Source organism: Neobacillus jeddahensis, from assembly GCF_000612625.1.
In the GTDB taxonomy this organism is placed as follows: domain Bacteria; phylum Bacillota; class Bacilli; order Bacillales; family Cytobacillaceae; genus Neobacillus; species Neobacillus jeddahensis.
Genome location: NZ_CCAS010000001.1, coordinates 1 through 115,343 on the forward strand (window position 1 = coordinate 1; position 115,343 = coordinate 115,343).

At 40.0% G+C, this 115,343-nt stretch carries 100 protein-coding genes and 2 pseudogenes (1 of these 102 running past the window's edge); 84 read left to right on the forward strand and 18 right to left on the reverse strand.

The annotated features are described in order from the left end of the window. Nucleotides 1–28 precede the first annotated feature (28 nt). On the reverse strand, nucleotides 29–1,153 hold the full coding sequence (locus TY15_RS00005; RefSeq protein WP_040209145.1) for an NADH:flavin oxidoreductase: 1,125 nt from the start codon (nucleotides 1,151–1,153) through the stop codon (nucleotides 29–31). Nucleotides 1,154–1,330: 177 nt separating this feature from the next. Between TY15_RS00005 and TY15_RS00010 the strand changes: the two genes are divergently transcribed. From TY15_RS00010 to TY15_RS00060, 12 genes and pseudogenes are all read left to right on the forward strand, one after another. Beyond that, nucleotides 1,331–1,519 carry a hypothetical protein gene (locus tag TY15_RS00010; protein ID WP_040209144.1) on the forward strand — a complete coding sequence of 63 codons (189 nt, stop codon included), beginning with the start codon at nucleotides 1,331–1,333 and terminating at the stop codon, nucleotides 1,517–1,519. A gap of 495 nt (nucleotides 1,520–2,014) precedes the next feature. Continuing rightward, nucleotides 2,015–2,350, forward strand: a complete 336-nt coding sequence (locus tag TY15_RS00015; protein WP_040209143.1) for a DUF6054 family protein — start codon at nucleotides 2,015–2,017, stop codon at nucleotides 2,348–2,350. 306 nt (nucleotides 2,351–2,656) lie between these two features. Further along, entirely contained in the window at nucleotides 2,657–2,737 is an 81-nt protein-coding gene (locus TY15_RS25280) for a DUF6979 family protein (RefSeq protein ID WP_392391331.1), read from the forward strand. 198 nt (nucleotides 2,738–2,935) lie between these two features. Further along, nucleotides 2,936–3,202: a CGCGG family putative rSAM-modified RiPP protein gene (locus tag TY15_RS00020; protein ID WP_040209472.1), complete on the forward strand. Its 267-nt coding sequence runs from the start codon at nucleotides 2,936–2,938 to the stop codon at nucleotides 3,200–3,202. 464 nt (nucleotides 3,203–3,666) lie between these two features. Further along, nucleotides 3,667–4,392: a nuclease-related domain-containing protein gene (locus TY15_RS00025; RefSeq protein ID WP_040209142.1), complete on the forward strand. Its 726-nt coding sequence runs from the start codon at nucleotides 3,667–3,669 to the stop codon at nucleotides 4,390–4,392. 36 nt (nucleotides 4,393–4,428) lie between these two features. Continuing rightward, the gene (locus TY15_RS00030) at nucleotides 4,429–4,752 is read left to right on the forward strand and encodes a nucleoside triphosphate pyrophosphohydrolase (RefSeq protein WP_040209141.1); all 324 of its coding nucleotides are present in this window, start codon (nucleotides 4,429–4,431) and stop codon (nucleotides 4,750–4,752) included. A gap of 39 nt (nucleotides 4,753–4,791) precedes the next feature. Further along, on the forward strand, nucleotides 4,792–5,547 hold the full coding sequence (locus TY15_RS00035; protein WP_040209140.1) for an HNH endonuclease: 756 nt from the start codon (nucleotides 4,792–4,794) through the stop codon (nucleotides 5,545–5,547). A 725-nt stretch (nucleotides 5,548–6,272) separates the two neighbouring features. Beyond that, nucleotides 6,273–6,662 (forward strand): 3'-5' exonuclease, encoded by a 390-nt coding sequence (locus TY15_RS00040; RefSeq protein WP_040209138.1) that lies wholly within the window; start codon nucleotides 6,273–6,275, stop codon nucleotides 6,660–6,662. Between the two features lie 306 nt (nucleotides 6,663–6,968). After that, entirely contained in the window at nucleotides 6,969–7,544 is a 576-nt protein-coding gene (locus TY15_RS00045) for a dihydrofolate reductase family protein (RefSeq protein WP_040209136.1), read from the forward strand. A 241-nt stretch (nucleotides 7,545–7,785) separates the two neighbouring features. Continuing rightward, entirely contained in the window at nucleotides 7,786–8,178 is a 393-nt protein-coding gene (locus tag TY15_RS00050; RefSeq protein ID WP_040209134.1) for a hypothetical protein, read from the forward strand. A gap of 308 nt (nucleotides 8,179–8,486) precedes the next feature. Further along, nucleotides 8,487–8,918, forward strand: a pseudogene (locus tag TY15_RS00055) (ASCH domain-containing protein). A 402-nt stretch (nucleotides 8,919–9,320) separates the two neighbouring features. Then, nucleotides 9,321–9,818: a kinase gene (locus tag TY15_RS00060; RefSeq protein ID WP_040209470.1), complete on the forward strand. Its 498-nt coding sequence runs from the start codon at nucleotides 9,321–9,323 to the stop codon at nucleotides 9,816–9,818. A 118-nt stretch (nucleotides 9,819–9,936) separates the two neighbouring features. On the opposite strand, the gene TY15_RS25425 is transcribed toward TY15_RS00060, so the two are convergent. Beyond that, complete coding sequence (locus tag TY15_RS25425; protein WP_142305403.1) at nucleotides 9,937–10,224, reverse strand: hypothetical protein; 288 nt, start codon at nucleotides 10,222–10,224, stop codon at nucleotides 9,937–9,939. A 430-nt stretch (nucleotides 10,225–10,654) separates the two neighbouring features. On the opposite strand from TY15_RS25425, the gene TY15_RS00065 reads away from it, so the two are divergent. The 5 genes from TY15_RS00065 (at nucleotide 10,655) to TY15_RS00085 (ending at nucleotide 15,179) form a co-directional block, all read left to right on the forward strand. Further along, a complete protein-coding gene (locus TY15_RS00065) occupies nucleotides 10,655–11,482 on the forward strand; it encodes an electron transfer flavoprotein subunit beta/FixA family protein (RefSeq protein WP_040209133.1) in 828 nt (275 codons plus the stop codon). After that, nucleotides 11,483–12,505, forward strand: a complete 1,023-nt coding sequence (locus TY15_RS00070; RefSeq protein WP_040209132.1) for an electron transfer flavoprotein subunit alpha/FixB family protein — start codon at nucleotides 11,483–11,485, stop codon at nucleotides 12,503–12,505. Between the two features lie 270 nt (nucleotides 12,506–12,775). Beyond that, complete coding sequence (locus TY15_RS00075; protein ID WP_040209131.1) at nucleotides 12,776–13,957, forward strand: class I SAM-dependent methyltransferase; 1,182 nt, start codon at nucleotides 12,776–12,778, stop codon at nucleotides 13,955–13,957. Between the two features lie 460 nt (nucleotides 13,958–14,417). Then, a complete protein-coding gene (locus TY15_RS00080; protein WP_040209130.1) occupies nucleotides 14,418–14,849 on the forward strand; it encodes an SRPBCC domain-containing protein in 432 nt (143 codons plus the stop codon). After that, on the forward strand, nucleotides 14,850–15,179 hold the full coding sequence (locus TY15_RS00085; RefSeq protein ID WP_040209129.1) for an ArsR/SmtB family transcription factor: 330 nt from the start codon (nucleotides 14,850–14,852) through the stop codon (nucleotides 15,177–15,179). It abuts the gene before it with no gap. A gap of 532 nt (nucleotides 15,180–15,711) precedes the next feature. On the opposite strand, the gene TY15_RS00090 is transcribed toward TY15_RS00085, so the two are convergent. Beyond that, nucleotides 15,712–16,032: a hypothetical protein gene (locus TY15_RS00090; protein ID WP_040209128.1), complete on the reverse strand. Its 321-nt coding sequence runs from the start codon at nucleotides 16,030–16,032 to the stop codon at nucleotides 15,712–15,714. 254 nt (nucleotides 16,033–16,286) lie between these two features. Between TY15_RS00090 and TY15_RS24135 the strand changes: the two genes are divergently transcribed. The 5 genes and pseudogenes from TY15_RS24135 to TY15_RS00105 all read left to right on the forward strand — a co-directional run bounded on the left by TY15_RS24135 (nucleotide 16,287) and on the right by TY15_RS00105 (nucleotide 20,070). Beyond that, the gene (locus tag TY15_RS24135; RefSeq protein WP_157042249.1) at nucleotides 16,287–16,454 is read left to right on the forward strand and encodes a hypothetical protein; all 168 of its coding nucleotides are present in this window, start codon (nucleotides 16,287–16,289) and stop codon (nucleotides 16,452–16,454) included. A 206-nt stretch (nucleotides 16,455–16,660) separates the two neighbouring features. Beyond that, nucleotides 16,661–17,599 (forward strand): SGNH/GDSL hydrolase family protein, encoded by a 939-nt coding sequence (locus TY15_RS00095; RefSeq protein WP_040209127.1) that lies wholly within the window; start codon nucleotides 16,661–16,663, stop codon nucleotides 17,597–17,599. Nucleotides 17,600–18,140: 541 nt separating this feature from the next. Beyond that, a complete protein-coding gene (locus TY15_RS00100) occupies nucleotides 18,141–18,638 on the forward strand; it encodes a DinB family protein (protein ID WP_040209126.1) in 498 nt (165 codons plus the stop codon). 350 nt (nucleotides 18,639–18,988) lie between these two features. Beyond that, nucleotides 18,989–19,384: pseudogene (locus TY15_RS24845) on the forward strand (DMT family transporter); the annotation flags it as partial. Nucleotides 19,385–19,509: 125 nt separating this feature from the next. After that, nucleotides 19,510–20,070: a Uma2 family endonuclease gene (locus TY15_RS00105; protein WP_040209125.1), complete on the forward strand. Its 561-nt coding sequence runs from the start codon at nucleotides 19,510–19,512 to the stop codon at nucleotides 20,068–20,070. 179 nt (nucleotides 20,071–20,249) lie between these two features. Here the strand turns inward: TY15_RS00105 and TY15_RS00110 are convergent, their stop codons facing one another. Next, nucleotides 20,250–20,666, reverse strand: coding sequence for an acyl-CoA thioesterase (locus tag TY15_RS00110; protein WP_040209124.1), 417 nt, complete (start codon nucleotides 20,664–20,666; stop codon nucleotides 20,250–20,252). A 228-nt stretch (nucleotides 20,667–20,894) separates the two neighbouring features. Continuing rightward, a complete protein-coding gene (locus TY15_RS00115; RefSeq protein WP_052353668.1) occupies nucleotides 20,895–21,122 on the reverse strand; it encodes a cell wall hydrolase in 228 nt (75 codons plus the stop codon). Between the two features lie 295 nt (nucleotides 21,123–21,417). Here TY15_RS00115 and TY15_RS00120 point away from each other — a divergent pair, with 295 nt between their 5' ends. Both TY15_RS00120 and TY15_RS00125 read left to right on the forward strand, forming a co-directional pair. After that, nucleotides 21,418–22,467, forward strand: coding sequence for a DUF1835 domain-containing protein (locus TY15_RS00120; protein WP_179301868.1), 1,050 nt, complete (start codon nucleotides 21,418–21,420; stop codon nucleotides 22,465–22,467). A 209-nt stretch (nucleotides 22,468–22,676) separates the two neighbouring features. Continuing rightward, nucleotides 22,677–23,240 (forward strand): hypothetical protein, encoded by a 564-nt coding sequence (locus TY15_RS00125; RefSeq protein ID WP_040209122.1) that lies wholly within the window; start codon nucleotides 22,677–22,679, stop codon nucleotides 23,238–23,240. Here the strand turns inward: TY15_RS00125 and TY15_RS00130 are convergent. Together TY15_RS00130 and TY15_RS00135 are read right to left on the reverse strand one after the other, a co-directional pair. Beyond that, nucleotides 23,227–24,552, reverse strand: coding sequence for a PQQ-dependent sugar dehydrogenase (locus TY15_RS00130; RefSeq protein ID WP_040209121.1), 1,326 nt, complete (start codon nucleotides 24,550–24,552; stop codon nucleotides 23,227–23,229). The genes TY15_RS00125 and TY15_RS00130 overlap by 14 nt on opposite strands. A gap of 71 nt (nucleotides 24,553–24,623) precedes the next feature. Further along, nucleotides 24,624–26,216, reverse strand: coding sequence for an acetolactate synthase large subunit (locus TY15_RS00135; RefSeq protein ID WP_040209120.1), 1,593 nt, complete (start codon nucleotides 26,214–26,216; stop codon nucleotides 24,624–24,626). A 200-nt stretch (nucleotides 26,217–26,416) separates the two neighbouring features. Here TY15_RS00135 and TY15_RS00140 point away from each other — a divergent pair, with 200 nt between their 5' ends. From TY15_RS00140 to TY15_RS25070, 10 genes are all read left to right on the forward strand, one after another. Further along, complete coding sequence (locus TY15_RS00140) at nucleotides 26,417–27,352, forward strand: aldo/keto reductase (protein WP_040209119.1); 936 nt, start codon at nucleotides 26,417–26,419, stop codon at nucleotides 27,350–27,352. A gap of 566 nt (nucleotides 27,353–27,918) precedes the next feature. Continuing rightward, nucleotides 27,919–29,454 carry an NADH dehydrogenase subunit 5 gene (locus TY15_RS00145; RefSeq protein WP_040209118.1) on the forward strand — a complete coding sequence of 512 codons (1,536 nt, stop codon included), beginning with the start codon at nucleotides 27,919–27,921 and terminating at the stop codon, nucleotides 29,452–29,454. Further along, nucleotides 29,451–32,069, forward strand: coding sequence for a DUF2309 domain-containing protein (locus tag TY15_RS00150; RefSeq protein ID WP_040209117.1), 2,619 nt, complete (start codon nucleotides 29,451–29,453; stop codon nucleotides 32,067–32,069). Before TY15_RS00145 ends, TY15_RS00150 begins: the two co-directional genes overlap by 4 nt. A gap of 72 nt (nucleotides 32,070–32,141) precedes the next feature. Next, entirely contained in the window at nucleotides 32,142–32,507 is a 366-nt protein-coding gene (locus TY15_RS00155) for a Na-translocating system protein MpsC family protein (protein WP_040209116.1), read from the forward strand. 76 nt (nucleotides 32,508–32,583) lie between these two features. Then, nucleotides 32,584–33,075: a carbonic anhydrase gene (locus TY15_RS00160; protein WP_040209466.1), complete on the forward strand. Its 492-nt coding sequence runs from the start codon at nucleotides 32,584–32,586 to the stop codon at nucleotides 33,073–33,075. Between the two features lie 299 nt (nucleotides 33,076–33,374). After that, nucleotides 33,375–34,442, forward strand: coding sequence for a Wadjet anti-phage system protein JetD domain-containing protein (locus TY15_RS00165; protein WP_040209115.1), 1,068 nt, complete (start codon nucleotides 33,375–33,377; stop codon nucleotides 34,440–34,442). Further along, nucleotides 34,433–35,944 carry a hypothetical protein gene (locus tag TY15_RS00170; protein WP_244440861.1) on the forward strand — a complete coding sequence of 504 codons (1,512 nt, stop codon included), beginning with the start codon at nucleotides 34,433–34,435 and terminating at the stop codon, nucleotides 35,942–35,944. The genes TY15_RS00165 and TY15_RS00170 overlap by 10 nt, the downstream gene beginning before the upstream one ends. Then, nucleotides 35,945–36,691 carry a DUF6063 family protein gene (locus tag TY15_RS00175; RefSeq protein WP_040209113.1) on the forward strand — a complete coding sequence of 249 codons (747 nt, stop codon included), beginning with the start codon at nucleotides 35,945–35,947 and terminating at the stop codon, nucleotides 36,689–36,691. It begins immediately after the preceding gene. Then, complete coding sequence (locus tag TY15_RS00180; protein WP_040209112.1) at nucleotides 36,669–41,132, forward strand: coiled-coil domain-containing protein; 4,464 nt, start codon at nucleotides 36,669–36,671, stop codon at nucleotides 41,130–41,132. Before TY15_RS00175 ends, TY15_RS00180 begins: the two co-directional genes overlap by 23 nt. A gap of 151 nt (nucleotides 41,133–41,283) precedes the next feature. Continuing rightward, nucleotides 41,284–41,406 carry a hypothetical protein gene (locus TY15_RS25070; RefSeq protein ID WP_257000306.1) on the forward strand — a complete coding sequence of 41 codons (123 nt, stop codon included), beginning with the start codon at nucleotides 41,284–41,286 and terminating at the stop codon, nucleotides 41,404–41,406. Nucleotides 41,407–41,449: 43 nt separating this feature from the next. On the opposite strand, the gene TY15_RS00185 is transcribed toward TY15_RS25070, so the two are convergent. Beyond that, nucleotides 41,450–41,641 carry a hypothetical protein gene (locus tag TY15_RS00185; protein ID WP_040209111.1) on the reverse strand — a complete coding sequence of 64 codons (192 nt, stop codon included), beginning with the start codon at nucleotides 41,639–41,641 and terminating at the stop codon, nucleotides 41,450–41,452. Between the two features lie 531 nt (nucleotides 41,642–42,172). Here TY15_RS00185 and TY15_RS23075 point away from each other — a divergent pair. From TY15_RS23075 to TY15_RS00210, 5 genes are all read left to right on the forward strand, one after another. Continuing rightward, on the forward strand, nucleotides 42,173–42,580 hold the full coding sequence (locus TY15_RS23075; protein WP_052353670.1) for a DUF1761 domain-containing protein: 408 nt from the start codon (nucleotides 42,173–42,175) through the stop codon (nucleotides 42,578–42,580). A gap of 588 nt (nucleotides 42,581–43,168) precedes the next feature. Then, nucleotides 43,169–44,845: a DEAD/DEAH box helicase gene (locus tag TY15_RS00195; RefSeq protein ID WP_306454204.1), complete on the forward strand. Its 1,677-nt coding sequence runs from the start codon at nucleotides 43,169–43,171 to the stop codon at nucleotides 44,843–44,845. After that, nucleotides 44,842–45,267 carry a DUF4391 domain-containing protein gene (locus TY15_RS00200; protein WP_040209110.1) on the forward strand — a complete coding sequence of 142 codons (426 nt, stop codon included), beginning with the start codon at nucleotides 44,842–44,844 and terminating at the stop codon, nucleotides 45,265–45,267. The genes TY15_RS00195 and TY15_RS00200 overlap by 4 nt, the downstream gene beginning before the upstream one ends. Further along, nucleotides 45,268–47,151: a site-specific DNA-methyltransferase gene (locus tag TY15_RS00205; protein ID WP_040209109.1), complete on the forward strand. Its 1,884-nt coding sequence runs from the start codon at nucleotides 45,268–45,270 to the stop codon at nucleotides 47,149–47,151. Nucleotides 47,152–47,165: 14 nt separating this feature from the next. Continuing rightward, the gene (locus TY15_RS00210) at nucleotides 47,166–50,153 is read left to right on the forward strand and encodes a type III restriction-modification system endonuclease (RefSeq protein WP_040209108.1); all 2,988 of its coding nucleotides are present in this window, start codon (nucleotides 47,166–47,168) and stop codon (nucleotides 50,151–50,153) included. A gap of 213 nt (nucleotides 50,154–50,366) precedes the next feature. Here TY15_RS00210 and TY15_RS00215 read toward each other — a convergent pair whose 3' ends face one another. Beyond that, entirely contained in the window at nucleotides 50,367–50,765 is a 399-nt protein-coding gene (locus TY15_RS00215; RefSeq protein ID WP_040209107.1) for a DUF1398 family protein, read from the reverse strand. A gap of 428 nt (nucleotides 50,766–51,193) precedes the next feature. Here TY15_RS00215 and TY15_RS00220 point away from each other — a divergent pair, with 428 nt between their 5' ends. Together TY15_RS00220 and TY15_RS00225 are read left to right on the forward strand one after the other, a co-directional pair. Then, the gene (locus TY15_RS00220) at nucleotides 51,194–52,870 is read left to right on the forward strand and encodes an AMP-binding protein (RefSeq protein ID WP_040209106.1); all 1,677 of its coding nucleotides are present in this window, start codon (nucleotides 51,194–51,196) and stop codon (nucleotides 52,868–52,870) included. After that, nucleotides 52,867–54,429 (forward strand): acyl-CoA carboxylase subunit beta, encoded by a 1,563-nt coding sequence (locus TY15_RS00225; RefSeq protein ID WP_040209105.1) that lies wholly within the window; start codon nucleotides 52,867–52,869, stop codon nucleotides 54,427–54,429. The genes TY15_RS00220 and TY15_RS00225 overlap by 4 nt, the downstream gene beginning before the upstream one ends. A 290-nt stretch (nucleotides 54,430–54,719) precedes the next feature. Here the strand turns inward: TY15_RS00225 and TY15_RS00230 are convergent, their stop codons facing one another. Then, nucleotides 54,720–55,151, reverse strand: coding sequence for a hypothetical protein (locus tag TY15_RS00230; RefSeq protein ID WP_040209104.1), 432 nt, complete (start codon nucleotides 55,149–55,151; stop codon nucleotides 54,720–54,722). After that, on the reverse strand, nucleotides 55,148–55,354 hold the full coding sequence (locus TY15_RS00235) for a helix-turn-helix transcriptional regulator (RefSeq protein ID WP_040209103.1): 207 nt from the start codon (nucleotides 55,352–55,354) through the stop codon (nucleotides 55,148–55,150). Before TY15_RS00235 ends, TY15_RS00230 begins: the two co-directional genes overlap by 4 nt. Nucleotides 55,355–55,603: 249 nt before the next feature. On the opposite strand from TY15_RS00235, the gene TY15_RS00240 reads away from it, so the two are divergent. From TY15_RS00240 to TY15_RS00265, 6 genes are all read left to right on the forward strand, one after another. Next, complete coding sequence (locus TY15_RS00240) at nucleotides 55,604–56,149, forward strand: helix-turn-helix domain-containing protein (protein WP_040209102.1); 546 nt, start codon at nucleotides 55,604–55,606, stop codon at nucleotides 56,147–56,149. 38 nt (nucleotides 56,150–56,187) lie between these two features. After that, the gene (locus TY15_RS00245) at nucleotides 56,188–58,233 is read left to right on the forward strand and encodes a hydantoinase/oxoprolinase family protein (RefSeq protein ID WP_040209101.1); all 2,046 of its coding nucleotides are present in this window, start codon (nucleotides 56,188–56,190) and stop codon (nucleotides 58,231–58,233) included. A 2-nt stretch (nucleotides 58,234–58,235) separates the two neighbouring features. Further along, on the forward strand, nucleotides 58,236–59,984 hold the full coding sequence (locus tag TY15_RS00250) for a hydantoinase B/oxoprolinase family protein (RefSeq protein WP_040209100.1): 1,749 nt from the start codon (nucleotides 58,236–58,238) through the stop codon (nucleotides 59,982–59,984). A 3-nt stretch (nucleotides 59,985–59,987) separates the two neighbouring features. Beyond that, the gene (locus TY15_RS00255; RefSeq protein WP_040209099.1) at nucleotides 59,988–60,317 is read left to right on the forward strand and encodes a cupin domain-containing protein; all 330 of its coding nucleotides are present in this window, start codon (nucleotides 59,988–59,990) and stop codon (nucleotides 60,315–60,317) included. A gap of 99 nt (nucleotides 60,318–60,416) precedes the next feature. After that, nucleotides 60,417–61,766 carry a purine-cytosine permease family protein gene (locus tag TY15_RS00260; protein WP_040209098.1) on the forward strand — a complete coding sequence of 450 codons (1,350 nt, stop codon included), beginning with the start codon at nucleotides 60,417–60,419 and terminating at the stop codon, nucleotides 61,764–61,766. A 271-nt stretch (nucleotides 61,767–62,037) separates the two neighbouring features. Further along, the gene (locus TY15_RS00265; RefSeq protein WP_081799312.1) at nucleotides 62,038–62,898 is read left to right on the forward strand and encodes a GNAT family N-acetyltransferase; all 861 of its coding nucleotides are present in this window, start codon (nucleotides 62,038–62,040) and stop codon (nucleotides 62,896–62,898) included. Nucleotides 62,899–63,014: 116 nt separating this feature from the next. On the opposite strand, the gene TY15_RS00270 is transcribed toward TY15_RS00265, so the two are convergent. From TY15_RS00270 to TY15_RS00285, 4 genes are all read right to left on the reverse strand, one after another. Beyond that, nucleotides 63,015–63,500, reverse strand: coding sequence for a hypothetical protein (locus TY15_RS00270; RefSeq protein WP_040209097.1), 486 nt, complete (start codon nucleotides 63,498–63,500; stop codon nucleotides 63,015–63,017). Nucleotides 63,501–63,783: 283 nt separating this feature from the next. After that, complete coding sequence (locus tag TY15_RS00275; RefSeq protein WP_040209461.1) at nucleotides 63,784–64,143, reverse strand: Lin0512 family protein; 360 nt, start codon at nucleotides 64,141–64,143, stop codon at nucleotides 63,784–63,786. Nucleotides 64,144–64,363: 220 nt separating this feature from the next. Further along, on the reverse strand, nucleotides 64,364–64,576 hold the full coding sequence (locus TY15_RS00280) for a DUF3006 domain-containing protein (RefSeq protein WP_040209096.1): 213 nt from the start codon (nucleotides 64,574–64,576) through the stop codon (nucleotides 64,364–64,366). 12 nt (nucleotides 64,577–64,588) lie between these two features. Then, nucleotides 64,589–65,896 (reverse strand): ComEC/Rec2 family competence protein, encoded by a 1,308-nt coding sequence (locus TY15_RS00285; RefSeq protein ID WP_040209095.1) that lies wholly within the window; start codon nucleotides 65,894–65,896, stop codon nucleotides 64,589–64,591. Between the two features lie 315 nt (nucleotides 65,897–66,211). On the opposite strand from TY15_RS00285, the gene TY15_RS00290 reads away from it, so the two are divergent. The 16 genes from TY15_RS00290 (at nucleotide 66,212) to ehuA (ending at nucleotide 87,379) form a co-directional block, all read left to right on the forward strand. Continuing rightward, nucleotides 66,212–66,967 (forward strand): class I SAM-dependent methyltransferase, encoded by a 756-nt coding sequence (locus tag TY15_RS00290; RefSeq protein ID WP_040209094.1) that lies wholly within the window; start codon nucleotides 66,212–66,214, stop codon nucleotides 66,965–66,967. A gap of 210 nt (nucleotides 66,968–67,177) precedes the next feature. Further along, nucleotides 67,178–68,194 (forward strand): Wadjet anti-phage system protein JetD domain-containing protein, encoded by a 1,017-nt coding sequence (locus tag TY15_RS00295; RefSeq protein WP_040209093.1) that lies wholly within the window; start codon nucleotides 67,178–67,180, stop codon nucleotides 68,192–68,194. Continuing rightward, entirely contained in the window at nucleotides 68,182–69,699 is a 1,518-nt protein-coding gene (locus TY15_RS00300; protein ID WP_052353671.1) for a hypothetical protein, read from the forward strand. Before TY15_RS00295 ends, TY15_RS00300 begins: the two co-directional genes overlap by 13 nt. Continuing rightward, nucleotides 69,686–70,429 (forward strand): DUF6063 family protein, encoded by a 744-nt coding sequence (locus TY15_RS00305; protein WP_040209091.1) that lies wholly within the window; start codon nucleotides 69,686–69,688, stop codon nucleotides 70,427–70,429. Before TY15_RS00300 ends, TY15_RS00305 begins: the two co-directional genes overlap by 14 nt. Continuing rightward, nucleotides 70,413–74,819: a coiled-coil domain-containing protein gene (locus TY15_RS00310; protein WP_040209089.1), complete on the forward strand. Its 4,407-nt coding sequence runs from the start codon at nucleotides 70,413–70,415 to the stop codon at nucleotides 74,817–74,819. Before TY15_RS00305 ends, TY15_RS00310 begins: the two co-directional genes overlap by 17 nt. A gap of 343 nt (nucleotides 74,820–75,162) precedes the next feature. Next, nucleotides 75,163–76,143, forward strand: a complete 981-nt coding sequence (locus TY15_RS00315; RefSeq protein ID WP_040209088.1) for an NAD(P)H-dependent flavin oxidoreductase — start codon at nucleotides 75,163–75,165, stop codon at nucleotides 76,141–76,143. Nucleotides 76,144–76,508: 365 nt separating this feature from the next. Next, complete coding sequence (locus TY15_RS00320) at nucleotides 76,509–77,723, forward strand: Bcr/CflA family multidrug efflux MFS transporter (RefSeq protein ID WP_040209086.1); 1,215 nt, start codon at nucleotides 76,509–76,511, stop codon at nucleotides 77,721–77,723. 203 nt (nucleotides 77,724–77,926) lie between these two features. Next, nucleotides 77,927–79,144: an SEC-C metal-binding domain-containing protein gene (locus TY15_RS00325; protein WP_040209067.1), complete on the forward strand. Its 1,218-nt coding sequence runs from the start codon at nucleotides 77,927–77,929 to the stop codon at nucleotides 79,142–79,144. A 315-nt stretch (nucleotides 79,145–79,459) separates the two neighbouring features. Then, entirely contained in the window at nucleotides 79,460–81,148 is a 1,689-nt protein-coding gene (locus tag TY15_RS00330) for a PucR family transcriptional regulator (protein ID WP_040209065.1), read from the forward strand. A gap of 265 nt (nucleotides 81,149–81,413) precedes the next feature. After that, nucleotides 81,414–82,301 carry an ectoine/hydroxyectoine ABC transporter substrate-binding protein EhuB gene (ehuB, locus tag TY15_RS00335; protein ID WP_040209064.1) on the forward strand — a complete coding sequence of 296 codons (888 nt, stop codon included), beginning with the start codon at nucleotides 81,414–81,416 and terminating at the stop codon, nucleotides 82,299–82,301. 87 nt (nucleotides 82,302–82,388) lie between these two features. Next, nucleotides 82,389–84,080: an L-aspartate oxidase gene (locus TY15_RS00340; RefSeq protein WP_040209063.1), complete on the forward strand. Its 1,692-nt coding sequence runs from the start codon at nucleotides 82,389–82,391 to the stop codon at nucleotides 84,078–84,080. Further along, nucleotides 84,061–84,369 carry a 2Fe-2S iron-sulfur cluster-binding protein gene (locus TY15_RS00345; protein ID WP_052353672.1) on the forward strand — a complete coding sequence of 103 codons (309 nt, stop codon included), beginning with the start codon at nucleotides 84,061–84,063 and terminating at the stop codon, nucleotides 84,367–84,369. The genes TY15_RS00340 and TY15_RS00345 overlap by 20 nt, the downstream gene beginning before the upstream one ends. A gap of 38 nt (nucleotides 84,370–84,407) precedes the next feature. Next, a complete protein-coding gene (locus tag TY15_RS00350; RefSeq protein WP_040209061.1) occupies nucleotides 84,408–85,139 on the forward strand; it encodes an aspartate/glutamate racemase family protein in 732 nt (243 codons plus the stop codon). A gap of 62 nt (nucleotides 85,140–85,201) precedes the next feature. Beyond that, nucleotides 85,202–85,855, forward strand: a complete 654-nt coding sequence (gene ehuC, locus TY15_RS00355; RefSeq protein WP_040209060.1) for an ectoine/hydroxyectoine ABC transporter permease subunit EhuC — start codon at nucleotides 85,202–85,204, stop codon at nucleotides 85,853–85,855. A 1-nt stretch (nucleotide 85,856) separates the two neighbouring features. Beyond that, nucleotides 85,857–86,561: an ectoine/hydroxyectoine ABC transporter permease subunit EhuD gene (gene ehuD / locus TY15_RS00360; protein WP_198138218.1), complete on the forward strand. Its 705-nt coding sequence runs from the start codon at nucleotides 85,857–85,859 to the stop codon at nucleotides 86,559–86,561. Continuing rightward, nucleotides 86,561–87,379, forward strand: coding sequence for an ectoine/hydroxyectoine ABC transporter ATP-binding protein EhuA (gene ehuA, locus TY15_RS00365; protein WP_042373923.1), 819 nt, complete (start codon nucleotides 86,561–86,563; stop codon nucleotides 87,377–87,379). The genes ehuD and ehuA overlap by 1 nt, the downstream gene beginning before the upstream one ends. Before the next feature lie 208 nt (nucleotides 87,380–87,587). On the opposite strand, the gene ehuB (TY15_RS00370) is transcribed toward ehuA, so the two are convergent. Further along, on the reverse strand, nucleotides 87,588–88,463 hold the full coding sequence (gene ehuB / locus TY15_RS00370) for an ectoine/hydroxyectoine ABC transporter substrate-binding protein EhuB (RefSeq protein WP_040209059.1): 876 nt from the start codon (nucleotides 88,461–88,463) through the stop codon (nucleotides 87,588–87,590). Nucleotides 88,464–88,623: 160 nt separating this feature from the next. Here ehuB (TY15_RS00370) and TY15_RS00375 point away from each other — a divergent pair, with 160 nt between their 5' ends. From TY15_RS00375 to eutB, 6 genes are all read left to right on the forward strand, one after another. Beyond that, nucleotides 88,624–90,312 (forward strand): PucR family transcriptional regulator, encoded by a 1,689-nt coding sequence (locus tag TY15_RS00375; protein ID WP_040209057.1) that lies wholly within the window; start codon nucleotides 88,624–88,626, stop codon nucleotides 90,310–90,312. Nucleotides 90,313–90,482: 170 nt separating this feature from the next. Further along, nucleotides 90,483–91,709 (forward strand): NAD(P)/FAD-dependent oxidoreductase, encoded by a 1,227-nt coding sequence (locus TY15_RS00380; RefSeq protein WP_040209056.1) that lies wholly within the window; start codon nucleotides 90,483–90,485, stop codon nucleotides 91,707–91,709. 36 nt (nucleotides 91,710–91,745) lie between these two features. Continuing rightward, a complete protein-coding gene (locus TY15_RS00385) occupies nucleotides 91,746–92,516 on the forward strand; it encodes an electron transfer flavoprotein subunit beta/FixA family protein (RefSeq protein WP_040209055.1) in 771 nt (256 codons plus the stop codon). 14 nt (nucleotides 92,517–92,530) lie between these two features. Beyond that, nucleotides 92,531–93,511, forward strand: a complete 981-nt coding sequence (locus tag TY15_RS00390; RefSeq protein WP_040209053.1) for an electron transfer flavoprotein subunit alpha/FixB family protein — start codon at nucleotides 92,531–92,533, stop codon at nucleotides 93,509–93,511. A gap of 93 nt (nucleotides 93,512–93,604) precedes the next feature. After that, nucleotides 93,605–94,774 (forward strand): M20 metallopeptidase family protein, encoded by a 1,170-nt coding sequence (locus tag TY15_RS00395; protein ID WP_040209051.1) that lies wholly within the window; start codon nucleotides 93,605–93,607, stop codon nucleotides 94,772–94,774. A gap of 176 nt (nucleotides 94,775–94,950) precedes the next feature. After that, nucleotides 94,951–95,952, forward strand: coding sequence for a hydroxyectoine utilization dehydratase EutB (gene eutB, locus TY15_RS00400; protein WP_040209050.1), 1,002 nt, complete (start codon nucleotides 94,951–94,953; stop codon nucleotides 95,950–95,952). A gap of 71 nt (nucleotides 95,953–96,023) precedes the next feature. Here the strand turns inward: eutB and TY15_RS00405 are convergent, their stop codons facing one another. Next, nucleotides 96,024–97,199: a M24 family metallopeptidase gene (locus tag TY15_RS00405; protein WP_081799313.1), complete on the reverse strand. Its 1,176-nt coding sequence runs from the start codon at nucleotides 97,197–97,199 to the stop codon at nucleotides 96,024–96,026. 312 nt (nucleotides 97,200–97,511) lie between these two features. Between TY15_RS00405 and TY15_RS00410 the strand changes: the two genes are divergently transcribed. The 12 genes from TY15_RS00410 (at nucleotide 97,512) to sstT (ending at nucleotide 112,267) form a co-directional block, all read left to right on the forward strand. Beyond that, entirely contained in the window at nucleotides 97,512–98,696 is a 1,185-nt protein-coding gene (locus tag TY15_RS00410; protein WP_040209049.1) for a M24 family metallopeptidase, read from the forward strand. Nucleotides 98,697–98,720: 24 nt separating this feature from the next. Then, nucleotides 98,721–99,725: a cyclodeaminase gene (locus TY15_RS00415; RefSeq protein WP_040209047.1), complete on the forward strand. Its 1,005-nt coding sequence runs from the start codon at nucleotides 98,721–98,723 to the stop codon at nucleotides 99,723–99,725. 14 nt (nucleotides 99,726–99,739) lie between these two features. Further along, nucleotides 99,740–100,942: a cystathionine gamma-synthase family protein gene (locus tag TY15_RS00420; RefSeq protein ID WP_040209046.1), complete on the forward strand. Its 1,203-nt coding sequence runs from the start codon at nucleotides 99,740–99,742 to the stop codon at nucleotides 100,940–100,942. Nucleotides 100,943–100,974: 32 nt separating this feature from the next. After that, complete coding sequence (locus TY15_RS00425; RefSeq protein ID WP_040209045.1) at nucleotides 100,975–102,228, forward strand: M20 metallopeptidase family protein; 1,254 nt, start codon at nucleotides 100,975–100,977, stop codon at nucleotides 102,226–102,228. After that, the gene (locus TY15_RS00430; protein WP_040209043.1) at nucleotides 102,218–103,273 is read left to right on the forward strand and encodes a homoserine dehydrogenase; all 1,056 of its coding nucleotides are present in this window, start codon (nucleotides 102,218–102,220) and stop codon (nucleotides 103,271–103,273) included. Before TY15_RS00425 ends, TY15_RS00430 begins: the two co-directional genes overlap by 11 nt. A gap of 25 nt (nucleotides 103,274–103,298) precedes the next feature. Further along, the gene (locus TY15_RS00435) at nucleotides 103,299–104,741 is read left to right on the forward strand and encodes an aldehyde dehydrogenase family protein (protein WP_040209042.1); all 1,443 of its coding nucleotides are present in this window, start codon (nucleotides 103,299–103,301) and stop codon (nucleotides 104,739–104,741) included. A gap of 56 nt (nucleotides 104,742–104,797) precedes the next feature. Then, nucleotides 104,798–105,973, forward strand: a complete 1,176-nt coding sequence (locus tag TY15_RS00440; protein WP_040209041.1) for a M24 family metallopeptidase — start codon at nucleotides 104,798–104,800, stop codon at nucleotides 105,971–105,973. A gap of 53 nt (nucleotides 105,974–106,026) precedes the next feature. Then, nucleotides 106,027–107,319, forward strand: coding sequence for an MFS transporter (locus TY15_RS00445; protein WP_042373927.1), 1,293 nt, complete (start codon nucleotides 106,027–106,029; stop codon nucleotides 107,317–107,319). 201 nt (nucleotides 107,320–107,520) lie between these two features. Beyond that, nucleotides 107,521–108,069, forward strand: a complete 549-nt coding sequence (locus TY15_RS00450) for a GNAT family N-acetyltransferase (RefSeq protein ID WP_040209040.1) — start codon at nucleotides 107,521–107,523, stop codon at nucleotides 108,067–108,069. A 180-nt stretch (nucleotides 108,070–108,249) separates the two neighbouring features. Next, the gene (locus TY15_RS00455) at nucleotides 108,250–108,987 is read left to right on the forward strand and encodes a YwaF family protein (protein ID WP_042373928.1); all 738 of its coding nucleotides are present in this window, start codon (nucleotides 108,250–108,252) and stop codon (nucleotides 108,985–108,987) included. Between the two features lie 726 nt (nucleotides 108,988–109,713). After that, nucleotides 109,714–110,676 carry a S8 family peptidase gene (locus TY15_RS00465; RefSeq protein WP_040209038.1) on the forward strand — a complete coding sequence of 321 codons (963 nt, stop codon included), beginning with the start codon at nucleotides 109,714–109,716 and terminating at the stop codon, nucleotides 110,674–110,676. 352 nt (nucleotides 110,677–111,028) lie between these two features. Then, complete coding sequence (sstT, locus tag TY15_RS00470; RefSeq protein ID WP_040209037.1) at nucleotides 111,029–112,267, forward strand: serine/threonine transporter SstT; 1,239 nt, start codon at nucleotides 111,029–111,031, stop codon at nucleotides 112,265–112,267. Between the two features lie 123 nt (nucleotides 112,268–112,390). Here sstT and TY15_RS24575 read toward each other — a convergent pair whose 3' ends face one another. Continuing rightward, nucleotides 112,391–112,567: a hypothetical protein gene (locus TY15_RS24575; protein ID WP_179301866.1), complete on the reverse strand. Its 177-nt coding sequence runs from the start codon at nucleotides 112,565–112,567 to the stop codon at nucleotides 112,391–112,393. A gap of 226 nt (nucleotides 112,568–112,793) precedes the next feature. On the opposite strand from TY15_RS24575, the gene TY15_RS00475 reads away from it, so the two are divergent. The 3 genes from TY15_RS00475 to TY15_RS00485 all read left to right on the forward strand — a co-directional run. Next, nucleotides 112,794–113,216: a DUF1801 domain-containing protein gene (locus tag TY15_RS00475; RefSeq protein WP_040209036.1), complete on the forward strand. Its 423-nt coding sequence runs from the start codon at nucleotides 112,794–112,796 to the stop codon at nucleotides 113,214–113,216. A gap of 121 nt (nucleotides 113,217–113,337) precedes the next feature. Continuing rightward, nucleotides 113,338–114,366, forward strand: coding sequence for a DUF3231 family protein (locus TY15_RS00480; protein ID WP_040209035.1), 1,029 nt, complete (start codon nucleotides 113,338–113,340; stop codon nucleotides 114,364–114,366). 179 nt (nucleotides 114,367–114,545) lie between these two features. Continuing rightward, nucleotides 114,546–115,343: the start of a sensor histidine kinase gene (locus tag TY15_RS00485; protein WP_040209034.1), read on the forward strand. It continues 864 nt past the right edge of the window; 798 of the gene's 1,662 nt are visible here — the first part of the coding sequence; the start codon lies at nucleotides 114,546–114,548; its stop codon lies beyond the right edge, outside the window.

The following is a 115,343-nucleotide window of genomic DNA, read 5'->3' on the forward strand; positions in this document are numbered from 1 at the left end:
TGACCCTTTGTTTGGTTCTTGAATGTAATTAAATTAGGTGTTTCTCGGATTCCTTAGCATAATGCAAAACTTGATCAAGGTTACCATTTTTGAGTTTTACTGCCCATTCTGAATCAGCTAGCAGTGCGCGGCCGACCGCTACGTAGTCAAATTCGCCTGCTTTGATTTTTTCATCTACAATTTCAAGATTGTCTTCAATTGTTACATGATTATTATCATGATTGCTCAGAAATGCGCGGTTAATTCCGACAGAACCAACTGCAATCGTTGGCTTTTTCGTCAGTCGTTTCGTCCAGCCGGCTAAGGTTAACGATGGATCTTCATCTTTAAATTCAGGTTCCCATATTCGTCTGGTAGAGCAGTGAAAAATATCTACACCGGCTTCAACTAAGGGTGTGAGCAATTGTTCAAGCTCCTTAGAGTTCTTAGCTAATTTAGCTTGATAATCGGTTCCTTTCCATTGTGAAAAACGAAAGACAATGGGGAAATTTGGCCCTACTTCTTTTCGGCAGGCACGAACAATATCTGCCGCAAATTTTGTTCGTTCACCTAGATCCCCACCATACTCATCATGACGCTTATTCGTTACATCCCAAAAAAATTGATCAATTAAGTATCCATGCGCTCCATGCAATTCTATTCCGTCAAAGCCGATGCGCTTCGCATTTGCTGCAGCTTCGGCGTATGTAGCAATCATGTCAGCGACTTCTTCTTTCGTTAAAGCCTTTATTTTCTCATTTCTACTGCCTCTTAAAGTATATCCAGACGGACTCACGGGAGGTGCGTCACTATTTGGTTCACTGCCTGCTTTACGAGCTGCACCTACATGCCATAATTGTGGAATGATTTTGCCACCTGCTTGGTGGACTTCCTTCACTACATGTGCCCAGCCGTTTAAGGCATCCTCTCCATAAAAACGGGGAATATCGGGGCTCATGACTGCAGCTGGGTGGTTGATCGCTGTCCCTTCCGTTATGATGAGCCCAATTCCATTCTCAGCCCGTTTGCGGTAATATTGTGCAACATTTTCCCCTGGGACACCTCCAGGCGAAAAGATTCTTGTCATCGGGGCCATCACTAACCTGCTTGCTAACCATTCATTTCCAAATGGTACAGATTGAAACAATGTATGTCCAGCGTACTTTTGATCCAATGCGAGCACTTCCTTCCATTCATTCTTTTTATCGTCCTTCCTTTATTCTACAATTCCACTAAACAAATAGAAACCGATATGTTTTTGCTTAACCCTTTTTCTACAGTTAAATAGGCCGACATAAAAATGATCATTTCATCATATTTATCATCAATGAGAGGGTAAAGAGGTGAAAATATGGTACGCCATGTTGGCAGCAGATTCATCTGGTTTCTGATCGGAAGTTCGATTTTTACTACCTTTATCGGATATGCCCTGTTGAAAGCTGGCCTCATATCATTTCCAGGTATTCATACATCCCAAAGAGCACTAGATAATAAAGATCGTAATCGAAATAGAAGAGTGGGGAGGATTCGAGTTACTTAGAGAGTTGAAAATTATTACCGTGAGCTTTTAGTTACTCAAATCTTCATGAAAGAACCTACTCAATATCTGAATAGGTTCTTTCTTAAATTTATGCCGTTAAAATACCTTCTATCTGTTCTACCAGATTATCGTATTCTGAGAACATCAATAACAAATTCGGATTAAGTAGGCAACCTTCTGTAAAATAGTGCATTCTACTAACTGGTGCAATATGGTAAACTATTTGTATATTATATGTATCTTTCGGAAAATGGGGTAGCCCGATGGACGATAATGGAAGAGAATATTAGCGAGAAACATAGAAATAAAGAGGACCAGCGAATCGCCCAATGGAATCAAGGGTCATACCCCTAGTGTGCTAAATTGTTAGCGTGTCGGGGGTCTGACCCTTTGTTTCGTTTTATTAAAAATTAAAAGAAAGTAATATAAAAGAGTAATAAAAATAGTAAAGACGAATATAGCTAAATGATTAATATGGGAGAGGATGAGTTAATCATGGCAAAGTATGAAAAGACAATCATTGGTCAATTTGAGGAAGTGGTTAATCACTTGCAAAACGATATTGGTAATAGTGGAATAAGTATGAAATTGGTTGATGAAAGCAACTACATGATTGGGGATACTAAAATAGCAGTTCGAGTTTATGATAAATATTTTATGAGGAATGGAAACAGAGCAAGTTTGAGCCTTACTGTAGTAGGTTCTGACAATAATATTTTTATTTCAGCAATTGGTGCTGGTGGGGGACAAGGCGTTTTTTTAAACTTTAGTCTTGGTGCTGAAGATGATATGGTGGCAATCGTGGAAAAAAGTATAGAACAAATGGAATAATACTTAATTTTATTCCTAATCAGTCTTCTTTAAAATTGATATCAAAATATAGCCCGATTTTACAATCACATTGTCAGACGGAACAAAATGTTACTGGGAACACTTAGGACTACTTGATACACAAAGTTATTATGATAGTTGGCAAAAATGAAAACAAATTTATGAAAAAATTAACTTTACTGATTATCTTATCACCACAGATGATCTTCAAGGTATTAAAGAATCCAGGATAAATGAAAAAATTGCAACCTTAAAAGAACGGAACTTACAGAAAACAGAGTCTAAGCTGTCAGATTATCATTATAGTTGATTGATGGAGAAAGCAAGTCACACAATGCACAGATGGATGTTGTGATTACTCTTTGGAATAATAATTTAATAGCTTAAAAGAAATATGGACATTTAATAAATTAATGTATTGTGGGTGTGTTATTTGATCGCAGAATTATTATAAAAACAGACCCAAATACCCAGCTAAACAGTCGGTTAGATTAAATAATTATAAAGTATTGAGTGATTCAGGACATAGATGACCACCATTTCTAAGGTATAAAATGAGTTATATAAATGGATGGAAGGGTGTTTATGATGAAAACGAAAAATTGGTCAATTGCATTGGAACATGGGGAATATGAGGAAAATAAGGAGCTTGTTATTCAAGAGGCGATTTCTGCAATACATGACACAGGTATTGGACTTTATGTCAATGTGGTAACCCCGAGTACATTTGGTAATCCAGAAAATTATTTGCAACCGGTCATTGAGGATACATTTGGAGATCATGTTACTATGAAATTTATTGATCAATGCGGCTGTGGAGGCTATGTGTTACGCGTTTGGAAAAACAAATAAACTTTCAAAATCAACTAACGGATTACAAAAACCGTAACTAATAATATGGATAACCAAGTAGTAGCAGTTAATTCAATGCAACTACTTTTTTTGTTCCTCAAAACGACCTAGTAAGTTATAAAGAAAATCGAGACTAAATTTAAGTGCAAGCCGAATTTTGGAAATTATCACCCAGATGAGGTGATTGACCTTTCGCAATCATTCTTTGAATCATGGCAGCAGTTATTCCCTAAACAAATGGCCAATCGGCGTAAATTTGTAGCAGGGCTGACTGGAATTCAGGTGCCTTAGCATATACATCACCATCTACAGAACAAAGTATGTAGCCCTGGTTGTAAACACACACTTACCACTTTTGCTTATTTTACTATAAGGGTTAATTGTCGGTTCAACTATTCTTAATAAAATAAGTAAAATGTTATAATATTTGAAAGTATCTAATTCATGTGAGAGAGGGGAGAAAATTGCTTTCAAAAATATTGAAAACAATCAAATACACTTCTATAAAAGGAAGCATTGGTGAGAGGGTTACAAGGTTATTTACCTCTGGCTTAAATGATGAAGAATACTACAAGATACACGATTTGTTATTAAAAAAAGAAAGTGGTGAAACGACCCAGATAGATCATCTATTTATTTCACCATATGGTCTGTTTGTGATTGAGTCGAAGAATTACAAAGGATGGATTTTTGGAAATGAAAAAGATAAATATTGGACACAATCCATTTATCAATATAAAGAAAAATTGTTCAATCCAATTTGGCAAAATAAGGGACATATTCGTGCCTTAAAGGACATTCTTAGGGAATTTGGGGAAATAAAATTCATTTCAATTATCGCATTCAGTCCTAGCGCAACCCTGAAAAAAATAACTATTGATTCGGATCATACATATGTAAATTACCAAATGAATGTTTCACATATTATTAAAAAATATCAAGAACCATTAATCTCAGATTATCATGCAAGGAAAATTTATGAAAAACTTAATTCTCTTAAGATTAAAGGTTTAAATGCAAAATTAAATCATGCCGAGACCATTCAAAAGGAATTAAAGAAGCAACATACTCAAGCTTCAACAGCTACCTGTCCAAGATGTGGTGGAAGTTTAATAGTAAGAGTAGGAAAGTATGGAAGCTTTAAGGGATGTAGTGGTTACCCTTCATGTCGATATACTCAAAAGTCTTAAATCAAAAATAAAATGTAAATAATTGGAGTTGGACAAATGTCTAAATACAATAAACTAGTCCGCGATAAAATTCCAAAAATCATTCAAGCTACAGGCAAGAAATGCTCTATAAAAATATTAAATTCTGATGAATATATCAAAGCCCTTCAGAAGAAAAGTTTCGAGGAACTTCAGGAATACATAGATAGCGGGAGTAATGATGAGGCAATTGAGGAATTAGCGGATATGCTGGAAATTATCCATACATTTGCGGAGTACCATGGGGTTACAATGGAGAAAGTTGAAGAAGAACGGAAAAGAAAGCTGGAGATGCGTGGCGGTTTTAAGGAAAGAATTTTCTTAATTGAAGTTGAAGGTTGACAAGGATTCTAGCATCCAAGCATTGCGGGGGAAGGGTAAATGAGCCATAAATTACAAGTGGGAGAAATGAAAGCAGCCTATTTAACAGATAAAGAAATATGGGCGCATTTTAATTTCATCTATTCGCCAAAATCAAAAAATTCAACTACATACAAGTTTGTCTTGATTAAATCCATTCTAGAAAACTTATATAAGATTAATGTCATGGGTGCCATTTACGGTGACACTGGCTGCACCATTTATGATTTTGATAATGGGAAGGAACAGCTAAAACTTAATAGCACTTTTTACTCGTTCATGCAGCGATTTCAACGGGTTTTAAATTATTTAACGAATTATCATTTGGCGTTATTTTTAGAAAAATTTAATGAAAAGGGAGATACCACTAATCTGCTCTTAAAGGTAGAAAATGTCTCTAAGAGATCCTCGCTTGATCAGTTTTATCAGGTACTCTCGTCATTCTATAATGGTAAGTGTTTTTACTGTGGGAAGACCATAAAAAAAGAAAACGCACATGTCGATCACTTTATTCCATGGAGCTTTGTTCAAGCGGATCAACTGTGGAATTTGGTGATTGCTTGCAGTACTTGTAATTTGTCTAAAAGTGATAAATTAGCTAATGAACCGTTCTTAGAGACGATGATTGATCGAAATGAATCCTTAATTTCCATCACAGCACTGAGAATTCGAGAAGACATGCAAGTCTACTCAAGTAAAAAATTGAAAGATCTCTATCATTTTTCTGTAGAGAATGGGTTTACGGATTTTTGGGTGCCAAAGAAAATGATTTTATAGTCATTTGGGGATAGAGGAGATCCTTTTATATTCATACCACCTTAGAAGAGCAATCGGTACCATTTTTATGTAAGTACAAGGAGTGATAGTATTTGTATAATTGTAGAATTCTTAATAGTAGAAAAGACCATATTTTTCAAAATAGCGAATATACGTTCCTATCTTAATTAACGGTATGATATACTAGAATTACAATAGAATCGGAATTCTCAAGGGTGGTCGGTACACTCCCAATTAGAAGGGGGGTGATGCCGAATGACAGTTTTTGAATCGTTCATGTTTGCGATTGGTTTTGCTAGTCTAGTCGTAGCTATTCTGTCATTTAAATCAAAAAAATAATCCACCTTTGAGTTAGGGCTCAGGTGGATTATACTGCCGTATAGCCGACCCCTCATGAGGGATCCGTCTATTGTTGGACCGGACATGTTTTCAGCCATGTTCGGTCTTTTTTAATTTATTCAATTCATACTCATATTATAACCTATGATAGTGAAAAAGAAACTATTTTATAAAATAGTATTTGAATCCATCCTAAATAAGGTTGCTATCAAGGTTTTTAGTTTTCACCTTTTTCTTATTCCACCTTTCTTTACAAGGTTCACAAGTGTCCCTTTATTTTTATACCGATTATAGGCAAATGGATTAAATATCGCTGCGAAAGGTCTAACATTAATGATATGTTTTGATTAGTTGAGCGGAAAGTTCCATTTGAGGACATGTTAATTTTGTATCGCGTAAAGAAAACTCATAAATATCCAATCATTGATATTATAAGGCGATCACTGGAAGAGTCAAGCTTACCTTTTTATTGGATAACTGAAAATGATGTCTCCAAGCGATCGTTTAAAAAGGATGATGGAAAAGTCAAGATTAGTACTATTGACAGCAGTAAAGGCCTAGACTTCCAAGCTGTATTTATCGTAAATATTGATTCCATGCCATTTCCCCTTGAAGATGATAAGGAGAGGGAAGTTTCCTTATTTTATATCGGAATGACTAGGGCGAAGGAATATCTATGCCTGTCCTACTCCGCTGAATCGGAATTTACGCAGTATTTGGATCAAATCTTGCAAAAAAGGAAACAGAAAAAGACGGAAATAGAGAAGATCAACTAACATACGCAATATTATGGTAATTATTTAAATAAAGGGACTTTCCTTGAAGAACTATAACAGTCACTTACGGAGTGGCTGTTATTTTTTTGTTTCCCATTATTCGGGTAAAAGTACAATGCTGGATGCACTCAATTCGGGGATTAACAATCACATCATGGGTTTAAGTGTAATCCTTCAAACTTGGATTAAATATGATTCGTGTAAATTATAGAACTTTTTTACCCAAATTTATAAAAAAATGGTTATACTTACATTGGAAGTAAAGAAGTATGAAAAAATATCCCTCATAAACAAAGGAGAACTAAAATGAGAAAACTCGTTCTATTTCTGCACGCATCGCTTGACGGTTTTGTAGAAGGTCCGAACGGTGAAATGGACATCGGCTGGGTTTCCTACGATGCTGACTTGGAGAAACACGCGAAAGAAATTCTGAGTACTGCCGACACTGTCATATGGGGACGTGGGACTTATCAAATGATGCACAGTTACTGGGCATCTGTGCCTTCGAACCCCTCAGCTTCGCAGCATGAACGGAATCATGCCGAGTGGGTCGAAAAGACAGCCAAAATTGTTTTTTCCACGACGCTGGAGAAAGTCGAATGGAACAATTCTAGACTGGTGAAAGAAGATGTCGAGAAAGAGATCAAGAAACTCAAACAGCAGCCAGGCAAGGATATGGTCATCCTCGGCAGTCCTAGATTAGCACACTACCTTATGCAGCTTGACTTAATAGATGAGTATAAAATTACGGTTTCTCCCGTCCTGATCGGCAGCGGGTTGCCGTTATTCCAAGGTCACAAGGAAAAGATCAACCTTAAACTTATCGAAAACAAGACATTTGATTCTGGAGCCATAGCCCTCGTTTACCAGACTGTGAGATGACCTTGTCTCCTAAAGCAGATTACGTCAGATACGATAGCATTCCAGTAGATCGTTAAATTTCAGGTTTGAAAAAAATAAAGCCCCTCAGTAAGATATGAGTATAGACACCCTCTAACTCACAACTTTAGGAGGAACCCTACCATGAAGGTAGCTTGTCTAACTTTTACAAGTATAGTGAGACTCAAGCTATTTTACATTTTCTAATTGTTCGAAGAAATTTTATACTAACGGAGGGGATGAAATGAAGATTTTGTTTGATGAAACATACACTTCAAAAGACGGAAAGCATACAAGCAGGAATATTTGGTATGGATATGCTGATATATCTGTTGAGGGTCACCATGGAAAAACCATTAAGCTTAATGAAGATTTTATGGATCAATTATGCGAATTAATAAAAAATGACTTATCTAAGAATGCAGCAAATGCACCTACTCAAACTAACTGGTATTTCTATGGAAGTGCGGTAACTAAGGACGCTATTGGAGACAATATCCGTCCGACAATTATGGTTCGTGAGAAATCTGACGAGTTTATAACTAATTTTAATATCAGTGACCATGATTTTGCTGTAAATATTGATGCTATTCTGTTGTTTAAGGCGGATTTTGAAAAACGTTTAGCGAGTCATTGATGAGTAATATAAGTATAAGCATATTCAAACTATTTGAGGGGATGATTCCATAATGAATTCATTCTCCTTTTTCATGTGGTGGGAGTCTTTTTGTGTGGAGGAAAAGGACATTTAATAATACAGATTGTGAATTTACACTTAAATTAAACTGCATTGTTAGTGCAGTAAGCATCACTTCATTAAAATGAATAAATATTTGTTTTTATACAGGATGATCCTTAAGTAATGATTTATAAAGAATTATAAACATACTGCCAAAACATATATCAATTAATTGCCAGAAATAAGTGATGATGGAGGTATAAATTATGAATCAGGCTGCTCAGGTGTACTGGAAGGAATATTGGAAGGATAACGATCAAGATCAACCTCAGTCAGTCAGTCAGTTAGTGCATGGCAATTTGGGGCTGATTCTGATTACCTCGCACAGTTGGTAATAGATGGTATTGAAAACTGCCACATGCTCGGGATATATTTTTTATGAACATGAGAATGAACCCATCCCATCAACAAAAGATTGCAGTATTATTTTAAATAGCGACGATAAACCTGTTGCAATCATTAAGACGATGGAGGTTGAGCTGACTCCAATGAATCAAGTCAATGAAGAGTTTGTTGTTGCAGTAGGTGAAAGAGATAGGGCTTACCAATATTGGTGGGAAGCTCATGAAAAATTCTTTAGAGATGAGTTAAAAACAATCGGAGGTGATTTTTCGGAAGATATGCTCCTTGTTTGTTAACGCTTTGAGGTGATTGATGTGAAAAAGGGGTTAAAGATCCATTCATAAGCCATTGGGCGCATTCCTTTAGGAACGGTCTGATTTTCCTTTGGCAATAATGTTAAGAGGTAAAATTATTAAAAAATAATCTTTGCTTATTCAATAATTGTGGCATTTCCTGATGGCGGATCTGCGCCTTTTTAGAGAGTTATTTGAAGAAACTGGTAGTAATTTAACCCCCTTTGCGACTACTCAATAGATGATTCTGTTAAGATAACTTTGGGAAGGTTATATTTTGGGAGTATAAAGGAGATTGGTCAATTGACTATTTCAGAAATTGATCAAGTAAAACTGTTTGATAGTTTTCCTGATAATCTTACTAATCCACAAATTCAACAATTAGGATGTGTAGGGGGGAGAAATATGGAGTCTAAGCTAATTATCATACGAGGTAACTCTAGGAGTGGAAAAACAACAACTGCGCAAAGTCTTCAAAATCATTTGGGGTATGGAACGCTCTTAGTTTCTCAGGATGTCGTTCGTCGTGAAATGTTGAAAGTTCACGATAGAGAAGGGAACCTTTCAATTGATTTGATTCGTCAAATTGCAGAATATGGTAAAGATAAATGTGAATTTGTTATTGTGGAAGGAATTTTATATAAAAGTCGTTATGGTGAAATGCTGCATAACTTAATTCAGTTCTATAACCAAAAGACAGATACATATTATTTTGATTTATCATTTGAGGAAACAGTAAAACGCCACAACAATAGTTCAAAAACAATGGAATTCGGGGAAGATTCTTTACGTGCTTGGTGGAATCCAAATGATTATCTTGGAGTGGGTGGAGAAACCATTTTGACAAATGATATGTCCCAGAACGATGTATTGAAACTGATATTAAATCAACTTCAAAAGTAATAATTTCGATTGAATTATTTGAATAAAATTGCAACAGTGAATAATATGTTAAAATGGGAATTAAAAAGGTGAGATGAGCTCCATTTAATCATCTTAATAGTAGAGCTATTTTTATGAATTAATGAGAAGTCTTTGAAGCTTTACATTGCTTAATAAAGACTACGATTATAGAATATACGTTCTGTTTTGATGAATGATGATATAATAAAAGAGCAATAGAATAGGATTTCTCAAGGGTGGTCAGCACACTTCCAGCAGAAAGGAGGTGATGCTGCATGACAGTATTTGAAACATTCATGATTACGATTGCTTTTGCAAGCCTAGTCGTAGCGATTCTGTCATTTAACCAGAAAAAATAATCCACCCTTGAGTTTACCAGACCGAGGTGGATTACTTTCTGCTTCATGCTAATTCCCTTAGAGGGAACCTACTATTGCAAGGACCGTGTGGTGTACTAGCACCAGCGGTCTTTTTTAATCTATGCAGTTCTTTAGTAATATTATAACCAAAATGTTTAGAAAAGAAAACAGAATAGGAGCATATGATTTGATAATAGTACAGTCGTTAGTGCCAAGGACCTTCCAGATAGATGGGTGGTGCCTGGCACTTTTTTCGTTTAATTATCAGTATTTTGTCATTTTTCGACTAGTGCGGTGGGGTCAGGCACCGATTAATTCGTGGGTTATTTGTCAGAAAACTCGCATGTAAGGACATCTCCCATAATAGAGTAGATATAGACGGGTGTAACAAGCCTTTTAGTTGTCAAACATCTGGAAAGTTTCGTATGGCGGTAATAAAGAAACCAGGGGCTTTTTAAGTTAGATGGGAGGGGTTTCATGTTTCATATTGTAGCCTGTATCAAGCAAGTGCCTGACACGAAAATTATTAAGATGAATCCAAAAACGAACACGATGGATCGGAGGACAGCGCCTGCGATTTTGAATCCGTATGATGCTCATGCAGTTGAAGAGGCTGTTCGTTTAAAACAACGATATGGTGGGACTGTATCGGTTGTCACGATGGGTCCACCTCCAGCGGTGTCCGCGATAAAGAAATGTATTGAAATAGGCGCGGATGAGGGGTATTTAATTACGGATCGCCGGTTTGCGGGTGCCGATACATTGGCAACGAGCTATGCCGTGACAAAGGCGATTGAAAAAATTGCAAAAACCAGACCCGTCGATTTGATCATTTGCGGAAAAATGTCCATTGATGGAGATACCGGGCAAGTAGGACCCGGAATAGCTAGAAGGCTCGATATACCACCACTCACTTCTGTGAACAAAGTCGTGGATATCAATCAAGAAGAAGGATATGTCGTTGTCCATCGCAAGCTGGAGGATGGATATGAAGTCGTCCAATCCACCTTGCCGTGTTTATTTTCCGTTGAAAAAACGATTAATGACGTGCCATATTCCCCGATGCCGAACATGCTCAAAGCTGCCAGATACAAACCACATATCTGGTCGGTTGATGACCTTGAAGATGTAGATATCAAGCAGCTTGGTTTAAAGGGATCACCAACCATTGTTTCCAAAGTATGGGCTCCACAAAAACCGGCAGGGGGAACATTCCTTGAAGGCAACCCAGCAGCACAAGTAGAGCAATTGCTTCAGATCCTGCTTGAAAAGAAGGAGCTGTTTGAAAGTAAGGAGGGAATGTAATTGGATTTTAACGATTACAAAGGTGTTTGGGTCTTTATTGAACAAAAGGATGGAGAGGTTGCCTCTGTATCCCTTGAATTATTAGGTGCTGGTAGGAAATTAGCTGATAAACGAGGTGTGGAACTAGCGGGTATTCTTATCGGGGAACATGTTAAACCTTTAACAAAGACCGTGTTTGAATATGGAGCAGATATCGTGTATGTCTATGATCAACCTCTCTTTAAGCATTACCGGACTGAAACCTACATGAAGGCGCTGTTAGAGTGCAGTGATAAATATAAACCGGAAATTATTCTCTACGGGGCCACCTCAACAGGAAAAGACCTGGCAAGTGCAGTGGCCACCGATTTGCCGACAGGGTTGACGGCGGATACGACGGAACTGGATGTAGAAGAGGAAACGGGGTTACTCCTTGCGAGTAGGCCAGCGTTTGGCGGAAATATTATGGCGACCATTTTATGTAAAAAATACAGGCCGCAAATGGCGACCGTACGCGCTAAAGTCATGAAGGCGCTGCCCCCAGAGGTGGGGAGAATAGGCAAGGTCGTCGAAGAAACCGTCTCATTAAAGGAAGAAGATATCCGGACAAAAGTTTTGGAAATTGTAAAGGAAACGGTTAAGAAGGTCAGAATCGACGAAGCGGACATCGTTGTGGCTGGCGGAAAAGGATTAGGCAGCTACGAGGGTTTTCAGTTAATACACCATTTGGCTGAAACGCTTGGAGGAGCTGTTGGTGCGAGCAGGGATGTGGTGGAAGCGGGTTGGATTGACCACCCCCATCAAGTAGGGCAAACCGGTGTGACGGTAACGCCAAAGATTTATTTTGCGATTGGGATTTCTGGGGCAATTCAACATATTGTGGGAATGAAAAATGCTGGTTTAATCATTGCCATTAATAAGGACAAAGAAGCTCCTATTTTTCAGAACTGTCATTATGGAATTGTTGGCGATGCATTTGAAATCGTTCCTGTCCTAATCGAACAGTTTAAACATGCACTTTCTAGTGACAAGGCGATGAAGTAAGTTAGTGCTGAATGATGACCATTATTCCACTCTCATTCGTGAGTGAATTGTTCCCAAGGCTTCTGCTAGCGTTTAGCCTTTCGGATTAACCATATTTGTTTGACCTCCAAAGGCCTTAGAAATTTTCATTTAATCGCTAAACACTTTTTTCTTTACTTCACTAAGGAGTAAAGCTTTTTTTATGCTATAATTAGTACCAGATAATAGCACTTACTAGTAGATTTTGGTCCTGTTAAGCAAAATAAATACGCCTAAACTGGAGATAATACAATGTTTGCAAAAACCAAATTAAAATCACAAAGTTTCTCTGCCTATTTTAAGTCACTCGGTATCAAGGAATGCCAAACCAAAGAGGACTTCTGGAAGCATGTAACCGTGGTCGATCCCTTCTTGGCTAAGGAACTCCAACCCATTATGGACCGCAAACTAAAAGGGAATATTTATGAAGTGAAAAACCGAACACTGCCCTTCAGTTTGGCAGTAGAATCATGGACGGTGAATTTCCATCAGGCCTTGCTCAACTGGGTCAATCAGCAAACTTATTTAAAGCCGAAACGGATTTTGGAAATTGGCTGTGATAATGGGTTGCTGGCTTGCAGGTACGCCACCATGTTCCCAGATGCCGAGATTGTAGGGATCGACCTGTGTGGAGATGGGATTCGATGTGCTCGGGAGTTGGCAATAAAGCAAGGACTGAACAACGTGAGTTTTTACCAAATGGATTTTATGGAGGTATCTGAGCACTTTTCCCTGAATTCTTTTGATTTAATCATTTCTGCACGGACCTTTCATGAGATCATGGGGCCGATCATGATTTCAAACTATTGGTCACTTCTAGCGTACTTGAAGGAGAATCCAACCTATGGTGACAGTCGTTATTTAGAAATAGTCCATCGTTTGTTAACGGAGGATGGATTGTATCTCTCTTGTGAACAATTGAAAAATTCCGCAGATCTTGGAAGGTGGGCGAATGTGCTTCAGGAGGCGGGTCTCCATATTCAATGGGATGACAGTGGTACGATCGAATACCATGAAATAGGAGTAGATAGGCTGTCTCCTGTGATTGTGGCCACAAAAAGGGAGACAAATCTCGAAACCTTGGAAGGGATGGAACACCTTTATACGAAAGGTTACCCACTTGTATTTGAGGAGGGGCGGTCTTATAAAGGAGGGACAGCAGAATTTGCCTATCAAAGGCTGGGGGAGAAAACATTCGTCACAGGGATTCAATTGAAAGTGACGAACCATTGGCATGTGTTTCGACTTGAGCTTTGGGAGACAGATGGGTTTCTGCTTGTCTATAACTATGGAAATATGGGGTATCATGAATTGGATATTATACCTACCTGCGCATATGAAGAGGCACACCAGTTAATGGAGGAGGCGGTCGGTAAGTTCGGTCACCTTGGTCCGCTTGTTTGGTATGACAACCTGGATGAACGACCAGAGTAGTTCAAAAAAACATTTTTATCAAAAAGCAGTGTAAAACCCCTAGCTTTAGATATGGGGATATAAGCTGTATTTTTGTTTTTCTTTTTCAATATGTTCAAGTGATCCCACTATACTTTTTAGTATTATCTGATATAATTAACATTCGGAACATTTGTTCTATCTAAAAGGGAGGCTACTATGAATAAAGTAATACTTAGAGATATCAAATCTGGTGATCTACCTGTATTCTTTGAACATCAGAAAGATGACATTGCCTTTTTCGTTGCGTAAGTTTGTGAAGTATGAACTTAAAGTAACAAGGGGCTTTAATGAAAGCAGAATTAATTGGTTTTAAGGTTCAGATCATGTTTTCGTTATTCAATTTTAGGGCGGACTTCTGTAACATATGCAATAATTAGGTTGCACTTTCGTTTCAATATGTGCTACATTTAGGTTGCACTTGTGAAAAGGAGGAGTCGTAATGGATCATGATCGAATTAAAAGAGAGATCTTTATTAATGCACCTATCCAAACGGTATGGGAGTTAATTAGCCAGCCGGCATGGTGGGTGGGTGATGCACCCGGTCCAGATAAGGTACAGGTAGATGGATCACGTGTGGTAGCGGATACGAAGTACGGACAATTCCCGGTGTTGATTGAACAATCAGAACCGCCAAACTACCTAGCGTGTCGGTGGGCAAGTTCATTTGCTGGAGTGGAACCGAAAGAAGGAAACTCTACCCTCGTCGAGTTTATGTTGACTTCAACAGATGGGGGAACTTTACTTCAAGTAGTTGAAAGTGGCTTTTCGCACCTAGCAGTATCCGAACAAGAGCAAAGAAAGTTCTTTAAAGGGAATGTCCATGGCTGGGAGATGCAAACAGAAGTATTGCGGAAGCGTGCTGAGGCATAATTGGTAACTACAGATAGTAGTCATTTCGAAAATATCTTGATCGCCTTAGCAGACCCCACACGCCGACAGTTACTTGACCTAATCGCTCTAAGAGGACAAGCTACAGCAACAACATTAGCAACTACTGTAACTGTATCTCGTCAGGCAGTTGTTAAACATCTAACAATCCTAAAAGATGCTAGGTTAGTATCCAGTAATCGTGTTGGGCGGGAAGTAAGATATCAGGTGTGTCCTCAACAACTGTCATCCACAGCAGAGTGGATGGCAAATCTAGCTGCGGATTGGGATAGAAAGTTAGAATGGATTAAGCGCATAGCAGAAGAAAAATAACTTATATGAAATGGAAGAAGAGTTGATGCATGTTAAAATGCACCAACTCTTTTTTATCTCCTATTCATTTTCTCCATTTTTAACCTTAAGAATAAGAACGAAATTTTAGGATCAATCGCTGAAAAGTACAATAAATCCGTGGCTCAGGTGGCTTTACGTTGGCTGACACAAAGATTTGAAAGTCAAACAGCATACCATTCCTCAATTAAATAGAATATTAGTTTATCAATCAGGCAATTATTTATTACAACATCCAAAAGATTATTTACGTTTGGAAATAAATAACTTAGAATTACTGTATAAACCTGTCTAATTCCATTGCAAATTTTAATGAGGGTCCGCTTAGTACAGTTCTTTTTTAGTTCCACTTGTGGCTATTCTAAAAGGAAAACAAACCTTAGGGAACCAACCTGCCAGATGGTTCCCTAAGGTTTGTTTAAATAGGCCAGATGACTAACTTTGATTGGCGCCTAGTGTTCCTAAAAGCCTTGCAAAACACAGGCTCATAAAACAATGGCTCAAGTCAGTCTTTCTATAATGTAATTTCGATACCGTTTTCTATATAGAGTGTGTTTTGTAATCCGGTTTGGTTTACTAGATATTCAGAGATTTTTTTTGCGGCCCTTTTGATCATCACGCTTAGAGTTATGTTGTCAAACACACGTGCGTAGCAGCGGATGATTAATGTATTATTTTCTTTAAATAGATGAAAATAGACTGTTTCTTTATGCGGTTTCGAAAAACAGTGGATAAATAGATATTCATCTGTTGGTTCAAGTCCTCGTATCAACAGTTCTTTTTGAATTATTCGTTTTATTTCTGTGATTTGTCTTTCTGATAAAGTTATTCTCATGCTAGCTTCACCAACTTTTTGAACGGAATGCTATCTATTTTCATTATACGAAAGTTTGAGTTGGTCCGCTACCAAACCGGAGCGAACCCTTTTTCATTGTTCAAACATCCATTGCATCGCGACTCTGATCCAAGCGGGCATTCAACGTGTAGTGGTCTTTTCCTGAGATTCTGTAGGGCGGAAACTCAATCCGTGTATAAGTTGCCCCTTTTCTAATCAACATAAGAATGATCCAAATTAGAAGAAGGTGTAGTATGGCAATAAATTGTTATCGGTCATTCGCCATTATTTCATTATGCATGGCCTTGTTACTAATGACACAGTGTAGTTTACAGGGAATCGGGATTTGGCGGCTCGGCTTAGAAGACCCCATGTACTGGAAGATTATCCCCAAGAAAATAAAAGTAAAAAAGGTCAACTAGTAAGCAGGGTCTTCAAGCCTTGCTTTTTTAGTTGGCAACGCTTGTCTACGGCTATGAGAGTTTTCCACTTTTGTTTACAAACAGGCAAGTGACAAAATTTGTGGTCTTAAATAATGTTGCCCTGCATGATAAAATGAATAAACTATATGAAACAAAGAATGGTATCTTAGATTAAGATCTTCCGATACTAATAGGTGTGATGAAATTTGAAAAGAAAAAAAGTAATAATCATGATTATGGGTCTACTCACTATGTGTATTCTTCCTTCTCTTTTTCTTATAGATCGAAATCAAGCAGGCCTTCAAACAGTTTCGACTGTCGCGACCGTAGAATCTGAACAAGTCGAAAATACCGAGGAAGTTGCTTCTAAAGAGGAAGAGAAACCAGTAGAAGACCATTCCATTAAGCAGGAAAGTCCTAAACCATTCACCGATGAAATCAAGGAAAAGGTAAGGGAAGTAGTGGATAGTGTCGTTGATTTCTTCGAAAAAGATCAAAAGATTGTCGCTATCGGAGACTCACTCACGGAAGGTGTAGGGGATGAAACAAAGAGCGGTGGATATGTCGGGATCCTTAATCACACGTTTGAGGATCACAACCTTTCTATCAAAATAGAAAATTTCGGTAAAAAGGGAAACCGGTCGGATCAATTACTAAAGCGGCTGGAAAATAAAGAAATTGCCACAGCTATCTCCAAGGCTGATATTGTTTTAATTACAATTGGCGCCAATGATATTATGAAAGTCTTGAAAAGCAATTTTACAAACCTTACGCTAGAACCTTTCCAAGTAGAAAGAGTGGAATATACTGAACGAGTAACAGACATATTCAATAGATTGAAAGAATTGAACCCAGATGCCCATATTTATTTAATCGGGTTTTATAATCCTTTTGAAAGGCAATTCGCAAACATTAAAGAATTAGACATGATCATTGATAATTGGAATGAGGCAGGAAACTCAATAACAGAAGAATATGAGAATGTGAGCTTCGTACCCACAGAAGATATATTTACTAATTCCACGGTGAATTTATTAGCAGCAGATCAATTCCATCCTAACACCAAGGGCTATAAACTTATCGCCCAGCGGGTCTTAGAATATCTGAAAGTAACGGAGGAAACAAGCGTCGCCAAAACAAATTAAGATCCAAACTAAAAAAATCGACGGAATCATTTCGTTTCATTTATTTTTAGTAAAAAAGCTTAATAAGACGGTGAGTTCCGCCTATTGTCTCGAAATATAACATATTAAAAAGGCCCTTATTTCAAAATAAGGGTCTTCTTAAACTTTAATTGCCAAAACTGGTTGGGCTGTATATACTGTCATAATCCACCTCCATTGAGGGAATCGTCCTTTGCTGAACTGGAAATGTAGCAATATGTTCGGTCTTTCTTTTCGGATCATTACGACCGATAATTGTTCCTTTTCTACCTCATTTCGTAACTTAGTAAGTTGATTATTGGATAAAAAATAGAAAGCATTAACTTTATTTTCTCTTCTAAAAAGCTTGTTATCATCAAATTAGTAAAATAAGGGAGTTGGAAGCTGATGACCAAACATATTAAAATTGGTAAGACAGATTTATATGTAAACCCGATTGGTCTTGGTACCAATGCATGATAAAATGAATAGGAAAGTTTTGTTTGAAAAAATGAAGGATTGGAAAATTTAAGGAGGAAATAGAATGTTTACATCAGTAAATGATTTCTTAAACGAATGGAAACAAGAAGCAGCGGTTACCCAAAAAGTGCTGGATGCGCTGACAGATCAATCGTTGAATCAGGAGGTTTCTCCAGGATTATACAGCATTGGAAGCGTGGCTTGGCACCTTACTGGATCCGTTTACTACTTTCCTTCACAGGTAGGAGTAACATTCGAGATTCCTAATCTACAAAAAGAAGCGCCGAAATCAGCTGCTGAAATTAGCGAGACCTACAAAACAGTAAGCCAGCGGTTGTCACAAGCATTTTCTGAACAGGTATCAGATGAAGAACTTAACAAAATGGTGAATTTATTTGGAATGGACATGCCAGTTCAGTCTGTTTTCCGTCTGCTTATTCAACATCAGGCCCATCATCGCGGACAATTGACTGTCCTAATGAGACAAGCCGGCTTGAAGGTTCCTGGTGTATATGGTCCTAGCAAAGAAGAATGGGAAGCAATGAACGCTCAAAAGAGCTGATATGATCAATGATGCAAAAAGCTCGCAGCTAGTGTTTTGTACCTGCTTAGCTTAGTTTGCATACTGAATCCGTTTTTATATTCATTGAAGAAAAATGATATTCAAGAATCTGGCGCGATTATCTATAGGTGATCGCGCCTATTTCATGTTTAGGGCCTTATTGTAGAATATCTCTTTATTTAAGGCTCTGTTAAACTAAAATGTTGATTTTTGAGTTTTAATGCATACGTTAGTTCAATAAGAAAATTACATTTTATTTTTATAAAATAGTCTTCAAAATATTTGTTTCCTCTATGTCAAAACTGGTTGGCTAAAATCGCTTTGTAATGAACAATTCTACCGCTATAATCATGATGGCAGGGATACTATTGGCTATACAAATTGCTATCAATGGCCAGTTAGGAAAAGTTCTTCACTCTTCCACACATGCAGCCCTTATTTCATTCTTTGTAGGTACTATTACCTTACTAATGATTGTTGGGGTAATGGATCGTTCTAACACAAATATTAAAGAGCCTATTAAGTAGTTAGCTCCTTGGTGGATATGGATTGGAGGTGTATTAGGTGGGTCTTGCGTACTAATAAATGTATATCTCGTTGATCAAATTGGAAATGGACAAACAGTAGTCCTTACTTTATTTGATCAAATCGCCGGTAGCCTGATGGTAGAGCAATTCGGACTGTTTCACTCTTTACAAAATCGAATGAAACCAATACAGGATTTGTTCAAAACCGATTGTGGGTGAGGCTAATACTTTTGTTACCGACGATAATAGTCATCTTTCCAGTACCAAATTTCTTGGTTGTTTTTTTAAAATGAAAATAATGGTAAAATAATTGTAGATAACGCTTTAGTGAGGAGTGGGGTTCAATGAATCTATACCAAAATAGGCAATTATCATTACATGACTATTTGGAAATACGAGAGAAGTCTGAAGAACTTTTAGAGTATATTGATGGAATAGTTTTTATGTCTCCTTCCCCCTCAACAAAACATCAACGAATATCAAGAAAACTTCTTATTGCATTTGATAAATTCCTGGATGGAAAGTCCTGTGAAGTATTTCATGCGCCTTTTGATATTGAACTCAAAAATGAAAATATGGAAGGGACTAAAATTGTCATTCCAGATCTTAGTATCATTTGCGATAAAAGTGGTTTTACAGAATCATGTTTTATTGGCGTACCAGCGCTCATTGTAGAAATTCTAAGCCCATCTAATCAATCGCATGACTTAATTACAAAATTAAACCTTTATATGAACGCAGGGGTGAAAGAGTATTGGATTGTGAATCCTATGCTCCATTCCGTAACTGTTTATTCGCTTAATGATGAAAGTATGTATGAACAACATGATATGAAAACAGATAGTGGATGTATTTCATCGAATTTCCTACAGGGATTTACCGTTGATTTAAAAGCGATTTTTTAAAACTGCGAATGTAACCTTGACCCGACTTTATGTTACAGCAAATCTGGTCTTTTTAAATTCTGCTATTTTAATATTTGTTTATTTCGAATCGGACGTCATTTCATAATTTTAGATGAACTTACTTTTAACTGAAAGTAGTAGAAAAATTTCTCAATGAATGGGGAATTTTTCTTTTGAGTTTAGTTGTATTCAGGTTTGAATTGTTCAATCCGTTTACGTACAAAGTCAGGGATAGGGGATGGTACATGAGTCTTGGGATCAACGCTGACATAGATGATTTCAGCCAAAAGGAGCGGTTCTCCTTCATCCTCTCTAGTGATCATGAAATGCATTGTCATACTCTTTGTTCCCATCCGATCCATTCGGCACCATATGGTTAACCAATCATGTAAATGAGCAGACTTTTTATATTCCAACGTTGATTTTGCAAGCACAAAATCAAATTCAGAGGCTTCTTCTTGTGACAAAACCTGCTCAAAATACTCAGATACTGTGATATCAATATACGTTAAATAATGGGCATTAAAGACAATTTTCTGGCCATCAATTTCCGAATAACGAACCTTTAACAGATGTGAAAACGGATAATCTACCATTCCAATCACCTTTCTTTTTCGCTAATTTCTTTGTAAGGATTACGGCCGAACCCGCTAGCACTGTTTTTTTAATATATAGTCAAAAAGCTCAGAATGATGATAAGAAGTTTCCATAAATATGATAAATTACTTCCAGCGATTAAAAGTTGAACGATGACGATGATACAACCAATAAAAAAATGGCATGCCCAGACTGTTCAAGGTTGGCACGCCATTTTTTTTATTCATCTATTTCGCAAACACATGATTTCCGATTGTCTCTACTGTTTCACGGGATTGAATCCAATCATCTGTTGCTATTTCAGGATTGTAGAAGTAAATCGATTGATTTAAAGTATCTTCTCTATTTAGAGCTTGTTCCACTGCTTGAGTTGACTCTACTGAAGCAGGGTTATTAATTTCACCATTTTGAACAGGCGAAAAGGCATAGGCATCACCGACAACTTCATGAATCACCTCTGTTTACACAAAACGAACGTTCATGACAATATTCCTATGAAAATGTCATAAACTAGGAAAAATTACGAAGCAAAGGAATAAATTACCCAAGGTATTGTCCTTTGACAAAGGATGTTCTTTCCGCTTTTTATTATCATAGCCATTCTAGATTTGAATTAATGTATTTTTTGATCATATATAAGCTGGTAAATGTGGTAAAATTAGGGTTAAGGAGCTGATTGTCATCAAAACGAGAGTCAATTTTCCATTTCTCTATTTTTTTATGGAACCGAATGTAGTTTTTGTATATAAAGTGGAGACCCAACAGTATGTAACCGTTTCGGATTTGAATGAAAAGGGGGAATGGCAAACGTTTGAGTTACTTCATGAAGATAATTTTGAGACGTTTAATCATGAAGAGAGCCATCCCCTTGAAGGTAGAGGTTATTGTATTACACTAAATGATAAGAATAGAATGGTCGAAGAAATTAATCAACATATTCAAAATTATCGCCATTTACAACCTTCTTTAGCGCGCACAGTTGAGGAAGGGTACAGTGCTGTTCATATTGTTTCCTCAGAATCTGCAGCCGGTTCATTAAGAGTAGGACTTGAAAGACCTAAGCTTGTGATTGGCTTTCCAGACTCCTTTTCGATTGGACCCTTGTGGAGATTAGATGAAGAAGCAGGCCAAAGGTTTCGCAAGGAATGGTTATATGAACATATCAATGATGAACAAGATGATTTTAAGTATGAAAATAAATTTGCCAATACATTACGTGAAATAGAAGATATTCCCGGGCAGGTTCCGATTTACATTTGGTATGGCAATAATCCAGATGAACAAACCGGTCTCAGGTTTCTGCTCTTTTTATTGCGCAACAAACCAAATGATATTTTTCTTATGAATTCGACTGAACTCTATGAAAGATACATAACGAAAGATCAGCTAATTTTCCATACAGGCCATATCGAACCAACAGATTTGAAACTTCTATTTGAAAAAAACAGGAAAAATCCGCCTATAACAGAACAAGAACGGATCCAGTTTCACAGGGAATGGAACACTTTAGCAGAGACGAAAGAAGTCCTTCGTTTATGGATGGAGCATGAAATAAAAGGCGTCAAAGAAAATCACTTTGATCCACTAATCATACATACCATCGAAATGCTGCATCAAGAGCAAGAAAAAAAGGACTATATCGTGGTGGGAAAGGTGATTGGAGAAATTCTATCAAGGACGAATGAAGGCATGAATGCTTTCTTTTTAGAGTATAGAATTCGGGATATGCTATATAGAGGGGGCCTTGAGCTAAAAGGTATTCCAAAATCAATGAGGCACTATCGTGTTAAACTACGGTGAGGTTGTTTGATGTAAATGCAGAGGTTGAATTATGGACCAGGGCAAGCCACATTAAGGTACAATCTTAAACTCAAATGGGAAAACACACTGCATTTCACACGTTGAAATAGTGTGTTTTTTTTGTTGTAAGAGCAGTCGACATCGGTTCCGCTAGGAATATCTTGTTAATATATTGGAATGTGTGAAGGGTAAAGACTGAGGTGGAACCGATGTATATATTCAAATCGATTACGGATGAAATAAAATCAACAAAGCTCGTTTTTAATCATTATTCCAGACCAAAACGGTTGGTAGTAGCAGGCCTGTTTGCCAGCATTGCGGCTATTCTCCAAGCAGCTGGTGGGTTCTTACCTGTGCTAGGGTATTTTATTAGTCCATTTGCAACCGCACCAATCCTTTTCTGTGCGATTCTATCACTACCGCTTGGTACAATGGCCTATTTTCTTACTACTTTCATGCTTCTAATCCTTCAACCCAGTGAATTGCTTGTCTTCCCATTTACGACTGGCTTGCTTGGACTTGGCACGGGCGTGGCTTTTTATTGTTTCAATAAGAGATTAACCATTATTGCAGTTGGTGCTGCATTCTTATCCTTAGGTATTCTTAGCCTATTATATGTTTTCACCTTCCCGGTTCTAGGTCCCGTCGTTTCAGGTTCCTTTTCCTTGTTAACAGCCAGTGCTATTTTTTTGTTTTCTTTCATTTATAACTGGATTTGGGTCGATATCGGTTTACTCCTTTTTAAAAGGTTAAAAAAGACTATCTCTTTGTAATCTTCCAAATCACACCCGTGTTCGGGGCAGCACCTATTTTCTTACCGGGTGGCTTAAAAATTCCAAAGTCAGCAATATACATTTCCTTGTGCTTGCCAAATAGAACGTCAATAGGTCGTTCTAGGCCGCCACCGCCAGTAGCTGATGCGGCAACACCTGTTTTATTAATTGCAAACGTCGTAATTTTGCCGGTCTCGGTATTAATCCTCGAAATACGATGGCCCACACGTGGTGCGGGCTTACCGCCTGTTGTACTAGGCGCCTCACTTCCAAACTCCGCAATAAACGCTTCTCCAACGGGACCAAAGGAAGGGTCATTGTTGAAATCAAAGCCCATGATTGCCGAATGCGGGGCAAACGAGGCAATCGGTTTTGGCGGCTGCATCGCGTGCTGGGCGAGTAAGAAGGCTGGTTGCGGTTTTCCTTCTGGTTTAAAGTATGGGTTTGTGACGGGGTGCCCGCCAGTATAATCTGGCCAACCATACCAAATTCCAGGTCTAATCCATTGAAACTCATCAGGGGAATTCTCGATTGGCCGGCTGCCGCGAACATCGATTCCATGATTACCGCAATAAAGACGATTTTGCCTGTCAAATTTTAACCGGAAGGGATTCCTAAGTCCCCAGGCGACCAATTCAAGCTGGGAGCCATCGGGATTGGCCCTTAGAATACTGCCGCTTGCCTTGACCATTCCTCTAATATATTCGCCGTGGTATGTCGGAACACCGAATGGTGAAAAAGCGCCCGTGCTTGATTTCTCATTGGGTGCTCCAGAGAAAAGATTTTTTGTTGTAACATTTTGGCCTGTTAGCTGGATGAATGAACCGGGATAGTCATGACCATAGGGGTGCTCCTTGATCCAGCGGGTGTTATCCTCACCAACCACCCCAGCATTTGTTGCCGTCCCTTGGCCAAAGTACATTTTTCCATCGGGTCCAAAAATCACCCGGTTGTTATGATGGTCACCGAAACTAGGTAAGCCTGTCAGAATATCTTGTTTGGTCCCATCCTGTTTTACCATGGTTATCGACCCACGGTGGGCAACATAAATGGTGCCCTTATAAAAAGTAATCCCGGTCAATGGTGGCGTAAATCCTTCAGCAATTATCTTTGGACCTGTGGAAGTAAGAATGAGCACTTTTCCGCTTCCCGAAGTGATTCCCGCATCCGCAATCAGCATTTCCCCTTGATCATTAAATGTGATATTGATGGGGGTCGTAAGCTCCTTGGCGAATACTTCAATTTGATACCCTTCAGGAAGCCAGACATCTTCGGGTTTTAACACACGCTCGATTTTTTTAGGTCTTTCCATCGTATTCCCCCCTGGAATAAGCCTTTCTATCTACATATTCAGATGGGAGTAGTCCTTATTCCAAGCTGGGGTCATTTTTCCAAGACAACATCGATTAAGATGATATCGGTTAAAGAGTGCAGCGACTGTTTCAGAATGTGATCAAATTCCTCGAGGTTCCTAGCGCGAATGCCGGTCACTCCGAAGCTGGCAGCCAATTGCACAAAATCCGGATTTTGAAAGGTTGCTCCGTCATTCTCGCCAAACTTTTTGTTCATTTGCTCGACCTCAAGTTTTAACATCGAGTCATTTAAAACAAGAATAATGAAGGAAAGTCCGAGCCGTTTGGCTGTCTCGATTTCTGCAAAATTCATTAGGGCACCGCCATCGCCGGTAATACAAATAACAGGGTTATGAGGACAAGCTAGTTTCGCCCCGATGGCACCTGGTATGGCGATCCCCATTGAAGCGAGCCCGTTGGAAATAATTAACCGATTTGGCCCTTTTGGCTGATAGGTGCGGGCAATGGAATCCTTATGGGAACCGACATCGGATATGACAATCGTCTCCTCTGTCGTGTGAGCTTCAAGGCAGTGGAGAATAGTTTCAATCGAAAAGGGAAGAGTGGTCCCGGGTTGATGTGGTCCCATTTTATAAACAGTCTTTATTTGTTCCTTGAGTCCACTTAGTGGCACCCAGGATTTTGTTGGGAGAGCGGCTTGAATTAGGAGCTGTAATGTTTTCTTCAAGTTCCCGACCAGTTCCAACTCGACAGGATAGTATTCATTGATTTCTGCCGGTAATGGATCAATATGTAAAACAGGAAGTTTCTTCTTATTCCAATCCTTTGGCAGTTTTTCAACAAAGTCAAAGCCGATGACAATCAAGAGATCAGCCTCTTTCAAACCAGGCAGCACTACATCGTTTTCTTTAAATCCAAAGGTATAGAAATTAAGCGGGTGCTCTTTTGGAAGCACACCTTTTGCCATAAAACTATGGGTAACAGGGGATTGAAGGGACTCAATAAAGGTCAGAAGCTCTAGGACTGCTTCCTGCCTGATGACCCCGTTTCCGACGATGACAAAGGGCTTCAGCTTCTTTTTAATCAGGTTAATGGCTGCTTCGATTGTCTCGGTAACAGGGACACTTTCAGGCAAGGGAGTAACGGGTAAGGCCATCTCTGCGATCATTTGGGTCGCAAAGTTCTCTGGTAAAGTAATCGTGACAGAACCGGGTTTCTCCATTTTAGCGATCTTGAATGCTTTTCGAATCACCACCGGAGTTGTTTGTGACTCATTGATTTGTGCGCTCCATTTCGTTGCGGGTTCGAACATTTTAACTATATCGATATATTGATGGGATTCCTTATGGTGACGTTCCATGCCAGCCTGTCCAATTAAGGCTACCACAGGGGAATGATCGAGCTGAGCGCTGGTAATTCCTGTTAACAGATTTGTAGCTCCAGGCCCAAGCGTTGATAAGCACACGCCGACTTTGTTTGATAATCTTCCATATACATCGGCCATAAAAGCCGCCCCTTGCTCGTGCCTGACATTCACATATTGGATCTGTGTTGATTTTGACAGGGATTTAGCAAGGTCCAGAATCTCGGTGCCGACAATCCCAAACACGTATTCAACTCCTTCGTTTTCTAAACAATGGACTAGTACGTCTGTTACCTTCATCATGTCCTCCTTATTATGTTAGCTACCTATGGCTACGGCCAATCCGATTGTCAACCCATCAAGGGAAACGGATGATTCCTTATCCCTATTCTTACCTAAATTTGTTTTTTATTTTTATCAGAAAATAAAGGCATTAACTTTGTTTTCTCTTCCAATCGTTTGTTATCATTAAATTAGTAAAATAAGGGAGATGGAAGTTAATGGCCAAACATACTCGAATAGGGAAAACCGATTTATTTGTTAATCCGATTGGTCTTGGAACCAATGCCGTTGGGGGACATAATCTTTTTCCAAACCTTGATGAAGAAGCAGGCAGGGAATTGGTCCGAACTGGTCTAAGTCAAGGGATTAATTTTCTAGACACAGCTTATATTTATGGTTTGGGGCGATCGGAAGAAATCATTGGGGAAGTTGTGAAAGAAAGCGGAACTCGTTCGGAAATTGTCATTGCATCCAAAGCAGCACATCAATTAAATGGTAATGATATGATCTTAGATAACTCACCTGCTTTTCTAAAACAAGCCGTCGAAGAGAGTTTAAAACGGCTGCAAACGGATTACATAGATCTATTCTATATTCATTTTCCTGACCAAGATACACCAAAAGACGAAGCGGTGGGAGCGTTAAAGCTATTGAAGGATGAAGGGAAGATTAAAGCCATCGGAGTGTCTAATTTTTCTCTTCATCAATTAAAGGAAGCCAACAAAGATGGCTATGTGGATGTCTATCAAGGGGAGTACAACTTGATAAGCCGCGATGCAGAGAAGGAATTATTCCCATACGTAACCGAACAGCAAATTTCTTTTGTGCCGTTTTACCCACTAGCTTCTGGGTTATTAACAGGTAAATATAATCAAGAAACTGAAATTAGTGAAAAGAATCGAAAAAGACCGCAATTTCAGGCAGGTGTTTTCGAAAAGAACTTGGAAAAGATTGAGCGAGTTCGTCAAATTGCAGTGACTAAGGGTGCGGAGGTTTCTCAAGTGATTCTTGCTTGGTATCTGTCCCGTCCATGCATCGACGTCATTATTCCAGGTGCCAAGCGTGCTGACCAAGTACTCCATAATTTAAAAACGTTACAAATTCAATTATCTGCTTCAGAGCTTCAAGAAATTGATCAGATATTCCCTTTATAAGGAAAATAGAATTTTAGATCACGGCTCTGTTTTTATTTATTGTTGATTTTCGTGGAGGTTTGAGAATTCATAGGCGGAGAATTTCCGGCTAATGTATACAGTGGAGGTTTAAGAAGCAGACTTTTTTGTGAAAGTCTTTCTTCTAAGATAATAGTGAACAAAAGGTTCTAATATTTTCAAAATACAGTTTCCAGCCACATAGCATTATACTGCTGTTTTAGTAACTTGACAGTATAAAAATTCCATAGTAACATTTAGTACGTGCTAATAATGAAATTGATTTTTTCAATAAAGAGCCTTTAGCAGAAAGTTAATATCACCTATTGACTTGATGAAAAAGGAATCCGATTGAAAATAGAAATCTTATCTAATTGCATTCTTAAATTACATACAATAAAGGTAGACTATTTAAAAGCCTGATTAGGCAGTTAAAAGTAAACCGGCAATCATCCAAGTTTAATGGTTTAACAGGACCATTAAATTTAGAGCTTGCCGGTTTTTTTGTTTTTTAAAACGATAAAGTAAAAGATTCATAGTATTAAAATCTATGGGGGGAGAGAGATAGAATGACCCATAATCATGATTTCATTTCATTGCCAACTGCCTTTTTTATCGTTCTTACCGTTTCCATGGTAAGCACCATTTTCCTGCTATATAAAAAGGTTCCCGTACATTTGGTTCGTTATCACATTGGCCTTCTTTCGTTGCCTCCCATCGTTGCCTTGTGGGGGCTTCTCGCTAACAATCGAACGGTGATGGTTGGTCCATGGCGTTTTGACTCGCTTTCTTGGCTCCTGGCCCTATTTGTCCTGACAATCGGTTTGATTGTGCAGCGTTATTCTGTCCGATACTTATTCGGTGATCGTGATTACCGAAAATATTTTGCTCTGCTGACATTCACAACATATGCTGACACGCTTGCCTGGATCAGCAATGACCTTCGTCTTCTTTTGGTTTGCTGGGGAGTGACCTTGTTGGGACTTACGTTGCTTATCCGATTACATAAGGAGTGGCAAGTGGCCAGAAAGGCAGCTGCCTCTGCAGGCCGGCTATTTTTAATCAGTTGGCTGATCCTACTAGTGGCTGTTATTTGGATGGCACAAACAACAGGACAGTGGCAACTATCCATTGTGCTTGAAAAAAATAATCTTGCACAACTCCCATCATGGGAGAGGACCTGCATCAATCTCCTTTTAATCATTGCGATGTTCATTCCATCTGCACAGTTTCCTTTTCAACGTTGGCTGTTGGATTCGGTAGTCGCTCCAACGCCTGTTTCAGCTGTCATGCATGCCGGAATCGTCAATGCCGGTGGTCTATTGTTTACACGTTTCGCACCGATCTTTAGCGGTGAGGCAGCACAGATCTTTTTGCTTGTGGTGTCTGGTTTTTCCGTTCTGCTGGGAACCGGAATCATGCTTGTTCATGTCGACTATAAACGGCAGTTGGTGGGCTCGACCATTGCACAAATGGGATTCATGCTAATTCAGTGTGCATTAGGGGCCTATTTAGCAGCCGTAATTCATGCACTCTTACATGGACTGTTCAAAGCGAGCCTGTTCCTGCAGGCTGGATCTGCCGTCCAGCACAGGGAGATTCATTCCTTCAAAAGTCGTCAAATCCCCAATTTGTGGGTGATCACTGGAGTGATTTTAGCTCTCATGACGGGGATTGGCTATTTGCTGACTTCTGGTGGAGAGGGTTATCCAATTATTAGCAGCTTCATTTTAGGCTGGTCCATGCTATTTGCTTGGATCGGACTCGTTGCTTTTGGAAATGGCAGAACGGGTCGATTTGCTGGATTGACTTTTCTTGCAGGGGCGTTATTGATGTTCACATACATTCATAAGTCCTTAGACAGCCTGTTACATGAAACCATTCTTTCTGGGATGAACCCTTCTTGTCCTGCCATCATCTGGGTCCTGTTTCTCTTACTGGGAGGTACTGCTGTTGGGTTATGGCTGGCACACAAACGTTCCTCAACCGCCTTTACGATCATTTATCTTTGGCTTGTCCATTTAGGCGAGCCGCACAAAGATGTAGTGGAAAGTCATCCAACCTATTTGGCAAAATCCTTGTTTTATCGGGGGGAATCTAAATGACAACGACATTAGCTAGACCTTTAAATTGGGAAAATGAAACGGAAGAACGTGGTCTTACTATTCATGAAATAGTGAAAGCAGCCAGCGAAATCATCGCTCCGCTTGGCCCGATTAGCCAGTTTGCAGCACGCAGCCCCTGGGCCAGTTTGGAGGGGCAATCCTTTGAACAGATGGTACGCCGATTCAAAGATCGTTGCGATATCGAGCTACTTCCCAACGATTCTGTCTTGCAATCAGCATGGAACCATGGTGAAATGGATGTGGAATTTTTAGAAGAAGGGCTGCAGCTCTGGCTTGAGCAGCACGATTTCGAACTTTCGCACACGGATGCGGTGCAGTTTTGCCGCACGGCTCTTACGCAGGGTCCGCCTTCTTCTGAATTAACGGCACTTCCCGAAGTGAAAAGCTTGGCAAAAAGGCTGAGTGACTTCAATTTCCATCTGCATACAAGAAAAACCGTTAAACCCCTTAGCCAGTGTTTTGAACAGAAAGAAGGCGACGGGAAGTTTAGAGATCTCAACCGCCATATGATCAAGTGGTGTAAATTATTTCTGGATGAGTCTCAGGCCGTTTGGTCCATGCCCAATCGTGAACAAGGTTTCTATCAGGCATGGAAGCGAATGGCTTGCTTAGACCCGGCCTTATCGTTAGAGGCACGGAAACAGATAAAACATTTGCCGAATGAAGCAGACATAGCTTTAGTAGAGGCTCTATCACAACTAGGAATTTCCGATTCAGAGACGCAGGAATATCTTGAAGCCCACTTGCTGGCTCTGCCAGGCTGGGCGGGGATGATGCTATGGCGCACACAGCAACAAATAAAGGATAGCTCCTTGCTTACTGACTATTTGGCTATTCGAATCTCAATGGAGCTGATATTGTTGAAGCCTCATTTTCCATTGTCTAAACAAGGAAGGGAAGAGCAAGTGCGCCTGGAACCGTTAATCGCCGCTTGGATTCATTGGGGGAATGTCCCCATAGATAAATGGCATCAATTGTCTGATGTGGAACAAAAAGCACGTTTGAACCTGGCTCGGCAGTTTGATAAGATTGTCCGCAATAGGCTATGGCTGGAAGCTTGGGAAAAAACATATGAAAAACAACTAATGGAGCAAATCCTCTCGAAGCAGGAGCTGGTCTCTGAGCCAAATAAACCTTCGTTGGCACAATTCGTTTTTTGCATCGATGTCCGATCAGAGCCTTTCCGTCGAAAACTGGAACAGACAGAGGGGGTTGAAACCTTTGGGGCAGCCGGATTCTACGGTTTGCCGATTGAAACCTGCAAACTTGAACAAAAGCATAGCCATCCTTCCTTGCCGGTTATGTCAAAACCGCAATTCAAGGTAATGGAATACTTACCTGAATCGCAGTACAAACCATTTCACGAGCGGATTGAAGCAGTTCATTCACTTAAAGGTACATTCAAGTCAATGAAACACAACCTGCTTGCCAGTCTATTGCTGCCGGAAGTAAGCGGACCTTGGCTTAGCATGCAGACACTAGCCCGAACTTTTATACCAAGGAGTACAGGTCGCACTTTCAAGAAGCTGCTTGACACGTGGGTGATGAAACCTGATGTGAGACTAACGCTTGACCGTATGGAGCAATCTAAATCGGAGCTACCGATCGGTTTTTCAGAGGAAGAGAAAGTGCAATATGTGGAGCAGGCTTTAATAACGATGGGGCTCACCGATCATTTCGCTCCATTAGTGGTGATTTGCGGACATGGAAGCCGAAGCATCAATAACCCATATGCGGCTTCGCTCGATTGCGGGGCATGCGGCGGCACCTCAAGCGCTTTTAATGCACGAGTATTGGCTGAATTGTGCAACTTTCCCCATGTAAGGCAGTCACTAAAAGCTAGGGGGATTTTGATACCGGAGGAAACTATTTTTGCGGCGGCCGAGCATATTACCACACTTGATGAACTGCATTGGGAGTATCTGCCAAAGCTCTCGGCAAAGGCTGAAGAGGCCTTTACCTGCATCCAGGCCGTTCTGCCACAGGTGAGTGAACAGGCTAGCGCCGAGCGGATTTCGAAATTACCGAATCTCAAATTCAATCGCAAAAATCCTAAAGAAGAAGCCGAGCGGCATTCAGAGGACTGGAGTGAAATCCGTCCAGAATGGGGGCTGGCAGGTAATGCGGCGTTTGTCATCGGAGAACGAAGCCTGACCGAAGAGTGCAATCTGGAGGGCAGAGTTTTTCTTCATAACTATAATTGGATAAAAGATAAAAATGGCTCTCTGCTTGCCAGCATTATTGCCGGGCCGGCAACTGTTAGCCAATGGATTAACCTGCAATATTACGCATCTGCTGTTGCACCGCATTATTATGGCAGCGGAAATAAAGCAACCCAGACCGTGACAGCCGGAATTGGAGTGATGCAGGGCAATGCCAGTGATTTATTATCTGGACTCCCATGGCAATCGGTCATGCAATCGGATGAAACGATCTATCATGCACCTATCAGGCTATTGGTGGTCATCCAGGCACCAACGGAATATGTGGAACGATTGTTGAAGCATGATCGGACCTTTCAACAAAAAGTAGACAACGGTTGGCTGCGGCTCGCATCCATTGATCCAGAAGGTAACTGGAAAAGTTGGTCATAGCGCCGTCATGGTGTAAGAAATCATTGATGAACTGTACGATTTTTGGTTAGTAGAGAAAGGATAGAAATCAATATGGACAAGTCAAAAGGCATGATTGAAGCTGAAATTAGTAAAGCATTAACCCATTGGGAGAAAAGTTATCTGGGCCGCGGTTCCATTTCTGTAAAGACAGATATTGTACGGGATATGGTGATTGTGACATTGAATGGCATATTAACCCCAGCTGAATATGCCTTATGCAGGGATAAAGAAGGGCTGTTATCGATAAAAACGACACGAAACAGCTTGGTGGAATCAGGACAAGAAGAATTGAAGCACATTGTTTATTCGATAACAGGTGAGGAAGTAATCAGTATTCATACCGATCTTAGCACGCAAACCGGTGAAAGGGTCATGGTCTTTAAACTCTCAGGAGATTTGGAGAAAAAATTCGCCTAACGATGGGGCTTCCCTAAATGTTTGGAAAGTTGTGTCCAACGGAAAAGATTAAAACTGCATTAAACGGGGTGAGATAATGAATATGGTGGAAAACAGAAAAGTGTTGTTTGTGATGGGGATGGAGCAAAGCCCGAAAAGTATATTGAAAGAGATGGATCGTCTTCAAACGGATCATATCTTAGTCTTGCAATCTTATGGACCAGACTTTTCACCCTTCAGTGATATCATGCGGGACATCATTCTTGCCGTTTATCAGGAGAATGTGGAAGAAATAGTTGTTGCTGTTCCAACAGCAGAGCGAAAGAATGAAAGAGAGACACTTAAACAACTATATGAAAATAAAGAATTACAAGAGAAAATTAAAACGTTGGATTATCTGTTTGAAAATTGCATGCCAGAATTCCCGAAATGCAGTGTAAGAGAATGGCTGGAGGGCAACGAAGCCTCTGCTGACAATAGGCAAAATTATGCTGAAGTGATTCGAAACCATCCATTGATGCCATCCAATGTAAACGTGACAGAATGCAAGATTGATAACGAAAAGCCATCAAAAATGGTCGTTTTATGAGAAATTGATCACTGATTGAAAGTAAAAAACACCGAAAAGACTACTCTATTAGAAAGTGGTCTTTCGGTGTTTTTTGCTTATTTATTGTTGTGGGAAATAGGAAATGTCTCCTTTTGAGAACGATAAAGTCCTAAAAGGAGATTACGAGAATCGGCTTGTACAAACAATAACATTTATAAATGAATGACAAAACCATCAATTTTTCAGTGCGTGCCTGGCACCCACAATTAGTCTATAATAGAAGGATGTCGGAATGAAAAGCAGGATTTATTTCCTATGACTTTAGAAGATATAAGTAGGTGGGCACAATCGAGATCATAGAAACACGGGTGAGAGGGTTTATTTCAGACATCCAACACCCTAGTCAAAAAAAGAGAATCAATCTAAATGATTTAGAACTGCAATTACGCAAGCTGATGAATGATTATTTTGAGCTGGATGGCTATGCACAATTTTATAACACCATACAAACCTTACAAGCAGAAGGGGAGCTAATCCCCATACAAAATAATCAATACAACGGGAAAACACCCGCGCTTGCTTTATATTACTGGGTGAATCTTAAAACCCAGACATCCAAATGGGATCGTCTGGAGATGATGAAATTAAGTGATCAGTTTGATTTTTCCTATTATGAACGGTATCCCGAATGGCAATCAGAAGAGGAATGGAATCGCATCCAGAAGGTCTATTCTTTTTTACAATCGAGTCAGGAGCGAGAATGGGTTTCCGTCGAAGAAAGAAGCTTAGAGCTATTTGGCCATGAAAAATTTCTGTTAGATAGCGAACAGTTTTCGGATGGCAAAGGCTTTTTCACGAGAATAGGCATCACAGCAGAACAGCTTAAAATGGTGAACTATGGAGAGCCATTTGTGTTTTGGATCAAACAAGGAAAAGCCATCGATGAGATTCAGCGGATCCTCATCGTCGAAAATCTATCATTCTTTCATACTTCGATTCAATTAGTAGAAGCAGGCCAGTTGGACTATGAGCCTGATCTCATTATTTATGGGGAAGGGACGAAAATCGAACGAAGCTTTTCCTTTTTCTTTCGCATGTTTCCCCCGAAAAATTATCTTTTTTATTACGCAGGTGATCTGGATGCGGCCGGATATGGCATCCTTATCCGTCTGATTGAAAAATATCCAGCCAGTTGTATTCAGCCTGCCTTAAAAATTTATCGCAAAATGCTGGAATGTATGGAACAAAGGAATGATCAAAAACAAGGTCAAACACAAAATTACTTGGATGACTTTCTTCAATGGTTTACCGAAGAGGAGCAAGCCATACTCATGCAATTATGGAACGAAAATAAGCGGATTCCACAGGAAGTACTGACAATCGAAACTTGGAGGCGATGGATGTGAACGAATCATGGGAAGGCTTCGCAGGAAGAATGCAGCGATTAAATCCATTGTTTGAGCTTGGGAGGGGAATGGACGTAGGGGAGCTGAAACCTTATGTTCAAACGATTCTCATGCAAGTACTCCTCACCATCTTTTATCGGGAATTAAATGACGATGATCAAAGAAAAAAATCTGATATTAAGTACATGGTGGAAGAGGCAATCAAACAAATGAAGCTTCTCGCCGACGATAAGCAAATTGAGCGGATGACAAGTGGACTCTTATATTCAGGAAAGGAAGAGTACAGTCAACCGTTTGAAGCGTTATATTTCGATGAAATCAGGCAGGTCTGGGAGACTCAGGTGTTCCGGTATGTGACAATGGATGAGTTATACACCAATTTAGAGTTGGGCGGTTCCATTGTCTATAAACTCACCGAGATATCGCAGGAAATGATTTTTATGAGCAGGGAAATGGCGGAGGAATTCTCCATCACCATCGAACAACTGTACAGTATGCAGTTGATTAAAAACGGAAATTTCCGTAAAGCGACTCGAAACCTCGATCACCTCATTTCACGCGTCAACCGCTTAATGGCAAAAGAATTCTCCTTTCAAAAGGAAATGATCAATAATCCCAAAATCTTATTAATGGAAGAAGACATGCAACGGGCTGATAACCGTGCTGAAATCGAAAAGCAATTTGATGAGGAAAAAACGCACTTCCGGACCATTACGAGTATGATTGAAAAAACGAAACGAAGAAATGAAGAGGATGATGAGGTACAAAAAGAACTGCATCTTCTCCAAGAAAAAGTAGGCCATACTAGACAATTGCATGATCGGTTTGCGAAGCTCGTTATTCAAAACATTTCCTATGAACTGAAATTAAAAGCAGAAAACCCTTCTTTGTTTTGGGAAGATAGCTTGGTTTCATTCCGAGAACATCTTTATGAAAATGTGTTCATGAAGGAAGGCGTTCGTTCTTTTACGGAAATCGAAACCGTACTGTCTCCGTTATTTTCACCGAAGAATGAATTCATCCTGCCCCTTGATTGGATTTGGGGGGAACAGGAATTCGATGAAAAACAAGTTACGGATGTGGTCGTCGAGGAGGAGGCAGAAGAAAGCATCACTCGCTTGCGGGTGACGGACTGGAATTCTGTAAGTAAGGCTTGGAGTTATGTGTTTCAACATTTGCAAACAACGGGCGAGTTTTCATTAGTGGAACTATCCAACTTTCCATTAGAAGTGCAGGATCTATGGTTTGAAGAATCGGAAACAATCGACCTGTGGATGATGTTTGACAAGAAGCCGCTGAAGGTTCAAGTGCTGCATCGGAAGGAAGAGACTTTAAGCGATGAAAGGGAAATTCTCCTTTATAAACTAATGAATGAATACCCGCAGTTTCAAGTGTTTGAAGGCATGAAGATCTTTACGATGTTTGATCATCGGGCCGAACCTCTCCTGTGGCAGCGTATGAAAATAACCCCTTTTAAACTATGTATACAGGAGGCCCAATAAATGAGTGCAGAAGCCATCAAGAGAGCAGCGGCTGTCTATTTTACTCTCTTAAAAGATAAAGTCATCGATGAATATAGTGAACACTTTCAGACCTATTTTGATCCGGAGGTAAGACAGACCGTCCTGCTATTAGCAGATGAATCAGGTACCTATATCATTGAATCGCCTAAACGTATTCAATTGGTTGTCCAGCCAACTGGCTCCGTGTTTGCGACCCATTTTACTCATATGAAGGAAAAGCATAAACATATCGAGTCGAAAAAACATTTTCATCTCATTAGCGTGGTGATTATGTCTTTTTTAGCGAGCGTCGACCGTAATCAGGCAGCCAAAATTCGATCGCAGCGGGAAGGAATTAGCTACTACACATTAGAGCGACAAGTCAATGATCTGATTGTAAATTGGGGGAATATTCTAAAAACTAATCCTACCTTTGGTGAAGAAGAACGGATCGATATGAAGGAAGTTGTTACAACGTGGACATACATGGAAGTGGAAACGGAAGATTATGGCGCGAAAAAAGCCAATCGACGAACAAGAATCGGCTTAATTGCCACAGCCATGCGCTTATTGGAGACGGAACGGTTAGTCGTCATTCTCGATCGGGATGATATCCCCAAGGTGATCCCAAAGCAAGAGCTGTTTGAACGGATTGAATACTTGTACCATGATTATGATCGTTATGAATTATTGAAACAATTAATGACAGCAGAGGGGGATGGGCATGCCGAAGATTCATCGAATTAGAATTGTGGGCCTGAAGTACGATGGCATGCAAAAACAATATAAAAATACCACGTTTAACTTCCATAATGAGGAAACGTCAACAAATGGCCTCATTTCGATGATGAACGGCGGTGGGAAAGGAGTATTCCTTCAAACCATCTTCCAAATTCTCAAACCTGGAACCTCTTGGGGAAAACAAAATAATCGCTATTATCAGCAATTCTTCTTTAATAATAAGGAACAATTTATCCCTTATACCTTTCATGTGGTGATTCAGTGGGAATTAGATGGTGCGGACCGCCGTCATCTCGTCACGGGGGGAATGTTCTCAGCTGAGCAGCGAATCTCGATGAGTGAAGAAACGGGAAATGAAGGTAGAACGCTTGAACAGGAAGCAAAAATCCTCCCTACTTTTACATTTTATACAAGAGAGTTTGAACGGAAAGAAGAAGCAGTCCTCGAGCATATTCCCCTTTATGAAAATGAGGAAGTGGCCGACACTGAGGTGTTGAAAGACTATTTAAAATGGAATGGATATGATGTTTACCGAGATACGAAAAAGCATGTTCGCATTCTTGATACATACGGAATTAACCGTAAAGACTGGGATATTCTCAAGGACATTAATAAGGATGAAGGCGGGGTTGGAAAATACTTTGAGGGAGCAGAGGATGATCATTCTTTGTTCCAAAAACGAATCATTCCTACTGTTAGTCAAGTCTTACATCGAACAGAACATCAAAAGAACGATCTTGTGGAAATCTTCAAGAGCCAGGCAAGTATTGCGAAGGACCTGCCTGTACTTTTAAAAAGAGAACAAGCCCACAAGGAGTTTTTAGAGGATATTATCCCATTTGAAGAACACATAGCAAAAGGGATTGAACATAAAGAAATTATAGAAGATGGCATTAAGGTAGGAAGACAACTGCTTGGTGCATTAGAGCATTTGAAGAAAACAGAAGAGGAAACGATTCTTACTTTAGAAAAAGACATTGAAAAATTAACCGTAAAACAAGCTAATTTACGTTTCCAAAAAGACAACTTGGAGTTTGCGAAAGCACATAGAGAAGTACGAGATTGGGAGAAGAAATTAGAAGATGAACGGAAAAAGCACACAACTTTACAAGAACATGTCAAAGAAAAGCAGGAACGAAAAGAAGAGCTTTCCTTTCAGACGATCTTAAAAGAGTGGTATGAATACGAACAAACTATTCACTCCCTTTCTCAGCAAATGGCGAAATTAGAACAAAACAGCGGCTTGGTGCAGGTTAATCAACGAATGGATGAAATCAAAAAAGAAGCCTTAGTGCAATGGGAGAATTCTTACCAATCGATCCAAACGGCGATGAAGCAGTATCATGGCTACCAAAGGTTCTTAAAGAAAAAAGAAACCGAACTGACACAGCAGGATAAACAAAAGACCATGGAGCTGGCGCAGCTTTCTACGGAAATGGATCGTCTCTATACGCAAATGCATGCGTTCGAGTCAAAGGAAAATGCGCTTATAAACGAGTTTGGCGACCGCATCACCTATGATTTAAATGGGTATATCGAAAGCCTAGCAAAACAAATCGAAACCAAAAAGGCTCAGTTAGAAGAGCTGTCTGCAAAAGATCATGAATCTACGGAAAAGCAAAAGCAGCTAGCTGCATCACACGGTACCCTTGCTCAATCCATTACGTTTTCAGAAGAAAAATGTGACGAGCTAAAGCAAGCAAATGATGCGCAAACGCAAAAAGAAGCAAAACTAGTTGAGAAGCTTCGTGGTTTACTAGAGGATGTCACGGTGCCATTAAGTCACGCTCTATTATCGAAATATTCCCTTCAGATAGAAGGACTGCTGGGACAGAATAAGCAACAAGGGGAACAAGTGAAAAAAGAGCTTTGGAAAACACAGCTCGACCATTCTTTAAATGATGATCATTTCTGGATTGCCAATAAGGATGTGAAAGAGTTAAAGGAATGGATTGATGAAAAAACGGGGATTGATGTATTCTTTGGAACGCAATTTCTCCAATCCTTAAGTCCCGAGGATTTAGCGAAGACCCTTTTGACGTATCCGCTTCTCCCATATGGTTTGGTTGTCAGTCAACATCAATGGCAAAAAATTAATCAGCAGGTTCTTTCCGGAAGATTGTTTAATAGCCCTGTCCCCATCTTCTTGCGTGAGGAAATGAACCAAGCAAAGGATCAAGCTTCTTTTGTTATCCTTAACGGAATCGAACAAACGCTAGTAACAGATAAAAATCAATTCACTAGCTGGAAAATTAGGATTGCGAAACAAATAGAAGAAAAGCAAGAAACGCTTGATGAAATCGAGAAAACAGAGCTCTCATTCCGTCGTATTTTAAAAGAAATTGATCGATTCCTATCAAGTGAGCTTTCCATTGATCTTGAAAGAACACTCAGTCAGGAACAGAATGCTCTTCTGTCTGAGAAAATGAAACTACAAGACATCATTACGCAAGCGGAAAAAGAGAAGGAATTGCAGCGGCAAATTAAAGAACAGTTGGAACAAACGAAACGAAAAGTGAAAAAGCTTTCAACAGACGTAGATACATTAACTACTTTTGATGATGAAAAGAGGCTTCATCAAGAAAATAAACAATTGAAGCTAGAGAAAGACAAACAGAAGGAAGCTTTGACGATCAGGCAACAGGAAATAAGTAAAGAGCACCAAACGATCGTTGACTTGCAAAGCAAGTGGAAGCAAACCTATTTTGAATGGAAGCTGACCATCGAACAAACGATCAAAGAAATTGCTGCCTTTATTAATGTTGCGGCGTTTCCAACTGAAGAAAAGGCAGACCTAAGTGAAGAGGTTCCCCGTCTTTCACCGCATCTTTTAGAAGAGATGAATGGGAGTATCGAGGAATTAAAGCAGCTGCAAAAATCAAAAGAAGAGCAAGCTAGTGAATTATTGGTGATTCAAGCGACAAGAGAATCAGAGCAAAAGCAACAAAAGAAATTGGAGAAAAAACTGATCGTTCATCATGAGAGTTGGAAGGAAAATCCTGAACCAGATGAACCGATTAGTATATTGGAAAATATGCTGCAAACCGCCCAGAAGGAAGCAAGGACAGCAGAAAAAGAAGAGCGTGACCAAGGTACTGCCGTAACCGTAGCAGAAACCTCCTTACAGCATGCGAAAGGGCAGCGTGAAAAGTTAGGCAAGAAGGTCGCCAAGCATGAAAAACAGCCTGAAGAATGGGAAGACCTTGACTTAGAGGTAAAGGCCGTCGAAATTACTGATCAAACGAAAATAGCGAAAGATGAAGTAAAGCAGACGGAAAAGCTCCTAAAGGAAACAGAAGCGACTATTACTGGCTATGAAGGGGATCTGTTAACTTTATCCGTGATTCTTAAAGAGGAAGCAGCTGCATTCACGGATCAGGATGTCGAAAAAATTAAGAATCAAGGGAAAGCCTGCATCTTGTCCTGGTGTGAAGAGCATCAAGCGATTCAGGAAGAAGGTCAAGAGAAGCATGCGAAAATCGAACAATCTTTGCGCAATGTAAAGCTAGCGATTGAAGGGAAAGATTGGGAGATTCGTTTTAAAAATGAAGTGTTAACAACACTTGACCATATGGATACTAGGCATTATTCGCATATTCAAACGATTGTTAAAAATATGAAGCGTTTTTCACAAAGCGGATTGGAGCAATTAGAACGTGACAAAGAACGAGCCGAAAAGGCGCAAAACTTCTGGGCTAGCCGTGCCAGCATGAAGGTGATGAGTATTTCGGAGTCGATTCGTTCGATGATTGTGAAAATGAAGCTGAAAAATGAACGAGGCTCGTTTCCGCTTGTCCAACTCAAAGAGGACATCCTACCGAAAAGGGCAGAAGAGATCGAGCCATTACTGAAGCAGCATTTTGTCGCTGCCATTAACAAAATTACGAAACAGTTTGATTTGATTGATAACAACAATCTATCATTAGAACAAGAAATCAAACAGCTTATTAGTGATGAGCAAATTTTATTTGTATCGCTTCGAAATCGATACCCTGAGCTGCTCGTCTATAATATGCGAACGGATAACGCCTTTATGTATGGTAAGCCAAAAAGAGAGCATTATTCAACCTGGCAGACAATTAATCAAGGATCTAAGACGAAATCAGACGGAAGCGGCGGACAAAAGCTTTCCGCTCGTATGGTCATGATGATGATGTTATTATCAGTGAAAAGCGAAACCGATCAAAGCTGGGTTCCGTTAGTCTGTGATAATCCATTTGGACAAGCTGCATCGGCACATGTTCTTGACCCGATCTTCGCTGTCGCTGAGAAACTGAAATTTCAATTCATCGTCGTGACACCACCTGAACTGGTGAAAACAGAAATAAGCCAACGATTCGATGCCTACTATAAATTGGACTTTATCCGTGAAAAAGGAAAAGAAATCGTTTCAGACACCATTGTGCCGGCATTTCGAATCTATCAGGGCGAGGAAGTCATTCAATAGGGTGAACGTATCATTATTTTAAAATTAACTTCCATAAAGTGTTAGGTATTTTTGCTAAAAAAACTTCCATCTGTATAGCCAGCAAAAAAGGATCCAAACTAAAAAGGCGGATTATGAACTCACAGTCCAAACTTGAAAAGGTGGTGCAAAAATGTCTAACAAGAAGAATAAGCAAATCAGGAATAATCCTGCAATGCCAAAAACAGATGTAGAATTCGCGAACAATGGACTTGAACGGGTAGCCTTAAAGTCTCAAGAAAAAAAAGAGAAGTAACAATAAGATGGACATAAACTGTATGTCAATTGTAGTCAACTCTTTACAATTGGCGTACAGTTTTTTTGATTTTACCTTTTAAAATAAACGAGCAATTATTTGTCATACTATCATGCATTTGCATTTCCAAAAGCAGGTACATGAATATTCTCCTGCTTCCATTAAGTACAAGTGATACAAGCTTTTCTAAAGATGACTTTACGCCGATCGAACTGCAATGAACTGTATCATCCATGCTATAGTTTCACCTCTGAATGACAAAAAGTATACAAATGAATGACAGACTGTTTACCACTTCATACCTTCTTGATGCAAGATCATTCTTCCGCAATCCGGCCATATTGTTGAGGGAGAGCAACGATTAACCATATATTGGAGGTAAATGATTTTAGGGTTAAGTCGGTCCGAAAAAAGCACTTTTTCGGACCTGGTTTTTGAGGAGTTGTATAGATGGCATTCGCCATATGCTATATTTTAATCATTATTTGTAAAGCCTGTTTTTGTGTCTCATCAACGAGTGGCAGCATCTTTTTCAGCTTTAACTTTGTATTTTTGAAAGCTATACAAATTAAACTTAATCGAAATCAGATACGCATAAAGAGGCGTGTCTTTTTGTTAACAGGATAGATTGTAGAATAAATCTAATAGAAAGGACAGGTTAGCTAATAAACAAATTGTGATTAGGAGTGCCATTGCTAATATAGATTATTCTTTTTATAATTGGTGAGAAAAGACTAGTAAGAAGTGAGATTTTGGGAGGAAAAAAATGAATTTGGATTTTGGTACAATAAATTATTTAGCAGTAATTTTAGGTGCGGTTGCTATTTGCATTCTAGGTTCATTCTGGTATTCACCTATGATATTCTGGAATACTTGGCAAACGTTAAAGGGGTTGAAGCAGGAGGATCTTCCTAGCTTGGGAAAAGTGATGACTGGTTCGATTTTGATGGCTATTGTAAATTCTTTTTTGTTAGCGATTATTGCTCAATGGGCAAATATAGATGGTTGGGCAGAAGGTTTGTGGCTCGGGTTAGTAGTAGGTCTTGTCATTGCTGCCACCTCTGCCACTAATGCCCTATATGAAGGGATGAAGTTGAAACTTTACATGATAACGGCTGGTTTTCATGTTATCAGCATCATAATTGCAGGGATTATTATCGGCAGTTTCTCTTGATATTTTCTCTCAAATTTATTGGATATCTTTTGGGATAGAGATAATAATCAAGTCCAGAGCCATTAAACTAGCGGGTACTTTAACAAAATGAAACTTGCTGCACAGGGAATGATACCGATACTCAACAATCGGGCGCAATTATTAAATAAATGACAAATATTATAGGTGATGTTTTTTTGAAAAAAGAAGTGAAAAATGATTTAACTAAAGTTATATCCGTGTCTGTTGTAGGTACAATTCTAATATTGTTGGTTCCTGTTCTTTTTCTCCATAGATGTATTCCATTATAGGGCGCGTTTGTGTAACATCAAAAGCCTAATTCCTTACTAAAAATACGGAGGAATTAGGCTTTTTTATCTTTCAAAATTTTTAAAGTTGTAAATTTGGATTTCTGACGTACCTATTTGTAATACTTGGGGATAAATGGTGAACACAGTGGCGAGCATTGGTAAAAAACATGATAGAATGAAAAATAGTTAATAAAATCTTTAATAATGGAATATTTCGCCAAATGAGTTTAAACATACTAAATTTTTATATAGAATATCAAATAGTATAAATGTACTGTATTTCTTCGGGGGTGCAAGAATGCTAGGAAAAATGTTGGATAATAAAAGGTCTGGAATTGTAGGAGATGCACTATCACATAATTTTAGAAATAATGAGGCTAGAAATGACAGGGAAACCCGTTATTCGAGGTTAATGAATCAAATCATTAAAGCAGGTGTGAAAACGAAGGTGTTGATGCTTTCAGCAACGCCTGTAAATAACAAAATGAATGATTTAAAGAATCAAGTAGCTTTTATTACGGAAGGTATAGACGAGGCTTTGGAAGCGGCTGGGATTGAAAGTATTGAACAGACGTTGAGAAAAGCACAGCTGTCATTTAATAAATGGCTCAAATTAGAAGATCAGGAACGAAAATCTGATACTCTACTTGAAATGTTGAACTTTGACTATTTTAAATTACTGGATGCAGTAACAATCGCTCGTTCAAGAAAACATATTGAAAAATACTATAACATGGCAGAAATCGGAAAATTCCCAGAACGGTTAAAGCCAAGAAATGTTCATGCCGATATCGATGAGTACAATGAGTTTCCTGAAATAAAGGAAGTAAATAAGCTCATTAACAGATTGAATCTAAGTGCGTACTCACCATTGAAATATGTAATGCCTGAAAAACAAGAGGAGTATAGTCGTAAATATGATAAGAAAGTAAAAGGCGGATCAGTTTTTAAGCAAATTGACCGTGAACGCAGCCTTGTCCACTTAATGAGGGTAAACCTACTTAAGCGAATGGAAAGCTCGATCCATTCATTTGGGATGACTGTAGCCTCTCTTTTAACAAAAATAGATGACTTGTTAGTAAAACTTGATCATATTCAACAATATTCGAATTCCGATATTACTATTAATGAAATTGATATTGATGATGAAGATGTTGAAAACATGTTAATAGGGTCGAAGGTAAAAGTCTTACTCCAAGATATCGATCGTATTAAATGGAAACAAGATTTACAGGATGATAGGGAGAAACTTGAGAAATTACTAATAGAATCAGCAAAAGTACAGGCTCCACGTGATGTCAAATTAAACAAGTTAAAATCTATGATCGAGCAAAAGCTTCTTTATCCTATTAATGGCGATAACAAGAAGATCATCATCTTTACTGCTTTTGCTGACACGGCAAGTTACTTGTATGAAGAGATATCAGAATGGGTCTCGAATCATCATGGTATAAATACTGCACTCGTCACTGGCTCTGGCGGTAACCAGACTACATTAAAAGGAATACAAAAAGATTTAAATTCTATCTTGACGAATTTTTCACCACAATCCAAGGAGCGAAGTAAAATCAATTCTAGTATAGTGGATGAAATTGATATATTAATTGCAACAGACTGTATTTCAGAGGGGCAAAATCTTCAAGACTGTGATTATTTAATTAATTATGATATCCATTGGAATCCAGTTCGAATTATACAGCGATTTGGTCGTATTGACCGTCTTGGGTCTAAGAATGACGTTATTCAGCTTGTGAACTTTTGGCCGAACATGGACCTAGATGAGTACATTAACCTAGAAGCCCGTGTCAGTGGGAGAATGGTGCTCCTTGATATTTCCGCGACTGGTGAAGAAAATGTTATTGAGTACGATGAAAAGAAACAAATGAATGATCTAGAATATCGTAAGAAGCAATTGAAGCAACTACAGGAAGAGGTTGTTGATTTAGAGGATATCTCTGGAGCAAAATTCTTTTGAGTACTTGTCATAAAAGGCTTAATAAAAATGCTAGGACCAAAGTTGTTATTGAACAACCCACTATAACAGGATGGTTTCAACCGAAGGGAGAAGTTAAAGCATATTCCAAACTATTGAATGCATTGACAATTTCAAATTTAACTTTCGAAAATCTATATAGGATCTATGATGATGTTCACCAATGGTTACATTGTGAAAAGCTTATTCCATTAGTAGGGTCTGTTCCTACAAATACAGAAAATAGAGAAAAGGCGATTCTTTCTTTGGTTCAAGTACAAGATCACCAAAAAGCCATTGAGCAATTACAGCAAGAACAAAAAAGACAACTTGATTTTGGGGTAAAGATGGAGCTACATATGAAAATAAAAAGTCAAGAACAACAAATCAACATTCATTTACAACAAATAAGGGAGTTGTGTTAATTGCAGAAATTAGACGGGAAAACCTTCAATGTTGTAATGGACAATATTGATAAGCTAAAAGAATTATTCCCAGAAGTAGTGACGGAAAATAAAATTGACATGGACAAATTGCGTATCGTTTTAGGTGAACATGTCGAAAAGGAAAAGGAAAGATACGAATTTACTTGGAATGGAAAAACAGAAGCAATCCAACTTTCACAAAAGCAAACAACTGGGACATTACTTCCATGTAAGGAAGAGAGTGTGAATTGGGAAACGGCCCAGAACCTGTATATTGAAGGCGATAATCTTGAAGTACTTCGTCTTCTGCAAACCTCGTATCGAAATAAAGTAAAAGTGATCTATGTTGATCCACCCTATAATACGGGGCGAGATTTCGTCTACAAGGATAATTTTCATGACAATATAAAAAGTTATACCGAAAGACTAGAAGAAAACATGAAATCAAATGCAGAAACAAACGGTAGATATCACACAGATTGGTTAAACATGATGTATCCACGATTAAAAATAGCTAGAAGTTTATTAGCTGACGATGGAATCCTATTTATTAGTATTGATGATCATGAAGTAGATAACTTAAAAAAACTATGTAACGAGATTTTTGGCGAAAACAATTTTGTTGCACTGTTACCGACAATTATGAACTTAAAGGGAAATAACGATCAATTTGGTTTTTCGGGTACTCATGAATATACACTGGTATATGTTAAGAATATTGAGAAGATAGAAGATTTTTATGGCCTTCCTTTAAGTGAGGAAGATCAAAAGGAATATCTGTTAAAAGACGAGAAGGGTTTTTATAAAAAGGGCGCGACGTTAATGAGGACTGGCGAAGCGGGCGCAAGAGAGAAAAGGCCTAAAGGATACTATCCTGTCTATGTGTCCAGTGATTATACACGAATGAGTGTGGAGAAAATGAAGACAGATGATCTGGTCGTGTATCCCAAAACAAAAAACGGAAAGGAAATGTCCTGGAGACGGTCGAAAGAAAATCTGGCGAATACGATTAATGAATTCATTATTACACCCACAAAAGATGGTGTAGCGTTTAATAAAAAGCAAAGATTAGATGAAGATATGGTGAATGGTAAAAAAGCAAAAACACTTTTTTATAAGCCTAGTTATAGTAGTGGGAATGGGACGAATGAAATTAGAGATTTATTAGGTGGACGTTATTTTGATAATCCCAAACCAGTAGAGCTGCTAAAGGACTTTATCCGGATTGCTGCTCGTGAAGGGATTATTCTAGACTTCTTTTCTGGATCAGCAACAGCTGCACAAGCGACAATGGAGTTAAACGCAGTCGATAAAGGGAAAAGACGATTTATTATGGTTCAGTTACCAGAGATGACAGATAAGTCTTCAGAAGCATATAAAGCTGGTTATAAAAATATTTGTGATATCGCAAAAGAACGAATTCGTCGAGCAGGAAAGAAGATTGTTGAAGAACATCAAGCTTCAAACGGAAATGATTCGCTTGATATTGGCTTTAAAGTTTTCAAGCTTTCCAATACGAATCTAAAAGAATGGAACGAGGAATCACTAGATTTGGAAAAGGAATTATTAGATATAGTAGAGCCCATTAAAGCGGGGCGTACACAAGAAGACGTGGTCTATGAAATCCTCCTGAAATATGGTATCGATTTAAATGTTCCCATTGACATAACGAACATTGCTGGTAAAACAGTATATTCAGTCGGAATGGGGTATCTCCTTATCTGTTTAGATTACGAGCTGACACTAGAGCAAATTGAAGAAATGGCAAAACGGAATCCAGCACGAATTGTATTTTATGATGAAGGATTTAAAGACGATACGGTTCGTACAAATGCACAGCAAATTTTGAAACGTTATGGTGTTGACGATATCCGTGTCATATAAGGAGGATTGGTGAAATGAAAATTAAGTTTGATGAACAACAATATCAGCTTGACGCCATTCAATCCATCACTGATATCTTCGAAGGTCAAACCGTTAAAGTATCAAATTTTACCGTCAGTATGGGTGAAATTGTTGGGCAAGAAATAACAGAGCTTGGGATTGGAAATAAGCTGGAGTTATCGGAAGCAGAAGTACTTGAAAATGTTCAAAAAATACAAATGCGTAATCATTTAAAAAAGAGCTCCAACATTCAAGAATGGAATTTCACCGTCGAGATGGAAACTGGAACGGGAAAAACGTATGTGTATACGAGAAGCATTTTTGAATTAAATAAAAGATACGGCTTTTCTAAGTTTATAATCGTTGTCCCAAGCGTGGCTATTCGTGAGGGGGTCTATAAATCTTTACAAATGACGGAAGAACATTTTGCTAATATGTATCCTGGGCAGCATTGTCATTATTTTAAATATGATTCTTCCAAGCTAGAACAAGTTCGTGAATACGCAACAAGTACGAATATTGAAGTAATGATTATCAATATTGATGCATTCAAGAAAAGCTTTGATGATCCAGAAAAGGAAAACAAGGCTAACCTCATTCACCGTGAAAGAGACACGATGAATGGAAAAAAGCCGATTCAATTTATCCAAGAAACAAACCCTATCGTTATTATTGATGAGCCGCAAAGTGTAGATAACACTGATAAAGCAAAGGATGCAATTGTTTCGTTACATCCACTTTGTAAATTACGTTATTCTGCTACACATAGGGACACTTACAATCTAATGTATAAACTAGACCCTGTTGATGCCTATGAGAAAAAGCTCGTTAAGAAAATTGAAGTGTTATCCGTTAATTCAGATGATGACTTTAACGATCCGTATATTAAACTCGTTAGTGTATCCAACACAAATGGATATAAAGCGACGGTTGAACTAGATGAGAAAAAGAAAAATGGTACAGTTACAAGAGTGAAAAAGGAAATAAACCCAAGCAGTAAGAACAACTTATATCTATTATCTGGGGAACGGGAACTCTACCGTGGTTATATTGTTGAAGGAATCGATTGCTATCCTGGAAACGAAATGGTTGAATTTGAAAACGGGAAGACGTTGAAATTGGGGGAAACAATTGGTGGAATTGATGATGATGTATTAAAGAGATATCAAATAAGAGAAGCCATTCGTACACATTTAGATAAGGAAAAGAGACTAGTTCACCATGGGATAAAAGTTCTTTCACTTTTCTTTATTGATAAAGTTGAAAATTACAGAATTTATCCAAAGGGACAACCATGGCAAAAAGGGAAATATGCCAAAATGTTTGAAGAAGAGTATGTTAGCCTGATGAAGCTGCCTAAATACCGATCACTCTTTGCGGAAGACCAGTACATTTCGCACCAAAGTGCTGAAGTGGTTCATGATGGATACTTTTCACAAGATAAGAGTGGAAATTTTAAAGATAGTAAACTTGCGAAAGATGGCAGCCTACGGTCGAATAAAGATGATGAATCAGCATTTGAACTCATTATGAAAGAAAAAGAAAAATTACTTAGCTTTGAGACGCCTTTACGATTTATCTTTTCTCACTCTGCCTTAAAAGAAGGTTGGGATAATCCAAATGTTTTCCAAATATGTACCCTAGTTGAAACCAAGGACCCATTCACAAAGAGGCAAAAAATTGGTCGTGGATTGCGCTTATCTGTGAACCAAGATGGACAAAGACAGTATGACGAGAATATTAATGTCCTTACCATAATCGCAAATGAATCTTACCAAGAATTTGCTGAGTCGCTTCAGAAGGAAATGGAAGAGGAGACAGATGTTAAGTTTGGATACCTTGAAGAACAATCCTTCTCTACCATTACCCTGACAGATGTGGACACTGGAGAGTCAAAAGAAATAGGTTATGACTATTCTGCTAAAGTGTATTCCTTCCTTGTTAAAGAAAAATTTCTTGATAAAAAAGGAAAGGTAGAAACCAAGTTAAAGGAAGCGATTGCATCCGAAACCTTCGCTGTTCCAGAGGAATTTACCGAAATAAAGCATGATATTGAACGGATCATCAGAAATTCCATTAAGAAGCTACCGATCTTTAATAAGAAAGACGAAGTGAAGATTACCCTGAATAAGGAAGTACTACTCAGTGATGAGTTTAATCAGCTCTGGGACCAAATTAAATATAAGACTACTTATTCAGTTGATTTGGATTCAGAAACGCTTAAGTGGCGCTGTATAGAGGCAGTCCAAAAGCTAGACCCATTCAAGGCAAGGAAAATTAAACGAGAAAATGCACTGTTAAAAGTGGATCAATCTGGTGTTTCTGGTACAGGGCAGACAATAAGAGTATATGAAGCACTAGAAGAGAAGCGACGTTTGCCAGATATACTTCGTTATTTACAGGAACAAACAAATCTCAAAAGACGTACACTTGTTGATATCTTAATTGGTTCCGAGCGTTTGAAAGACTTTGAAAAGAATCCTCAAGCATTTATGGAAGCTGTTATGAAAATCATTAATAGAGAAAAGAAAAAGCTTATTATCGATGGAATTAAATATGAACGAATCGGCGATCATGCTTTTTATCAGCAATCATTGTTTGAGAATCAAGAGCTTGTTGCCTATATGAAGGCTAATGCTGTTGAAGTATCAAACAATAAATCAGTCTATAATTATATTCGCTACGATTCTAGTGTGGAGCAGGCGTTTGCTGAAAAGTTGAATAATGACGCTGATGTAAAGCTATTTGTAAAGCTTCCTTCTGCGTTCGTCATTGATACACCACTGGGCAATTACAATCCTGACTGGGCTGTGTTGGTCGAGAAAGAGGGAGTTGAGACCTTGTTCTTTGTTGTTGAGACAAAAGGAAGCACTGACCAAGAGGACCTCCGAATGAGAGAAGATGGAAAAATTACATGTGGGCGGAAACACTTTGCAGCACTAGAGAGCGGAGTGACCTATAAGCTAGCAAATAGCTTTGAGGAATTCAAAATGGAAGTCTAATTGCTATAATCTTTTCTACGTTTAGATTTATCTAAATTCAAAAAGGGTTGATGCATGATTAAATGCACCAACCTTTTTAGCCGATAGGAAAGTATAAATTTACTATCGGGCATAGTGCAACTATGCCTCTGTCTTCACCCTTTGGACTCGCCAATCGGCGAGTTTTCTTTATCACCAATTGTCTCCATTTATTTAATCGAGCCGTTTTATCCTCTATTTATTCCTATGTTGAAGTTGAAGCGGTTCTTCTATTTGTTCACCATTAATCGCCACATAAATGGCTTTTTTTTCGACAATGTTTACGTTATAACTTGTAATTCCTGCGTCTGCTATTTCTCTAAGAAAGTCTAAAAAGGGAATGGTAATATTCTCGATTGCTTGTAATGTCTGATTTCTATTTAACTGATTTGAAATTACAAAATCTACTTGCGGTTTTGTTTTTAACTCTGAGTCCGTACCCTTGTATGTGGCTACACCTGTAGCAACATCAATAACGTATTGAGTAATGGCGCTATCGGATAATTCTTTCAGAAATTCAGCGAAGCTGGTCTTTCCTGTGCTTCTTCTTTCAATAATCTCATCTAACTCTTTCTCCGTTAGTTTGTCATTCATGTTCGATCCTCCATCCTGAGATTTTCTTCATCATTTTAACCTTAATGCTAGTTCTTATGCTAAATGATTGTAAAGGTTATCCCATATTGAATATTGCTAAAGGATAAATAGAATAATAGGGATTCCTTGACTATAGATTCTGGGATTGATAATATGCAAATAGATAATTCTGAATTTTTAAATAAAAATCAATATAATTTTGAAAGCGCTCTAATATAGAGGGGAGAGGATTAAAAAACGTAGCGAGCTAGCTGAACTAATGAATTTGTTAAGGAGCGAAAATATTTCATTGGTTAGAATAAAACAAGCTTAAATAAACGTTACAGGCTGAAGTATGTATGGAATATTCTAAATAACTATCATTAACTGGGATAAAGGCCCATAAACTCGTTGTATTTAAGTATCAAATTTGGAGGTATGAACGGAAAATGAAGGAACTTTTACAAAAAAGCTGGCCAAATGAAGTTTCTAAAACACTTGTCTATCGCTTAGGGGAAAAACCTCTCCATGAATACCTCAAGCAAAACGCCATCGAGAAACCGAACAGGACTGCCTATTCATTTTATGGGCGGGATATTTCATGGAAGGAGCTTGGGGAATCTGTCGATATATTTGCTCAATTTTTAGCGGATCAAGGAGTAGAAAAAGGGGACCGGATTGCATTATTTATGCAAAATTGTCCTCAATACATTATCGCCCATTACGGGGTTCAGCGCTTGGGAGGTATCGTCGTTCCCTTAAATCCTATGTACAAAGAATCCGAACTTGAGTATTTGCTCAATGAGGTGGAGGTAAAGGGCGTGGTTACAGGTGGTGAGCTACAAGCTTTGATTAAAGCCATCCGTCCGAAAACTCCGTCGATTGAGTTTGTTGTGTCGACCCATTATGCCGATTACCTCCCAGATCAGCCGACATTACCCCTGCCAGAGGAATTAACAAGGCAAAAGCAGAAATTGGAAGATTCTTTTGATTTTATCGAAGTGCTTAAAGGCTGCGAACCATATGCAGACAAAGTCGAGATTGATTTGTGGAATGATATCGGGCTGATGGTGTTTACATCCGGGACGACAGGAAGACCAAAAGCGGCGATGCTGCCGTTTGGGAGTGCGCTATTTAAAACGGCTGCCACGATCCATGCCAATCAATTTGATCTAACCGGACGTTTCCTTACGATTGCCCCACTTTGTCACATTGCAGGAATGGTAATGGGCGTGAATATCCCCGTCTATACAGGCGGTGAGTGCATCCTGTTAACCCGGTTTGATCCATTTACTACGGTTGAAGCCATTGAAAAATATAAGGTCGCCAATTGGTACAGTATTGCCCCCATGAATGTAGCGATATTAAATTTACCAGGAATTAAAAAGCGAGATTTATCTTCTTTAAAAAGAAATTCTTCTACTAGTTTTGGAATCCCAGTGTCTGAGCAATTGGCGAGCCAATGGAAGGAAGTAACGAAAGGCTGTATGATGCATGAAGCCTCCTATGGCTTAAGTGAGACACATACATGCGATACATTTATGCCGCTCGATCAAATCAAGTGGGGAAGCTGCGGCATTCCAACATTTGATACCGAGTTGAAAATAATAGACTTTGAGAAAGGTCAACCAGTTGGTCCAGGTGAAAAAGGTGAAATTCTTCTTAGAAATCCGGGGGTTTTTAAGGGATATCTAAATAGGCCTGATGCGACGGCGGAAACGCTACGAGACGGTTGGGTTCACACTGGGGATATCGGTAGTCTGGATGAGGATGGCTATTTATATTTTCACGGCAGAATTAAAGAAATGATTAAGAGTTCAGGCTTTAGTGTGTTCCCAGAGGATGTTGAAGCACTGCTAAATGAGCATCCTGGCATCCTTCAAAGTGCTGTCATCGGTGTCCCAGATCCTATTAGAGGTGAGTGTGTGAAGGCATTCATTGTGTTAAAGCCAGCGTTTAAGGGCAAGATTTCGGAATCTGAGATGATTCTTTGGGCTAAAGAAAAAATGGCTGCTTACAAGTATCCGAGATTTGTAGAATTCCTTGACGCACTGCCAGCAACCAGTTCCGGTAAAGTGTTAAGAAGGCTTCTTAAAGAACCGCAAGAAAAGGACGTGAGAAAGTGATTGAACAAGAAAAGAATGTGGTTCAAGAAGCAGTAGATGATTTATTGCGAAGAAAAGAGCGGGCCAGGTTAAATGGTGGAGAGGAAAAAATTAAGCGCCAGCATGAGGCTGGTTTTCATACAGCCAGAGAAAGGATTGACCTGCTGGTTGATCCCGATTCGTTTTTAGAAATCGGGATGCTCAATCATTCTGACATGGTTGGGTCGGAAGAAAAAAGTGCTGGTGATGGACTCATCGCCGGACTTGCGAAAGTGGATGGGAGACCCATTGCTGTTCAAGCTGGTGATAAAACCGTATTTGCTGGAACGGAAGGTGCTGTCCATATGCGTAAAGCCGTTTCCATCCATCAATATGCACTAAAACGCGGGCTGCCCATGTTTTACCTGCATGAAGGAGGCGGTCTAAGGATGCCGGATGGCATGGGTTCTGATGGAATTAGCGATAAACTTTTTCCAAATGAAATGTTAACCCATTCTAGGCAGGTTCCTTCTATTACGAGTATTCTTGGTGATAGCTTTGGAGGGCCGACCTGGACGGCTGTCTCATCTGATTTTGTCACTCAGTTAAAAGGGACATGCATGGCTGTTGCTGGACCAAGAATGATTGAAATGGCTACCGGGCAGCAAGTCTCTACCGAAGTACTGGGAGGTTGGAAGGTCCATGCCCATCAAACGGGGCAAGCAGATGCTTTTGGTGAGTCTGAGGAAGAATGCATTGCACAAATGAAGGAATATTTCAGTTACATGCCGCTAAATGCGACAGAGGAGCCGCCGTATAAGGAAATGGGTGATGATCCCTATCGTAGGGTAGATCGGGTTTTGGATATTTTACCAAATAAAATGAACCGCGCTTACGATATGAAGAAAATCATTGCTGAACTCGTCGATAACGGGCGGTTTTTTGAATATAAGGCGCTTTATGGTGCCGCTCTCATCACCGTTTTTGCCAGAATGAATGGCAGAACGGTTGGGATTATTGCCAATCAGCCAATCAAATATGCTGGGGCAGCTGGCGTTCAAGAATGTGAAAAAGCGACAGATTTTATTTGTCTTTGTGACTCATTCCATATTCCAATGATTTTCCTACATGATACTCCTGGTTTCCGAATTAGTAATGAAGCCGAGAAAATGAAGATTCCTTCAAAAATTATGGTATGGAATCAAGCGCTGGCTCAATCTACGGTTCCTAAAATATCGGTAGTCATTCGTAAAAGTGTGGGAGCAGCCTATGGAAATATGTGTGGTCCCACCATGGGAGCAGATTTTGTGGTGGCCTGGCCAACAGCAGAAATTAATTTTACGGGACCGGAAGTGGGAATTAATGTTGTCTATGGCCGTCAGCTGCAAGGGTTGGAAAATGCCAAGGAAGTTCGGCAAGAGCTGCTTGAAAAGTGGGCATTTGATAGTTCACCATATAAAGCGGCTGCAAAGCATCTTATTGATGATGTGATTGACCCGAGGGATACACGTAAATTCCTTTGTAAAACGTTAGAATTTGCCGTCATAAAAAATGGATCGAAAAGTGAACGGAGACTAGCGAATTGGCCTACAGGATTTTAATGTTGAAAGGTAATGCCGGGTCAGACGCGAAGTTCAACGAATTATTCCCGTCAACAACAACAGGTAAAAAAGTTACTTTAGTTCAATATATTAAAAAGCGAAGGAAAATTATTTTCTTCGCTTTTTTGTACTATGTATTCTCTTATCATTGTTTAAAAAGAATAACTGGAAATGACTATAATTAGAGCCAAAACCGACATGTCAAAGAGCCATCTTTATTTCAATTTTACCATATTGATATGTAAAAAATGGAGGGAGAAGGCAAGACTTTTTTCTATGAACCAACCTTCTTATTCATCGAAATGTTCATCCTGTTGTTTTGTTCGTAAATAATAAATATAAATGGTTGGTAATAAGCCACAAACAAATAGGATGCCTCCTATCAATCCACCATCAGTTATAGTAAACCCATCAGTTAATGATACAAAAAATCCAACAACTATAGAAATAATGATTAATATAATGAGCGACATACTAAGAGTCCTTTTCGGGGATTTGTAATTTTCCTCATGGTCCACACTAATACTCATCGATAGATAAGCAGAAACAACTGTCGTAATCATGAAGACGAGCCATAATGGATTCTCTCTCATTCCATCTAATCCTTTAGTTACCAAGTCATATCCTAATATTCCAAGAATACCTAATGTTTGAATAATAAATGCGATGCGGATGTTTTTTAAATTTTGCAGAACTAAACGTTCATCTTTAATTTTTTTCACTCTTCTCGCTCCTTTTCTATCCAAAATAGTTCATCTAATGTTTTATTAACGCTATAACAAATATCAAGACATAGCTTTAATGTTGGATTATATTTTCCTTTTTCAATCAAACTAATCGTTTGGCGTGTAACACCTATCTTTTCTGCCAATTGTTGCTGTGTTAAATTTATTTGAATGCGAGCAACCTTTACTTTATTTTCCAAATGTTGTAATCCCTCCTCGGATTAATTGTAACATATATATTGCAAAATTCAATATATATGTTACATTTGATATGCAAACTGCTTTCATCCAAACTGTAGATTGGTAATTAGTATCTATAATCGCAAAAGATTTTAAAATATTCTTTCAATTTAAAAAATAATCTGATATGATAGGTTTAATTACAGCAATACTTCAATATATTTTAATGAGAGTATAATTTTTAACGTATAACTTCAAAGGAGTTTATTATGGATGAAATTTATAAAAAGATTAAGGAAATTCGATTACAGAGAGGGTATACCTTGAAAGATTTGAGCGAAAAAACAGATTTATCGATTAGTTTCATCTCACAGGTCGAAAGAGGGGCAACATCATTAGCCATTACCTCACTTAAAAAAATTGCGGACGCTTTAAATGTAAATATAACAGAATTTTTCGAAGATGATAAACCAAATGAGCATTATGTCGTAAAGGCGAATGAGCAAAGGCCATTTCAAATAAAAGGCTCAGAGTTTACGTATGTGAGATTAGGTGGGCAATTTAATGGAAGATCATTGGAGCCATTATTAGTTACTCTAGCACCAAATCAAACACAAACGCAGGAGTTTGGTCATTCCGGTGAGGAGTTTTACTATGTCGTGAAAGGAATCGTCATTTTCAATGTTGATGGAAATGAATATATGATTCGTGAAGGAGATTCCATCCACTTTCCTTCTACTCTTCCTCATACACTTGAAAATCCACTTAATGAGGAATCTGTTTTATTGTCGGTACTTACACCAGTGATTTTCTAGCTCGTAAAAATATAAACATTTTAGAAAGGTGGAGTAAGATGAGAGTTGCTACAGATATAGGCGGGACATTTACTGATTTAGTATATGTCAACGATAAGGGTGAAATTGGGGTGGCAAAAAGCCATACCACACCACCTTATTTTGAACAGGGAGTTATGGACGTTATTGAAAAAAGCAGGATTGATCAGGCGGCCATTGAAACTTTTATTCATGGAACAACGGTCATCATCAATGCTCTTACAGAAAGAAAAGGTGTAAAAACTGGTTTGATTACGACGAAGGGCTTTCGTGATACTTTGGAGATTGCGAGAGGAAATCGACCAGATTTATTTAATGTCCGTTATCAAAAGCCTGTACCATTTGTTGATCGATATTTACGTCGGGAAGTAGAAGAAAGACTGAACTACAAAGGAGAAGTTCTTACTCCTTTAAATAAAGAACAATTAAAAGAAGTTATTTTTTATTTAAAGAAAGAAAAGGTAGAAGCCATTGCTGTTGCCTACCTTCACTCATACGTCAATCCAGTTCATGAAATCGAAACGGTAGAATTGATTAATGAACTTTGGCCTGAGGTTGCTGTTACGGCTTCCTATGAAGTGACAAAGGAGTGGAGGGAATACGAACGTACAAGCACCACTGTCTTAAACTCCTATGTGAAACCCATCGCTGCCTCCTATGTGAATCGCCTACACACGAAATTACTAGAAAATAAGACGGATAGTCAAAATTATATTATGCAATCAAATGGGGGAACAACCACCTTTCATAGTGCAAAGCAGACCCCGATTAATATGGTGGAATCAGGTCCAGTCGCAGGCATTTACGGTGCGGCTGTATTAGGTGAGATTATCGGTGAAGAAAATATCATAGCCTTTGACATTGGAGGAACGACTGCAAAATGTTCTCTGATTAATCAAGGAAAAGTAAAGGTATCTACCGATTATTTTATTGAAAAGACGGAACGAAATGCTGGATATCCGATCAAGGTGCCAGTAGTGGATATTGTTGAAATCGGAAACGGTGGTGGATCGATTGCTTGGATTGATGGTGCTGGCTCTCTAAAGGTGGGTCCTCAATCAGCTGGGGCATTACCAGGCCCTGTTGCCTATGGACAAGGCGGAACTGAACCAACCACTACCGATGCCAATCTTCTAACAGGTCGACTTTCTCCTGAGAATTTTGATTATGAAGTAGATCTAGAAAAAGTAAGAACGTCCATAAAGGAAAAAGTCGCAGATTGTTTTGGCTTGTCAGTTGAAGAGGCAGCATTGGGTATTATTCGAATTGCCAATTCCAATATGCTGAATGCATTAAAGCTTATTTCCATCCGTAAAGGCCATAATCCACGGGAATTTTCCTTACTAGCCTTCGGTGGTGGCGGATCAATGCATGCACCTGCTTTAGCGAAAGAATTAGGGGTAAAGAAGGTGATTGTGCCAGTTGCTTCCTCTGTTTTCTCGGCATGGGGAATGCTGATGACCGACCTACGTCATGACTACATCCAGACCTATATTAGACGCTTGAATCAGCTCGATCTACCAGAGTTGAATAAAGAATGGTGCTCCCTAGAGACACAAGCCTTCAAGCAATTTAAAGAGGAAGGCATGGAGAAAGGAAAAGTTTTGTTTACTAGATTTGCAGATATCCGTTATCTTGGACAGGAACATACAGTGAAGGTGCCAGTCCAGAACGGTGAATGGACAGAGGAAACGGTCTCTGAGGTTATTAAGAGGTTTGGGGATCTACATGAGCAGCATTATACATTTAAGCTAGAGGGTACACCGGCGGAAATTGTCAATCTGCATTTAACGGCATTTGGAAAGGTTGTCAAGCCAACCATGAAGAAGCTGGAATCAGGAAGTAGTCATGCGGAGGATGCTCTAAAGCAAACTCGTCCTGTTTATTATGAAGAGCATGGCTGGATGGATACAAACGTCTATGATCGTTTGTTACTAGGAAAGGATGCACGAATTTCAGGACCAGCTATTATTGAGGAATCCTCTGCATCCACAGTTCTATATCCTAGTCAGACTTTATCAGTAGATGAATATGGCAATATTATCATTGACACGGGGGTGGAGTGAAAATGATCCAACATGTTCAAACAAAGATAGATCCTTTCACACTTGAGATTGTAAAAGATTCATTGATAGCGATTGGGGACGAAATGTTTATTGCCTTAGCGAAAACCTCGATGAGTCCGATTATCTATGAGGTCCTTGACTATGCAAGTGGTCTTCTTGATTCCAAGGGTCAGCTATTAACACAGGGAAATGGTGTAACCGGTTTTATCGGGATGCTGTCAGATATGGTAAAACAAACGCTGAAAAAATTTGGAGACGGCCAAATTAAACCAGGAGACATTATCATTATTAATGATTCCTATGCTGGCGGTGGCTCTCATCTGTCTGATGTAGGACTCGTAATGCCTATATTTTATCAAGGTGAGCTGGTCGCTTTCTCTGCCAATAAAGCGCACTGGACTGAGGTTGGCGGAAAAGATCCAGGTTCATTTAGCAACGATGCAACAGAGATTTTCCAAGAAGGCTTACAATTCCCATGTGTGAAACTTTTCAACGAAGGAACGATGAACGAAGCAATTATTGACATTATTGAAGCGAATGTCCGTTTCCCTGAATTATCCTTGGGAGATATGTGGGCACAGGTAGCTGCGTTAAAAACGGGAGAAAAGCGTGTCATCGAGCTGTATGAAAAGCATGGAAAAGATACTGTATTTTCATCAGTGGAATACTTATTGGACCATGGTGAACAGTTGGCCCGTCAAGAGCTATGTAAGCTTCCAAAAGGCACATTTGAAGCAGAAAGCTTCATTGATGATGATGGCTTTGGTAATGGACCATTTAAGGTAAAGGTTAAGGTCACCATCACAAACGATAAATTTATCGCTGACTTCAGGGGCAGTCATCCACAGGTGCCTGGCCCAATAAACTGTTCCTATACTGCTCTAGTTTCGGCCGTTCGTGCAATTTTCTTAGCGATTACCAATCCGTCACAGGATGCAAATGATGGCGTATTCCGACCACTAGAGATCATTACGGATAAAGGCTCGGTTCTATCAGCTGAACGCCCAGCACCTGTATCCATCTATTGGGAAAGTATGCTAGCGGGTGCGGATTTAATATGGAAGGCGCTTGCACCAATTATGCCACATCGTTTATCAGCTGGTCATCTGCTATCTGTCTGCTCCGTCGTCCTTTCAGGAACGCATCCAGACACGAAAGAACCTTTCTTGATTGTAGAACCTTCTGTTGGTGGCTGGGGTGCAGCTGAAGGACAGGATGGAGCAAGAGGACAATTCTGTATTGGTGACGGTGAAACCTATAACGTACCTGTAGAAGTGGCAGAAACACGTTATGGAGTATTAGTTGACGAATATAGTCTCCATACAGATGGTGCAGGAGCCGGAGAATATATAGGTGGAGCAGGGGTTGTGCGCTCATACAGAGCCTTATCTGATCAGCAAATGGCTTCCGTCACCTTCGGCCGTCATAAATTTTTACCGTGGGGCATTAATAGAGGGAAGGATGGATCTGCCAACCATTTCTATGTTGAAAAAGCAAATGGAGAGGTGGATGGTCCATACGGTATTTATGCTAGATACCCGCTAAATACTGGAGATGTTGTGAAACTTGTTACGGCGACTGGCGGGGGTTACGGTGATCCATTCAAGCGTCCAGTTGAGAAAGTGGCAAAGGATGCTCGAAATGGCTATATCTCTATTAAACAAGCAAAAGAAGACTTTGGCGTACTTGTGAACCCTGAAACTTTTGCGGTTGAAGGCTTCGCGAAAGAAAGGAAACAGAAGGGGGAATAGCAGATGGAAATAGTAAATGTTAATACTTTAACTGCGGATGAGAATACTGCCGTATCACTAAAAACTATTTTTTCACAGGAGATGGTAAATGGGAATCTGAAGGTAGGTGCGGTTACGATCCCGCCAGGAAAAAGGGTTCCGTTATCAGGGCTATCGAAGCATAAAGAAAATGAATATTCCATCATCGTGAAGGGTTCGATTGTGACGGAGACCAAAGGGAAAACGTATCGTGTCTCAAGCGGGGAGGCAACCTTTATCCCAGCAGGTCAGGAACATATTGCCTATAATGATCGCGATGTAAATTGTGAAATTGTTTGGGTGCTGGTAGGATAATTGAGCGGTAGGGAGCCTTGCTAAAGGTAAGGCTTCTTTTATAGTTATAATTTACTGAATATTCTAATTAAATTTATGGCAAGAGGGGGATATATTGGGATGGAAGATGTATCTATGAGAAAAGGCGGGGCAAAGGATGAGGCTCTTGCGGCAGTACCACTTAATGAAAGGCAGCATTGGATATCACCGGCAGTTATCTTCGGAGGACTTGAATTCACTATCCCTGTACTAATGGTGGGGGCATCCTTAGCAGCAAGCTTTGGATTAGGAAAAATTTTCTGGATCTTAGCGGTGGCTCTATTTATTTTTCAATGGATTGGTAATGCCATTCAAGGGTATATTGGTGCAAAGTCAGGACGCTCTTCTTCAGTGATTGCACGGACCAGCTTTGGTTCAGTTCAGGCAAGGTTTATTGTCGGACTTACGATTTTTATTGTATCGATGGGCTGGTGGGCCTTACAAACTGCAGTTGCCGGGAATGCTATTTCTGCCATGTTTGGGATTGATTATAAAACACAATGGGTACCGTGGGCCATTGTGACAGTTATTGCTGGTCTTCTATTTGCATTACCATCGATTATTGGCTATTCCTCCATGAAATGGACGGATTATTTGGCGGTGCCAGCAGGCTTATTGTTGATTGTCGGTGGAATATTTTACGCTTTAAAAAATACTGGCTGGAATACGATTGCATCATGGAATCCAGAACCACAAATGACGCTTTTAGCTGCCATTAGCTTGGTCATAGGAATCAATGTTTCTCAGTGGGTAATCGCTTCTGACTACACTCGATACGCGAAACCGAAAGTTAAGGATAATGTTTTAATTCCTTTGGGTATTATTGCAGTAGGCCTTCCACTCTTTTATGTTGGTGCGATTATGTCCATAGGGGTCGGAGATGCCGATATTGTCAATGTTATGATGAATTTAGGCTTTCCCGTTTGGGGTTTTCTGATTTTATGGCTGGCTACTTGGACTAGTCAATTGGTCAATAATTATAGTATGGGCCTTGCATTAGCGAACATGCTCAATGTCAATTCAAACAAAGGTCGCGCGTTATTAACTTTAGCCGGTACACTGGTTTCGATTGTGATTGCTTTAGCTGGTATCCTTGACTATTTTACAGATTTTCTTTATATGACTGCGCTCATTTATCCTCCAATTGGTGGAATCATGATGACTGATTTTTTCCTTATTCGTAAACAACAATGGAAAGACAATAAAGGCTGGAATTGGATGGCAACAATCGCCCTTGTCGCTGGTACACTTATTGGCTATTATACACAATATGTACACTCCTTTGGCTTACCTGCCGTTCAGTCGATGATCTTTGCGGCTTTCGTTTATTACGTCGCTATGAAGATTAAAGCAAAAATTGCTCCCGATCAATTTACTGAAATCAGTAATGATGATGGATTCAGCAAAGGAAAAGAAATAAATATGCTTTGATTCGGATCTGAAATTGAAAGAGTACCAAGGCGACATGTCCTTGGTACTCTATTTGACTAGACCACCTTCAAATCTGAATTAAATGGTAAATCAATGATCAAATAGTAGTTGCTCTCCAAAAGAATATATAAAGAGTAATTTCTAGTAAAAATTTAAAGTTGTTCTCAATGGGGTAGGATTTTTAATAATAATATCGAAATTTATTATTACTATGATATTAATCTAGTATTAACTATTTTTAATTAACAAGTCGAGGGGAGAACAGGATCAATTGAAACTAGAAAATAGCATTCAGTATTATTGCTGTACAGAAGTAGAGGATCGGTTTATATACCAAGCCTTTCATACTGGCTTTTCTGATTATCTCATTAAAATGGATATTTCTGAGGATGTATTCCTCGCGAGGTTCTTTGGTCCGGAAGGGAATAGGAGAGAGAACTCCTTTATTGCCTTTGATCAGGATGAACCGGTAGGTGTCATTCTAGGAGGAATGAAGATTTATGAAGGTATCCAAACGATGAGATGCGGAACATTAGCGGTTCATCCAGAATACAGAGGAAAAGGAATCAGCCAGAGATTGTTTGAGCTTCACAAAGAAGAGGCTGTGAAACACGGTTGTAAGCAGTTATTTCTTGAAGTGATTGTCGGCAATGATCGGGCAATTCGTTTTTATGAAAAGCTTGGATATGTGAAAATCTATGACCTTGTCTACTATACCCATGGGGATTTATCACTGTTGCAGAAGCCTCACTCGGAGTTCATCATTAATCGAATCGATTTTGCAGAGTTCAAGCAAGCAGCAGGAAAGTCGGACTATCATATAAATTGGCAGAATGATCTCGCCTATATCGAAAAAACAAATAATACCTACTATTATAGTGCCATGATGCATGATTGCTTAATAGGATGTTTAGCGGTTTCAAAAACCGGAACGATACATTTTTTAATGGTCGATAAGAGAAAAAGAGTGAAGGGAGTAGGTACGCAGATTTTGCAGACAGCCGTTGAAGAGCTCAACCTTTCCAGAATTTCAGCAGGTTTTCCCAATAACAGTCTGCTTGAAGGATTTTTAAAGAAGAAAGGTTTTAAAAAGGGAGACCTGAAACAATTTGAAATGTACTTACTCCTTTAATTATGAAGAACTTCGGTTGTGATGGAAAAGCGATCTGTTTTGATCAATCTGAACCAGATATATGCAGCTATTAAAAGTTTAACAAATGTTAGATTAAGGAACAGTCGTATGAAGTCTCATCCAATCCCTTTCAAAGCAAACCACACTTGTAATGTTTCTGAATCGGAAAGATTGGAAAGTATTATACCTATATGTGTACCACTCGCATGAATAAGCGAAACGCTAGTTATGGATGAATGAATAGTAAAATCAGCCTCAAAAGTAATCAAATTTTCGCCTTGTCCAGTAGGATCAGTATTTATTCCATTAAAGTAGGTCACTTGCAGCCCATCTGGTGCTTCTTGAGAAAGTTTTACCCAGATATAACATTTTTCGAAGCTGTCTGTATTAAATACTACCGTAATAATTTGGTTTGGATCCAACATAATTGGTTGGTTCTCAACACCATTGGATGACGTTACTTGAAGATTGTTGCATACTCGTATGGGGTTACTCGTTGAACTTGAGAAAATTGGTTCGTCCATGTTAACTTTGCTAGTCCCATAGTTTACAAATTTGTTTGGCAATCCCTGATTAGCAGAATGATTGGGCTGTTCTTCCATTCAATAAACCTCCTATAAAGTAAAAACATAATACACCATATTAATACTCGTCTAGTAATGTATCCGCTTTTGCGGAGAGAACTTATTGAATGATTAGCTTTTTTTCATGATAATAAACTCCAATAAAGACTGCCTGGAACAGGACAGTTGAATGTATTGTTAAACTTCATTACCGATGCGTGATACGAAGCTCGCTTATTGAAAAAGCCTCCATGTAGATGGAGGCCAGCAGGCGTTAACCAGTTTCTAAAGTTGACAATGAGAGATTTGACCAAATACTACTTTAGTAGCCAACTTCAACCGAAGCTACAACGATGTACATCAAATCATTTTTATCTCCCTTTTCTTCAAGGACGATTCCACTGGTTGTCAGCATTCCACCATCCATTACCTCAACGGTGACTTTCCCAAATGGAATGGCTTCTTTTACGGCTGCAATATCCAGACTTTCTTTATCACAAGGAACGGCAAGCTTCACATTCACTCTCATATTGTCTAAACTGTTTTCAGGCAGCACCGAACGAATTCCAGGCATGGAATTAAAGTGAATTGCATTTTTTACAGCACGTATAGCAGCATGTGTAATATTTTGACCGTGGACATCAATTCCCATCCCGGTTTCAATAAACATTAATTTTTCCATTATTGTTTCAACTTCCTCTCCAAATTCTACTACCATCATAGTGTACCGCTTTTATGCCCATTTGTTAAATCGTTACCCCTTTTTTGCTCGTAACTAACCAACAGCGCACCTTTAACATCAATTAACAATGATTCTTAAAAATAAGTACAATCCTTCCCATTTTAAAAATAGTGGAAAAATAGTACCATTAATTTAGAAAAAAAGTGGGGAGGTTTAAAACCTACTCCCACAAATCTTCCATTACCTTCCTGATTTTTTCTCTTCGCTCATGCGTTCCCGTCACATCAATAGTAATTTGATCCTGATCCATCACCAACAGATCTCCAACCTTTGCTCCACTAGGAAGTCTGTTCCTCCTTATATCAAAAAACGTGCCATCTTCTTTTTCACAAACAACTAGATCTCCTTCAAATCGATCAATGATCAGCTTCACTTTACTCACTCCTTATTTCGGAATAAAAGATGTTTGTGTTTGATATTGTTTCCCATCAGCCTGAACTGTAATATCGATTTGCACCTCAAAACCCGCTGCCGCCAGGCTGATTCTGACCGGTAAGGTAGTTCCAACGGTCCCGGTATACGTGGTATCCTTGCTTTTATAGTGAAAAATAGCTGTAAACGGGGCACCTGACATACCGGCTACATCTAAATGAATCGTTTCGTATTGCTCAGGAGTCGGATTATCCACCGTTGCGTTTAGAGATGTGACGGCCGTTTGACTTGTTGTTGTTGCATGGGGTGTTTGTGTAGCTACTGGGTTAGCAGGAGTAACAGCCGCCTTGTTTTTCACCGTATTCTGTTCGATTTTGGCTGGATCAGTATTAAACGTGATCGTTGAACCATCACTTGTCGCAATAATCGTTCCTTGTTCATCCGTCCTGAAAACTTGAATATGATGTACCTGCATCTTTTGCAGCGTTTCAGCGGTTGGATGACCATATTGATTGTCTTTTCCTGCCGAAACAATCGCATATTTTGGTTGTACCTTTGTTAAGAAGGCTTCACCCGTTGATGTATTTGCGCCATGATGGCCTAGTTTCAGCACATCTGCTTGCAGGTTGGTGCCTGAAGCAATCATATCCTGCTCGGCCTCGACCGTGGCATCACCAGTAAACAGAAAACGATTTTCTCCATTTGTGACCTTTAATACGGCGCTGGAAGAATTCAGATCCTCACCGTAGCTGGTAACAGGTCCAACAAACTCCGCATCCACACCTGCTAACGCTAATGATACGCCGGCCTTTGCTTCCTTCAGTTTTAATCCTTCATTTTTAACAGCTAAGACGAAATCTTCAAATGTTTTCGTGGTATGGGTAACCTTAGGCATATATACCGCCTTGACATCCATATTTTGCAGGACGGTATCCAAACCACCAATATGGTCAGCATCAGGATGCGTCGCAATCATGACCTCTAAATCATCAACATGGTATTTCTTTAGATAGGCTACGACATCATCGCCTCGATCATTGTTCCCACCGTCAATTAATATGTCATCGCCATTGGGTGTCTTAATATAAATACTGTCACCTTGGCCGACATCTAAATAATAAACTTGCATCGTTCCGGCTGCATTGGAATTTGTTAGTTCTGCATCGGCAGTGATTCCTTTTTTGACTTGCTCACTTGACTCTTCCACTGGTGTTTTTTCCGTAGTTGCAGCCGTTTTTGCTGGCTCAGGCGTACTCTGACAGGCAGCTAAAGAGCTGGCGAGAAAGATACTGCTCACAATGCTTAATATTCTTTTTTTCACTTTACGACCCCTTAATCAGTATTCTTTTCAATATTGTCTAGTATGTTGAACTATTATTTATAAGTTTACTATATTTATTATAGTACTTTTTTGGCAAACTGAGTGAAGGAATGAATGTAAATTCGTGTTTGATATGGGATGGATTCATCTTTATTATAGTAATACGGATAAAGTAGAGCGGAAATCATTCCTTCAACTCTATTTTTCAGAAAGTTTAGATGAAACAGAGAAATAAATAGAATATATTTGAGAAACATGTCATGATTTAAATAAGCAATTGAAGTCAGCATATTTCTTCAAAGGGGAGAGACTTAGATGGAGCAAAAATACATAGAACTAAATTCGAAAACGATTGATAAGTGGGTGGAGGATGGTTGGTTATGGGGGCAGCCGATTAGTCATGCGATTTTTGAAAAAGCGAAACAGAATGATTGGTTTGTCCTACTAACCCCGACCCAACCCGTACCAAAAGAATGGTTTGGCGAAATCAAAGGTGCTGAAATCCTTGGCTTAGCTTCTGGCGGTGGTCAGCAAATGCCGATCTTTTCGGCATTAGGGGCAAACTGTACGGTATTGGATTATTCAGAAAAGCAATTAGAAAGTGAAAGAGAAGTAGCAAAACGAGAGAATTATGAGATCAACACAGTCAGGGCTGATATGACCAAGCCGTTACCATTCAAGGATGAATCGTTCGACTTGATTTTCCATCCCGTCTCCAATTGTTATGTAGAGGATGTTGTTCCAATTTGGAAAGAATGTTATCGGGTATTGAAAAAAGGAGGCATCCTCTTGGCCGGAGTAGATAACGGTTTTAATTATCTGTTTGATGAAGAAGAAACCACGCTCACCAATCAGTTGCCATTTAATCCATTGAAGGATCCCGAGCTATATGAAAAATCGCTAAAAAATGATTGGGGCATCCAGTTTTCCCATACGATTGAGGAACAAATTGGCGGACAATTACAGGCAGGCTTCATATTAACGGATATCTTCCAAGATACAAACGGTTCGGGTAAACTTCATGAATTCAATGTCCCTACTTTCTATGCGACAAGAGCGATAAAAAAGTAGCTGAGAGTGTGAAACAAATAATGGTTCGTGCCTATTTAGACTGTGAGGTATCTCATCTAGATAGGCATTTTTCTTTTGAAGGAAATTCATGGATCGTCACGTCACTTCCTACCAATTATTATCTTACACAAATTTATCCTCCCAAACCTCATCATATCTAGTACAATAAAAATAGTAGGAGATTGTCATAATTTAGGAGCGGGTGTCATTTTGAAAAAGTTAAAAACGGCATTAGCCGCATTTTCGAAGAAAACGATTAGTCTATCAGAACTCGAAACGATTACAAAATCATTTTTTCAAACATATGAAGAGTTTTCTCAGACCCTCTTAACGTTTGAGCAAGAAAATATCTTAACCATGGTCCAGTCAAAGGGCAGAACGACACGAATCCCATCCTTGGCGTTCCAATATCGGATTAACAAAAATTTAATAGTAAAAGACTATCATCTGGAACTCCAACACTATCGGAGAATCCTTCATACATCTATCAATTTAGATGAATATTACCGAAAAGATCCGTCCCTTTGGCACCAAGATCTTCCTTATCTGCTGAAAATCCATGAATACGTAACTACCTATGGATTTCCAGCTGAAGCTGTCCCTGCACCAGAGCGGAGCTTTGAACTGGTGGAAGACGAAAAATGGATCGTGGAAAAGGGAGGTAAGGAAGTATTAGAATGTATTGGCCTCTATGAGAGGCTCAAAATCATCCCTGTATCAGAACCACTTATGTTCGCTATCAATCCAATAAAGCTAGATGAACAAGATCAATACCATCTCATTGTCGAAAATAAAACGACCTATCAAGGGTTATTGCCTGCGATCAAGGATACTGTTTTTTCGACCTTAATTTATGGCAGTGGAAAAACGGTTGTGAAAAGTATCGAGCAGTTTTCGATGCAATACCCGATTAATGCAAACCATCACTTTTTCTATTTTGGCGATATTGATTATGAAGGGATTTCGATTTGGCATTCTTTAAATAAGCGGCAGCCAGCCCAACCTGCCATCCGATTTTATCAGCATTGTCTGGAGAAACGGCCCGCGGAAGGGAAGGCGTATCAAAGGCCGCAAAAGGAAGCATTGGAACATTTCCTTCCCTTTTTCCCAAGACATGAGCAAGCGCAAATTCAATTGTTGTTAGAAAAGGGATTGTACCATCCACAGGAAACACTTAAAACGCGGGAACTGCAACAGATATGGAGGGAGACGGATTGGATAAGCTAGATTTACAGGAGATAACCAGTGGGTACTCCGAACGGATGCGCCGGCTCGCTCTATTTGATCCATTATTTGAACTGGACCGGAAAAGGGAACAGGATCTCAGCAACCAGGGTATTGATATGAAGGGTCTTGGTCTGTTGACCCTGTTATTCTTCTTTGAGCAAAAATTAATGCGGCACTATAGGACAGGTGTAAAGCAACTGGCTGCATTTTTAGAAGTACTCACAAAGGAGCAGTATCACTTAGAAGAGGCCGGCTATGAAAAATTGGCAAGAATGCTGATCCAAACCTTTCGTCCCACGACCGGGAAGAAACGCAGCTACTCGTTTTATGATTGGGAATCACAGCGGGAAGATGGGATCGAATATTCGATTCTAAAAGCCAATGATTTTGATGTCGCCACCAATACCCAATACTATACCTTGGATGAGGACGGTTTAGAGTTAGTCTTTGCGACAAAAGAGTTTTATAGTGAATTTCAGCTTTCTATAAATCAGCTCATGCTCCGGAAACAACTGGATAAGGGTGAGTTCAAGGGTGCCTTGCGACAAATCAGTGAAATGCGGATTGATGTGGAGAGTCTAGAAGAGCGGCTGGTGAAATTAAAGCATGAAATCCAGCGCAGTATTGTTTCGGAGGAGACGTTTGAGCGCTATAAACGTTTACTAGAGGATATATATGGCCGGTTAACACGGGAAGATGAAGAATTTAAAGAACTGCGTCAATTCGTCAAAGAGACGCGTGAACGCCTTTATTCGAAAGATATTCACCAAAAGGAAAAGAAAACGTATGAATTAGTTTTAAAGATTACGAGAGAGCTAGAATCTGTCCATTACGAACATTCTCGCTTGCTCCAGCAAAGCCTTTCTTTGAAAAACACCACACTGGTGACGGCACAGGAGTCCCTCTATTATACCGGGATCCAGGCGTTTAACTTTAACCAGGATATTGTGTCCCATCTCGTCTCTGTCCCGTTGCCAATGGATGCGATGAAGGGTGTCCTGCATCCATTTTTAAAGGTCATGGAAATAGAATTGTGGTCCCCGTTAACGGTGTTGGCTGAACAGAATATCACCGAAGAGCGGGAAGAAAGAGCCACGATCGGATTTGTTGAGCTGGATGACCAGGAAATCGATTCGCCTTACCGCAACTGGCTAACGGGTAAATTTAAGGAGTTGATGCAGCTCCTTTTAACCGCAATAGAAGCAGGCAAGGGGAGAACATTATCAATATTTATGACGTTTTTAGATGAGGCAGAGCTTTCAGCCCTCTATCAAGAGCGTTATTTCTATGATTTCTGGCTTATTCTCCACCAGCGGTCCCCGATTGTAAACGGGCAAATCAATGAAGAGGAAACGGGTAAGACCTTGCTGGGCGAGGCACTTGCTCTCCTCGGCAAGCGAACATTGGCGATTGAAGATGGCAAGGGGGTTATTCATCAGGTTGAACGATATTCAATTCAAGAGATGATAATCACTCTGGAAGGAGACGAAGATGAACTATCCTGAACACAAGGTCATCAAGGCCTTTCAATTATACACAAAGTTAGCACGGGACGGTGTCGCAGAGATTGATGCGCTGCATCAGTACAAAGCCGATGATGAGATTCGTGGGCTTTTGGATGTATTTGCAAGTGAAGTAGATTGTGTGATTATTCGTACAAGTGAACAGTTATTTCTGGTCCCGCGGACAAAGCTGTCACCGTTTCATGTCAATAATGACTGGATTAAACGTCACTATTTACGCGCAGGGGCGACGAATGGGGATATTTATTTGTTATATTTTTCGACGATCATTTTATTCGGAAGCTTTTATGACACTTATCAGAGCCATGAGCCGACGCGGCAATTCCTCCAGCTCGGTGAATGGATTCATTTAATTCAAGAGCGAATCGACCAGTTAAAATCTCATGACGAAGAAACATTGAAGGAACTAGAAAAAGAGTTTTCCTATAATTGGGGACTCATCATCGAAAAATGGGATGATATGGACGATATCAAGGAGACAGCCAAAAAGCAAAGCGGGAATACCATCAGTCGGTTGAGCTTTATCGATACCGTTAAACGCTTTTTGGTTGATCAGGAACTGGTGCATGAGTTGGGAAATCAAGAAATCACGCTAACGGAAAAAGCCAAAACCATCGTGCAGCGGTTTTTCATGGAAGTAGAGTATAACAAAGGAATTTTTGAATTTATTTACGGATATGAGAGGAGCGATGAGGATGCCGTCTATCAGTAAAATCCGCCTGACAAATGTGATTTATGAAGAGGGAAATAAACGGTATAATGATGAGCTTTTCATGTTTGACGGGCATAACGGTGCGATTTTATTAGAAAATGGCGGCGGGAAAACAGTCCTCATTCAGACAGCAATGCAAGCCATTTTACCGCATGTGGATCTAGCAGATCGGAAAATAAAAAATACGTTATTGTTGGAAAATGCTCCAGCCCATATCGCGATTGAATGGATTAGCAATGATCAGCCACGCCGCTATGTCGTCACCGCCGTGTCCCTTTTTATGACGAAGCAGGGACTAGACTCCTTACGCTATGTGTACGAATACGATGGAAATGATCCGAACGGGATTGAGGGGATACCGTTTGTCCGGAAAGGGAAAGACAGGAATCGAACAGCGGAACGCGGTGAGATGCAAGATTACTATAGTCATATGCGCGAGCGCTCTTTTCTCGCCCGGACCTTTCCGACTATCAAGGAATATAAGTCATTTATCGAAGAACAATACCATATCATTTCCAGTGAATGGGATAGTATTGTCCAAATTAATAGTTCAGAGGGTGGCGCGGAAGCCTTCTTTGATCATTGTAAAAGCACGAACCAATTGTTTGACCGCCTGCTGATTCCGACAGTAGAAAGCTCGATTGTCGGACATAATTCCAATATGTTTGCGGAAATGTTTGAACAGCAGCATGCAAGCCTTAAGAATTACAAAAAGCTAAAAGAAACGATTGAAGAGAATCAAAAAATCCAAGTCCAATTAGCCGACTATGTATCCACCTATGAACAGCTGCATACGCAAGAAATCGCCTATTTAAAGATAAAGGAGCGGACAAAGGGCGTTTGGCTTGAAACGCGGCAACAAAGAGAGAAGTACCTGTCGGAGCAAACAGAAACAGAGAAGAAAGTGGAAGAGTGGAAAAGCAGTCATCAGCTCCATCGAATCGAGGCCGCTTCCTATGACATACTCGTCGAAGAAACAGAGTGGAAAAGGCTAAAGGAAGAGTATAAAACAGCATTAAGCGAGCAACTGGAGCAAGAAGAAAAGCTCGCACAGGTTCAAATGGATTTCTATTCGTTCAAGCATGCGAAGCTGAAAGCGGAGCAAAAAGACCAACAGGATCAGCTGGCGCATTTTAAAGCCGAGTTGGCCAAATTAGAACAGACGGAAGAATTAGCCGATTTACAGGATCAATTAGAAGAGATGAGTGCGGCGTTACTAGGATATTTTTTAGAAGAAATCGAAAAGCTGGAGAAGCAGCAACAAGCGATCCGCTATCAAGTAATTCCTCTTCTTGGAGAAATAGCTCGAGTTAAGGCTGACCAATCAGTTCTAAATAGTAAGGAACGGACGGTTCGTGATAGCTTATCTGAATGTAAAGCAGTGATAACAAGTCGGTTAAAGGATATGGATGGGCTCAAGCAGCGGTTGCTGGCCAACCCTGTTCAAGATCATGTGAAGGACGAATTAAAGCAGTGGAATATACGTCATCAATTTTTAGATGAGGATATCATTCGGATTGGGCAGGAAGAAAAACAGCTTTTGTCTGATGAAATAGAGGCGACTGTTCGCTTAGAGGCTTATCGCCGTGATGCTCTAGTGGTTCAGAGTGCTTATGATAAAGCTACTTTCCAGTTAGAGGAAGTTGCCCTTGCCCAAGAGCGACTGATCCAACAGCTTGCTTCCCTAAGACCACAATGGGCAAGCGTTGAAAGTGTGTATTTAAAGCAGGAATCCATTGAAAAACGGTTAATCGAACAGCTGGAGCAACTACAATCAGCGAAAAATACCCTTTTATATCGTGAACGGATTGCCTACCGTTTTGTGGATGATTATAGTACGCAGGATGTCTTTTTTGCCGATCCATTCCTCGAACAGCAACTCAACTCCTGGAAAAATCAATTTGATTACTTGGTTACAGGGGTGGAGTATCTGCAGACAAGTGAAGAAACGATAGGGCATGAGTATCCGTTCTGGCCCGTCACATTAATCACCACGTCTAAATCGAAGCCGCTGCTGGTCGAAAAGTTAAACCATCTGTCTGATCGACTGCAATTTCCGATCGTTGTATTGTCGTCGGAAGAAGTCTTGACCATCCAAGAAGGCAACGACGCACCTTCTTGGGTTACACCGCATCATTGGGAACATAACCGAGAGGAATCGCGTTTTCTTGAGTGGAAACAAGAAATGGTGGAGCACGCCAATGAAAGCAGATCACTGCGGGAGAAAAAGGAAAACGAGATGACGACATGGCAGGCGGTCTTAAAGGAGTTTATCCAATTTCTTGAAGTGCATCCTTTTGAGAAAAAAGCAACCCTTGAGGAAGATCAATCAAAAGCGTCTAACCAGCTCGCGGATTTGGCGATCAACATGAAACGGGAAACCGATTTACTTCAGGCATTACGGGATAAAATATCACAGGGCCAAACAACAATCAAGACCTACCGTGATGAAAAGCAGGGCTTAGAAACTAAAATTGAAAAAGGCTTTCAGTACCTTCAATTTGAAAAAGAAGTGGAAGCAGCAGGCAACCAACAAAAGGCAGCGGAGCGGGAACGAGAACAAATTGAAAAAGAGCTTAGCCAGATGGCTGCCAGATTAACAGGGCTTGAAGAGGAAGCAATGGATTTGGAAAAACAAATTCAAGGTCTTGCGGCAAGAGTGGCCATGGTTAAAGAAGATGATGAGTTTCAATTATTACAAACATTATCACCTATTTATTCCGGAGAAAGTAAACAAACGATTAAAGGGAAAATTCGTGATCTAGAATTGAAAATCAAGCAAATTACGACTACACAAGGAGAATGGCTGGCCAAACGGGATGCGGCCCAAAAAAATATCCAGACGTTATCGGAACAAATGAAAGAATTACTCCTTGAACATGGTCCGTTAGATGACAGCAGAGCCTTTCCGAGTGATGGGGAGCAGCAACTTCAGCGCCTGAAAGAAAAGATAATTAGTCTAAAAGAAGTGCATAGCAAACAAGTAGAGGAAGTTTCAAAAAAAGCGACATGGAAAGATAAACAAGCGGGGAAATGGGAAACAAAGCTTGAACAGTTTAAACAAGCGTTTCCACATGAAGAACGAAAAACGTTTGATATCCCGCTTGACCGAGTCGCTGCGAAATTAGCGGAAGAGGAACAGCAATTACAAGACCGCAAAACCTTTATTGACCAGGAGTTATCGAGAATTGCCAAGGAATTAAAACAGGTGGATGAGGGTGAGCGCTGGCTGGAAAAGTTTATTGAGGCGCATCATTTTGACGCACCGGATGTGGTGGCTCAGGCCTTAATACCGGAAGAATTGGTCGATTTCACCTATCATCGGATGAAATTTTTAAAAAGCTTTACCGATGAACTGATCAAGGAAAAAGAAGCTCTAGAGCTCCAGCGGCAGCAGGTCGGTCGAGCTAAGAGTGTCTTTCGCGCTTTTTGTGACAGATCGATTTCAGATGTGAAGATGCGGAATATGGCTCTGAATGGAATCGAGCATAAAACCACCTATTACGATATTCTTGAGTTTAAGAAGAATATGATGTTGAGCGTGGAAAGAGCAACGAGCTATGCCAATGAGCATATTCGTCAGAAGGATGCAGAACTGCAAGCATTTATTAACCAAATTCATTCTCATTTATTAACCTTGGTGGAGGAACTGAGACAGATACCGAAAAAAACAAAGGTGAAAATTGTTGATGATTGGAAGCAGGTCTTTACCTTTGCCATTCCTGAATGGGATGACGAGGAAGGAAAAATGCGGATTCGTGATTATCTTGAGTGGATGCTCGAACAATTGGAATCAGATCGTTTCTTAAACGAACAGGGCATACAGGATGATGGGAAGGTTCGCAAGGAAATCGAAACCTGGCTTCAGTCGAAGCAGCTACTGCAGATCGTCATGAATAATGAGGTAATGAAGGTTAGCTGTCGGAAGGTGACCAATGATAATAAAGTCACCACCCGGTCCTATTCGTGGGAACAGAGTAATATTTGGTCTGGTGGAGAAAAGTGGAGTAAAAACATGACGCTTTTCTTAGGTATTTTAAATTATGTGGCTGAAAAAAAGCAGCATATTCAGCAAAATGCGAAACGCCATCGGGCGGTCATCCTGGATAATCCGTTTGGGAAGGCCTCTAGTGATCATGTGTTGAGTCCTGTGTTTTTTGTGGCGGAACAGCTCGGCTTTCAAATTATTGCATTGACGGCACATGCTGAAGGAAAGTTTCTCCAAGACTACTTTCCTGTTATTTATAGCTGTCGATTAAGAGCATCAACTGATGTGGCGAAAAAAGTCATGACGAAGGAAAAGTGGCTTCACCATGCTTACTTCCAGGACCATGAACCGAAAACAACCGACAGACTGGGGCAGACAGAGCAGCTGGCATGGTTTGAATAGAGTTTGTGAAATGTTCGGGAAATCAATCCCTGTAGACTTTTTCAAAAATATTCTCTTTTTCGGAACCATCTGTGAAAAAGCCAATATAAAAAAATCTATAAAAAGGAGTGTGATTGTCATATAAATCACACTCCTTTTTAGTGGAACCAGGGGGACGGTTCTGGTGGTCTTAATATTCATGCATGAGCCAGGAGAACCGTCCCCCTGGCGCATCAAAATAAATTGACTATACTACGCTAAATATGGTAATTTTTTCTTAAGTAACCGGTTTCAAATTTGGTGTTTTGATATTTACAGGAAAATATTATTCTAGGAAACCACTGAATGGAGGAGTTGATTACATATGTCAAATATCCCGTCGATCTTTATTAACCTGAGGATTCCTGTCATTGGAGCCCCACTTTTCATCATTAGTAATCCCAAGCTAGTTATTGAGCAGTGTAAAGCAGGAATCGTTGGTTCGATGCCCGCACTGAATGCCCGCCCCGCCGCGCAGCTTGATGAATGGCTCGCGGAAATCACAGAAGAACTAGCTACTTACAATGCTCTTCACCCTGATCGTCCCGCTGCCCCATTTGCCATTAATCAAATTGTCCACAAGTCCAATGATCGACTTGAACAGGACATGGAATTATGCATGAAATATAAGGTTCCGATTATCATTTCGTCTCTAGGGGCACGCGAAGAAATTAATGTGGCCGCACACAGCTACGGAGGCATTGTTTTTCACGATGTGATCAATAACAAGTACGCACATAAGGCGATTGAAAAAGGAGCAGATGGTCTGATTGCAGTTGCTGCAGGGGCGGGTGGACATGCTGGCGTCAAGAGCCCATTTGCCTTGATTCAGGAAATCCGCCAATGGTTTGAGGGCCCGCTCGCTTTATCTGGATCGATTGCGAACGGAAACGCAATCCTGGCTGCGCAAGCTATGGGGGCTGATTTTGCCTATATTGGCTCACCATTTATTGCAACAAACGAAGCGAGGGCGGCTGAAGAGTATAAGCAAGCAATTGTAGAATCTACCTCAGATGATATTGTTTATAGCAATCTATTCACCGGTGTCCATGGCAACTATCTTGCGCCTTCGATTAGAGCAGCCGGTTTGGACCCAGATGCACTCCCTGAAAGTGATCCAACGAAAATGAATTTTGGCGGGGCTGGGAAGGCGAAGGCCTGGAAAGATATATGGGGAAGTGGTCAAGGGATTGGCGTCATCAATAAGGTCTCAAGCACTGTCGCCTATGTCGACAAGCTTCAGCAAGAGTATATGGCGGCAAAAGAGAGATTAATGAAAACAAGTGAAGAGTTCGTAGGTAAGTAACCTTTCACAAACATATGTTTCTTCACATTTATAACTCAATGAGTGGGACAGGAAAATAGGATGAACTTGGAGAAATATTTCCAAGTTCATTTTTAATGTTTATTTACTTTAGCAAATCACAGTTATAGAAAAGTGCAGGGGTCCAATTAAATTTAATTGTTTACCATTCTACAAGATTCAGGTTATAATAAAATTTACTAAATTTAGGGTGACGAAATAATTAACGAAGATCCTATTAATGAGATTTAGCAAAATGAATGGGTAATGTAGAAAAGAGTATTGGTCTATTCAGGTTGAGCGCTGGACCCATCATGAGAATAAACAGACCATTGGAAAACAACTGTTTTCTAGAAAGGTGAGGAAAATTGAATAAACTTATCGGAAAGAAACGAGTGCAGCTTGCATTACTGCTAGGATCACTTGGATTGTTAGGACCTTTTACCATCGATATGTATTTACCATCCTTTCCTACTATTGTAAAGGAATTTCATACGACGGCATCATTTGTACAAATTAGTTTAACGACCTGCCTTTTGGGCCTAGGCTTGGGACAATTGATTATTGGTCCGATGAGTGATGTGAAAGGGCGTCGGAACCCGTTGCTGATCTTTCTCGGCTTATACTTAATAGCTTCTGTCACATGTGCGATTGCACCCAATATTTATTCCTTTATTGGAGCCCGTTTCGTGCAAGGTTTTGCGGCAGCAGGTGGACTTGTGATCTCTCGGGCCATTGTTCGAGATCTTTTTAATGGAAGGGAACTGACCAAGTTTTTTGCATTAATGGTGTTAGTAGGGAACCTAGGGCCAATCGTTGCGCCAATCGCAGGAGGCGGAATTTTGGCTTTTACCACTTGGACTGGGGTTTTTCTTGTGCTAGCTTGTGTAGGCATGGTGCTAATCCTCACGGTGTCCTTTAAACTAGAAGAAACATTACCAAAGGAAAAGCGGGTCCCTAGCAACCTCTCCCAAGTTGTGAAGAATTTTGGGTCTTTAGTCAAGGATCGTCCATTCATGGGTTATGCCTTTACACAAGGTTTTATTACCGCTGGGATCTTTGCATACGTTTCAGGTATTCCGTTTGTGTATCAGAATATTTATGGTGTTTCACCGCAACAATTTAGTCTGTTATTTGGGGTGAATGGGATTGCTTTAATACTTGGCAGCCAGTCGGTTGGCCGCTTCACCGACATCATTCCCGAGCGAACTTTCTTAAAGATAGGCTTACTGATCTCTAATATAGCGGGGGCTGTCTTATTAATCTCTCTCCTATTAAAAGCCCCACTTTTTGCAGTTGCCGTTCCAATCTTTTTTTTAGTATCGTCAATCGGAATAATTTCAACGACATCTTTTGCATTAGCGATCGAGTCGCAAGGCCATATCGCGGGTAGTGCGTCTGCGCTTTTAGGACTATTGCCGTTTGTACTAGGCTCCTTAACGGCCCCGTTAGTGGGAATCGCCGGAGAATATTCCGCCATTCCGATGGGGATCGTGATCTTTTCGACGAGCTTTTTGGCCTTCCTTTCCTATTTTATTTTAGTGAGAAAGGTTTCAGGTCAGAAGCAAGCTTCTAGATCATAATGGAAAACTCATCTTTTACTAAAAGGAGATTCTATCTTAATAATGATAGACTCCTTTTTTTCTAAACGAAGGTCTTGGATAAAACTGTTTAGAATATCAAATATTTTTCTGCTATAATAAACTCGGAACTGGGAGCTTGTTTTTACATAAATAACTAATATTATCTATAATCTTTTCACTATTATTATTCCGAGGTGATCAACTTGAGTCAAAACAACATAGAGAAAGAATCTTTTACAAAAGTACTCGGTGCTTTAGAAAGAATGAAAGAAATGTCTAGAAAAAGTCAACAAAAACAAGATCTAAAAAACTGGAGTGATATTAAGACTCCAATCATATTAAAAGATGCACTCGCAAGACTTTCAAAAGACGAATTAAGTGCGATTAGAAAACAATTCGACATAAAGAACGCTAGCCAGCTAAAAAAAGGGGAATTAATCGAGGTATTAACGCAACAGATTCCGCTACTGCTTGAAAAGATTTTTAGGAATATGGACATGGAGCGTTATCAGATCATCAAAAAAATAATGGATAATGGTGGAACAATCGTGGAACCATTATTAACAGCTCGTCAATTCCAGTATTTTCGCAACAGTGGTATTCTCTTTACTGGAACGCTCGAAGGCAAAAAGATACTAGGAATGCCAGAGGATTTAGTTAAGAGTCAAGCCGTACAAGAAGCTGGCAAACCATTCATGTCTGTTTTTCAAAGAAATACGGAATGGATTAAGCTTACACAAGGATTACTCTACTATTACGGCACACTATCCATCCAGGAATTAATGGTTTTACTTGAAAAATACCTGAATGAACCTATCAATCTTTCAGACTATCTCACTGTATTGGAGCATGCTAGTTCCTATTATTACCAAATCCGAATGGACCATATAGGGTTTTCCCATATAAGAGTGTTTGATCCAGAAAAAGTACAACAGGAACAGCAAATGAGAAAAGACCTTGGGTTTTTCCCATTCACTAAAGAACAATTAGTAAGAGCTGGTGAGCCTGAATATAGTGAACAGAACAATAGCGTTCTTCAATTTATTCACTATTTAACAGAAAACTATGTAATGAGTAGGGAAGAGGCAAATGTTATTGTAGAAGAATGTGTGTTTGCGACGAAAAAGGGGGAGTCTCCCGATCAAATTCTTCAATTTCTCGAAAGAAGACTACAATTCCAAAGTTTAGATTCGGTTCAATCTTGTATGGAAAAAGTTGTAAATCTCATGAATCAGACGAGACAATGGTTTCTTAAAGGATATACGCCTGAAGAATTATCGCCACTTGAACAGGAATCGCTACGGCCACTGCCAGATCGGAAAGACAATATTGTCAACTTTACGACAGGAAAAAAAATTGGTAGAAATGAATTATGCCCTTGTGGAAGTAATAAAAAATATAAAAAATGTTGTGGGAGATAAAAGTATTTTTTTAGTGTCTGAGTGAACTCAGGCACTTTTTTTGTATCTACCGCTATTAATTGATTAATTAGAAAAAAGACCATATACTAAAAATAGCGATCTATTTAAATTGTCAAAAATAAATTTTTCACCGCTTATTAATGAGAAAATAGAAGAAAGTCTTTACTCTCTCAGGTAAGTCTATGGACTTCCACCCATTAATAAGAAAAGGCTTTCAGTCCTCCTTTTATGACAGAAACATCTGGAAATTCTATTCAATAAGCAACATGGCATGCCATATCATTGTGAATTTTTTTGATAAGATAGGAGGATTCTATGAGTCTACACGTAGATGACATTTTAAATTTAGATATTATGAAGAATGCAATCGTCGTTGCAGGGGAAAATGTAGTAAAGGAGAAAGAAGTACAGTGGGTTTCTGCGATGGAAATGCCGGTAGAAAGTTTCGTTCGTAAGAATGAATTTGTTTTGACAACAGCAATTGGCTGTGGTCATCACCATGAGGAATTCGAGAAATTTGTACAGGATATTATTGATTCAGAAGCATCTGCTTTGGTAGTGGCACTAGGGCGGCATATTTTTGAAATTCCAAAGGAAGCGATTGAACTAGCGAACAAGAACCAATTTATTCTGATTGAAATTCCATGGGAAATTCGCTTTTCGGAAATTATTGAAGAAGTCATGCTGGAATTAAATGATGCCAACTATAAAGAAAGCAGAAAGTCGGAAAAAGTTCAGCAGGAGCTATTGAATTTAATTCTGAAAGAAACAGAGCTGACCTGTATTGCCAATTATTTATACCAACATGTTGGGTACCCCGTTATAATTACCGATCAGATTGGAACTGTACAAGCCCAAAGTGAGGAGGCACCTGACTTTCTTGATAATTGGCGGGAATATGCTGTAAAGGGAATGGTCCCTGAACGAAAATCGGTGTCACTCACTTCACATGACCCGATGATTCAAAAAATACAAACGATTAACATTGAGGATTATTGTATTGTGCAGCTTCCGGTTATTCAAGTTTCCGAAAATACACAAGACTATTTATTTGTTATTCTACCATCGGATATTTCGCTCGATCGGTTTCTAACCCCATATGCAGTTAATGTATTAGAGCACGCTGTGACAACAATTGCTCTCTGGTTTTCCAGGAAAAATGCTGTAGAAGAAGCAAAATCTATCCTTCACGATACGTTTATTAAAGAACTCATTAACGGTGAATTTATCTCTAGTGATCTTGCGAATTCACGAGCTGAGATTGTAGGCTATAACCTTAACCATCCTTATATTTGCATCGTGGGTTCTCCGGAAAATTTAAAAAAGCTATTTAATCAAAGAAAAATAGATGAAAAATCCTATCAGCTTTGGTTAGAAAGTATGATTCATTATATAAAAGAAGAAATTTTCTATGCGGCCCAGTCATTACAGAAAGAAGTCATGATTTCATATCAAGAAGACAAGTTTCTAGTTTTTCTTGAGATTTCCCTTGATAATAAGAAAGAAAGTATGACAAACTTTTTAGATTTAGTGGACCGGCGCTTGCGAAGCTTACTTCCTAATGTTGTCATTTCTTGGGGGATTGGCAATTACAATGAGGGAGTGTTAGGTTTTAAGGAAAGCTATCAAAATGCAAAAATAGCTTTAAATATCAGTAGGAATAAAAAAGGGATTGGAAATCGAGTTATGTATGAAAATACGGCTATCGATCGAGTGTTATTAAATCTCTATCAAAACAAAGAAATGAAAGAAATCATTATGTCTACAGTCGAACCATTAATAGAATACCATAAACTAAGGAATCTCGATTTAATCGAGACGATCAGTACATATAATCATTATCAAGGAAATGTCAGTAAAACAGCAAAAGCCTTATTCTTACACCGGCAATCTTTGCTCTATCGTTTAAGAAAGATTGAAGAATTGACAGGACTCTCCCTTGTTGATCCGGATGATTTATTTTTACTAGATTTAAGTATTAAAACATGGAAAATGGGATTTTAGCAAAATAAAAAAAGCTAGCCAAAGAGAGATATCTTTAACTCTTGGCTGGCTTTTTTTGTATTTAAATTCGAAAGCAATATATTTTTTGTGTACAAATTGTAAGAAAGAATATTGAGAAAATTCATACAAAATATCGGATGTATTTTAAAATTCTGATTTCTATAATAAACCAAAGGGTAAATATTCAACTTACAGACATACTTTTTTTACCTAAAAGCAAGAATGAGATTTGCCATTAGAAATGAAAAGGGAGTTGAGGTCTACAATGAAAAAATGGATGATGTGTTTTCTAATTGGAGTCATGCTGATGGCATTAGCTGCATGTGGTACTTCCACAAGCACTTCTACCGGGGCTTCTTCCAGCAACGAATCCACCTTGGAAAAATTGAAAAAACAAGGCTATGCAACAGTTGGATTTGCTAACGAGATTCCCTATGCCTATGCCACTTCCGATGGAAAACTTACGGGTGAGTCTGTTGAAGTAGCGAGAGCTGTTCTAAAAAGATTGGGAATTAAAGAAGTAAATGGTGTCCTAACGGAGTTTGGATCACTCATACCAGGCATCAAGGCAAAGCGTTTTGACATGATCACTGCTGGTATGTATATCACTCCAGAACGTGCCAAGGAAGTAGCATATGGTAATCCTGACTATATGATTGGTCAAGCCATTGCAGTGAAAAAAGGAAATCCTTTGGATCTGCATAGCTACGAGGATATTGCCAAAAATGAAAAAGTTAAAGTCGGTGTCATTGGTGGCTCAGTTGAAAGTGGTTACTTAACGGAGGTTGGCGTTGCGAAAGATCAAATTTCAATTTTTCCGGATAATTCTTCGCTTATTTCTGCTTTGCAGGCACAACGAGTTGATACCGTTACAGTCTCAGGTCCATCGATTCGAAAAATGCTAGAATCGGCTAACGATTCGAATATCGAGGGTGTGGAGGATTTCAAACAACCCGTTATCGATGGGAAAAGTTTCAGGGCTTATGGCGCCATTGTCTTTCGAAAAGAAGATGACGAATTTCGAAAAGCATATAATAAGGAATTACAAGCTTTGAAGGATTCTGGGGAGCTTTTAGAGATCTTGAAAAAGTTCGGAATGTCGGAAGATGAATTACCTAAAGATGTTACAGTCGAGGATGTATTAAAGAACTAAATATGAGTTACTATCAGAAATCAGATGGTGCATCTGATTTCTGAAATTTTTTAAAGACTTACATCGTTTTTTGGGCTGGAGGTTTTTATGAGAATCATTGAAACAGATATTTTAATCATTGGTTCCGGTGCGGCTGGTTTAACTGCTTCCGTCTATGCGGGGCTGTCAGGCCTGGATGTCCTTGTTATTGATAAGGGGGCTGTAGGCAAAAGTGGATCAACAGTCGGAGCTGTTCAAATAGCAGCTTCCGGCCGTTGGTCAAGTGAAAAGGATACCCAAGAATCTTATACGAACGATATTCTTTTAAGCGGAAAAGGGTTAAGCAAACTTCCAATGGTTCAAGCACTCGTCCATGACATTGAAAAAATAATTGCTGATGTGGTGGAATGGGGATTGAGGCTTGATAAAGATTCTGCTGGAAATCTCGTCGTTTCTTCTACCTCAGGGCATCGTGCACCACGCTCCATTAGTGCTAATAAAGGGAATAGCGGACGGGCTATTATCCAAACATTATCAAGGAAAGCAAAAACACTCTCGAATATTAAGTTAATAAGTGATGTTATAACGATTGAATTAGTTTGTTTTGAAAACCAAGTGCATGGGGCATTGGCGTATGACTTGGCTAAAGCTGAACTTTTATTGATTCTTAGTAAGTCAGTCATTCTTGCGACGGGAGGAGCTGGTCAACTATACCCGGTTACCAGTAATCCGGTTCAAGCGACAGGAGATGGATTTTCTTTAGCGTTAAAAGCGGGTGCTGCGTTGATTGATATGGAACAGATTCAATTTTACCCTGTAAGCCTCATTTTTCCTGAAGCACTTAAAGGATTTTGCATGAGTTTTTATCCTATGGCAAAGCTTTATAATAGTTTTAATGAAAGGTTTATGCACCGCTATGAACCTGAAAAACTAGAGGATGTAACGAGAGACCGTTTAGCTTATGCTGTTGCGTGCGAAGTTCGTCAAGGGAAAGGTAGCAGTCATAATGGAGTTTGGTTAGATGGGACGGCTGCGAGTGAAGAGATTAAGCAGTTATTTCCACATGAATATAAGCTTTGCCTCGAGCATGGTGTCGATTTAGCGAAGGATCGTGCAGAAATTGCACCTGCTGCTCATTTTATTATGGGTGGTGTCGATGTAGACGAGGATGGTGCATCTAGTGTAGAGGGGCTTTATATTGCTGGTGAAACAGCAGGCGGATTGCATGGCGGAAACCGTTTAGGAAATAATGCTTTATCCGAGTGTTTGGTTTTTGGAGCAAGGGCGGGTAAAGCGGCGGCACATTATGAGAAGACTGCGCTCCGACTATCTAATAGTAGACTCGCGCATATGATTGACAGAGGACAAGGATTTGTAAAGAAGATCACCACGTTATCTGGTCAACATCGGCCATATCAAGTAAAGGACCGGCTTCGCCACATCATGGGTGAATACGTGGGGGTTCTTCGAAATAGAACAGAGCTAAAAACAGCACAGGCTGAACTAGAAGCGGTTGTCCAGCAACTTGCGGACGTGACGGTAAAAGGTTGGGGGAAACCTTTTGCTAGGGAAGTGACCGACTATATTGAAGCAGAGCATATGATATGGACTGCCAAGGGAATCATTGGCTCAAGCCTATTAAGAAGAGAGAGCAGAGGCGCTCATTTTCTTAGCGATTACCCAGATTTGTTACCAACTGTTGAGCATACAACTGTTCGATTCAATAAAGGGGAATTGTGTTTCTCGACAAGATTAGCTGCAAATAAAAGGTTGGTGGCCTATGCTAAAAATAAAAATTGACCGATTTGAGGAGAACAGACATTCTCAGGCTGATTATTTTGAAATTCCCAATCAAAACGACATGACCGTCTTGGCTGTTTTAGAACTGATTTATCGGGAGAGAGATCCGACAATTGCCTACCGTTTCTCATGTAAAACAGGTCTTTGCGGAACGTGCGCCATGATGATCAATCATAAATCTGGATTAAGTTGTATGAAAGCTGCAGCAGCATATAGTGATGGATACCTTCATCTCAGTCCACTAGCACAGGGGATTACAGTTAGAGATTTAGTGAAAGAAGTAAGGTGAAATTCGTCATCTGAAAATAAATGAATGCGGAGGTAGAAATGATATACGAAGCGAGAAAAGGACAAGTAAGTTATGGGGAATCAATTGGTATTCTGCTTCTTGACACTTTTGCACCTTTTATTCCGGGAGATGTAGGCAATGCCACCACCTATTCTTATCCAGTAAGATTTCGTAAAGTAGAGGGCTTTTCAGTCACCCGCTTGTTTAATAAGGATCTAACCGCCCTTGATGCAATGGTTGAGGCATGCCAAGAGCTCGTTAATGAAGGGGTAAAAGCGATTACAGGAGACTGCGGTTATATGGCCTTATTTCAAAAAGAACTGGCTGAAAGAGTGGAGGTTCCCATCTTTCTTTCTAGTCTGCTGCAGGTTCCTTTTATCTCACAGATGTTAAGTAAGGATGAAAAGGTAGGAATTATTTGCGCAGATTCTAGGATACTAGATCGAGAGTTATTAGCTGAGGTAGGGGTCCATGCTACGATCCCTGTTTGTATAAGCGGACTAGAAAATAAAGAGTATTTTTATCAAGCAGCAATAGAGGAAGTAGGCACCCTTGACGCACAGCAAATCGAAAGTGAAGTTGTTACTGCCGCTAAAGAAATGGTGGAGAAAGACCCGATGGTAAAAGCTATATTATTGGAGTGCAGTATGCTTCCACCCTATGCTGCAGCTGTACAAGAAGCAGTTAAATTGCCAGTCTTTGATTATGTGACGATGATCAATTATGTCCATTCTTCACTGGTGAAAAATAGATATGAAGGGTATATGTAAACTAGCGTTCCAACTATTTTTTGCCCTCTCCACAAACCATTCTTTATGACAGGAGTGTGATTATGATAAATACCTATATTGAAATGGTACCTGCCTTATTAAATGGGGCTAAGATTACCATCGAAGTGCTCGTACTGTCTCTCATTTTCACCTATATAATTGCCTTTATTGCTGGCCTGGGAAAACTGTCAAAGTTCAGAGCAATAAGAGTAGTTTGTACGATTTATATTGAAATTTTCCGAGGTACCTCCTTATTAGTTCAATTGTTTTGGATTTACTTTGTTTTGCCGTTTTTCGGGATTGAATTTTCTGCCCTGACAGCAGGTGTCATTGCCATGTCCTTATGCTACGGTGCGTATGCGTCAGAGGTTGTTCGCGGGGCGATTCTTTCCATTCCTAAGGGGCAAACAGAAGCGGCCATTGCCTTAAATATGACACCCTTTCAAAGAATGATGAAAATTATTATCCCACAGGCATTCAAAATCATGCTGCCTGGATTCGGAAATCTCTCGATTGAATTAATGAAAGGGACCTCACTTGTTTCCTTAATTACGCTTGGCGATCTAACCTACCAATCCTTAACTCTCCGGAATACAAATGTCGCCCATACAACCGAGATTTTTGTCGCCTTACTCGTCATCTATTTTATTATTGCCCTGCCTCTTATTGTTTTAGCCCGATGGTTAGAGCGTAGAGCATCACTAGGGAGGGTTTAACATGAGTATATGGAGTTGGAGTTATACGTTTGAAGTGTTTCCTATCATTTTTGACGCGCTGTGGATTACCCTGGCTGCCACGATTACTGCGTATGTGCTTGCCATGGTTCTAGGATTAGTATTGGCTATTCTTCGTCGGTCAGCTTTTAAACCACTTACATGGATTGTAATCGGTTTGAGTGAATTTATTCGAGCAACACCGCCGCTCGTTCAGCTATTTTTTGTATTTTATGTATTGCCATTTTACGGAATATCATTATCTCCTTTTGTTGCGGGTACACTTGCCCTCGGCGTTCATTACAGCACCTATTGTGCCGAGATTTATCGTTCAGGAATCGACTCCGTTCCGCGGGGACAATGGGAGGCTGCAACGTCTCTTAATTTCTCTAGCACCCAGAAATGGAGGAAAATCATCCTTCCACAAGCCATACCACCCATTATTCCTATGTTAGGAAACTATTTAATTTCCATGTTTAAAGACACTCCAATACTGTCAGCGATTACGGTTGTTGAAACGCTGCAAGCGGCAAAGATTGCCGGCTCTGCTAGCTTCCGCTATTTGGAGCCATTCACGATTGTTGGCGTACTTTTCTTACTATTAAGCTATCCTTCTGCACTACTGATAAAAAAATTAGAAGTGAAATTGAATCGTAGAAGCCTAGGGAAAAAGGACAAGAAATTAAAAGAAAAGGGAGTGGCGGCATAATGTTAGCAGTGAGAACAGAGGAGTTTATCGGCAAGAATGCAGTGGAAACAGCAAATCCGCTTGTTGCCTATAAAAAGGTCAGCAAAGCATTTGGTGAAGTTAAGGTTATTCGTGATTTAGATTTCAATGTTTCTCCCGGAGAAAAAGTGGCGATCATCGGACCGAGCGGCTCAGGAAAAACAACGCTGATTCGACTGTTAATGACCTTAGAGGAACCGACATCAGGTGTGATTGAGATTAATGGTGAACCGCTTTGGCACAAAGAGGTAAAAGGCAAATTGGTAAAGGCGGATGAAAAGCACCTACATAAAATGCGGGGCCAAATCGGAATGGTTTTCCAGCAATTTAATCTCTTTCCGCATATGACCGTGTTGCGCAATTGTACGGAGGCTCCGGTGAATGTGCTCGGAATGAGCCGTAAAGAGGCTGAAGAACGTGCAAAAGCGATGCTGGCAAAGGTAGGACTAGAAAACAAACTAGACAGCTACCCGGCACAATTATCTGGCGGCCAGCAGCAGCGAGTCGCCATCGCGCGTGCACTGGTGATGCGTCCGAAAGTCATGCTGTTTGATGAACCAACCTCTGCACTTGATCCAGAGCTAGTTGGTGAGGTGCTGGATGTCATTCGAGAAATTGCAGAAGAAGGGGAAATGGCCATGATCCTCGTCACCCATGAAATGGAATTTGCGAAAGATGTGGCCGACCGAATCGTATTTACGGACGGCGGCAAAATTGTCGAACAAGGTGACCCTAAAGAAATCTTTGAAAATCCTAAAAGTGAACGTCTCCAATCCTTTTTAAAGCGAATGAGATCCTGAGACATGATTTAGAGTTCACACCAAATGATAAACTACAAAAAATAAATCCCCCTAGCTGCCGGTTATTCCAGGCTAAGGGGATTTATTTTGAATTTGATTGGTTTGAAAGAAAGGAACGTATGTACATGAAGAAAGGAAAGGCACAAGCGCACAAGGGGGTTACAGTTCTTTCGCTAAAATAGGCGCTCATGCTCGATCCATTACCTTCTTATTTACAAAGCTGCTCAGCGGTTTTGTCCCCTGGAAGCTCACTTTCTGTGAAGCCGAATGGACTAATTATGTTAAGAAGCTCACCTGAATCTTTTAATTTTTCCAGTTCCTTATTAAAGGCGTCGCGCAATTTTGTATCATCTAGACGGAATGCCGATGCTCCGTAGCCTTGAATGGGCTTGCCATCAATGATGGGCTGTTTGAAATCTTTTACTCTTTCAATGTCCTTGCTCTCGGCACTGTCTAACATTGCTTCTAAAGAAGGGCCTGTCATCGTAATGGCATCGACTCGTTTTGCAAGAAGTGCCGAAACAGCCGAAGGAATATCAGGAATAATCGTGATTTGATTGTCTGGGATTCCGGAATCTTTCAAATAATCATGTTCGATCGCACCAGCCATGACGCCAACCTTCGCTTCCGGATGGGATTTAATATCTTCATAGCTTTTGAGTCCCAGCGGATTATTTGCTTTCACTCCGAGTGCTGCCCCAATTGTATACTCAGGATTTGCAAATGCTACTTGTTCACAGCGTTCTGGGGTGACATACATTCCAGCAGTAATCATATCAAATCGATTTGCCTTGAGGCCGGGAATTAAGGAGCCAAACTCTGTAAGAACGCCTTTCATTTCTTTAATTCCTAAATTCTTTAATACAGCCCGTGCTACTTCAACTGCCTCGCCCGTTAGTTTCCCGTTGTCATCTTGATAAGCGTATGGTTTTTCATTGGCAAATCCTACAGTAATGGTTCCAGAGCTTTTTGCTTTGTCTAAGGACGACTGTGCGGAAGCTGTTGTTTCCTTTGTTGCTGCGGTTCCGCACGCAGACAAAAGCAGCATCAGGAACATGCATAGTAGAGTGATTATTTTTTTCATTGTGACCCCCTGTTACTTTCTGATTTTTTTGAATCCATCTTTTATTTTATCTTTTTATTTTTTTGAAAACTATTACCATAATGTCGAAATTAACTGTCCATTATTCTACAACTTAAAGATTTACATACATGATAGAAATTGAAATTGGGAGGTTTATAAAATGTTAACGATACAAGATGTTTTGGAACTAGATACATTAAAGGGAGCCAAAGCCATAACAGCCAAACAAAAATTGTCAAACCAGCCAGTTGAATGGGTTTCCATTATGGATATTCCAGTCGAGAATTATATTCGTAAAAATGAGTTTGTTCTCAATACTGGAGCAGGTTCAGGGAAGGATATGACGGTCTATCACCAATTTGTTGAAAGTGTCTATGAATCAGGTGCATCAGCACTCGGGATTGCAAAGGGAAAATATATTACGGAAATTCCAGCCAGCGTTCTTCAGTTTGCAGAAGAACGGGAATTCCCGATTATCGAAATCCCATGGGAAAAACGGTTTGCAGAAATTTCCCATTCCATCATGACCGAAATTAATAGGGGGAAATACTCAGAAGGGAAAATGGTTGAAAACATACAGCAAACCCTACTAAATATGATCCTGAGCAATCAGCATCTCTCAAGGATGGCCGATTATATTTCCGGAAAATTTGGCCAGCCGCTCATTGTTGTCGATAAAGCAGGCTTGATCAAAGGGAAAAGTATGAATGCTGGTGGATTAATAGAAAAATGGACTCAGTATACATCCCATAACGACGGCACCTCGAAAATAGTCTTATTAAATAGCAGACAGCCATTGCCTATGAAAGTCGAAAGAATGAATCTATTCAATAGCACGATATTACAAATCCCGATCCAGTCAGTAAATCGTGTACAAGGTTTTCTAACGATTGGATTAACAGCTGGTACGCAAGCAGAGTCATTCCTTACTAGTCAAAATATGCGTATACTTGAACACGCTTCAACCGTGTTGGCGATGTGGTTTCTTCGCGAAAGTACGATTGAAGATACAAAAATGAAGCTCAGAGGAGATTTCGTTTGGAGCCTGGCAAAAGGTGATTTTTCAAGCTGGGATCAAAAGGTTTCGCAGGCGAAATCACTGGGTTACAACCTAGAGCTTCCATACACTTGTCTAATTGGGACTCCAGAGAATCTGCAGGAACTTTTTGAAAAAAACAAAACGGACAGCCCCTATGAACGTTGGAAAGAAAGTATGCTTCTTTATATTCAAGATGAAATCTCACTTGCTGCTAATATAGTGAGACAAAAAGTGATGTCCACTAATCATAGAAACGATATGATCATATTTCTTGAGTCTTCATTTAATGGGAAAAATGATAATGTGCAAACCTTTCTCGACGTAATCAATCGGCGTTTAACTACATTATTGCCGGGCGTCATTTTTTCATGGGGAATAGGCAGATGCCATGAGAGTGAAGAAAGATTTTCCATGAGCTTCAAGGATGCACAAGAAGCCTTACGAATTGGCAGAAAGAAAAAAGGCCCAGGATGTTGTATCCATTTTGATGACACGGGAATGGAGCGGGCACTTTCAAGAATTGCACAAGATCAAGAAATGAGTATCATTGTCAATAATACGATCAAATCACTACTAGAATATGATAAACAAAAAAATGCAAATCTACTAGAAACCGTGATGGTTTATAACGCAAATCAAGGCAAGACCAGTCAAACAGCCCGGGATTTGCATTTACACCGTCACACCCTTCTCTATCGATTGAAGAAAATTGAGCAAATTACCAACTTATCGCTGTTCGATCCTGAAGATCGATTTCTTTTAGAACTGAGTATCAAATTGTGGAAACTAGGGGAGGAAGCCAGCCATTAACCAACCATCAAGGACAGTCCGGTCTGTAACGCAACAACAAAATGTTGTAACTTTTTAAATATAGTTCCAACAAAATGTCCAATGACGTGTTCTATGTCAAAGTAATACTATTAGTTCAGAATATTCGAACTAGAGAAACGTCAAAATTGATGTGAGAGGTGGATAATAGGATGAGAAATCTGCCACAGACAGCAGATGTTGTCATAATCGGTGCAGGATTAATGGGATGCAGCACGGCCTATGAACTGGCAAAAAGAAATGTAAAAAATATTGTCGTATTAGACAAAAACGCAATTGGTTCAGGAGCGACTGGCCAATCGAGCGGTGTCCTGCGCGGTCATTACAGTTATCCGATCTTAACTAGGATGGCTGTCCAGAGTTTGGAAACATTTAAATATGCAAAAGAAATATTGGGAAATGAAGTAGGCTACCAGCCGGTAGGATATATGTTTGGTGTCGATCATGAAAATATTGAAACGCTAAAAAAGAATGTGGAAATGCAAAAGAGAAATGGTGTAAATACTAGATTAGTTTCGAAGGAAGAAGTAAGGACAGAAATCTGGCCGCAATTGGATACTGATCAATTTGGCGCTTTTGCTTATGAACCTGAAGGCGGATATGGCGACCCCGTTCTTACCAATCAGGCTTTCGCCGACGCAGCCCGGGCCTTAGGTGTGATCATTAAGCAGCACTGCGGTGTTAAGAATGTGTTAACCAGCACGGATGGTAGTAAGGTTGTAGGCATTGAAACGACGGATCATCAAACGATCTTTACTCCATGTGTGATCGTAGCTGCAGGCGTAGGGGCACATCACCTTATGAAGAATGTCGGCGTAGAGGTTCCCGTTAAAGGTCAGCGGGCACAGCTTATTTACATATCACCAGGCACTCCTTTGGGAACGGTTCCTTCTTTCGGAGATTTCAAACATGATCAGTATATCAAACCGGAAGTAAGCAGTGGACACTTACTGCTAGGGAATGCCGATCACACTGATCCACAGTATATTGACCCAGCGGATTACGATGCAGACAATTATCCTAGGCATGCCACAGAAACGGCCATTGAAAAAGCAGTCATGAAATTTTTGAACTGTTTCCCATCATTAGATCAGGCAAAGCTGTTAACTAGCTATTCGGCGGCCTATGAAATCACTCCGGATGGAATTCCGTTTATAAGTGCGACCCCGATTAATGGTGCCTACCTTTGTACCGGATTCAGCGGACATGGATTCAAAATAACACCAATCGTCGGAAAATTAACGGCTGACTTAGTTTTGGAAGGAACGAGCATGCAGGATGGGATTGACATTAAGCCATTCCGATTAACACGTTTTGAAGAGAATGATTTGCTAAAACCAGATCATCCTTATTCAACCACTGTTAATAGCCATGTATAACAATCGTAACCAGAAGGATGAAGGAGGAACCAAAAGATGAACATAATCGTCATTTTAAAACAAACATTTGATACCGAAGAAAAAATCGTGATCGAAAACGGGGAAATCGTAAACGATAATGCCGAACTCATTATCAATCCATACGACGAATTTGCAGTGGAAGAGGCTGTTAAGCTAAAAGAAAAGCATGGCGGAGACATAACCGTTATCACGATTGGGACTTCAGAAGCAGAAAGTGCACTCCGTACATCCCTTGCAATCGGGGCTGACAATGCCGTCCTTATCGAAAAGGATGAGGATCTAGAGCTAGATGAGAATGGGATTGCCAAAGTTCTGGCGGCTGTGATCAAAGAAAGAGATTTTGACATCATTCTTGGCGGGAACATGTCTATTGATAATGGTGCCAGCCAGGTAGGACCACGTCTTGCTGAGGAATTGCAAATTCCACATGCGGCCACGATTACAAGACTCGAGATTGATGGCGGCAGTGTCAGGGTCGAACGGGACGTCGAGGGAGATGTTGAAATCATTGAATCCACTTTACCGATTTTGGTTACAGCGCAGCAGGGATTGAATGAACCGCGTTATCCATCCTTACCGGGGATTATGAAAGCGAAAAAGAAGCCGTTACAGACTCTGGATATAGAAGAATTAGAGCTTCGTTTCGAAGAACTGCAGTCAAAATCAAGAATTATAAACTGCTATTTACCTAAGAAAAAAGAATCAGGACGAATTCTCAGTGGTGAAATCCAGGCTCAAGCAGCAGAATTAGTGCAGTTGCTTCGTGCGGAAATTAAGGTCGGTTAAAGGGGGAAAATAGAATGACAAAAGTACTTGTCCTTGCTGAAGTTAAAAATGGGAAATTGAGAAATGTATCTTTTGAGGTTTTAACCGTTGCAGCTCAGATTGCAAATGGCGGTGAAATCGCGGCCTGTGTCTTTGGATGTGATGCTGAGAAGTATGGTCCGGAGCTTGGAAAATACGGAGCACAAAAGGTATATGTGCTGGAAAATGAAGAATTGAACCATTACACCCCTGACGGGTACAAGCAGGCATTGTTAACGATAATAGAGGAGATGCAGCCAGATGTTGTTTTAACTGGGCATACATCGATTGGAAAAGACATTTTCCCACTTGCTGCCGCAAGGTTGAACGCTGCTGTTATTTCAGATGCGATTCAAGTGGAAGTGGGAGGGAGTATTGTTTTTACAAGACCTATCTATTCGGGAAAAGCATATCAAAAGAAAGAGGTAACAGAGGGTCTTGTTATGGCAACGATTCGTCCCAATAATATCGATGCTGTAGAAAATCAAGCTTCTGGTGAAACGATCAAATTACTGACAGAGATCAAAGATTTGCGCACAGTGGTCAGAGAGGTAGTGCAAAAGGCTTCCGGAAAAGTGGATCTGTCCGAGGCGAAAGTGATCATATCAGGCGGACGCGGAGTGAAAGGCGCTGAAGGCTTTAAAACACTCCAAGCATTAGCGGATGTCCTCGGAGGGGCTGTCGGTGCATCAAGAGGTGCATGCGATGCTGAATATTGTGACTACTCGTTGCAAATTGGTCAAACAGGGAAAGTCGTTACACCAGATTTATATATCGCGTGCGGTATTTCCGGGGCTATTCAGCATTTAGCAGGTATGTCCAGTTCCAAGGTAATTGTCGCAATCAATAAAGATCCAGAAGCAAATATCTTCCATATCGCAGATTACGGCATTGTCGGGGATTTATTTGAGGTCGTGCCGTTATTGACAGAAGAATTTAAAAAACTAATCGCTGAAAATCAAGCAGTCACGAATTAAATTTGATAGAGTTTAACCGTTTGGGGCTGACATTGCATAAAGTCAGCCTCTCATTTTGTACTGAACAGTCTGGAATGGATGGTGGGAAAGACCATGCGAACAAAAGATGCACGAAAAAGTATAACAGAAGAAATCATTGAGTTACGGCGGGATTTTCATAAACATCCTGAACTTTCCTTTGAAGAAAAAAGAACGTCCAAAATCGTCGCACAGTATTTGCGTAACTGTGGGCTACATGTGCAGGAAAATGTCAATGGCTATGGAGTTGTGGCTGATTTAGTAGGTGCAAGAAATGGCCCAGCCATCGCCTTTCGTGCGGATATGGATGCTCTTCCGATTCAGGAAGAAACGGGATTGCCGTTTGCTTCTGTCGTTCCAGGAGTGATGCATGCCTGCGGTCATGATGGTCATATCGCCATTTTAATGGGAGCAGCAAAATTACTATCCTTGCAAAAAGAGAAATTAAGTGGAACGGTAAGATTTATTTTTCAGCCTGCAGAAGAGGTGAATCCTGGTGGGGCCATGGGGATGATTCAGGCAGGTGTCTTAAACAATATAGAAGCCATCTTTGGCTTACATCTTTGGTCGGAATTGCCTTCAGGAACGTTTCGTACCAGCCTGGGCCCGATGATGGCTGCGACAGATAGGTTTACAATTGAAATTGAGGGGCAAGGCGGACACGGAGGGATGCCGCATAAAACGATTGATTCGATTGTTTTGGCCTCACATCTTGTCATGTCAGCTCAGCACATTATTAGCCGCTCCATCGATCCGATTGAATCCGGTGTCTTAACATTCGGCGAATTAAAATCGGGAACTGCCTTTAATATTATTGCCAACCATGCAATGCTAGAAGGGACAACACGCAGTTTTACCCCAGAGGTAAGGAACACTTTACAATTGAAACTAGAAGAATTAACGAATGGTCTGGCGAAAATCTATGGAGCGGCTATTAAGCTGGATTTTAAACGCGGCTATCCAGCCGTCGTGAATCACGAGAGAGAGGCCAAGGTTTTATTAAGTGTCGCAGAAGAAGTGTTTGGATCAGAAAATATAGGGCTGATGAGACCGAATATGGTGGGCGAGGATTTTGCTTACTATCTGAAGGAAATTCCCGGTGCATTTTGCTTTGTGGGTGCAGGTGATCCGAACAAACCGCAGTACCCGCATCATCATCCTCGTTTTCAGATTGACGAAAGGGTTTTTCCTAAAGCAGCTAATTGGTTTTGTCAGTTGGCATTGAACTATGTAAGTAATAAATAGGACCAACTTTATAGATTTAAGCCTTCTTTTTTTGCCAACTAGACATTTAATCTATAAAAATGTATGAAAAGCACCACTGCTTATCGTCAGTTTTGCCAATTGATATCTATGAAAGAAGGTCTTAGTATTGAAAGTATTCATATATAGCGAGTAACAGTCAAGGAGGGGAGAATTCAATGACTTCAACAAAACTTACAAAAAAAATGCAGATCCGGGACGTATGGGAAGCAAAAAAACGAATTAGCTCGATCATCAATCGGACACCAGTCATTCAATCGACTATTTTATCAGAAATAAGCGATCGGAATGTCTATTTAAAACTGGAAAATGTTCATGAAGTCGGAGCATTTAAGGTAAGAGGGGCAGCTAATAAAATTTTAAGCCTTAGTAAAGAAGAGAAAAAACGCGGTGTCGCCACATACTCAACTGGAAATCACGGAATGGCGGTTGCATATGTGGCGAAAAAGCTAGGTATTGACGCGGTTGTCTGTATTTCTAATCGCGTTCCAAAAGCAAAGGTAGATTCATTAAAACGGCTGGGAGCTCAGATTGAAATTGTCGGGGACAGTCAGGATGCAGCGGGCGTGCACTGTTATCAGCTTGAGAAGGAGAAGGGATTAACGGTGATTGAGCCATTTGATGATCCCCATGTGATTGCCGGCCAAGGGACCATTGGGCTGGAGTTGCTTGAGGACCTTCCGAATATCACCGATGTGATCGTTCCGCTTTCAGGAGGCGGATTACTTTCTGGAATCGGTTTGGCCTTGAAATCCAATGATCGCACTATACGAGTGACTGGGGTTTCAATGGAAAAGTCAGCCGTCATGTATGAAAGTTTACAAGCAGGTAAACCGATAATGATGGAAGAAAGCGAGACACTAGCTGATAGTTTACTAGGTGGAATTGGCCTTGATAATCAATACACTTTTCAAATGGTTCAGCAATATATGGATGATGTGGTCCTTATTCCAGAGGAGAAAATAGCCTATAGTATGGCTTTTATGATGGACAAACACCGCATGATTATGGAAGGGGCAGCAGCGACAGGAGTTGCGGCCATTTTAGATGGTAAGATCCCGCATCAAAAAGGGGATGTAGCGATTATTATTAGCGGACAGAATGTCGATCTTTCTGTCCTGCTAACGTTAATTCAAAATTATACTTTTGCCGGCAGATAATTAAAAAAACCGCCTTAAAAATCCAGTAAAGAAAGGATTTTTAGGGTGGTTTTTACAGCATATCCCTCTTATTATTTTATAAACAACTCCCTAGGGAACCGTGTGATGGTTTCACAGCCGTTATCGGTAACCCGAATTGTTTCCGTTATGGCGACTCCGTAGCCGTCGAGCCACATCCCTGGCATCATATGGAACGTCATATTCGGCTTTAAAACCGTCTTATCACCAGGTTTGAAAAAGGCCGAATTTTCCATCCATACAGGTGGATAGCCGATGCCGACCGTATAACCCATTCTAGATTCTTTTTCCAACCCATACTTATTGATGGTGGTTTGCCATGCTTTTTCTACCGTTTCACAGGTGGCTCCCGGTTTTACGGCCGCTAGTGCTGTATTAAGTCCTTCTACCACAATTTTGGCTGTATCTTTTACTTTCACAGGTGGCTCTCCGATAAAGATCGTTCGTGTCAACGGTGCATGGTAGCGTTTATAACTCCCTGATAATTCCATGTATACGAGCTGATTGGCTTGATATTTTCCTTCTGTTGTCCATGAGAAATGGGCTCCGGCTGTTCGTTCGCCCGCCGGCATGACAGGTGCCAGTGCTGGATATTCACCTCCATATACCCCTGTTCCCTCAATTAAGTCTTTATAGACTCCTGCTGCAACCTGGTTTTCTCTGACTCCTGGTTGAATCTTTTCAATGGCCTGATACATCGTCTTTTCAACGATTCTGGCAGCAATCTGCATATATTCTAATTCGCGAACGGATTTTTGTCCTCTTACCCAATTGACAAGGGTGGTGGCATCGATAAACTCGGCATCCGGCAAACTTCTTTCTAACCCTTTATACCAATGGGCAGTAAAGTAATAGGCATCAAATTCGAGACCCATTTTTTTATTATGAAGCCCTTTCTCTTTCAGAAAGTCGCCAATAAAGTCCATTACATGCAGTACTTTTGGCTCCCATAAATATTTATCAGGATATGCGAGTATATGCTCTTCAGACATCCAAGTCGTTTCGGCTGCACAATATAAATCTTGCAATCTTACAATACAAACTGGCTCCTCAAAAGCGGTGGCGACAATGACACCTTGTGGTACGTAATAGGACATGGCATCATAACCCGAAATATAATTCATATTCGCTGGGTCGGTTACCAATAATACTTCGATTCCTTGTTCTTCCATACTCGTTTTTACTTTCCGAACTCGTTCTCGGTACTCTGCTTTTTCAAATGGCAGCATTGTTTCAAACCTCCATCATTCGTTTTCATTATCATAATGCACTGGTGAGTGAACAATCATCCTACATATTGTAGGAATAGTACACGGTTGTAGTGGGACATTTTGAATAGTGGGGGCATCCACATCCATTTGATCTATCATTAATTTAAGACATGAGGGACATGGCTTTAAAAATTTGACTATAAATCCTCAAAATCTTTCATACACAATGTCAGATGAAATAATGTATTGTCATTTCGTATAATACAAACAAATAACAATATTCAAAATATTAAGCAAAATATTTTTTTCAGACAGGAGTGTATGGAATTTATGTCTTTCTCAATTACAGAATATAAAGAGCGTATCCGTAAAACGAAAGAACGGATGGTGCAAAAAGGGATAGATGTCTTGCTTCTCACCGATCCAGCAAACTTAAATTATCTTGCTGGTTATGATGGATGGTCGTTTTATGTGCATCAAATGTTGGTTGTGATTCTCGATGAAGAGGAGCCTAAATGGATTGGCCGTGGGCAAGATGCTAACGGCGCAAAAGCAACCACATGGCTATCACATGAAAATATCCTTTCTTACCCAGATGATTATGTTCATTCTGATCTAAAGCATCCGATGGATTTTGTCGCTGATAGAGTAAGAGAATTTGGAAAAGGCAATAGCTCCATTGGAGTTGAAATGGAAAACTATTATTTCACAGCCAAGTGCTATCAACAATTAACAAAGGGGCTGCCGAATGCCACTTTCAAGGATGCTACATTACTCGTTAACTGGGTGCGTTTGATTAAGTCAGAAGCTGAAATTGGCTATATGAAACGGGCAGCCAAGATCGTCGAAAAAGCGATGCAGGCCGGGATCGATTTAATTGAAGAAGGCGTCAGGGAATGTGATGTTGCCGCCAAGATTTTTCATACGCAAATTACGGGAACAGAAGATTTTGGCGGCGATTATCCAGCGATCGTACCGCTGCTCCCATCCGGTGAAAAAACTTCGACACCCCATTTAACTTGGACAGATGAGCGCTATAAAAACGGCGATGCCGTCATTTTAGAAGTGGCAGGATGTTATAAACGCTATCATTCACCACTAGCAAGGACCGTACAGATTGGAAAACCAAACGATGAAATAAAAACACTTGCGAGTGTCGCCGTAGAGGGAATCAATGCTTGTTTAGATATGATTCGCCCAGGGATTGCCGCTGAAGAAATTGAAGAAACATGGAGAAAGACGATTGAGAAAAGCGGATTTGTCAAAGAATCCAGACTGGGTTATTCAATGGGATGTAATTATCCGCCTGATTGGGGCGAGCATACCGTAAGCATTCGAAAAGGCGAAAAAACAATCTTAAAACCAAATATGACCTTCCATCTCATTCCAGGATTATGGCTTGATGATTACGGCTTTGAAGTGAGCGAGTCCATCCGGATTACGGAAAATGGTTGTGAAACCTTTGCCAATCTCCCAAGGGAATTGACTTTAAAGGGACATCAATTTTCAAAGTAACCTAAAGCGGAGGTGAACGAGGCTGTGCTTATTTTCACAGAACAAGAACTAAGGGAATATGTTGGGCTAAATCCCGATGCAGTGAGTTTAGTAGCAGATGCATTTACAAAACTAGCCAATAATGAGGCCATGATGCCACCGATTATGAGAGTGGATATTGACGACCAAAATGGCGAAGTTGATGTCAAAACAGCCTATATCAAAGGCAAAGAAATGTTTGCGGTCAAGATTTCCTCAGGTTTTTTCAATAATGATCTGCTCGGTCTGCCGGCAGGTAATGGAATGATGATCTTAATCAGCACGCGAACAGGAGTTCCGGAAGCCATTCTTTTAGACAACGGGTACTTAACAGATGTTCGGACGGCTGCGGCAGGTGCGGTTGCCGCTACGTATCTTTCTAAAAATTCGATTACAACAGTTGGTATTATTGGGGCAGGTAGTCAGGCAAGATTTCAACTAAGAGCTTTAAGTCTAGTTAGGGAGTTTTCAAAAGTCCTTGTCTATGCTCGATCAGCGGAACGTTCCCAAAAATTTGCGGAAGAAATGACTGCTGAATTAGGAATAGAAGTCATTGCCGCTCAAAGTGCTGAAGAGGTTGTCAGAAACAGCGATACAGTCATTACCACTACCCCGGCAAAACAGCCGATTATCAAAGCAGAATGGCTGCATCCAGGACTGCATATTACCGCTATGGGATCAGATGCAGAACATAAGCAGGAATTAGAGCCGGAAGTATTGGCGAAAGCAGACATCCTTGTCTGTGATACAAGAGCCCAATGCGCACGCTTAGGAGAACTTCATCATGCCCTTACAGCCGGAGTTCTGAAAGAAGAGTCACAGGTTGTCGAATTAGGTGAACTGACATCCTTAAAGAAGATAGGCCGGGTAAATGATGAACAAATTACAGTATGTGATTTAACAGGTACGGGTGTACAGGATACGGCCATTGCCCTGTTTGCTTATCAAGAAATGATGAGCAGAAATAAAGGGCTTAAAATCGATAACAACAAAATTCTACAAAAAAAATAAGAGGAGTGGTTAGTATGACAAATACAGACGCAAAAATGGGAACGAAAGCAGTATGGGCAGGAGAAAAGGATTATTTAGTGCATGGAGCTACACAAGTACCAGTTGTATTAAGTGTCGCTTACGGGTATGACGATATGGATGAATGGTATGATGTGGCAATTGGAAAAAAGAAAGGCCATATCTATGGACGTAATACAAATCCAACCGTTCAGGCATTTGAAGATAAACTTAAAATCCTTGAAGGAGCAGAAGCGGCAACAAGCTTTTCCACAGGGATGGCTGCCATCAGCAATACACTTTCCACCTTTTTAGTACCTGGTGACCGCATTGTGTCGATTAAAGATACATATGGCGGTACAAATAAAATTTTTACAGAGTTTCTTCCACGCCAAGAAATCGAAGTCGCGTTATGTGAAACTGGAAATCATGAGCAAATTGAACGGGAAGTAGAAAAAGGATGTAAAATTCTATACTTAGAAACACCAACAAATCCAACCGTGAAAATTACTGATATCGAACGGATGGCTAAAGCAGGGAAAGCTGCTGGGGCACTTGTTGTTGTAGACAATACCTTTGGTACACCTATTAATCAAAATCCGATTGCCTTAGGGGCAGATTTGGTCATTCATAGTGCGACAAAGTTTCTAGGAGGACATGCGGATGCCTTAGGTGGGGTAGTATGCGGCTCCCAAGAATTAGTTGAAAAAATTTATCATTTCCGTGAAATTAATGGCGCAACAATGGATCCAATGGCAGCCTATCTGATTTTACGTGGGATGAAAACGCTTCATCTACGTGTTCGCCAACAATGTGACAACGCGATGACCCTTGCGAAATATTTACAGACAAAAGAAATTGTTGAGGCCGTTTATTATCCAGGTCTTGAAACACACCCACACCATGATATTGCGAAGAAACAAATGCGAAACTTTGGCGGAATGCTTAGCTTTGCCGTTAAGGGTGGGGTTGACACGGTTCGCGATCTCCTTCCTAAATTGCAATACGCAAACCGCGCTGCGAACCTAGGTGCCGTAGAAACTACAGTCGGTCCAGCTCGGACAACAAGTCATGTTGAATGTACCCCAGAAGAACGGGCAGCAATGGGGATTCCGGAAGGACTTATCCGAATTTCATGTGGAATTGAAGAAATCGAAGATATCATCGCGGATTTTGATCAAGCCTTTAACCACGTCGAAAGTCTATTAAAAGTAAAATAAATTCCAGTCAAATGCAAGGAGGCAAAGAGTTGATGACAGAACTTACCGATCATCGAACCGTGCTTCAGGCAAACGCGTTATCAGCAAAGCTGATCGAATGGAGGCGTCAGTTTCATCAACATCCCGAACTCAGTTTTCAAGAGTTCGGGACCTCCAGGTTTGTGGCTGAAACACTTAAAAATATTCATAATTTGAAGGTTGAAACAGGAATTGGGGTTGAAACAAGTGTTGTTGCGACGCTTACTTCTGGTGAAGGTCCTACCATTGCTATCCGTGCTGATATGGATGCTCTGCCAATAAAGGAAGAGAATACCGTTGAGTATAAGTCGAAGCATGCAGGAGTCATGCATGCTTGTGGCCATGATGCCCATACTGCCATCTTGCTCGGTGCCGCTCATTTACTTGCTAGTAAATTTGAAACCGAAGGGTTAAAAGGAACCGTTAAATTCATCTTTCAGCCGGCAGAGGAGAGTACGGATGAAAAGGGACTGTCCGGATCGCCTTATTTGGTTCAAGCGGGTGCGTATGACAATGTCGATGCGGCGATTGCCTTACATATGTGCCCATGGCTTCCTGACGGGTCAGCTCAAGTGAACGATGGTTATAGTATGGCGAATGTCGATGTGTTTACGGCAAAAATTTTTGGAACAGGCGGTCATGGAGCCTATCCTGAGCTAGGGACGGATCCGATTTGGATGCTTGGAATAGTAATGCAGGCCTTGCACGGAATCGTTTCAAGAAAGCTGCCGGCCTTGGAAGCTGGGGTCATTAGTATTGGTCAGATCCATGCTGGGACAGCCAGCAATATTATTCCGAATGAAGTATTGATAACAGGTACAATCCGCAGCTATACTCCTGAAGCACGTGATTTATTGGGTATGGAATTAAAGAAAGCCTTATCTATCGTGGAGCCATTGGGAGGCAGATTTTCGCTAGATGTCGAAAGAGGCGAACCGGCCTTATACAATGATGCGCAGGTTAACCGTTTATTTATTCGATCAATGAAAGAAATGTATCCGGAATTGCAGATTGTGAACCAGCCGTTTGGAATGGGTGGAGAAGATTTTGGCTATGTGACGAAAAAACTGCCAGGTGCTTTATTTTTCCTCGGAAGTGGACCAAAGGATGGAATTCAGCGGGATTTACATACGCCAATTTTTGATCTTGATGAGAACTCCTTAGCAAAGGGCGCAGCCATTTTAACGCAAACAGCTGTAAATTTTTTGAATGGAGAATCCCATTCACAAAACATGAATAAAACGGAGGTTCAAGTCCATGTCTCATAAATTAGCTTTTATCGGTTTCGGTGTAGTTGGGCAAGGATTAGCCGAAATCTTGTTGGAAAAGAATGAAGAGTTAAAACAAAATGAAGGCTTTACAGCAAGTGTTGTAGCTATTTCTGATTTTATCAAAGGATCCATTTATAACCCTAATGGTCTTGATATAGATGTGGTGTTAAGCACCCTCAGAGAAACAGGTAATTTAGAAAATTATCCACCAACTTCTGGATTAATTAAAGGTTGGGACAGCTTTAAAACCATCACGGAGACAAATGCCGATACGATTATTGAAGTATCTTATACAGATGTAAAAACAGGTCAGCCTGCTATTGATCATTGTAAAGCAGCCTTTGAAAGCGGAAAAAATGTGGTGATGACCAATAAGGGTCCGGTTGCTCTTGCTTACAAGGAGCTTTCAGAAATGGCTGAAAAAGAGAGTGTGTCATGGGGCTTTGAGGGTACGGTGATGAGCGGTACGCCATCATTAAGAATGCCCATTACAACACTTGCTGGGAATTCGATTAAGGAAATTCGCGGAATATTGAACGGCACGACGAATTTTATTTTAACGAAAATGGAGCAAGAAGGTGTTTCCTACGAAGCGGCATTAAAGGAAGCACAGGAGCTAGGGTATGCAGAAGCAGATCCCACCAGTGATGTAGAAGGCTATGATGCCAGATATAAAATTGTCATTCTTGCCAATTATATTATGGGCATTCCGTTAAAGGTGGAGGACGTTTCCTGCAAGGGGATTAGCCATCTCACCTTAAAGGATATCGAAGAGGCAAGCGCTGAAGGGAAACGATGGAAGCTTTTAGCCAAAGTACAAAAGGAAAACGGGAAAGTAACGGCACAGGTTGCACCCGAAAAGGTGGACATTACCGATTCATTGGCATCCATCGGAGGTGCTGTGAATGCGATCACCTATGAATGTGATTTACTTGGTCCTGTCACACTGAGCGGGGCAGGTGCGGGGAAAACAGAAACAGGCTTTTCGCTTTTAATCGACTTGATTCATATCAACCGCGAACGCAAACCGGTAAACGTTTGATAATAATCTGAAGGGCGGGAAATAGATGACAGTTATTTTGAAAGGACAAAAGATGTTGATTGGCGGTAAATGGATAGGACGTCATGAGGTCATCGAAGTGCGTGACCCTCAAGATAATAGCTTACTTGATACGGTACCTGCGGCTACTAAAGAAGATATGCTTCACTGTATTGAGGAAGCAAAAGAAGGGGCAAAGATTGCGGCAGCCATGTCGGTGCACGAAAGAATCAAAGTCATCAATGGAGCGGCCGATTATATTGAAGAAAATCAAGAAAAGTATGCCTTGATCATCAGCAAGGAAGGATCCAAAACCATTCGCGAAGCAAGAAAAGAAGCAGCAAGATGTATTCAAACACTGCGAATTAGTGCGGAGGAAGCAAGGAGAATTAATGGCGAGACACTTTCCTTTGATCAAATGTCGGGTGGTGAAAATCGCGTTGGTTATTACTATCGCTTTCCAATTGGGATTATCGCTGCGATCACTCCTTTTAATGATCCGTTAAATCTTGTCGCGCATAAAGTTGGACCTGCGATCGCGACAGGCAATGCTATTATTGTGAAGCCGGCAACGGTCACACCACTAAGTGCGCTATTGCTCGCTGAAGCCTTCTCACATGCCGGTCTTCCGCCAAAAGTCTTATCGGTTATTACAGGCCATGGCCGTGAGATTGGTGATGTTCTCGTCACCCATCCTGCGATTCGGATGATCAGCTTCACTGGAGGCTTGGAAGCAGGAGAAGAAATTGTCCGTAAAGCTGGCTTAAAGAAGATTAGTATGGAGCTTGGGTCGAACTCACCCGTTATTGTATTGGAAGATGCGGATCTCAAGGATGCAGTTGAATCATCCGTATCAGGCTCATTTTGGGCAGCGGGGCAAAATTGTCTCGGCGTACAACGGATTTATATACAGGAAAGCATAATGGAGCAATTTCAAAAAGATTTTATCTTACGGACGGAACAGTACTGCGTGGGTGACAAACAATCGTTAGAAACGGACATGGGACCGCTGATAACAGAAAAAGAAGCGATTCGTGTGGAAAAAATGGTCGATGAGGCCATAGCAAAGGGTGCGAAATTACTTACAGGCGGAGAGCGCAATGGCGCCTTTTATTCACCAACAGTGCTAACAAATGTTCCGGACAGTAGCCGAATTGCAAAAGAAGAAATTTTTGGTCCGGTCGTCCTTCTTTATCCTGTAGAGGATTTAAATGATGCGATTGCAAAATCAAATAGTGTTGACTATGGTCTACAGGCAGGGATCTTCACAAAAAACATTGACGCTGCTCATCAAGCCATTGACCAATTGGATGTTGGTGGCATTATGATCAATGACAGCAGTGACTATCGAATCGATGCCATGCCGTTTGGCGGAGTGAAAAAATCCGGTTTAGGAAGAGAAGGAATAAAATTCGCTATTCAGGAAATGACCGAACCAAAAGTGGTCTGCTTCAAGTTATCAGCCCGATAGGTTAAGTGTGAATCGTGTATCCAGTTAATAAAAAAGTCTAGGGAGGGAATGGGCTCATGTCATTTTCAACATATGAGTATAAAGAGAGAATTCGTAAAACAAAAGAGCGGATGATGCAAAAGGGGATTGAAGTCCTTCTCATTACAGATCCTGCCAATATGAATTATCTATCAGGTTATGACGGGTGGTCGTTTTACGTCCATCAAATGCTAGTTCTTATTATTGATGAGGACCAGCCAATGTGGATTGGGAGAGAAATGGATGCAAATGCAGCTAAAGTCACTACTTGGCTTTACCGTGACAATATTATCCCATATTCTGATGAGTACATCCATTCCGACGCCAAGCATCCAATGGATTTTGTTGCAGGAATTTTAAAAGAAATTGGCCAAGATAGCCGCTCCATCGGGGTGGAAATGGAAAACTATTATTTTACCGCGAAATGCTATGAGCAGCTTAAGAAAGGTCTGCCAAATGCTTCCTTTCATGATGCTACTTTGCTCGTGAATTGGGTTCGTCTCATCAAATCAGATACCGAAATCGAATATATGAAACGAGCAGCAATTATTGCTGAAAAGGCAATGACGGCAGGGATTGAGATGATTCAAGAAGGTGTTAGAGAATGTGATGTTGCAGCAAAGATCTATCACACCCAAATTACAGGTACAGAAGAGTTTGGCGGTGACTATCCAGCCATTGTTCCACTTTTGCCATCAGGAGAAAAAACATCAACACCGCATTTAACTTGGACAGATGATCGTTATCGAGACGGTGATGCCGTTATTTTGGAATTAGCTGGCTGTTATAAAAGGTATCATTCACCACTTGCACGAACAGTCCAAATTGGAAGTCCAACAGATGAAATGAAAACCCTTTCAGAAGTGGCAGTAGAAGGCATCAATGCCTGCTTAAATATGATTCGTCCAGGGATTGTATGCGAAGAAATTGAAGAAACATGGAGAAAAACAATCGAGAAAAGCGGTTTCGTGAAAGAATCACGTCTTGGCTATTCGATGGGCTGTAACTATCCGCCAGATTGGGGAGAGCATACCGTAAGTATCCGAAAAGGTGATAAAACGATTTTACAGCCTAATATGACCTTCCACCTCATCCCCGGCTTATGGCTGAATGATTACGGTTTTGAAGTGAGTGAGTCCATTAGAATCACGGAAACGGGCTGCGAAACATTTGCTAAACTGCCAAGAAACTTGACCTTAAAGGAATTTGTATAGATTCCCGCTACTACTCTAAATCAGAGGTTTCAAATAAAGGGGATGGTGCATGGATGAAGAAGGCTACAATGGCTACTGCAATAGGAAATCTAGTCGAATGGTATGAATACGGTATTTATAGTTATACTGCAGCAATTATCGGAGCACAATTTTTTCCAGAAGAGAGTAGTTCTGTAGCTTTGCTTTACGGTTTTGCGATCTTTGCTATTTCATTCTTCTTTAGACCACTAGGAGGATTGATCTTTGGATCAATTGGCGACAAATTGGGACGTAAGAAGATCTTAGTCGTGACGATTCTGATGATGTCTGGGTCAACGGCCATCATAGGTTTGATCCCTAGTTATACTTCCATCGGGATCATGGCGCCATTGTTACTTATCGTGATGCGGATGACACAAGGGTTAGCCGCAGGCGGGGAATATACTGGCGCATCTGTATTTATGAATGAGTCAGCGCCTAAGCACCACAGAGGTTTATTCACTAGTTTACTAGAATCGGGCTCATTGCTTGGTTATATTATTGGCTCTATATTTGTTGCCATACTTACATCTGCTCTTAGCGCAGATGCTATGGCAGCATGGGGATGGCGGATCCCGTTTGTTTGTTCCTTGCCATTAGCATTGGTAGGCATGTACGTTCGAACTAAAATAGATGATACACCGACATTCCTCAAGATGCAGAAGGAAAACACATTGTCAAAGAATCCATTGAAAGAAATGTTCGTAACGGCTCGAAAGCCTCTCGTTATCTCATTTTTTATTGTAGCTTTTGCAAATGGCGCTTACTATACGCTATTGACATTTCTTCCGTCCTATTTCGAGACACAAGTTGGTTTAACGACTCTCCAATCTCTTGTGGTGACAACCAGTGGAATGGTGTTCATGATGATTCTCTTTCCGCTTTTTGGCACATTGGGTGATCGATTTGGTCGAAAGAGGTTCCTACTTGTATCTGCGATATTGGCTATATTCACGGCAATTCCCATAATCGCTTTCGTGACAAGTGGATCGCCGGCAGGTCCTTTGGTAGGGTATTTTGCTTTAAGTGTGATTGTAGCTATGTTTATTGGCGTATTCCCTTCCACACTGCCAATGCTGTTTCCAAACCGAGTGAGAAATAGTGCCTATGGGATCTCTTACAATGTATCGACAGCTATTTTTGGCGGCGGTGCACCTTTCATTATCACATCATTGCAGTCTGCAACAGGAAATAACCTAATGCCTGCCTTTTTCTTGATTGGAACAGGGGTAATGGCTATGGTGTCAATTATGTTCCTACCGAAGACAGTGATAGCAACAAATGATAGTTTGAATATACTGAACAATAAGGAAAATAAAGCGATTTAGGATCATACTTGTCATGAGAGATAAATAAAGTTTACGTGTCTGAATGAATTCAGGCACTTTTTTTGTATAAATAAAGAGGGTTTACCTTTTTAGGTAGCGGATGATATAGTTCTGTTACAATGGTAATGGTAGGTGAAGAGGTTTAAAAACCTCGTAGATAGAGTGTTAATCGACATTGAGCGTTTGGGGAGTGTAGAGACTATGAAGCAAAGTTTATTTCATTCATTGGAAGGTAAAAATATCTTCTTTAAAGAACTAAGTACGACTGATGCGGAAGAAATCCATAACTATGCATCAGATGAGGAGGTTTCTCGTTTTATTGGCTGGAATTTAATGAACAGTTTGGATGATACGTTTGGACTCATTGAGACGATGATAAATCGTGAGCTAGCTGGTACTCACTTATATGCATCCATTGTGCAAAAATCAACTCAAGAAATAATCGGGACAGCAATGATATTCAATTTTGACCATGAAGCAAACCATGCAGAGATTGGCTATGTTTTTCATCGAGACCATTGGGGCAAAGGCTATGGTACTGAGTGTGTGGCTATGATGAGTGATTTCGCATTCGAATCGCTTAAGCTGCACAAACTCCATGCTAGTGTGGTGGATGCTAATATTGGTTCAGCGAGGATCCTCGAAAAGAATGGCTATCTGTTAGAGGGAGAATTAAGGGATCACTATTTTATAGAAGAAACCTATTATAACGCAATCCTTTTCGGGAAAATTCAAACTAATAAAGATTGATTTTTAAATGATAAAAATTATATTACTGAGGGCTTCCAAATGGAAGTCCTTTTATCATGCATTCTTTTCAGTCATGCTTTTATGCAAAGCCAGCTAATTTAACGTGTCAGATTTAAAGATTGTTGAATACAATTTAGAATAACAGCACCCCGACATAAAGCGAGAGGTGGTGATGACATCATGTTTACTGTTACAGGAATGCAGGGGTTCAAGTTGTTTTCAGCTGCCCATATAGCTGTATTGATTGTATTCCTAGCTGCTTGTTGTGCCCTAGTGTATTTCAGCAAAAAACATAAAAAATACCAGCAGAAGATAAAATGGACACTGTTAATCTTGTTACCAGCATGTGAAATATCTTCACACTTATGGTTAATTCTAACCAATCAATGGGAAGTGAGCGATCTTCCTTTACAGCTATGTTCCATTAGTACTGTTTTAGCCATCTATTTATTTTTGATAAAGAACGAAAAAGTGTTTTATTTGTATTATTTTTTTGCTACTCTGCCTCCCATTTTAGCGATGGTTACACCTGAAATGGTCTACACATTTCCTCATTTTCGATTTATCGAATATTTTCTTCACCATTCAATCCTTCCGTTGACCGCGTTGTATTTTATCCTATATGAAGGGTACAGAGTTCCTCGAAAGGCTATCTTATTTACTTATGTAATTGTTAACATTATTGCTGTGCCAATCTTTATCTTAAATCAACTGCTGGGAACGAATTTTTTTTATTTAGCAAATCCTACTGAAACCAAGACGATTCTTACATTCTTTGGTACAGGGATTATATATTATATCAATCTAGAAATTGCCGCACTGATAGTATTTGGCATTACGTATATTCCGATGGGGATTTTAAAGAGGAGAGAAAACCAAAAAGCTGATGAAGATAATATAGGCAACGAGGGAAGTTGAGAGATTTCCAAGGGATGGAGCCATTGAACTTCATCCTTTTTTACATAATTAAATTTCGAATAGTTGTAAAAAAAGAAAAGAAGGTGCACCCCCCTTCCTAATAGTTTTGATTATAGTATTTTAACTGCGCTGAATCGTAGAAGTTGAGAAGTTTTTGACCATCTTTTGAAGGTTTCGATGACCCTCTCTTAATTTAATTGTTTCATCGATAATTTTTTGGAATCCTTCCAAATCTCTATCGCTTGCATTTAATAAAGACTTCGGTAGACCTTCGACGATTTGTTGTAGGGTAAGCTCCATACTCAGGGATCATGACCACCTTTCAACTTATTCGTTTGACATCTGTTCCGTTTTCTTAACTATTTTGTAGTGGAAGGATTTTTTCCTGCCTGCATGGTATAAAACTTATCTACATTAAACTCCATATTTAATAAAAAATAGTAAAAAATCACCTTTTTCGGACAAATTAAGACAGTAAATCAAAGGGAGATTCTCCGATTTGTAGAAAAATATTATATGAAAACACTTTTTATAATAGCCGAATTTTCCAATTTGATCCTGCCTTCCTAGTACTTTCTTTAAGAATAGAAGTTGAAGGGTGGCTTTTTTCACATAAAAATGGAACTAAAAATACCCCAAAGGAATCTGTTTTGATAGATTCAGAATTGTTAAACTATTATTACTAGCATGGGTTGGCTTCAATTAAATCTGTCAGGAGGGAATATAATGGAGCGAAAAGTACGCTTGATTCCGTACCAAGTGATTGCAGAGGTTGAAGAAGTAACCGAGGTGCCAAAAGGGGTCGAACTGATTCAGTCCCCAAAAGTCTGGGAAACAACAAAAGGGAAGGGAATGACCGTTGCCATTCTAGATACAGGCTGTGATCTGACTCATCCCGACTTGAAGGAGCGAATCATTGGTGGAAGGAATTTCACGAATGATGACAAGGGCAATAAAGAAGTTTATCGTGATTATAATGGACACGGGACCCATGTTGCTGGTACGATAGCAGCCACGTTCAATCAAAGTGGGGTTGTGGGGGTTGCTCCTGAGGCAAACCTAGTCATTATCAAGGTTCTTGATAAAAATGGTTCGGGCCAATATGAATGGATCATTAATGGTATTCACTATGCGATTGAACAAAAGGTTGACATCATTTCGATGAGCCTGGGTGGACCTGAAGATGTTCCTGAATTACATGAAGCCATCCAAAAGGCGGTAAATCAGAATATTCTGGTTGTATGTGCTGCCGGCAATGAAGGGGACGGACAGGATGCAACGAATGAATTTGATTATCCTGGATCTTACAATGAAGTCATAAGTGTTGGTGCCACTAACTTGGACAGACAAATATCTGATTTTACAAATTCAAATAATGAAGTGGATCTCGTCGCTCCTGGTGAAAATATTCTTTCAACCTATCTAAACGGACAATATGCGAAGCTCAGTGGAACGTCAATGGCCACTCCACATGTATCAGGGGCGTTAGCACTTATAAAAGCTCTTTCGAACCAAACATTCGAGAGGGAGTTAACAGAGCCTGAAATCTATGGACAATTAATAAAACGAACAGTCCCATTGGGTAATTCTCCTAAGTTAGAAGGGAATGGGATGGTGTATTTGACAGCCGTGGATTATTTGGCGGAAGTTTTCAATACAAAAGTTATGACAGAAGTGCTGAAGGTTTAATTACTTATGAGCTTACTTCGTAAATAAATTCAATTCAAAGGGGGACCTTCCTATTTGAAGGTCCCCCTTTGAATTGAATTGCAAATTTTAACATAAATTTCGATGAATGCCAGTCTGTCATTTAGTCACTAAAGCGTGCCTCTTCACAGTTCTATGAAATTATATTTAAAGAAAAATTATACCGTTGTAATATATCTAAATATTCCCTATAATATATTAATATTAGTAAAGCTTTTGTAGTGGCTGTCGGTATAGTCTGGCATCCATCGCTGAAGGGATTGTGCAACACCTAGCAAAAACGTTATTTGAAAAGTTATGTTGAAATTATATCTTATAATAGGGGGATCAATCTTTGAAAAATCTCTTCAGAAAATGGAATCAAGTGAGTTTAGTGAAACAAATCATTGTCGGTTTGATTATAGGGATCATTCTGGCCGTTGTCATTCCAGAGGTTGCAAAACCTATCGTCATCCTAGGTTCCTTATTTGTCGGTGCATTAAAAGCCATTGCACCTGTATTGGTTCTCTTCTTAGTTATGTCTGCGATCGCTCAACACAAAAAGGGTCACCAAACGAATATGAAATCGATTATTTTCCTATACCTACTTGGCACCTTCTTAGCTGGATTAGTTGCTGTCATCGTCAGCTTTATTTTTCCGGTCACAATCTCCCTTGCCAAGGGTGCGGATGAGTTGGCGGCTCCTGGAGGTGTCATTGAGGTTCTCAAAGCATTACTCCTAAATGTGGTCGATAATCCGGCTAAAGCCATTTATAATGCCAACTATATCGGGATATTAGCATGGGCGATTCTACTTGGTTTAGCGTTGAAAAATGCCTCGGATACGACTAAAACGTTGATCTCGAATTTCTCAGATGCAGTATCTAAAATGGTGACATGGGTCATCAAGTTCGCGCCATTTGGGATCATGGGTCTAGTGATTGATTCTATTACCACAAATGGAATCGAATCCTTACTAAGTTATGGGAAATTACTTACCGTATTGCTTGGTTGCATGCTCTTCGTGGCACTTGTCGTTAATCCATTGATTGTGTTTGTTAATATTCGTCAGAATCCATATCCACTAGTATTTAAGTGTTTAAAGGAGAGCGGTATTACAGCATTCTTTACACGCAGCTCAGCGGCAAACATTCCGGTGAATATGAGATTATGTGAAGTATTAAAGTTAGATAAGGATTCTTACTCTGTTTCGATTCCACTAGGTGCTACCATTAATATGGCAGGTGCAGCAGTCACCATTTCTGTATTGACTCTTGCAGCGGTACATACCCTTGACATTCAAGTGGATATTGGGACAGCGATCATCCTTAGTGTTTTATCAGCGGTATGTGCTTGCGGTGCCTCAGGTGTAGCCGGTGGTTCGCTCTTATTGATTCCGCTAGCCTGCAGCTTATTCGGGATTCCAAATGATGTTGCCATGCAGGTAGTGGGAGTAGGCTTTATTATTGGGGTTTTACAAGACTCTTTTGAAACGGCCCTTAACTCATCCACAGACGTCCTTTTTACGGCAACAGCTGAATTTAAGAAGTTGCGTAAAGAAGGAAAAACTATTAATATCCAAAAAGCTTCATAATGAAGAAAGCCCACTATCAGTGATAGAGGGCTTTCGCTATTTTTTAGGTAGATTTATAAATCAATTCATTTATTCCAAGCAAGGTTTCCACAATGAAAAAAGCCGGGAATTAAACTCCTGGCTTTAGTCGATATATCCTTTTTCTTGTAAACAAACATGTGCATCCTGTTCGTTTTCTTCTTTTATTTGGTATTCGAGTGTCCCATCCACAATCTTGGCACAACGACCGCCAAATGGTTTGAGCGTTTCCTTGATTTCCTTTACATCAAACGTCGATTTCATAGGATAAAATACTTTCATAAGAATCCACCTCCACCTATTACTATAAGAAATGGGTGAGGATCACGCTGTGATAATCATTACAGGGAAAAGCAATTTCATCATTAGTTGGTGCTTGGGAAGAATGCTTGTATCGATTGGTTTCAGAGATTGACAGAGGATCATCCTTCGTTTTTACCTGTAAATATAGTACTATTTAGGTAAGTTATTTTTTATCCTATTCCATAATAAAGGAGAGATCCGAACGATGTACGAGTTAAAGACGAAAGAAACTAACAATGATGTCATTGAGTTTATCGAAAAAGTGGACAACCTCAAAAAACGGGAGGATGCTTATAAGCTATTAGATATTTTTACTGAAACTTCCGGTTTTCAGGCCAAGATGTGGGGCCCAAGTATTATCGGATTTGGTTCGTATCATTACAAATATGCTTCTGGGCACGAAGGGGATGCACCGCTTGTTGGGTTTTCTCCACGCAAGGCAAAAACCAGTTTGTACTTTACCACAGATGCCCAGAAACGGGATGAATTGTTACAATCGTTTGGCAAGCACACCGCAGGAAAAGGCTGTGTATACATCAATAAACTAGCCGACATCGATGTGGATTTATTAAAGGCATTCATAACCGAAACCATCACCTATCTAAATAAAACGTATCCAAAGCCATAATCCTGGAGGGGGGCATTTGGCTCTTACTTTTTTTAAAATGACGGACTCATAAAACATTATTCCGGAATAACTTTGGTAAGAAAGGGTAAAATATAGCCATATTATGTAAAGGAAGAGTGATATGGAACCAACCCGTATACCATTAACTGCCCCGGAGATTTCTAGTCTTTGGACTCAATATATGTTTGATACGATGTCCATCTGCTTTATTAAATATGCACTTGAACACGTAGAAGACCAAGATACTATTGAAATTTATCAGATTGCTCTTGAACTTTCGGAACGACATGTTCAACAGGTAAAAGAGTTCCTAAAGGGTGAGGGCTTACCCATTCCACATGGTTTATCCAAAGAGGATGTAAACATTCGTGCGCCCCGTCTGTTCCAGGATCCGTTCTACCTTTACTATATGTATATTATGTCGATTCAAGGACTGACAGGATATTCTCTCTCTGTTGGTACCTCTGTTCGAGCAGATCTACGAAGCTACTTCATCCATTGTAATACGGAGACAATGCAATTATTTGATAAAACGATGGAGACGATGCTTACGAAGGGCATTTATTCTCGAGCACCTGTGATTATGCCAGCTGTTGCAACAGATTTTGTAAAAAAAGAGAGTTTTTTAACCGGATGGTTTGGGGAACGACGTCCGTTAACAGCGATGGAGATTGGCGATATTACGTTTAATATGAACAAAATGCACCTCCACGTAGCCCTAAAGCTTGGTTTTAGCCAGGTGGCAGCTTCTAACAAAGTGCGGCAATATATAAAAAGAGGTATGGAGATAACAAATAAACATATTGCGACCTTCGAACAAATTTTTCGCGAAGAAAAATTAAATTCACCCATTTCTTGGCAATCTCAGGTAACGGATTCAACGACTTCCACTTTTTCAGATAAATTCATCATGTATCAAATTCAGTTATCGACGCAAATAGCCGTTGCCTTTTATGGGACAGCCTTAAGTGTAACAGCAAGACATGATCTTGGTGCAAAATATATTGGGCTAACGAGCGAACTCGTACGGTATGCAGAAGATGGAGCGAACCTCATGATTGAAAATGGCTGGATGGAAGAACCGCCAAAGGCCAGTGATCGCAGAGCATTGTCGAAAGGGAAAGACGAAATCCTTGACAGTAAGAAATAAGTGGAAGCCTTCACAATATAACATTAGTAAATGGAGCTATGAGTTGGTCCTTAGTTTTCTAAGAATCAACTCTTTTCTTATTTTTTACCATAATATATTAATAATTTTGGTAAAATAGTCTAGGCATTAACTATCCAGTTAAGCGGTACATAAAATAGAGCATATGAGAGGAACACCAGATGAATACTACATTAGAAATGCTTATTCATTTATTCGAACGGGCAGCCTTGCTGTTGATTTGTTTATTTTTTATGATTCGCGTTCCTCGATTTAAGGAATCGCTGCAAAAGGATCGTCATTCTCCTATCGAGCGGATCATCATTACGCTTGTGTTTTGTTTATTTGCGATTTTTGGAACCTATTCTGGAATTAATGTGGAAGGTTCCCTTGTGAATGTTAGGATTATTGCTGTTGTTTCAGGGGGAATCTTATTTGGCCCCTGGGTCGGTATTATTACAGGTATCGTATCCGGTGTGCATCGTTATTTAATTGATATTGGTGGAATCACATCGATTCCCTGTCTAATTACAAGTATTATTGCTGGAATTGTCTCAGGCTATATTAATCGAAGGGTAAAAAGATCGTTACGTTGGATTTATGGAATTGCAGCCGGAATGGCATGTGAAGTATTGACCATGCTCCTGATTCTGGCAATGGCAAATCCCTTTGCACTTGGTGTGGATATTGTTTCAAAAATTGCCTTTCCGATGATTGCCGGAGAAGTCAACATTGGCCTCATTGTCCTGCTGGTCATGAGTGTCGAAGGGGAAAAAGAAATGATCGCGGCCAAACAAGCGAAGCTTGCCCTAGATATTGCCAACAAGACCTTACCCTATTTTCGTATCATTAATGCTGACTCGTTGCGGAAGATTTGCAGTATTATCAAAGATGATATTAAGGCAGATGCGGTCGCGATAACGGATACACATAATGTGCTCGCCTATGTAGGCTTTGGGGAAGAACGATATGTGATCGGA

Excerpts from the sequence above, each read along its gene's own strand:
- TY15_RS00010 (WP_040209144.1), top strand. The coding sequence starts at position 1,331 with ATGGTACGCCATGTTGGCAGCAGATTCATCTGGTTTCTGATCGGAAGT.
- TY15_RS00015 (WP_040209143.1), top strand. The coding sequence starts at position 2,015 with ATGGCAAAGTATGAAAAGACAATCATTGGTCAATTTGAGGAAGTGGTT.
- TY15_RS00020 (WP_040209472.1), top strand. The coding sequence starts at position 2,936 with ATGATGAAAACGAAAAATTGGTCAATTGCATTGGAACATGGGGAATAT.
- TY15_RS00030 (WP_040209141.1), top strand. The coding sequence starts at position 4,429 with ATGTCTAAATACAATAAACTAGTCCGCGATAAAATTCCAAAAATCATT.
- TY15_RS00035 (WP_040209140.1), top strand. The coding sequence starts at position 4,792 with ATGAGCCATAAATTACAAGTGGGAGAAATGAAAGCAGCCTATTTAACA.
- TY15_RS00045 (WP_040209136.1), top strand. The coding sequence starts at position 6,969 with ATGAGAAAACTCGTTCTATTTCTGCACGCATCGCTTGACGGTTTTGTA.
- TY15_RS00050 (WP_040209134.1), top strand. The coding sequence starts at position 7,786 with ATGAAGATTTTGTTTGATGAAACATACACTTCAAAAGACGGAAAGCAT.
- TY15_RS00060 (WP_040209470.1), top strand. The coding sequence starts at position 9,321 with ATGGAGTCTAAGCTAATTATCATACGAGGTAACTCTAGGAGTGGAAAA.
- TY15_RS25425 (WP_142305403.1), bottom strand. The coding sequence starts at position 10,224 with ATGAAGCAGAAAGTAATCCACCTCGGTCTGGTAAACTCAAGGGTGGAT.
- TY15_RS00065 (WP_040209133.1), top strand. The coding sequence starts at position 10,655 with ATGTTTCATATTGTAGCCTGTATCAAGCAAGTGCCTGACACGAAAATT.
- TY15_RS00075 (WP_040209131.1), top strand. The coding sequence starts at position 12,776 with ATGTTTGCAAAAACCAAATTAAAATCACAAAGTTTCTCTGCCTATTTT.
- TY15_RS00080 (WP_040209130.1), top strand. The coding sequence starts at position 14,418 with ATGGATCATGATCGAATTAAAAGAGAGATCTTTATTAATGCACCTATC.
- TY15_RS00090 (WP_040209128.1), bottom strand. The coding sequence starts at position 16,032 with ATGAGAATAACTTTATCAGAAAGACAAATCACAGAAATAAAACGAATA.
- TY15_RS24135 (WP_157042249.1), top strand. The coding sequence starts at position 16,287 with ATGGCAATAAATTGTTATCGGTCATTCGCCATTATTTCATTATGCATG.
- TY15_RS00100 (WP_040209126.1), top strand. The coding sequence starts at position 18,141 with ATGTTTACATCAGTAAATGATTTCTTAAACGAATGGAAACAAGAAGCA.
- TY15_RS00105 (WP_040209125.1), top strand. The coding sequence starts at position 19,510 with ATGAATCTATACCAAAATAGGCAATTATCATTACATGACTATTTGGAA.
- TY15_RS00110 (WP_040209124.1), bottom strand. The coding sequence starts at position 20,666 with ATGGTAGATTATCCGTTTTCACATCTGTTAAAGGTTCGTTATTCGGAA.
- TY15_RS00125 (WP_040209122.1), top strand. The coding sequence starts at position 22,677 with ATGTATATATTCAAATCGATTACGGATGAAATAAAATCAACAAAGCTC.
- TY15_RS00130 (WP_040209121.1), bottom strand. The coding sequence starts at position 24,552 with ATGGAAAGACCTAAAAAAATCGAGCGTGTGTTAAAACCCGAAGATGTC.
- TY15_RS00135 (WP_040209120.1), bottom strand. The coding sequence starts at position 26,216 with ATGAAGGTAACAGACGTACTAGTCCATTGTTTAGAAAACGAAGGAGTT.
- TY15_RS00140 (WP_040209119.1), top strand. The coding sequence starts at position 26,417 with ATGGCCAAACATACTCGAATAGGGAAAACCGATTTATTTGTTAATCCG.
- TY15_RS00145 (WP_040209118.1), top strand. The coding sequence starts at position 27,919 with ATGACCCATAATCATGATTTCATTTCATTGCCAACTGCCTTTTTTATC.
- TY15_RS00150 (WP_040209117.1), top strand. The coding sequence starts at position 29,451 with ATGACAACGACATTAGCTAGACCTTTAAATTGGGAAAATGAAACGGAA.
- TY15_RS00155 (WP_040209116.1), top strand. The coding sequence starts at position 32,142 with ATGGACAAGTCAAAAGGCATGATTGAAGCTGAAATTAGTAAAGCATTA.
- TY15_RS00160 (WP_040209466.1), top strand. The coding sequence starts at position 32,584 with ATGAATATGGTGGAAAACAGAAAAGTGTTGTTTGTGATGGGGATGGAG.
- TY15_RS00170 (WP_244440861.1), top strand. The coding sequence starts at position 34,433 with ATGGATGTGAACGAATCATGGGAAGGCTTCGCAGGAAGAATGCAGCGA.
- TY15_RS00175 (WP_040209113.1), top strand. The coding sequence starts at position 35,945 with ATGAGTGCAGAAGCCATCAAGAGAGCAGCGGCTGTCTATTTTACTCTC.
- TY15_RS00180 (WP_040209112.1), top strand. The coding sequence starts at position 36,669 with ATGCCGAAGATTCATCGAATTAGAATTGTGGGCCTGAAGTACGATGGC.
- TY15_RS25070 (WP_257000306.1), top strand. The coding sequence starts at position 41,284 with ATGTCTAACAAGAAGAATAAGCAAATCAGGAATAATCCTGCAATGCCA.
- TY15_RS00185 (WP_040209111.1), bottom strand. The coding sequence starts at position 41,641 with ATGGATGATACAGTTCATTGCAGTTCGATCGGCGTAAAGTCATCTTTA.
- TY15_RS23075 (WP_052353670.1), top strand. The coding sequence starts at position 42,173 with ATGAATTTGGATTTTGGTACAATAAATTATTTAGCAGTAATTTTAGGT.
- TY15_RS00195 (WP_306454204.1), top strand. The coding sequence starts at position 43,169 with ATGCTAGGAAAAATGTTGGATAATAAAAGGTCTGGAATTGTAGGAGAT.
- TY15_RS00210 (WP_040209108.1), top strand. The coding sequence starts at position 47,166 with ATGAAAATTAAGTTTGATGAACAACAATATCAGCTTGACGCCATTCAA.
- TY15_RS00215 (WP_040209107.1), bottom strand. The coding sequence starts at position 50,765 with ATGAATGACAAACTAACGGAGAAAGAGTTAGATGAGATTATTGAAAGA.
- TY15_RS00220 (WP_040209106.1), top strand. The coding sequence starts at position 51,194 with ATGAAGGAACTTTTACAAAAAAGCTGGCCAAATGAAGTTTCTAAAACA.
- TY15_RS00240 (WP_040209102.1), top strand. The coding sequence starts at position 55,604 with ATGGATGAAATTTATAAAAAGATTAAGGAAATTCGATTACAGAGAGGG.
- TY15_RS00245 (WP_040209101.1), top strand. The coding sequence starts at position 56,188 with ATGAGAGTTGCTACAGATATAGGCGGGACATTTACTGATTTAGTATAT.
- TY15_RS00250 (WP_040209100.1), top strand. The coding sequence starts at position 58,236 with ATGATCCAACATGTTCAAACAAAGATAGATCCTTTCACACTTGAGATT.
- TY15_RS00255 (WP_040209099.1), top strand. The coding sequence starts at position 59,988 with ATGGAAATAGTAAATGTTAATACTTTAACTGCGGATGAGAATACTGCC.
- TY15_RS00260 (WP_040209098.1), top strand. The coding sequence starts at position 60,417 with ATGGAAGATGTATCTATGAGAAAAGGCGGGGCAAAGGATGAGGCTCTT.
- TY15_RS00270 (WP_040209097.1), bottom strand. The coding sequence starts at position 63,500 with ATGGAAGAACAGCCCAATCATTCTGCTAATCAGGGATTGCCAAACAAA.
- TY15_RS00275 (WP_040209461.1), bottom strand. The coding sequence starts at position 64,143 with ATGGAAAAATTAATGTTTATTGAAACCGGGATGGGAATTGATGTCCAC.
- TY15_RS00290 (WP_040209094.1), top strand. The coding sequence starts at position 66,212 with ATGGAGCAAAAATACATAGAACTAAATTCGAAAACGATTGATAAGTGG.
- TY15_RS00305 (WP_040209091.1), top strand. The coding sequence starts at position 69,686 with ATGAACTATCCTGAACACAAGGTCATCAAGGCCTTTCAATTATACACA.
- TY15_RS00310 (WP_040209089.1), top strand. The coding sequence starts at position 70,413 with ATGCCGTCTATCAGTAAAATCCGCCTGACAAATGTGATTTATGAAGAG.
- TY15_RS00315 (WP_040209088.1), top strand. The coding sequence starts at position 75,163 with ATGTCAAATATCCCGTCGATCTTTATTAACCTGAGGATTCCTGTCATT.
- TY15_RS00330 (WP_040209065.1), top strand. The coding sequence starts at position 79,460 with ATGAGTCTACACGTAGATGACATTTTAAATTTAGATATTATGAAGAAT.
- ehuB (WP_040209064.1), top strand. The coding sequence starts at position 81,414 with ATGAAAAAATGGATGATGTGTTTTCTAATTGGAGTCATGCTGATGGCA.
- TY15_RS00340 (WP_040209063.1), top strand. The coding sequence starts at position 82,389 with ATGAGAATCATTGAAACAGATATTTTAATCATTGGTTCCGGTGCGGCT.
- TY15_RS00345 (WP_052353672.1), top strand. The coding sequence starts at position 84,061 with ATGCTAAAAATAAAAATTGACCGATTTGAGGAGAACAGACATTCTCAG.
- TY15_RS00350 (WP_040209061.1), top strand. The coding sequence starts at position 84,408 with ATGATATACGAAGCGAGAAAAGGACAAGTAAGTTATGGGGAATCAATT.
- ehuC (WP_040209060.1), top strand. The coding sequence starts at position 85,202 with ATGATAAATACCTATATTGAAATGGTACCTGCCTTATTAAATGGGGCT.
- ehuD (WP_198138218.1), top strand. The coding sequence starts at position 85,857 with ATGAGTATATGGAGTTGGAGTTATACGTTTGAAGTGTTTCCTATCATT.
- ehuA (WP_042373923.1), top strand. The coding sequence starts at position 86,561 with ATGTTAGCAGTGAGAACAGAGGAGTTTATCGGCAAGAATGCAGTGGAA.
- ehuB (WP_040209059.1), bottom strand. The coding sequence starts at position 88,463 with ATGAAAAAAATAATCACTCTACTATGCATGTTCCTGATGCTGCTTTTG.
- TY15_RS00375 (WP_040209057.1), top strand. The coding sequence starts at position 88,624 with ATGTTAACGATACAAGATGTTTTGGAACTAGATACATTAAAGGGAGCC.
- TY15_RS00380 (WP_040209056.1), top strand. The coding sequence starts at position 90,483 with ATGAGAAATCTGCCACAGACAGCAGATGTTGTCATAATCGGTGCAGGA.
- TY15_RS00385 (WP_040209055.1), top strand. The coding sequence starts at position 91,746 with ATGAACATAATCGTCATTTTAAAACAAACATTTGATACCGAAGAAAAA.
- TY15_RS00390 (WP_040209053.1), top strand. The coding sequence starts at position 92,531 with ATGACAAAAGTACTTGTCCTTGCTGAAGTTAAAAATGGGAAATTGAGA.
- TY15_RS00395 (WP_040209051.1), top strand. The coding sequence starts at position 93,605 with ATGCGAACAAAAGATGCACGAAAAAGTATAACAGAAGAAATCATTGAG.
- eutB (WP_040209050.1), top strand. The coding sequence starts at position 94,951 with ATGACTTCAACAAAACTTACAAAAAAAATGCAGATCCGGGACGTATGG.
- TY15_RS00405 (WP_081799313.1), bottom strand. The coding sequence starts at position 97,199 with ATGCTGCCATTTGAAAAAGCAGAGTACCGAGAACGAGTTCGGAAAGTA.
- TY15_RS00410 (WP_040209049.1), top strand. The coding sequence starts at position 97,512 with ATGTCTTTCTCAATTACAGAATATAAAGAGCGTATCCGTAAAACGAAA.
- TY15_RS00420 (WP_040209046.1), top strand. The coding sequence starts at position 99,740 with ATGACAAATACAGACGCAAAAATGGGAACGAAAGCAGTATGGGCAGGA.
- TY15_RS00425 (WP_040209045.1), top strand. The coding sequence starts at position 100,975 with ATGACAGAACTTACCGATCATCGAACCGTGCTTCAGGCAAACGCGTTA.
- TY15_RS00430 (WP_040209043.1), top strand. The coding sequence starts at position 102,218 with ATGTCTCATAAATTAGCTTTTATCGGTTTCGGTGTAGTTGGGCAAGGA.
- TY15_RS00435 (WP_040209042.1), top strand. The coding sequence starts at position 103,299 with ATGACAGTTATTTTGAAAGGACAAAAGATGTTGATTGGCGGTAAATGG.
- TY15_RS00440 (WP_040209041.1), top strand. The coding sequence starts at position 104,798 with ATGTCATTTTCAACATATGAGTATAAAGAGAGAATTCGTAAAACAAAA.
- TY15_RS00445 (WP_042373927.1), top strand. The coding sequence starts at position 106,027 with ATGAAGAAGGCTACAATGGCTACTGCAATAGGAAATCTAGTCGAATGG.
- TY15_RS00450 (WP_040209040.1), top strand. The coding sequence starts at position 107,521 with ATGAAGCAAAGTTTATTTCATTCATTGGAAGGTAAAAATATCTTCTTT.
- TY15_RS00455 (WP_042373928.1), top strand. The coding sequence starts at position 108,250 with ATGTTTACTGTTACAGGAATGCAGGGGTTCAAGTTGTTTTCAGCTGCC.
- TY15_RS00465 (WP_040209038.1), top strand. The coding sequence starts at position 109,714 with ATGGAGCGAAAAGTACGCTTGATTCCGTACCAAGTGATTGCAGAGGTT.
- TY15_RS24575 (WP_179301866.1), bottom strand. The coding sequence starts at position 112,567 with ATGAAAGTATTTTATCCTATGAAATCGACGTTTGATGTAAAGGAAATC.
- TY15_RS00475 (WP_040209036.1), top strand. The coding sequence starts at position 112,794 with ATGTACGAGTTAAAGACGAAAGAAACTAACAATGATGTCATTGAGTTT.
- TY15_RS00480 (WP_040209035.1), top strand. The coding sequence starts at position 113,338 with ATGGAACCAACCCGTATACCATTAACTGCCCCGGAGATTTCTAGTCTT.